The sequence below is a fragment of the Psychrobacter sp. NG254 genome, assembly GCF_015277735.1.
GTDB lineage: Bacteria > Pseudomonadota > Gammaproteobacteria > Pseudomonadales > Moraxellaceae > Psychrobacter.
This window is the reverse complement of the sequence record NZ_JADHDA010000005.1, coordinates 115,344-230,686: the sequence shown is the minus strand read 5'-3', so window position 1 is coordinate 230,686 and position 115,343 is coordinate 115,344. Positions and strand designations below refer to the sequence as shown.

Here is a 115,343-nt window from a genome sequence, read left to right as displayed (position 1 = left end):
CTACTGGCGCTTGTTCATCAGTGCTGTCATCTTCGGCTACGTCTTCTTGCCAGATTTCTTTACGCATCTGAATTGGCAAGCTGATGTGATCTGAGTACTTATTGACCAATTGCTTGATTTTAGCGCGATCTAGATAGCTGTCTTCGCCTTCAGAATACTCTTCTTTTAGATGCAAAGTGATTGCCGTGCCGCGCGTGGCTTTGGTGATAGGCTCAACGGTAAAGCTGCCTGTGCCATCCGATACCCAGCGTACGCCTGTATCCGCAGGTTCGCCTGCTTTGCGTGATTCGACACTGATGGTGTCAGCCACGATAAAGCCTGAGTAAAAACCAACCCCAAACTGACCAATTAATTGGCCTTCTTGCTTTTGTGATTCAGACAATTTGTCCAAAAATGCTTTGGTACCTGATTTGGCAATCGTACCCAAGTTTTCGATAGCATCGGCTTCATTCATACCAATACCATTATCGGTAAAGGTAATGGTCTTAGCGTCTTCATCGACGGCGATGCGGATTTTTAGCTCGCCGTCATCCTCATAAAGACTGTCATCATTGGTGCCTTCAAAACGCAATTTATCACAAGCATCGGAGGCGTTAGATACGAGCTCACGGACAAAAATATCAGCATTAGAATATAGCGAATGCGTGACCAAATGCAGTAATTGCGCCACTTCTGCTTCAAACGTATGTTTTTTTAGTTCTGGATTCAGACCTTCAGCTTGAGTTGCTTCACTCATAAAAACTCCTTTAAATTCTATGAAAGACCTATTATCAGATAACGATACATTTGCCAAGACAGCCTTCGTAATATGAGAAGACTTGCCGGATGTAATATCGTTAAACTGTCTATACTAATAGGGGCAGCAAAGAAAATTTCAAGCGTAAAAGGGTTAATCAATAAAAAACACCGCCTTAGTTCGCTAAGGCGGTGTTTTTTGTGAGCCATATACTCACATAATCATTAAAAAAGGCATATAGTCAAGTCTATATAAATCCGCTACATCGTCATCCTCGCTAAGCATACTAATGTATAACTTGCACTTGGTTTCCTTGTATCAAAATTATATTAAACTTTATTCTGAGTAAGCTTCTATCAATAAATCCCAAATGGTCGTCAGCTTACTTGAAAAATGGCTGTCTGTTTTCATAGTAACTTTTGATTTCATAGTATTCCCCAATACATCAGCAAACTTCTAAATCAATCTACTTTATCTTGTTGATTACTATTAAACCCCATTACCAGTCATTCGTATAATTAATTGATTTAACCATATTGTTTTGTTTTGCAAAACAATATGGTTTACTCTGATTCGTAGACTGCTTAACACTTATTGGTTATTGCAATTAATGGTTAGCGCGGCATCGGACGAATGGTGAGGATTTGCTCACTACGTCCAAAAGGCCCATACACATCGTGCAATACGGCACTGGTCAGCCCTATGCCATCATCACCGTATTGCTGTACTGCTTCAAGACCCAGCCAACGACCTTTTGGCGCGCGGTGCATGTGAATCTGCAAGTCCGTATTAGGGAACATCCACTCTAGTTTGGATAATCCCAGACCCAATCTTGGTACGACACCATTGGCAGTATCCACCATGCCCAGTAGATGCACGACGTCATCTGTTGGTACGCCTTCTATCATATCTACATCATTGGTAATCCATACCATACCGCGGCCAGGGCGACGATCGGGTTCAGCCACCAGACGCACGCTTTTGATAAAACCGCCTGGCCAGCCTTTCATATCATCCCAAACAGGCAAGTCTTCAGGCTTATGCTGTGCGTTCTGGTCTTCAAGACCTGCAATCGCACTCGTGTCTTGGGTCATCAGACGCCACGCCCTCGCAATGATCGCATCACGGCCACGGCTACTCATTACTGACTCAATCAGCTCAATGGTTTTGCCCGGACGAATACAGCGCGTAGTAATCGTAAAATCACCAAGCGGTATGAGCCCCAAAATATCCAAACTCACTCGTGCAAGACGCATATTGGCTTGCGGGGCAAAACCACTTAGCTCAGCAGTCAGCAAACCGGTGGCTGGTGCCATGTGCTGCTCATGCTCATTCCAAGCACCTTGTGCATGAAAGGTTGGCTGGTAGTGCGCCACACTGACGCCCTCTGATGGCTGTTCGCGTTTGATAAATTTGTAGTAAGCGGTCATGACTGTCCTATACGTTGTACGTTTTATTTATTGAGTCAGCTCGTGTTTTCTTAGCATGAGAATGGCACGAGTCTTTCTGATAAAAAATAATAACACAATCATGACCATGGTCAGTACGGCATACAAAGCCGTTTTGTCCGCCATAAACTTCATGATATTCATAATCAGTACAAATACCACAGCCACCGTCGCAAACATATTGAGCTTCAGCTGTGTATTCACCTCAGCGAGCGTGGCACTTGCCAATACAAATTTACTGTTTTGCTTTTTCATCCTAACCTGCTCATATAAATAGGTATTATTTGCCCACTTGGGTCACTGGAATTCGCAGGGCTTTTGGTAGGCTAAATGTCACGTTTTCCTCAATACCTGACAGCTCACTTGGCAAATCTCCACCCCAGTCTTGCAGCTGTTGCAAGACTTCTTGGATAAGCACTTCGGGGGCTGACGCGCCCGCCGTCACCCCAATACTCTGCACACCCTCAAACCAGCTACTGTTCATCTCACCGGCATTGTCAATTAAGTAGGCACGGCAGTCCATGCGCTCTGCTAGCTCACGCAAGCGGTTAGAGTTTGATGAATTTGGCGAGCCAACGACTAGCACTACCTCACAGCGACCGGCCAAGTCTTTGACCGCATCTTGGCGGTTTTGGGTGGCATAGCAAATGTCGTCTTTTCTAGGGCCTTGGATACTAGGGAACTTTTCACGTAGCGCATCGATCACACGAGCGGTGTCATCCATCGATAAAGTCGTTTGGGTCACAAATGCCAAACGCTCAGCATCCTGCACACTCAATGCGGCCACATCGCTCTCATCTTCAACCAGATGAATCTGCCCACCGTGGCGACGATTAAAGCGCCCCATGGTGCCTTCTACTTCTGGATGTCCTGCATGTCCGATTAACACCGCATCCATGCCATCTTGTGCAAACTTAGCCACTTCGATATGTACTTTGGTTACCAATGGGCAAGTAGCATCAAACACCGTCAGATCACGGCGCTCAGCCTCATCTTCGACGGCTTTTGAGACGCCATGCGCGGAGAAGATAACGATAGAACCATCAGGTACTTCATGCAGCTCCTCGACAAATACCGCACCGCGATTGGCCAAGTCTGACACCACAAACTTGTTATGTACGACTTCGTGACGGACATAAATAGGTGGCTCAAAACGTATTAATGCTTCGTTAACAATCGCAATCGCGCGGTCTACACCAGCACAAAAACCGCGTGGATTGGCAAGATAAATTTGCATAAGAAGGCCTATCATTGGATAATTTATGGGTAAAGCTTGTGATTGAAATCTTTGATGTCAAAGTTGGATACAAACCAATGCCCTACTTTAGCATAATTTGCTTTTATTGCCCTTGAAAATAGCGACACGCTCAGCACAATCTTTAATAATTTTGCTACGAGCGCGTGGCCTCATTTCACAGACATTCATTTGAAAGCATCAATAAAAATAAGCTAAATTGTCGTACAAAACCTGCTTCAACGTACATAGCAGTTTATAATGAGGCATCAATCATGATTTCTATCGCCATACATGATGGCATTTTTTCTTTTTTCCAGTTTTAAACAACCAAGACCACCCCTTTTGGTGTTTTATTCGGACATACTTTACTAGCACATATCTTACTAGGACAGACTGTATGACAGGTTCATTATTTATTATCACTGCCGCCTCAGGTACTGGCAAAACTTCACTGGTTAAGCAACTGCTTGCCACCACCAACGACTTAACGGTCAGTGTGTCTCATACCACACGCACTCCGCGCCCCGGTGAGCTCGATGGTCATCATTATCATTTCACCGACGTGGATAGCTTCACTAAAGCCATCGGCGAAAACAAGTTCCTCGAACACGCAGAAGTATTTGGTAACTATTATGGGACGTCAGAGCAAAGCGTGCGTACGCAGCTAGAGGCAGGCGTTGATGTCATCTTAGAGATTGATTGGCAAGGCGCGTTGCAAGTGAAAAAAATCTTTACTGAAGCGACAATGGTTTTTATCTTGCCGCCCAGTCTCGCCACCTTACGTCAGCGCTTATCGACTCGTGCACAAGATAGCATAGAAGTGATCGAGCAGCGTCTAGCAGGGTCCGTGAACGAGATGTCACAGTATGTGCATGCTGACTTTGTGATTATTAATGACAACTTTGAAGTGGCGCTGACTGAGCTAAAGGCCATTATCGTGGCAGATAGACAGACACTCGCGCGCCAGCAGCAGCGTTATCGTCGCACGATTAGTAACTTGCTAAATGATCAAGTAGAGGAGTAAACTGGTCAATATCGCTTATCTAGGGCTTATCTGATAAGTAGATATAAAAAGCAACTACGCGAGTTGGCAAAAAATGCTATAATATTTAGCTATCCCCCTTTATATTTTTGATATTATTTTTATTGAGTGGCGGGCAAAGTCCATCACTAATAAAAACAACCGAGGTAGCTGTTTATGGCACGAGTGACGATTGAAGATTGTTTGGATAATGTTGATAATCGCTTTGAGCTAATTTTGGTCGCAAGCAAGCGCGCGCGTCAATTGGCAAAAGGCATTGCTGAGCCGTTGGTTGATGTTGATAATGACAAGCCTACTGTATTAGCACTACGTGAAATTGCCGCTGGCAAAATCACACGCGACATTCTAAATCAGCCAGAGCATAACTTTGCTACTAGTTCATTAGATTTAGCATTGTCAGGCGATCACAGCTTCTAAGAAGCTGTTTTGATAAGGTAAATTTTGTGCAGGCTATAGAGTGAATAATGGCTCTATAAAATGGACACAGGCCTTGATCGACCATAGAGACCACAGCATAAGCTGTGGTTTTTTGGTTGTGTCTGTACTGCATTGGCTATTACGGCAACCGCTTGCTCTGCAATATAGACCATTAAGTTAGAATTTTTATATTTTTATAGCGCACGCTCGCTTATCAGTTGACATTGACAACAATTTGCGATTAATTAGAGAATAGCCTATTTGTTTTTAGATTTTGTCTGGTAGGCCAGCAGTCCGTCATCATTTACGTTGATAAATGATTAAGCTAAGTAGGTAGTGGAAACAGGATCATCACTTTATGAGTCAAACCTTACCCAAACTCAGTCATCACCTTGTCGATGATGCTCAATATAATTTGCTACGATCGGTGGGTTATCTGACTGCTGCTGAACGCCGTGATATTGTTGATGCCTGTGAGTTCGGCGATATTGCGCATATCAAAGACAAGCGTAAGTCAGGGGAACCTTATATCACGCATCCGATTGCAGTTGCTGAGATATTGGCTGGCTTTCGCTTGGATCGAAACACGATTATCGCTGCCATTTTGCATGACACGGTCGAAGACACTGATGTCAGTGACGAGCAAATCGAGCAGCGCTATGGCAAAATAGTTGCAAGACTGGTCGATGGTGTGACCAAATTAAAATCTTCTGCACACAATAAACAGCAAAACAAAGCCGCGACTTTTCATAAGATTCTGACCGCCACACTGGCTGATCCGCGTGTCTTGATTATCAAACTGGCTGATCGCCTGCATAATATGTCGACGCTTGATGCGGTACGTCCTGAAAAACAGCGTACCACTGCTCAGGAGACTTTGGACTTTTATGTGCCCTTTGCCCGTCTCATGGGTCTGAACGATATCGCTGATTATATCGAGGTGCTTTGTTATCGCAACCTTGATTCTGAGATGTATAGCAAGCTATCTGATAAGTTGCTACAGCATGGACTTGGGCGCAACTTCCAAAGAGAGTCTATTCACCGTTATTTGAGCATTGTCCTTAATAATTTGGATCTCAATGGACTGGTCAAGGTCTTAGACAATCAGGTTGTTATCTATCGCCAGTTTTTTCGAAACCGCGGTGAAATAAACACCTTACTACGCCATTATGCGTTTGAGATTGTCCTGGATAATATCGAGTCGTGTGACAAGCTTGCGTATTACCTGATTAAAAAGTATCAAATTGCTGATACGCACATCGCGGATAATATCCGCAGGCCACTGCCAGGTGGCAATCAATCACTGACGCTGATCTATGAGCGTGACAATGATGTTGTCAAAGTGACTATCTTGACCAAGCAAATGCAGAGTGCTGCGAGACTGGGTGTCATTGGTGCAGAACATGCCTCCGATGTCAGTCAATCCGTTATCCAAGCATCGTTACGTAATATGAAAGACTTGGTCGATGAAGACAATTTAAATCAGAATAACCCCGATTTTTCGGCAGCGGTTTCTACTATCAATGAGCTGATGGATTATCTGCACTCTAGCAAAATTATTTGTTATAGCCCAAAAGGCCGAGCTTATGAGCTACCACAAGGTGCCACAGCGTTAGACTTCGCTTATGCCGTTGGGCCTATGGTCGGCAATGTCGCCGTCGGTGCCAATATCGATGACAAGCCTGCAAAGCTCGGTACAGTAGTCCAAAATGGCCAAACGGTCGAGATTGAGGTCAATAGCCATTCGGAACCAAAAGCGGAATGGTTAGGGTTTGTGGTCACCAATAAAGCGCGGGAAGAGATTTTGCGTTGGTTCAAAGACCTATCTGCTGCTGACAAACAGCATCATGGACGTCAAGCATTGGATCGGGCACTCAAAACCTATCAAAAAAGTCTCGATGTCTTAACAGACAGCGATTGGAAAGACCTGACCGAATGGCGCGGATTGACTGAAAAAGACGCATTGTTTGAACAGATAAGCTCGGGCACACTCTTGCCGCAACTGGTCGTCACCCGATTATTTAATGATGAAGTCAGTGATTTAAATGCAAAAGTGTATAGCGATGACATGACACAGCCGCAGCAGTTAATTGCTAATGCCTCTGGGGTTGAGCTTGATTTTGCCAATTGCTGTCATCCGATCTATGGTGATCCGATCGTTGGACATTTATCACGCCATGGTCTGGTCGTCCATCGACACAAATGCTTCTCGCTAGATGACATTCGTAAAGACAACCCTTATCAAGTTATCCAACTCCGCTGGCGTAGCGACAATGCTGTGAAGCAAGGTGATATCAGTGAGCTCGACATAAAAAACAGTGGTAAAATTCGCTTTCCAGCTTATCTTAAGCTGTCTATCGCGCTTAGCGACGAGCAAATCAGTGAAGTTATCTATCATTTACGCCAGTTGAATATGGGGGTAGAAACCGTCGATGTACGCAGCACGGATACCATCCTGCATATCATTGTCCGTAGTCGCAATCATTTGGCGCAAGGTATTCGTGAACTACGTTCATTGTTAGGGTTCCCTAACATCATACGGCTATATCAATTATAATATTGTCTGTCTAGCGAGATTAACTACAAGGTACTTACTTCGTCAGACCAAAATATATACTGTCGAGATGTTGATATTTTCGACAGTAATGATACCTATCATTGCTATCTTTCAGTAGCAAACCAACCAATAAAATACCAAAAGGACATCATATGACTCGTCAAACTATCCAAACGGATAAAGCCCCTGCAGCAGTCGGTACTTACTCTCAAGCGGTTAAAGTCGGCAATACTGTTTATATTTCAGGTCAATTGGGTTTTGATCCTGAGACCATGGAATTGAGAGAAGGGTTTAAAGCACAGGCTGAGCAAGTGTTTGAAAACATCAAAGCGATCTGTGAAGCCGCTGGTGGCAGTCTAAATGACGTGGTTAAGTTCAATGTGTCTTTGACTGACTTAAGTGATTTTGCGGTATTAAACGAAGTATTCGTTGCCAATCTAAGCGAGCCATACCCTGCCCGCGCTGCCGTACAAGTCGCTGCTTTGCCTAAAGGCGGTGTGGTCGAAATCGAGTCTATCCTATATATTGAATAAGACCGATAGTCAGTACTATTCTATAAGTCGATCCATCATAAGCTTAGCATCATGCTAAGCTTATTGGTCTCTACCCTTTTATTTTAAAACAAGATTACTCTAATAAACCTGTGAAGCCGTTTATGTTGGTACAAGTTGCCCTGCCTGTTCCCCTTTATCGGGTATTTGACTATAGCCTACCGGCCAATATGGAGGGTTTGCCAAATGCCTCGCTACCACAGATAGGTAGCCGTGTTGAGGTTTCATTTGGTCGTCAGACATTGATTGGCATCGTAATCGCTCATGTCGATCAAAAAGACAGCAGCGTACCCATCAATAAAATAAAACCCATCAATCAGTGTTTGGATGCTGAGCCTATACTAGAGCCTAGTATGCTAACTCTTACCTATTGGCTGGCACGTTACTATCATTATCCGCTTGGTGATGTCTTATCCGTTATTCTGCCAAGCCTCGTTCGTCAAGGCAAACCCTTAGACTTACTGATTACGCATTGGCGAATCCTGACGCATATCACTGATGATGATTTTCGTGCCAACGCAAAAAAGCAAAAGCAGCAGTTCGATATGCTAAAGCTACATGGTCAGCATGGCGCGAGTGAAGATGTCCTGCTATTAGAAGGTATGCAGCGAACCTTCCTAAAGACGCTCGAAGACAAAGGTCTTATCGAGCGCTATATCGAGCACAAACAAGCACCTGCTCCCGTTAAACTGGCAAAAATGCCACTTGATCTCAATGATGAGCAAAAGCTTGCCGTCGACGCGATTATTGCTGCACATGAGTCCGAGAACTATACTGGTTTTCTGCTAAATGGTATTACTGGCAGTGGCAAAACTGAGGTCTATCTGCAAGCGATGCAAGCGGTGCTAGAAGCTGGCAAACAGGTGCTGATTTTGGTACCAGAGATTGGGCTGACACCGCAAACGCGTGCACGGTTCGCCAGTCGCTTCGCCGCCCATATTGTCTTATTACATTCTGGGATGACCAACACCCATCGCTTGCAAGGTTGGCAGGACTGCCGTACGGGACATGCTCAAATCGTTATTGGTACGCGCTCAGCGGTGCTATATCCCTTTGCTAATCTGGGACTCATCGTCGTGGATGAAGCCCATGATGGCTCGTATAAGCAGCAAGACACACTGCGTTACCATGCCGCTGACGTCGCACTTTATCGCGGCCATCAGTACAAAATCCCCGTTGTGCTTGGTACGGCAACGCCTTCTCTTGAGCATCTAAAACTGGTCGATGATGGCAAGCTGGTAGAATGTCAGCTGCTGACTCGTCCTGGCAATGCCAGACCTGCAACCATGCAGCTAATCGATGCACGCTTGCAAAGCACTCATCAGCAAGCACAAGATGATGGTGCGCGCTACGATACAGGGTTGACAGACGCCTTGATTGGGGCAATCAAACAAACACTAGAAGCAGGCGATCAGGTATTAATATTTTTGAATCGTCGTGGCTATGCGCCTGTCTTATTGTGCGAAGCGTGCGGCTGGCAGGCGGACTGCCCGCGCTGTGACGCTCATCTGACCGTTCACTATAACAGCGGATCTCAGCACAGCAACTATTCAGCCAATTCTTATTTGAAATGCCATCACTGCGATTGGCAAGCCTACATTCCTACTGTCTGCCCTGATTGCGGCAGTCAAAATCTAGATGCCAAAGGTATGGGAACCACAAGGCTCAGCGAAAACCTACATGCCATCTTTGCCAATCCCCAAACCAGCAAAGAGCTCTATCCGATTATTCAAATCGACCGTGATACCACAAGGCGCAAAGACAGCTGGGAGAATATCTATCAGCAAATTAATCGAGGCAATCCTGCCATATTGGTCGGCACGCAAATGGTCGCTAAAGGTCATCATTTTCCCAATGTCACGCTGGTTTGCTTGCCTAATGCCGATCGAGGCTTCTTATCAGCAGACTTTCGCTCACCAGAGCATACCGCGCAGCTCATGATTCAGGTAGCAGGCCGTGCAGGGCGCGGTGACAAATCTGGGCGCGTCTTAATCCAGACCTTGCAACCTGATAACGAGCTGCTGTTAAAACTGGTCAAAGACGGTTATTTGTCATTTGCTCGCGAGCTGCTGCAAGAGCGCAAAATGATGGGCTTACCGCCTCATAGCCATGCTGCATTGATACGCTGTGAAGGCAAAACATTAGCAGCCACCACGCAAGCACTCAAAGATGCCATTGCTCATTTGCCACATGCTCATAATCTCGCTGTCCTCGGACCTATTGATGCACCAATGAGCAAAAAGAACAGCCGCTATCATGCACAGCTGTTGCTCTTAGCCAAAGACCGGCGGCAGCTGCACCATGTATTGAATCAATGGTGGCAACCCGTTCTAGCCTTGCCAAGTGCTAAGTATCTCAAACTTACCTTGGACATCGACCCTGTCGGCTGGTAACCCTAATATACAAATCGAATAGCCGATATCACTGCCTCTTTCCTCTATCACCTGCATATTTACTTCGTTGTTACAGCGTCTGATACTTGGCTATGTTAAATTTATAGCTATAGTCAAATATTATGCGATAAAGCCCCTACACTTTTTTTGAGTATTGGTTAATTAGCACATCAATCAGCAGACTTGAGTGTCGTTATGAATCAAAAAAATTCAAACGCCAAAGCGCATTCTCACACTCATCAGAATAAGGGCACTGATATGCCTGACCATCTAAAAGATAATACTGAGCATCATTACACCCCTAATGCTCAAGACAACCACGATCATGATGGGCATTTAGAGCAGACGATAGCATCACAAGATACCAGAGGTTATCAGCGCACCTTACTCTTTAGCTTTGTCATCATCACAGGTTATATGTTCATTGAGGCGATTGGTGGCTGGCTAACAGGAAGCTTGGCACTGCTGTCTGATGCAGGGCATATGCTCAGCGATGCGATAGCGCTAGGTGCAACCCTCATGGCATTCAAAATTGGTGAAAAAGCCGCCACCCATCAAAAAACCTTTGGCTACAAGCGTTTTGAGATACTGGTCGCTATGTTGAATGGCGCGACACTCGTCATTATCGCTCTGATGATTTTTTATGAAGCGATTAAACGCTTTAACGCCCCGCCAGACATTGCGACCCGAGGGATGCTGATCGTTGCCACTGTCGGCATGTTGGTTAATATCTTGGTCGCATGGCTTATGCACCGAGGCAACCAAGGTGGAGAGTCGCATGATCATGGTCATGGTCATGGTACGGATGATGCTAAGGTCGCAGAGCAGAAACCTAGTAATACAGAACCCGTTAACCTTAATATGCAAAGTGCTTATTTGCATGTATTGAGCGATTTATTAGGTTCTGTTGCTGCCATTATCGCAGCTTTACTGATGATAGCGTTTGGTTGGATATGGGCAGATGCGGCGGCGTCTGTCATCGTTGCCGTGCTTATTTTAGTCAGTGGCTACCGTGTCGTACGTGATTCTGTGCATATATTAATGGAAGGCACGCCTGCCAATATATCGCTAGTCGATGTGGCGCAAAAACTACTCGCGCATCCTCAAGTACAAAAGGTGCATGACCTCCATGTCTGGAGCATTACTAGCGGACTTAATGCACTCTCTTGTCACGTGGTGGTCGATGGTGAAATGAGCATTCATGAGTCAAGTATCCTGATTACCAGTCTTGAACAAAGCCTATTAACATTAGGCATTCATCATGCCACTATCCAAGTTGAAAGCTCATCGCATCCACAAAACAGCCTTCATAGCGACACTCTCGTTTGTGACATATCAGAGCGCCCAATAAAAACAGCAGGTGGCCATATCGGGCACTCACATTAAATAGATATTGCAGTGCCTATTTGTGAATTATCAAACACGCCTTAAACACGAACGCTGTTCTAGCATGTTAAAATATCGAAAAAGTCAGCGCGACTGGCATATTGTCACGATAATTGCTGTATATTTAAATAACTTATTAACGTTTACTTAATGAATTCCTACTATGTCTAGACGCTCAGCTCCCTTTGTTGCCCCCAGCCATATTGATGGTAACGATGACCCTACGTCGACAGCTGGCAAAAAATATGCCAAAGCGTTGCTATCAACCTTGCAAGAAGACATTGCCAATTTTCGTAATGAAAAATTCCCACCTGATATTCTAAGGCAGGTTCGCGATATGCCAATCTATGAGGGCAATCTGGCTGAAGTGCAGACCTATCAGCAGCAGTGGAATAGTCTGCTTGAGCGCGCAAACACCTTTTACCCAGCGGCCAATCTGCCACCTGATTACCTGCCGCTACCAGCCAGCCTAGAGATACCACAGTTTATCTATCATGTTCAGCGTTTGCATCTGACAAAAACTCACGCCAAAGAATCCAAAAGCTTTGGCTCAGTAGGTGCATTGACTGATAAGTGTGGACACTATAGTGATGATGAGATTGTGCGCATGACAGCGGTACTCGATAACGATGATGAGGCGCGTTTGGTGGCTCATCGTGAGTTTATCGATTTGCGTGCTTACGTTTTTTGCCGTGATACTAAGGGTGAGATGTTAGAGCCTGAGCGCGTACGTTTCTATCGTACTGGACTCATCGTACATGCACTACCTGACTTTAAGATTGTCGATAGCAGGCAGACACCGCGCAAACGTCGTAATGATGCATATAGCAACCCCCTTGCAGACAATGGTGTGTGGAAAATTTATCGTAAAAAATAATAAGTATTAGCGCGATATTTTTCAAACGTACTTTTTTAATCCTCTCTATTTTATATTGTTTACTTTATTTCAATTTTTAAGGAGCCCAAATGTTTGCTGCTGCCGCTGGCTCACCAAATCTCATGTTGCAAGCCACTATCTTTTTGGGAGCAGCGCTGCTCTTCGTCCCCCTTGGCAAACGCTTTGGTATTGCAACCGTTTTAGGCTATCTCATCACCGGACTCATATTGGGTCCAAGTGGATTGGATGTAGCAGGCGACGCAGAGAGCCTATTGCACTTTTCAGAATTTGGCGTGGTCATGCTGCTGTTCATTATCGGGCTTGAACTGCAACCTTCACGGCTTTGGGCGCTGCGCCGCTCTATATTTGTATTGGGCGGTTTGCAAGTTGGTCTGACTGGTACGCTACTCATGTGGCTGTTGCATCAGTTTTTCTCCTTACAACTAGATACCGCTTTTATCGTGGGTTTTGGTTTGGCGCTCTCCTCTACTGCGTTTGTGCTACAGATACTGACCGAAAAACAGCAGCTCTCAAGCACACATGGTCGAGAAGCATTTACTATCCTTTTATTCCAAGATATCGCCGTCATTCCGTTACTGGCCGTCATTCCGTTCTTGTCAGGGGTGCGTGAACAAAGCTACGATTTGATTTATTTTGGTAAAGTATTCGCTGTTTTTGCTGGACTGATTTTCGCCAGCCGTTATGTGGTTCGACCCTTCTTTAAATTTGTGGCCTCCAGTGGTGCGTCAGAGCTACTGACAGCGGTCGCGCTATTTATTGTGATGGGCGTGTCTATCTTGATGGGTCAAATCGGTCTATCGATGGCATTAGGCGCATTTTTGACTGGTGTGTTGCTAGCAGATTCTGAGTACCGTCACGAGTTAGAAGCCAGTATCGAGCCATTTAAAGGCTTACTATTAGGTCTATTCTTTATGTCGGTCGGTATGCTCACCGACGTAAAACTCATTTTGGCAGAACCCATCTTTATTATTGGCTGTGCGCTCGCCTTGATGTTTATCAAGTTTGCGGTGATTGCAGGTATCGCAAAAGCATCAGGCAATCGCTGGCCGACCAGTATCAGATTGGGCGTGACCTTGGCCCAAGGTGGTGAGTTTGCTTTTGTCCTATTTAGTGTCGCCACTGCCCAAAACGTCTTACGTCCTGAGCTTGCCAATACCTTAAACCTTGTGGTTACCATCTCGATGGCACTGACACCACTAGCATTCTTGTTGTTAGAAAAAGTGGGCGAACCGTTATTTGCTAAGAGCAAACCGAGCCGCGAATACGATACGATTCCCGATCATGAACATCAGGTTATTATCGCGGGCTTCGGCCGTGTCGGTCAGATTATCGGCCGTGTACTGCGCATGCATAATATCGAATTTACCGCCATCGAACGCTCTGCAAACCGAGTGGATTTTGTACGTAAATTTGGTAATCAAGTCTATTATGGCGATCCAAAAAACCCCGAAATTCTACGAGCGGCAGGTATTCAAAAAGCGCGTGTATTTATTCTTGCCATCGATGACTTAGAACGCTCTATTACTACCGCTCAGTATCTTCGTAAGAATTACCCTGAACTGATTGTATTGGCAAGAGCGCGGGATCGTCAGCATTACTATCGTCTGCGCGAAGTTGGGGTCCGTCATATTTGGCGTGAGACGTATTTGTCGTCTTTAGATATGTCACGTGAGTCGCTACAACTACTCGGTATCTCACCAGAAAAAGCACGCGAAACGGTGCAAACTTTCCGTGATTATGATGATGATTTGATCGAGCGTCAGCAAGCCATTTATGATGACGAAGCCAGTATGATTGAATCGGCGCAGTCAGCGATGGCAGAGCTCGAAAGCTTGTTTGACGAGGATATCGGTAAGGCACGTAAAATGGATTTGACCGATTTTTATGAGGCATTAAAGAGTCAGGCAACACCAGTGGATGAGCCTGATAGTACCGCAAAAGATGCTAAACATTAGCAAAAAATAAGTAGCTGCAGCCCTCAATCAGCGATACAGTTTGGGGGCGCTTGTTTCTTGTTCAGCGAGCTTGTACAGCTCCAGTCATCACTGTCTGGGATGTGATAAAAAACCAAAGTTTGATCGTTTAGATAGCGTATGGGGAATGTCACATTTTGAATCGTTGCCACCACCGCACAGTCGGTGCTGAGCACGCCAGCGGCTTGGGTATCGACATACATACGTAGTTGCTGCTGTTCGGTACTAAGAGGTAGATTTACTGGGCATTGGCCTGTCTGCTGATAAATCAACGCCACTCGGTTTTGTGCGTTTTTGGCAATATCATAAGTATCGAACAGCACTGCATTTTCTTTTGGTTTAGCAATGATAGGTAAAAATTGCACCTTGATGACCAATAGCGAAAAAGCAAAGAGTCCAAACCCTAATGCCAATCCAAATAAGCTGACGCCGCCCTCTCTTTGCAGATGCGACTTCTGTTTTGCCTCGTCTCGCGGATGGTCATTGATAGCATCAGCGATCTCACGTCGCGCCATTCGATAATAATACGCATCCGTCCAGCGCGCCACCATAGCAGACCAAAATAGCCAAATCATAGCCGCAATACCGATACGGGTGGCCATCTGGTCAGCATCTGGCACATAGGACATCGCGACGAACTCAAAAGCCACGAGCACGATGGCCACGTTTAGCTGGATGAATGACCATCCTGCCACGCTATAGACAATGGCATCCATATAGCGCTTACGGTATAGCAACCAAGGAAAAGTGATAAAAAATGCAGCCCAATGCCATTTCGGTGATAGGTATCCCTGCCGATCAAACTGCTCAAAGCGTTTAAGATAATAACGTTGGGTACGATTACCAATGAACCATTTATCCAACTGCTGACGCTTGGTAGGCGTTAATGATTCTTGATAAAAAGGTGGCGGTGAGTCCGTCTCAATAAATAGCATGGCAATACGCTCTACTGATTCTTAGAAAAATGTCTAGAAACTGTCATTATATGATAACGCCAAAACTCATGTGTAGTATACAGAAACCATCACACTAACCAGCAAACACGCTAAAAGCGGATTGTACATTCACAGTTGTATGGATTTAACTTATAATAAGCAAACATCACTTACCTAATTAAGCCTTACGAATCCTATGAGTCAACCTACTGATATCAATGACACCATCAATAGTACTGATACTACTGATGAACACACTCTCAATAGCACTAATGAGCCTATCGATACGGACACCAGCGAGAGCCAAGAGATAGAGCCTAACTCTGACAAGCATATTCGTATCGTCAATACGTTTATGAAGCGCCGCACGCACATGAATAAGAACGCTGAGCTGGCACTGACTGCGCCAGAGTTTTCTGAGTATCTGGTCAATAATAGTTTCGGTGATGGCGACCTTACCGGTATTGACAACCTACGCACGTTATTCGCTGATAGCCCAAACGGCTCTGATGCCCCACTTACTTTAGAGATTGGTTTTGGCTTAGGCGTTTCATTTATTGAGATGGCAGCCGCTGAGCCTAGCCGTAACTTTGTCGGGGTCGAAGTGCATGAACCTGGTATTGGCAAATGCGCTTATATGGCGGGTACACAAGAATTAAGCAATGTCAAAATCATCAATGGTGATGCCATTCAATTGCTCAAACAATTGCCAGAAAACCATATTGACCGTATTCAGCTTTATTTCCCTGATCCATGGCAGAAAAAACGTCATTACAAACGTCGTTTTGTCAGTCCTGAACGTATGACTATCTTAACGCGTAGTCTAAAACAAGGCGGTTGGTTCCATGCGGCGACTGACTGGGAGCATTATGCATTTTGGATGGTTGAAGTATTGGATGGTTTTGCTGGATTGACCAACAAAGCGGGCGCTGGCAATTTCACTGACCGTCCTGACTTTCGTCCAATGACTAAGTTTGAGCGTCGTGGTCTTGACCGTGGTCATGGTGTTTGGGACTTAATCTATATTAAAGACTGATAGAGACTCTTTAACTCTCGATAATTTTGATAAAGCGGCTATCTGATGTAGCCGCTTTTTTGTGCCTATTTTTTATGTCTATATATAGTCTTGCTATTGCACCTATTAATATGCTTAACGAGATTTTAATCGTCATTCTGTGGTCACACCCCTGACTTTAAAGGCCTATAGTATGGCAATACGTGGAATAGTCTAAATTATCATTATGTGAAACATCGGTCTCACAGCCGCGTTTATTGATTAAATATTGTCTTTATAAGTATTAAACGCACAGTATGAGAGGCTTCTAGTATATCGCTTGTTCGCGCAAACATAGGTACTATAAGGGCTTGCAGAGTTCTCCCCATAAGCTGTGGATAACCCTGTGTATAAGTCGCCACTTGACAACTATATGGCTAGGTAACTTAAAGGTTAAGGTAAAATCGTTCATTTTTTGTACAATTTAAAATTTGTTTAAAATCATATATTTACATTAAATAGATAACCATAGAAAATTATTTTAAATATTTTTTTAAATATTTAAGGTATCGATGATGTTTCACAAACCATAAAATTAAACACATTATTTGTTGTGGACAACTCCTGAATCTATTGACAAGCGAAGTCATTATCAGGTCCTAAATCATATCCGTATTAGTTGCCATCTCTGTAAATTTCAGCGGTATACCATACGACATCTAGTGTCGCTTAGTGTGTTTATGACCCTAATTTAAGGCTTAGATTTTGTTATAATTACTCTATCAAATCAGCCATCTTAATAAGCCGTGCTAAATAACTAGCACCCATAATATGACCTGAGAAACCTATCACTATAACTAATAACGAACTTATTTTTACTGCTCTCGCTATTTAATTTTACTGTATAGTAAAGCGATATCTTCGATACTACTACCGATACCCTTTATGTGACAACCTATTTTTAAACAAAATAGTCAAACAAGAATTACCTGCTTAATAACAGTCAATATGCGTTTGCCAAAAACTCCAACGTTATAAATATCGCATCAATTTAATCATCATAATCAAGGAATCCAATATGGACGACAACAAAGCCAAAGCCCTCAAAGCGGCACTAGGCCAAATCGAAAAGCAGTTTGGTAAAAATACCATCATGCATCTAGGCGATGACTCGGCCATTATGGATGTCGATGTAGTCTCTACAGGCTCTCTTGGGTTAGACATTGCGCTTGGTATTGGCGGTCTACCAAAGGGCCGTATCGTTGAAATTTATGGTCCGGAGAGTTCAGGTAAGACGACGATGACATTGCAAGCCATTGCAGAATGCCAAAAGCAAGGCGGCACCTGTGCCTTTATCGATGCTGAGCATGCGCTTGACCCAGTCTATGCACGCAAACTGGGTGTCAACACTGATGAGCTACTACTCTCACAGCCTGACAACGGTGAACAAGCGCTTGAAATCACTGATATGTTGGTACGCTCTGGTGCTATCGATATGATCGTCATTGACTCAGTCGCCGCTTTGACACCGCGCGCGGAGATTGAAGGTGAGATGGGTGACTCTCATATGGGTCTACAAGCACGTCTAATGAGCCAAGCACTACGTAAAATCACAGGTAATGCCAAACGCTCTAACTGTATGGTGGTGTTTATTAACCAAATCCGTATGAAAATCGGTGTGATGTTCGGTAGTCCTGAAACCACAACTGGTGGTAATGCACTGAAGTTCTATGCCTCAGTACGTATGGATATTCGCCGTATCGGTGCGGTCAAAAACGGTGATGAAATCATCGGTAACCAAACCCGTGTCAAAGTCATTAAAAACAAAATGGCACCACCTTTCCGCCAAGCTGAGTTCGAAATTACTTATGGTGAAGGCACTAACCATTTAGCCGAAGTTATCGACTTAGGCGTGGAGATTGGAGCCGTTGGCAAAGCAGGCTCTTGGTACAGCTATGGCGACGAAAAAATCGGTCAAGGTAAAGCCAATTCGGTGCTTTTCTTAAAAGAGAACCCTGCTATTGCTCAAGAAATCGAAGATAAGATTCGTGACGAAAAGCTCGGGTCTAAAAAAGAAGCCAAAGCTGAAGAAAAAGAAGTGGCTAATAAAGGCACAGCACCTGAACCGGTACAATAATGGGTTTATCATTCATATTTGCAATCATGACTTATAATGGAAATTAAAACGTTGGCTGAAATACTGGCTGAGTCGGCATCCGACTCAGCCAGTATTACTGATGCCAAATCAAAAAAAATCTATAAGCACTCATATAAAGACACATCAAAAAAGCCCAGAAAAACTGGCAAACGCTTTATACCTTCAGATAGAAGCCACTTAAAAACCAATACATCAGAAATCAGTTCATCAGAGAATCATAGACCAACAAATAATCGTTCGCCACATAGCGACTCAGCTACTAGTGGTGCTATAACTGATATAGAGTCGACTGACTCACCCTCCTCTGTTAACTCAAAAAAAAACAAACCCAAAAAGCGTCAGAAACGTGAAAAACGTTTTCATCCAGCGGCCAATTTTATACCTGAACCTAGCGATGTGCCTGCTTATGAGCAACCAAGAGCACAGAGCATTAAAGAGATGCTCGCAGAGGTTAAGCACAACGTTCATCATAATGAAGACGATAGCAGCGCTACTACTAACGATAATATTGAGCATTACACTGCCGTTTCAGAGCTAACATCTGCGCCAATCACATCCAATGATCATGCGCAAAACAGCCAAACTGACAACCTTCCTGCTGCCCTCAAAGCTTATCTGCGCACACCTGAACAAAGACAAGCTGAGGTAGATGCTATTAAGGCCGAAAGCCGATTACGGTGGCTTGCATTCTATTACTTATCACGCCGCGAATACGGTAAGGCTGAGCTCAAGCAAAAACTGATCGACAAGGAACAAGACCCAGATAAAGTTGATGCGCTGCTCGATGAGTTTGAAGAAAAAGGCTATCAAAGCGATTACCGAACGACTTTGATGCTCATACGTGAAAATATCCGCAAAGGCCGTGGACGCGGACGTATCAAGCAAGAATTCTATCGCAAGAAGATTGCCATGCCCAGTAATGTTGATGAGCTGATTGATATGGCAAATGCAGAGTCTGATGAATTTAGCGAGTTTGTAGATGATAGTGCAGATAATCTGGTCGATGGCGTAGACTGGCTAAAACTGGCTGTGGTAGCACGCACTAGGAAATACGGTGATGGCATACCTATCGAACAAAAAGACAAAGCACGCCAGTTACGGTTTTTGCAATATAGAGGGTTTAATACGGACATCTGTTTTGCCGCGCTTAACTACACACCAGAGACGTTAGATGAGCGATTTTAAGGCCTTACTGTCGCTGCCAATATCAAGACGTTTGAAATAAACGCTTACTGTTCCTTGTTTAGTGATAAATACAATAATATCAACGAGGTTAATTTGAATAAACCACAGTATATTAGGTTATCAATAGTCTTAGCAATTCCAGCTCTAGTTATTAGTTTTTGGCTACCGCAACAGGACTTTGATAATCCAAGGAAGCAACTTGTACAATGTAGTATAAGTAGAGGTGATTGCTACCTTATGCGATTAACAACTAGTGGACTTAATGATGTAGTTAAAGATAAATTCTTTATAAGATACAACGCCTTATCCTCAGATCACACTTTAGGGTTATATGACCTTGATGTTCCAATTAATGTCTATTTTGAGAATATTGATAACGGTGCGATGCTAGATGTGAGCAGTTTAGTAAATGGTAAAACATTAGAAATGAATGGTTGTATTTTGGAAGAAAGAGACCTTATATGTGGAACCCCTCTTCTTTCCTTCATTACCTCAAATGGGCGAATGGAGTTTATTAATTCAGAAGATGAAGCAACGTTCAATAATGTTATTAAAAAAGGTGAGACATATTTTGAAGATGATACTCTAATTCTAATTGCTATGGGTCTCGGTTATTTTCTAGCTGTTGCTGTTCCTTATCTTATTTTCTCATGGTTAGTACACTTCATAATATACGGAGCTAAAATAGGTTCGCAGAAAAAGAGACCCTATCAATAGATTATACTATTGCGACAAATATAAAAAAGAGCACGTTACTTAACATGCTCCTTAGTTAATACTTGCAGTCATTCCAGCTTAACTCATCTAAAATCCTGAATTATTTTAAAGTACCAAGACGACTAGACAGCTGATTGATGATGTCATCAATCTCTGTATTGGCCTCATTCTCATCATCTAGATTGCCATGAGGAGTTAATTGATTCATCACCTCAGGTAAAAGCTCAGCAAGTCCTTGACGTACTTCCGTCTCATTAGCACCAGTATGCGCTGCCACTTGCTGAATTTCGCTTTCGTCAAATAGACGGCTTATCTCGTTTGGATCTAAATTGTCGTTGGCCTCATCGCTACTCATCCAAGAGCGTGCTTTGTCGCCATGACCCATGCCAGTAATTTTCGATAATGCACTGCTTAGGCCGCCATTGCGTTTGATCCAGCTCAGTACCATCGGCATCAATGCAGCGATTAGCATGCCTTTACCACCGAAACTACTACCAGCACGCTGACCACCTAATACACTGCCTAAGATGTCTCCCAGGCCGCCAGTGCCTGAGCTCGCGCCCCCACGTTGATTGCCACCCGTGAGACCACCGAGGATATCATCCAAGCCAAACCCATTATCTGCTTGACGGTTCTGTTGCTGTGGATTATAACCACCTGCCTGACCATTGCCGCCCAATACGCTACCTAATATATCCCCTAGTCCACCCGTCTGCCGTGTATCGGTACGTTGATTGACTGGATTACGCTGAGCGTCCTCTGGATTCATTGCGCTACGTGCGACTTGACTGATTAAATTCCCTAATAAGCTCATAGTCTATTCCTATTGTTGTCATCTTATTTATTATGAATAACGACTGTCTTATCCTGAAAATATCCATCTAAACAACAAACTTGCAGAATAAGACCCCGTAATAGCATCCATTAATATAGCAAATTTTTGTCATCATCAAGATACCTATTTTGTTGAGACATGTAGGTATTCGTAAGCCTTTTTACAAAGGCAAAACCAAGAACCGTACTTGTCTCTTACACCTAATGATTCATCATATTGGCCAAAATACTCAACTCTCGCCATTGCTCAGCGCTCACTTGATCGCGAAAGACCGTCGCTGATAAGGAACGATGGTAAGGCTCAATTACATCGAACTCAAAATGTATTGCCCATTGGTATCGGTGGACAGCCCTCAAATGAGCTTGCCACAATTGCTCACCGCGACCCAGCCGCATCAACAATTGCCACTGTTTGTCCACGCGTTGGTTAAGTGGTGGTTGGCTCAGATGCAACAGACTCGGTCGTGACATCGCTACATAAATAGCAGTGGCCACCAAGACGACTAAGATCAGTCCATACTGCCACAAAGCTAAAGAGGCAAAATATGCCAATATCAGCATAGCACTCATCACACTAATATATAGCAACACGCGTATATAGCTCATAGACTGAATGGCCGTATCAATACGCAAAGAAGTTAATAGTGTCATATATGAGTACCAAAATAAGCGTTAGAGACTAGGCCAAATCTTTGGTATGACGCCATGTCTTTATCTTATTGACCAACGCCCATATAGCCTCTGATTCTGGACGATTTTGATTGGTAAAATAATCCAATAAGTCAGGATCCTCATGAGTGAGCATTTCTGCAAAGGCCGCTTGCTCTTCAGCACTTGCTGTCAGATAAAGCTCTTTAATATAAGGATCAATATAAAAATCTAACTCTTTTAGTCCGCGACGTGCTTGATAAATAATACGGCGCTGCTCATTGGTTGGTTCTGGCTGAATGGTCATAATGCTACCTTTATTGATTAAGAGGGTTTTTCATATTATATGTATAGTTAAAGAAATCTAAAATGGGTACAAGGCAGCCGACTGAAGATTGTACAAATAGTACATCTAGGGAGAGTAACGCTGTGGCCGTTTAGTAATTCTCTGACTATAGTGCGTGCGCTCACCTAATATTGGTTATACTCAGACAGCTGATGCCATAACGTTACTGCTTGCTGCATCATCGCCACATTATGCGTACGTATGATACTGGCGCCCTGCTGTAGCGCAAACAACCCAGCAGCAGTACCCACAGCATCTCGCTCTACTGCTTGTGTTGTCTTCACCATTTGTACGCCACTATTGGTCAATACTTCTGCTAAAAAACGCTTGCGTGAAATACCAAACATCAATGGTAAATCCAATGCCTGCAACTTGTCGAACTGGCTTAATAGGGCACAATGATGCTCATGGTTTTTTGCAAAACCAAAGCCTGGATCGATAATGATTTTATCTCGTCTAACACCAAGCTGCGTTACTTCCTCAATACACGTCGTCAACTCTGTGATCACGTCATTAATCACATCCTCATACTGAGCCAGATTGTTCATCGTGGTTGGCTCACCGCGCATATGCATCAGCATGACTGGTATATCAAGTGCAGCAGCCAGTTCTGCAGCACCAGTACGTTTTAGTGCTCGAACATCATTCCAAATATCAGCACCTGCTTCAAATGCTGCTTGCATGACTTCTGGATTACTGGTGTCAATAGATAGCCAGATATTATCACCGCAATGTTGACGAATGGCTTGCACGACTGGTACAACACGCTGTAATTCTTCGCCTGTCACCACAATATCAGCGTTCGGACGAGTAGATTCACCACCAATATCAATAATAGTCGCGCCTTCTTCTATCATTTGCTGACAATGAGCGACCGCTTTATCCACTTCGCTAAATTGACCACCATCTGAAAATGAATCTGGTGTCACATTGAGAATGCCCATGATATGCGGCTGCGATAAATCCAAAGTTTTATCACGGCTAGATATTTTGTAATTGTGTAAAGGTTGAAATAATGACATGAGCAATCCATCATAATTAAAATTTGTAATATAGCTTTTATTCTTATTGTCTATGCTTATGATACCAGTAAATCTTAGGCTGTCCTAAGCCATGTATAAAATGATGACAATAAAAAAGCCCTTTATCGTAAAGGGCTTTTTATCAAACATGAATCAGCTAGAGTTTACATCGCTGGTAATGGTGGCGGCGTAGTGCCCGTTGTTTTGATGTCATTTTTTGACAAATTGACTTCATTATGTTGATACACTCTTGGTGGACGCGGGGCCTCACCTGCTAAGATATCTTGCAATTGATCACGATCAATGGTTTCCCATTTCATGAGAGCATCAACCATAGCATGCATTTTCTCTTGATTACCTTCAATCAATTCACGCGCGATATCATACTGCTCCTCTAGCATGCGACGTACTTCTTCATCGACCTTTTGCTGAGTAGCTTCTGAGATAGTACGACCACCTCCGCCGAAATACCCTTGAGAGTTGTCATCATCCTCGTACACCATGATACCAAGTGCATCAGACATACCGTACTTCGTTACCATCGCCCGTGCCATTTTGGTAGCACGTTCAAAGTCGTTTGAAGCACCCGTCGACATTTGATTGATAAAGACTTCTTCGGCGATACGACCACCGAACAAAATAGCAATATCGCTCAACATTTTCGACTTATACATACTGGTCTGGTCGTGTTCTGGCAGCTGCCAAGTCACACCAAGGGCAAAACCACGAGGCATAATAGTGACTTTATGCACAGGATCGGTACCTGGTAATAGCTCAGCTACTAGCGCATGGCCTGCTTCATGATACGCAGTCGCACGGCGCTCTTCTTCGCGTATCACCATAGATTTGCGTTCAGGGCCCATATATAACTTGTCTTTGGCATCTTCAAAGTCATTCATATCGACGCTGGTCTTGTTACGACGTGCTGCAAATAATGCAGCTTCGTTTACAAGGTTGGCAAGCTGCGCACCACTGAATCCGGGCGTACCACGAGCAAGAGAACTTGCGTCTACACTGATCGTGTTTGGCAATTTCTTCAAATGCACTTTCAAGATTTGCTCACGGCCTTTGATATCCGGCAAGCCTACTTGTACCTGACGGTCAAAACGGCCTGGACGCAATAACGCTTTATCCAGCACGTCAGCACGGTTGGTTGCAGCAATAACGATAACGCCTTCATTGCCCTCAAACCCATCCATCTCAACCAATAACTGGTTCAGTGTCTGCTCGCGCTCATCATTACCGCCGCCCATACCGGAGCCACGATGACGACCGACTGCATCAATCTCATCAATAAAGATGATACAAGGCGCGCTTTTCTTGGCCTGTTCGAACATATCACGTACACGAGATGCACCAACACCGACAAACATCTCAACGAAATCAGACCCTGAGATAGAGAAGAACGGTACTTTAGCTTCACCAGCAATGGCTCTTGCTAGTAGCGTCTTACCCGTACCCGGAGGACCTACCATTAAGATACCACGAGGAATCGTCGCACCAAGTTTGGTAAATTTATCAGGATCACGTAAGAACTCAACCACTTCAACGACTTCTTCTTTGGCTTCTTCACAACCAGCCACATCTTCAAAGTTCACGTTGATTTGGTCTTCGGTCAGCATTTTGGCTTTAGATTTACCAAAGCTCATAGGACCGCCACCTTTGCCGCCAGCACCGCCTTGCATATTACGCATAAAGAATAAGAATAAACCAATAATCAGTAAGATTGGGAAACTGGCTATTAGTAATTGCATCAATACGCTTTGGCGCTTTGGTGCCGTTCCTTGAACTTCGACTTGGTTCTCACGTAGCATTGGCATTAACTGGTCATCGGACACAGCTGGTCTAATAGTCTCAAAAGATGAGCCATTTTTCTTTTCGCCGGTGATCTGTTCGCCGTCGATTTCGACACTGGCTACCTGACTCTCTGACACGGCGGTCACAAACTCAGAGTAGTTAAGGTTATCCGGCTCAGATGATTGATCAAAGCCGCTAAACACCAGCACCAAAACGCCGATTACCACCAGCCACAATAAGGTATTTTTTACCATGTCGCTCACTAGTTATTCCCATCCCTTACTTATTGGTGTGTTTACTAAACACGTGACGTCTATAAATGTATTGCTCATTTTTGGTGGATTTCCTAATATCAAAAACTTCTCGCTCAGACTTCTATGATCTACAAATAGCATAAAGGCTGTTTTTATAAGCAATCAGTATCAGATAAACACAAATCCATTGTCATTAAGCTGATAAAACATTTATTCCCAGACGACTTTGCCTAAAACATATGCTAAAAACAAAGGTAATATACCATGATATGTGGTGCTAACCCGCATAATTCAAGCAGGTTTCACGATTATTCAGTTAACGATTGTAGTGGGTTTTATATTTTGATAATGACAGTTTATGGTGACACATTATCTTACTTGCAATACCAACAACCCATTGATATTAAAACTATTTAATCGCTATCCAAAACATCTCTTTTGAGCGTGGTCGTGATGCACCTGGCTTAATACTACGAATCTTACTAAAATCCTGCTGCATCTGCTTGCGTAATTCTTGTGTACCCTCGCCTTGAAACACTTTCATAATAAGTGCGCCACCTTCTGGTAAGGTTGCGAGTGCAAATTCCACTGCCAACTCGCACAAGTACATCATACGCGGCTGATCGATGGCACTATTACCCGCAGTATTGGGTGCCATATCAGACAATACGACGTCGACTTGCCTATCACCTACTTCTGCCATGATGGCGTCAAACACTTCAGCTTCCCGAAAATCGCCTTGGATAAAGGTGACATCAGGTAAGGTATCCATCGGCAAAATATCAGAGGCAATCAAAATACCATTTTCGCCGACCAGTTGACCTGCCACTTGTGACCAACTACCGGGTGTACTACCTAAATCGACAACCGTCATACCTTTTTTGATAAGGTTGGTTTTTTCGTTAATTTCTAATAACTTATAAGCAGCACGGGCACGATAGCCATCTTGTTGAGCCTTTTTCACATAATGATCGTCAATGTGCTCTTTCATCCAAGCACTACTACTTTTTGACAGTTTGTTGTTTTCAATACGTGTGGCCAAAATACCTGCTCCTATTACTTTACAAAAACTACATACAATCTCTTCGATTACTTACGAATTGAACTCAATTATGTGGCGATTACTGGAGAGTGCCTTTAATCAGGCTATTTATTCGTGATTGATCATCAACTGACCAAATTCTCTTGGTTAAAACACTGTTTTATAAGGCAGTAGCGTTTATAATGTGACCAAACATTTAGTTTAACATTTTCGTCACGTAAAATCGTGCAAAATCCTGCTGATCTCATGCAAGATAGTCACAGATTATCTATAATGATCAATAACTGTTTTGACAGCACTCTTTTTATTTTTACCAACACCTAGGAATTCTATGCAACTCGATAACGCTACCATCAAACGCCTAAGAGGCATCGGTCACGAGCTAAAGCCTATCGTTATGATTGGCAACAAAGGTATCACCCCGACCATTAGCGAAGAGATTGATCGCGCTCTATCAGATCATGAGCTTATTAAAGTAAAACTGCCTGCTGGCACAAAAGAAGAACGTGATGTTATTGGGGAGCAGCTTGCTAAAGCGGCCAAGGCATCTTTGGTTCATTCAATCGGCCGCATGGCATTGTTATTGCGTAAAAACCCAAATGCTAACCCTAAGCTTTCTAACCTATCTCGTCACGCACAGTAAATGTGAGGACAAGCTTGGTTTGAGCAATGAGATGCCGTATCCATTGATACAATAACCAAGTGATGACGACGGTAGAACATAAAAGCCGCGATGCATCTTGCTCGCGGCTTTTATGCTATTTAGAGTATGTTATTTGTCTAAAATAGTAATTTAGCGAGACGTGTAACGGATTGCCTTTTATCTATTACGACTTCTTTATCATAATTGTGGAGCTGGCTAAACCATGAAGCAAACCTTTGAGCTCTGTCTATCCACAGACAACATCGCAAACGATGCAAAGCAACTGGGCGTCAGCGTAGACGACTTAAAACATATTGGTATTAACGTCAGTGCTCAGGTTATCCAGCAGCCTGCATTGTGCTTGCAACTGACCTATCAAATCACTGTGCCCAACCAAATATTGGTACATAAGCTACATTGGCCAGTATGGCAGTCAAAGCGAGAGGGATTTTCTGATTACTTGTGGGAAGAGACTTGCCTAGAATGTTTCATTGCTGGTGATTCGCTGATTGACAGACACGCGACAGAGATTCAGCAAACAGCCGCTTATGTAGAAATCAACGCCAGCCCTGATGGTCGTTACGCGCTTTACAAATTTGAGAGCTATCGTAATCCTGCCACATTACCACCAATCCCCTTATACAAAGACGATGGATGCACACCTGTATCTATTTATTGGGTTAATCACACAGAGCCGTCAATAATGTCATTCAAAGAGGTTCCACATAACGCGTCGACAGTCATGGACGAGCATTGTGATTATGAGAGAGTTTTTACTGTACCTTTGAATCAACTTTCTAATCAGCAATACGCCATCCAAAACCTGCCAATCGAGCAGATACATCCTTGTGTCATCTTACGATTTGGTGAGACTGCTTTGTATTTTGCCTCAAGTCATGCGTCACCAGCTGATTTTCATAATCGCCAGCACTGGTCTACATTTAGCCTTTAGCCTTTAGCCTTTAGCCTTTAGCCTTTAGCCTTTAGCCTTTAGCCTTTAGCCTGCGATATTCTAATCGAAAAAACCAGTAATGTTATAAATAACATTACTGGTTTTGGAGAACACTTATTATCGCTCAGGCAATATCTAACTGATATTTATTTGTCAGCCATCGCAAGGTAAATACCACGGTCTGATGCATCGTCAACATACTGCGAATCGCGCCATGTCGTATAGCTATAATTGCCACTATATGGGCTGATGCTGTTTTGACGGAAATCAGATACCCAGTCATTGCCATCAAAGATCTGAATGTGACCATGTGGACGACTTGAAGTGCGATTGTAGACCACGACATCACCGACTTGTGGCGACATGTCGTTGCTGATCTTAGTAAAGCCTGCTTGAGCCAGCGTGCCACGAGAGGCGTACTGATAAGCTGAAGCATTAGGCGTAAATTCGTAACCTGCTGATTGTAGCGCTTTACGCACATAACGAGCACAGTATCCAGAGCTTCTGGATAAGGCCACGCGTGACGCATTTGCTGCTGCAATCGCAGGAGCTGAGTTGCGATCAGGGACACGGCTGGCTTGCTGTTGACGCTGCTCGTATGACAAACGGCTGGTCAATGAAGCGAGCTTGTATTCTTTTTGCTGAGCATGAGCGCTTAGGTTGTCAATCGCTTGACTAATTTCATCGTTACTATAGACATGAGCGCCACTGCTGGTGCTATAGATATTACGACTAGAACCGTAGTTCGCAGAAGTAGAGATATTTGTGATGGTATGACTCAAGGTATTATTTGGTTGAAAGGTTGTTTCAGCAGCACCACTCGTCTGTGCGATACCCATTCCCAAGACTGACAAAATTAATAAAGCTTGTTTCATAAATTTACTACCTATTGTTAATACAAGTCTGCTCGTCATCCGTGACGAAGCATCAATTAATTTAGAGGATATAATCAGCAAATAGACGTGATAAAATCCCTATTAGAACAGTTCGCTTTTTTTAAGTAGTGACCAATGCCAGTTTTATGGCCAGTCCAGTCAACTACTTCATGAATCAATTGCTATATATTGCGTTGAGCATATCTGCTGTGAGTATCGAGTTTGTCACCTATTAGATGAGTCATTACGATGTCAAAAAAACAGCCTAATCGGCTTGCCCAGCTTATAGACCATCAAGCTTTTGCTGGTAGCGCGCTACCACAAACGCTTGCAACCAATATGCGGCTATATATAGAAGTAACCAATGAGATAAAAGAGCTATTAATAGACTGTCTACCTGAGGAAATCCTAGATACCTGCTGGGTTGTCGGCCTAACCTCTGAGCAACTAGTACTCAGTGTCGGCTCGATGACCGCTGCAAATCACATTCGCTATTTACAGAGTGCTTATCTACAGGTATTAACAGAGCAGTCGATTACATTTAAACAACTCAAACAAATCCGCGTCATTGTAGCCAAAACATCTGCTGATCGTAAGCTATCTCAGTCATCATCAGCAACTTCATCAAAGTCTTATAAAGCCAATGAAAATCAGACGCTTAGCCAAAACACAAAAAGGACTATATCACAGGCCGCAGAGCATGTCACCACTGATAAAAACCTCAAAAATGCGCTTTTGCGACTGATAAATGACTAAAAATCTCATCCCATAAATGTAAAGTTGTGTAAGCATAGAAGTAAAATAACGGTGTCGACGCTGTATTTTTGTAATGCTACAAACAAAAAAAATCATTCAATGGTTATATTCATAATCAGAATACGCCCATTGAATGATATAAAAAACACTCTCAGCTTTTGTAAACTCTATCCTACAGAAAAACCAACCATTCAATATCGAACCTATATTCAAAAAACTAAATATTATATAAATGTAATTATGACCATTCTATGTAATATTGCGTAAATGTTTCGATACTTCGTGTGTGTTCCTGTATTTATCCTTCAACGACCATGCCATTCAATGGCAAATATTCGATAGGACACGTTACATTGTCATCAAAAGTTACAATTTCAAAGTTATCATCATCAGATAATATCTCGCGCACCAGCAAATTGTTTAATGCATGACCAGACTTATAGGCATTAAAACGACCCAAAATCGGATAACCTATCAAATATAAATCCCCTAAAGCATCCAAAATCTTATGGCGGACGAACTCATCGTTAAAACGTAACCCTTCTACATTTAAAATATTAACGTCATCAATCACAATAGCATTGTCCATACTGCCACCCAACGCTAGATTGTTTTGACGTAATGCCTCTATGTCACGTAAAAACCCAAAAGTACGCGCAGTACTCAATTGCTCAATGAAGTTTTGCGTAGAAAACTGCAGCTGTGCATGTTGAAAGTTTTTGTCGATAGCGGGATGATCAAAATCGATCTCAAAGTTTAATTCATATCCATCGTAAGGACGCAGTTCTGCCCACTTATCTTCTATTTTTACTCGTACTGGACGTATGATTTTGATGAATTTTTTGGCGGCTTCTTGCTCACAAAATCCTGCATCAAGTAACAGCGCCACAAAAGGAGCTGCACTACCATCCATAATAGGTATCTCTGATGCAGAGACTCGAACCAAAAGGTTATCCACACCCAGTCCCGCAATGGCACTGAGTAAATGCTCAACCGTGCCGACTCTCGTACCACCAAATACTAAATTTGATGACATCATCGTATCTTGCACTAAAAAAGCACTCGCTGGGATTGGCTTACTACCTACAATATCAGAGCGCTCAAAAACAATACCTGTGTCAATCGGCTGCGGGTGAAACTCTAAATCCACAGGCTGACCACTATGGAGACCAGTACCCGTAACGGCTATTGCTGTTTTTATGGTTCTTTGGTTCATGGCTGTCTTCTCACATATTTTGTTACAATTGACACAGTGTACCATTACCTAGCCCTTATTCGCTATAGATAAAAATGGCTAATTTCCTTATCTCCTTGATTGATAACACTTATCGTACCTGACTCATCGGTTACTTTTGCGCTTATATGGCGTGTGCGACTGCTACTATCAGACCGAGTTGACCCATCATTTGTAACACTTTTATTCATACTTCTTTTACCTGAGTGCTTTTACATCGACAGAATACTTTACTGTCAAACACAAAAAAGCCAGCGATGGACGCTGGCTTTTTCTAAGAAGTACCTAAGCTCAAATCATATCGAAAATTATTTGTTTTGTTGGCGCTTCAGGTAATCTTGAATACTGTTTGTTTTGGTCTGTGGCTTCTCTTGAGAAGCACTTGGACGTACCACATTGTCTTGCTGCATTTTCGCTTGTGACTGCTTTTGGCTATTTAATGCACTGGTATGTACATTAGGATCAACAGGCTGTGTGCTATTAACAGAAGGTACTGGCTGCTCTACCACTTCTGGCTCTTGTCCTGCATTTTCGTCTAACGTTAGACCCGTTGCAATAACGGTCACGTGCAAGTCTTCACCCATTTTTTCATCGATGACAGAACCATAGAAAATATGAGCGTCATCGATGTCAGTGATTTCTTCAACGATGGCGCTGATTTTGCTCATCTCGTCTAATGATAGTGACTCAGAAGAGATCACGTTGACCAATAGACCTTTGGCATTCTCTAGACGCAGGTCATCGAGTAGTGGTGATCTGATGGCTTTCTCAGTGGCTTGACGCGCACGATCATCACCGCTGGCGCGACCAATACCCATCATCGCATGACCTTTCGCAGTCATAGCAGTACGGATATCGTTGAAATCGATATTGATCATACCTTCGCTAGCGATGGTTTCAGCAATACCTTGCACAGCATGTAACAATACGTCATCTGCTTTTTTAAAGGCATCTTGCATAGAGATATTGCCGTATACGCTCATTAATTTATCATTTGGAATAGTGATGATTGAATCAACAAAGTTAGTCAGCTGCTCAATACCTGCTTTAGCCGCTTTGATGCGTTTGCCGCCTTCGAACTTAAATGGTGTGGTCACAACAGCCACGGTCAGCACTTCCATCTCTTTAGCGATACGTGCTACGACAGGTGCAGCGCCCGTGCCTGTACCGCCGCCCATGCCCGCGGTAATGAATACCATATCTGCATGCTCAAGCAATGCACGGATGGCTTCTTCTTCGCTTTCTGCTGCTTCACGGCCCACTTCTGGATTTGCACCTGCACCAAGGCCACGGTTCGTCTTTGCGCCAAGTTGCAGTTTATGAGGGGCTGTTAGGCGATCAAGCGCTTGCTTATCTGTATTGGCACAGACGAACGTTACACCTCTAATACCTTGTTGTACCATATGTTCAACTGCATTACCGCCGCCGCCGCCAACACCGAATACAGTGAAGCTCGCTTGGCCGTTATTTTGAAGCTGATTATCATCTGGCATGGTGTATTTTGACATAAAAAAGATTCTCCAGTTGCAGATAGCGTGTAGGTCGATACGAAGTAACGCACTCATATGGCGCGCTATCGACATACTATATATAAATGTATTTAAATAAGACAGAGTATGGTGTAAATAGTCTAGCTAGACAGTAATATGTCTATCGCTTAGGGTGTTGCTATTATTACTTAAAATATTGTTTTTAACATCGCTCATTTTATATCCTTGAATAATTCGAAAATTATATGGGCAAATGGCATGTTTTGATTTTTTCAGCAAACAACGCTACAGTATTTTTTTCAGTACATTAGCAAAACGCTGTCCTGCACTTTGAAAAACACCCGTCATTCGATTTTTTTGAATCGCTTCAGGTTCACTTTTTTCGCTACGGCGAAACTGCTCGCTCTGACTATATAATAGTGTGCCAAACGCCGTTTGATAATGACGACTATTTACTTGGCTATTGAGCTGCTTAAATGACTCATCGTTATCGAAATGGTTGTAAGCACTAATGGCTGGATGCGTGTTTGTCATTACCACTGGCATCTTGAGCAGTTTTTTAGCAAAAGGTACCATACCTTTAATGGTACTACCACCGCCTGTCAACACGATACCTTTGTCAATATAACCGATCAAACCTGCTTCGTGTAATTGACGAGCCACTTCGGTGAATATCTGCACATAACGAGCCTCGACAATACGGGCTAAGTTATAGATGCCAATATTCATCTCATCGCCTGATCCTTGCGGCTTAAACAAGAAAAACGAGCTTGGATCCACACTATTGACATCAGCGGTACCATGACTCTTTTTGAGCTTTTCAGCTTCAATCATGGATATACCAAAATCAGCTGAAATATCCATTGTTACTTCATGACTGCCAGTGGCAATGCAATGGGTAAAGATGAGTTTGTTTTCTTTATACACACAAATGCTCGTGGTACTGGCACCAATGTCTACCAAGCAAACGCCTTGCTGACGCTCATCACTCATCAAGCTATATTCAGCACTGGTGACCGCATCAAACACGATATGATCGATACCAACATCGCAACTTTGTAGCAGTTTTTGAATGTTTTGACGACTGGCCACGGGCATCATCATCATGTGATACATGACCGTAATGTTGTGCGCCATCATTTCAATAACATCATCAACCATATGCTCTTGGTCATCGACATAGATACCTTGCTGACAGCAATGCATCAAATAATAATCTGATGATAAATCTCGCGATTTGGCGTTGGCCAATGCTTGCACCATGTCTTTGGCACGAACGACGTCATCTTCTACCTTAACGTCCCCAGCGCTGTTTTTACTAGAAAGCTCAGGGGTTGCTAGCGTCAGCCAAACACTGTGTACACGGCAATTAGCCATGTCTTCTGCTTCTTGGATAGCTTGTTTAATCGCACCCTGCAAGCGTTCACGATGCTTTATTCGGCCTTGATAAAAATCGCTGTTCTTTGCTTGTCCCACACCCAAAATGCGAATGTCTCTTGCAGAGACAACATTGCCAATGACGACGTAAACCGCCGTGGCACTTAAATGGACAACAACCAGATTTTCATTATTTTTCATGGTACCAGACAAATTATCGCGAAACAGGAGAGATCGTAACACTCCCCTATTCATTCATTAAAAAAAGCGTTATCAAAACGCTATGATGTTTTACATATATTCTTTATTTTGACTCATCAGCAGGTGCTGTTACGTTCCAAGCGATCGTAAAACCATTCTTGTAGCGCAAGTCTACAGACTGCATCTCATCTCGGCGGGTACTTAACTGATGACCAAGCAACTGACTGAGGTTCAATAGTTTTTGTGCCGTGTTCTCATTATCGACAATCACACGCAGCCCATTATCAAACCGTATCAACCATGTCATTCTAGGTGATAGGATAATATCATCAACCTGCATACCAAGAGGTGCGTACCAGTCATTGACTTGCTGCATTTGCTGCATAATAACGGGTGCTTGATTCATCTCACCTTGTAAGGTCGCAAAGCGCTGCTGCGTCAAATCTTGACTATCAACAGGGACGAATACTGAGCCTTTTGCATCAACCAAACGCTCTGTGCCAAAATTGGCAACAGCTTGTTTGGGCAATGCCGTCACAACAATACCGCGTTGCCAATCACGAGAGATGCTCACTTGGTCGACCCAAGCCAGACCCATCGTAATATCTCTTAGTGCCTGCAAATCAGAGGTAAAAAAGCTGCTTACCTGCTGCTGATCCATCACGTCTTGTAAGGCATGGTATTGACCAACGGACAAATCTTTATTACTAACATGGATCTCAGCAGGCGGTGCATCACGTAATGCTTTACCACCCATCACCAATATCAGCACCAATAATCCTAATACCAACACCATAAAGAGGTACTTGACAAAAGGCGATAATTGGATTTTAGATTTTGGGCGACCAGCTGTATCACTCATCAAGTCAGTTACCTCGTTGACAGTTTGAGCCATAACGACCTGTGTCCCTATATTTGCATAAAACTGATCATGCTATTTATTGATGTCTCTCTGCATATGTTTTGCAGATGCTTGGTAATTCGCTATATTATCAAAGTCTGTCAAGAAAACTATGTATATGCAGCGATTCGTCTCATTTAAACGTAACATTTTTCTTAATTTATGAATCACTTATCATGAATATTCATAAAAAAACATAAATATTACTGAAACAGACCTATTATTACAATATTAACGTATTTTATGATTAAACAATAGCCTAACACCTACTAGGAGCAAGGAATTTACACAAGTTTACATGAAGTTGTGCTATAGCAGCTCTAGTGATACATTCAATAGCCTTAATAGCGGGCTACAACGTCTGTGCTAGTATGTGCCAGCACAATGAATCAAAGTCCATTCCTTTCGCTTTTGCGGCCATCGGTACCAAACTATGACTGGTCATACCTGGTACGGTATTGATTTCAAGCAACCAAAAATTGCCTGCTTCATCTTGCATGGCATCGATACGGCCCCAGCCTTTTGCATCGACGGCACGAAAGGCTGCCAGACTCAATTCTTGTAGATGCGTCTCTTCAGCAGCACTCAATCCACAAGGAATATAGTAGCTGGTATCATTACGATTATACTTGGCCTCAAAATCATAGAAGTTGGTAATATCAGCAGGCTCAAGGCGAATGATAGGATAGGCTTCGTCGTCAATGATGACAATCGTAAACTCACGGCCAGTAATCCAGCGCTCAGCCATCACTGCATCACCGCACTCTACAGCAGTAGCATAGGCTGCTGGCAATTCATCAAGCGTATTGACCTTGGTCATACCAATGCTTGAGCCTTCATGAACGGGCTTAATAATCAGCGGCAATCCTAATGTATTCACGACTTGCTGCCAATCGGTCTCAGCGGTCAATAATGAAAATGGTGCGGTGGCCAAGCCGCAACCTTGCCATAGCTGCTTGGTGCGTACTTTATCCATACCCAGCGCCGATGCCAAAATACCTGAGCCTGTTTGCGGGATATCAAACCACTGCAGCACACCTTGTAATAAACCGTCTTCGCCGCCGCGACCATGCAAGACATTAAACACGCGATCATACTCACGTAACTCAGTAATATCTTGATGCTTTGGGTCAAAATGCGTGGCGTCGACGCCCTGATTTTGTAGTGCTTGCAACACAGCAGCACCACTGTCTAGAGAGACACTACGCTCATTGCTGGTGCCGCCATAGATGACCGCTACTTTGCCAAACTGACTGGCATCTTTCGTGTGAATGGTTGCAGTGTCTACAGACACATCACTAATAGCGGCGTCCTGAGTGCTTATGTTGTCTTTATTATTGGTCGTCATGAAGGTAGTCCCTGAGTTTTAGCCCATTTAGTATTGTTATTTTACTTAATATAAAGGTTATTGGCAGCCAAATCGACCGCAATCTGTCCCACATTACCAGCGCCTTGGGTAATCAACATGTCATTGGCTTTCAGTAAGCGCTGCATGACAGGTGCAAGATTGTCTTTGTCAATAATGGTCGGCTCCACTTCACCGCGCAAACGAATACTGCGTGCTAGCGACTTAGTATCAGCCCCTGTGATTGGACTCTCACCTGCTGAATACACATCCAATAGTAGTAGCTCATCAACACTTGATAGCACCTCCACAAAATCATCATAGCAATCACGGGTACGGCTATAACGATGCGGCTGGAATAACATCACTAGGCGGCGATCAGGGAAGCTTTGGCGAGCGGCTTTAATGGTCGCATCGACTTCTTTTGGATGATGACCATAATCATCAATCAATAAGACATTACCATCATCGATATCGACAGAAGCATGCTGCTCAAAACGACGGCCCACGCCTTCAAATTTTTGCAGGGCACGCTCAATCGCTGCATCATCAACGCCTTCATCGGTCGCCATCGTGATGGCAGCAAGAGCGTTATAAACATTATGCGTACCAGGAATGTTCAATGTCAGACGTAATGGCTCACGGTCACGGCGCAATACTGTAAAGTGGGTTTTAGTGCCTTCGGTGACCAAATCGATGGCTTGTACATCGTTAAAAGGCTCAAGACCAAAGGTCAGCACGGGACGACCAATATCATCAATCATCGCATACAATTCTGGATCATCACCGCATACCACTGCTAGACCATAAAACGGCATATTTTGCAGAAACTGAATGTAGGCGGCTTTTAATTTATCAAAGCTATTCTCATAGGTCTCCATATGGTCTTGATCGATATTGGTCACAATCGCGGCCATCGGATGTAAAGACAAGAATGACGCATCAGACTCATCTGCTTCTGCTACCAAGAACCGGCTACTGCCGAGTGCCGCGTTTTTACCAGACGCGTTTAGCTTACCGCCGATCACATACGTTGGATCTAATTGTCCTTCTGCCATCATCGTGGTGAGCAAACTGGTGGTCGTCGTCTTGCCATGCGCACCCGCAACCGCAATACCATGACGATAGCGCATCAATTCACCAAGCATATCGGCACGGCGTACCACTGGCAGGCGAGCTTCAAGCGCCGCTTTAACTTCAGGGTTACTGCGATCAATCGCTGAGGATACAACGATAACGTCAGCATTGGCGATGTTTTTAGAGTCATGACCGATCGATATCTCGATGCCAATCTGCTGTAGACGCTTAGTCACCAGACTTTCTGCGATGTCAGAACCACTGACTTGATAGCCTTGATTGTTCATCACTTCCGCAATACCGCACATGCCTGAACCGCCAATACCAACAAAATGCAAATGCTGAATACGGCGCATCTCTGGTATTTCAATTAAACGCTTAGGTAGAGCTTTTGCAGAATTAGGCATAAGAATTTCTCTTTATTAGAGGTCAATAAAAATTAAAAGACAGTAAAATTTGATGAATAAAAACGAGCGGCAGTAACCGTAAAGACTACAGCGCCTGCCAAATAATATCAGCAACTTGCTTACTCGCACTGCGGTTGGCAAGGGCGTGGCCTTTTTTAGCCATCGCTAGGCACTTTTCTCGATCAAGCACTCTAAGCTCATCACTTAAACGCTGGGCTGTCAGCTCAGACTGCGGTAACAATATGGCGGCATCATGTGACGTCAATGTGCGTGCATTGGCCGTTTGATGGTCATCCACTGCATGCGGTAGCGGTACAAAAATAGCGGCAATGCCGACATTTTGAATTTCGGTCACTGTCAATGCACCTGCGCGGCAAACGATGATATCTGCCCAATTATAAGCTGCCGCCATATCATTGATAAACGGCTGCACGGTGAACTGATGGTTATCTAAAGTCTGTTCGCCATAAGCCGCTTGGGTCGCGACTTCATTATTGCGGCCACACTGGTGCATGACTTCAAATGGCTGATCGAGTAAGGCCAATGCTTTTGGCACAGTGTCATTCAACACTTGAGCGCCAAGTGATCCGCCCACTACTAGCAGCTTCAGCGGTGAGCGATCATTCAAATCATAGCGTACCGTTGGCGCTGCGACACCAGTGATAGCATTACGCACAGGATTACCCACGGTCTCAAGCTTGGCATCTTGCGCGCTATTGGCAAAAGTATTCTCAAACGCTTGTAGTGTCTTGGTAGAGAGCTTGGATAAATAGCAGTTGCTCATACCAGCGATGGCGTTTTGTTCATGGATAATCAATGGTCTATTGGTCAGACGGGCAGCGATACCACCAGGCGCAGACACATAGCCACCGAACCCGACGACCACATCAATCTGATTGCTACGAATCACCTTCACGGCAGCCATCGTCGCTGATAGCAAAGTCACAGGCAGCTTCAATAATCGCCCTACCCCTTTACCACGCAGCCCCTGCATATTAATAGCATGAAAAGAATAGCCAGTCGGCTCAACCAGACCGTTCTCCATACCATTTGGCGTTCCTAACCAATGGATGACCGCACCGCGTTGGGTCAGCTCGTCGCTCACGGCAAGCGCTGGAAAAACATGCCCGCCCGTACCAGCTGCCATCATCAATATATGCGGTGTTTTCATGAACGCCTGCCTATCTTTTATTTTATTGGTATGAAAGGTTTATCCTACCGCTATGATGCCACTGATGAAAAATAATGACACGGCAAAAGTCCGCATAGTATAGAGTAAATCATTGTCTTATATACAGTACTTTATGCAGCGAAAGGCACAAATTTCCAAGCCGTACTTGATCTGGATTTAGTCACGACTTGGTCTTGTGCGGCACTGATGGTACATAAAACAGTGCCCTGGTTAACGATATCTTAAAACAGCTGGTTCACCTCGTCAAAATACGGATAAACATAGCCATCTTTATGCCGAAAATTTGGACTCAATCGCGATGATAAAATCTGTCGCGATATCTGTACCACATTGATCATCAATCTCACGTACACAGGTCGGACTGGTGACATTGATCTCAGTGATGCGGCCACCGATTAAATCTAGACCTACGAACATGAGGCCTTTTTCTTTGACAATCGGTGCCACTACTTCTGCTACTTGACTCTCAATATCAGTCAATGCCATGGCCACGCCGCTACCGCCAGCCGCCAGATTGCCACGGGTCTCACCTTTGGTTGGAATGCGGGCCAAGCTATAATCTACCACGGTGCCATCAACGATTAATACACGCTTATCGCCTTCTTTAATCTCTGGCAGGTAACGCTGCGCCATGATTGGCAAAGTCTCAAGCTCAGTCAATACTTCTAGTGTCACCCCAATATTTGGGCTGTCAGCGGTCAAACGAAAAATACCCGTACCGCCCATACCGTCTAATGGCTTGACGATCACGTCTTGTTGCTCAGCGATAAATTGACGGATATGTGCCTGTTTGCTAGTCACAATCGTCGGGCTCATATACTCGCTAAACCATGTCGCAAATAGCTTCTCATTACAGTCACGGATCGCTTGTGGGTCATTGACCACCAGTACGCCTGCTGCCTTTGCATGGTCAAGCATATAAGTGGCATAAATAAAGCGCATATCAAAAGGAGGATCTTTACGCATTAAAATCACGTCATATTCGCTGGCTGGACCAGTGACTTTATCACCCAACGTATAAAAATCTGCTGGATCACGCTGAACCGTGAGCGGCTGACTATCAATCATCAACTGACCACGGTTCAACCATAAGTCATGAATCTGACAATAGCCAAGCTGATGCCCACGATCTTGAGCGGCCCACATCATGGCGAGGCTAGTGTCTTTTTTATAATTGACGCGCTCGATAGGATCCATGATGACGAGTATTTTTAATGATTTTTCTTGGCTCATAATAAAGCTCACTTATGTTATTTTATTAATATAGAACAAACTCATGCGGTATGAAAATTTAGTGCGCAACTATACGCCATATTGTTCACGGTAATGCTGCATCTTGGCCAGCTGAGTCGCATCTTTATACTGGCTATCTTGCTCTGCCAAATAGCTGATCAAATCATCGATATCGACCAGCGCACGTACAGGTACTTGTAGTGTCGACGCAAGCTCTTGAATAGCAGAGTGCTCTGCTTGGCCTTTTTCCTTGCGATCAAGCGCCACGATAATACCTGCCACACTGGCACCTGCTTGCTCTAAAATCTCCACCACTTCACGCATGGCTGTACCAGCGGTGATGACATCATCTAGTACCCATACTGCCTTGCCACTCACATCAGTGCCGACCAAATTGCCGCCTTCACCATGGGTTTTGGCTTCTTTACGGTTATAGCCCCATTGAGCATTGATACCGTGGTGATGCCATAACGCCTGCGCCGTCGCTGCCACAAACGGAATACCTTTATAAGCGGCACCAAATATAACCAGCTCTTGCTGATCAGCACCATCATTTGCGGCTGCCATTTGTTCAGCTAAGGCATCTGCATAACCGCGTGCGAGCAACGATAGCATTTCACCTGTCGCAAGCAGCCCTGCATTAAAAAAGTACGGACTGATTCGACCAGACTTTAGGACGAATTCGCCAAATTTGAGCACTTGATTGTCTAAGGCCAGTTGAATGAACTGATGAGATGAAAATGATGAATCTTGAGCGCGTTGTACTTGAGACATGATGACATTCCTATCGGCAAAAAGAGGGGCAGAAAATTTGCGTTATTGTACGTATTATTGATCCACTTGACCAATCATTAACTCAACCAGCCATTGATATCGTACTCTTGCATATTGGCATAGCGAGTCAATAAACCACTGCGTGATGAGAGATTAAAATAGCTCTGACCATCGGCTCGCTGCTGAATTTGCCAGCCTAGATGATAAGCCGCCACAATGACGTGGCCGCTAAAGATACGTATTTGACGATAAGCATGGCGTTGACTCGGCTCACGAACAATCTGACTGAGCAAATAGCTGCGTATATGTTGACAGATTTGGGTGGCACTATAACTATGATTGATACTTTTGCGAGTACTACATTGCTTTAGCGCATGGACAGCCACACTACAAGCCAAAATATCTGTCGCCAAACTGCCCTCACCGGTCTCAAATTGCTGCGGTTGTAACGTCACTTGCCAGTCATCAGCGTAGACACTGCTGAGTAGTTCGTCAGGATTATAACGCTTAGTCAATACTTGCAAAGACGCTGCCGATTCATTCGCACTTTTATGCGCAGCCTTATCATTGCTAGGCTCGATAGCAGCTGGATGATCAATCGCATCAAATCCATAACGGCTCAGTTGTGGATAGGCACGAATGGCTTGCTGAATGTCCGACATATCTAACAATATCATATCCGCTAAAGGAGACAATAAGGGCGGCTCACTATGCGTCTGATAAAAGCTATCGGGTAGTTCAATTAACTGTGCAGCGCTGAGAAGTGACAAGTGCTCACCCAAAGTATCTGATGCCATCAGTGACCATTTCGACGAGCTGGCTTCAGTAGGCTGATAAAAGCGCGAGGAGTGACCATAAAGTCGCTGTAATTGACCGTTCAAGCGCCGAGCAGGCTCTGGAATATCACTCAATGACCGTGCAGGGTCAAGGGGTGACTGCATTGGATCAAAATTAGGATGTACAATCGCAGGCTGTTGACTAACGGGCAAGGCAGAGGATTTTTCAGTCTTATGTATGCCCTGACCTTCTGCATTGTCATCGCCTTCTGCTACCTGCTTGGTATTAGATAGGTGGTCATCAGAAGTTGAAGGCTGAGTCATGAAATCTCCAGAAGCGGTTACGATAAAACATAAAACGAATGAGAGCGATCAAACCAAACAGCCATCTTGCTGTTAATGATTCTAATTTTGATAAGCTACGGCTTAATGATCCGGACTTTGATGACCCGGTTTTTAATGACCCGAAGCCTGATAATCCAAAATATCACGATATCCTGTTTGCCAATCAGCATAATCAAGCCAAGCTAACGGAATATTGCTGTGTAAGCGTTTTCCTGTCACTGAGGTTTTTTTATCATCAATAGCGGGCGGCACTTCACCTACTTGCTCACTGAGCCAAACACCAAGCTCAAGCGTGGTAACCGGTCGATAATCTGTCGCGATATAAAGAGGCTTGGGTGTCTCTGTGGTCAGAACATTGGCAATAATCGTCACCAAATCACGATCCATAATACGATTGCTCCAGTGGCTAGCTGCCACTGGTTCTTTTTGTGGCTCGCGGGCTTTGCGTAATTGCATCAGACGCTCGCGCCCATAAATGCCGCTCGGACGAATGATAATGGCTTTTTTGCCAAAGCCTTGTTGCAATGCTTGTTCTGCTTGTAATATGACCTTTGACGCAGCGCGTGCAGGTGTCACAGGTGCAGCATGCTCATCAATCCACTCACCATTGTCCTGACCGTAAACACCAGTAGAAGAAATGAATACCACACGCTCAAGTTTGGTGAGCTGTGGAGCAAGCGTTGCCAAATGCTGGCTAATGGCTAGATAACTGTTGTGATAACCGCTGGTCGAATACTCATCAGGCGTCACGATAATGGCAATATGAGTAAACGGTTGCAGCTGCTCTGCTGTCAAAGTTAACGCATCCGCTTGTAGGAAGTTAGCGTCGTTTACTAACTCATACTGATGGCGCTCACTACGAGCAAGTCCCGTCACATCATAACCTTCAGAGGCCAGCTTATTGGTGAGTGGCAGGCCGATATCCCCTTGGCCAATAACCAGTAAATTTTGCATACTCATAAAGCTCTTTCCTTTAATACAATTGCTACAACGCCGAAAAACACCCAAATCTACAAGTGATGTGCTTAAAAATAGCGTCTATAAGACAGCTGTATGTCATCGTTGGTATCGACACGATCCTGCCAGTCATAGTTGGCATTGATACGTAGTGCTTGTTTTTTATCAATATCATATTGCAGCCCGAGGCTTGAGATCGGTTGCCAATAATGCCCGCGCACATTTGACGCATCGCTGCTGCCATGATACCAATATGGCAATTGCAATTCAGCCTGCGCGCGTAACTGATTGTTAATCTGATAACGACAGCCTGCATTGACACCTGCACCTACGCGAAACCCTTTATTGATACCGCGCCCTGCTTGCGCCGTGCCTGCCAAAAGGGTATAACATAGCTGCGATGGCATCTCACCCGTACCTTGACTTGGGTTACCAAATGCCCATGACCAACCCGTCTCATAACCTACGCTACCCACTAAATGGTCTGTGCCGTCTTTTTGCGAACCATCATTAACGCGCATCGCTTCGATACTTGCGCCCCACGTTTTGCCTTTTTTGGCAGAGTTGACAGGGTTAAAAGAGCGACCACGAATCACAGTGAGGTTCTGTAATACTACGCTGTCTGGTTGATTGGGCTTGTTATCATCTGTGTCATACAGACGCAGGGTCGCAGCCAAACCTTCTAGGTTGAAAAACTGTGGATACCCTGAAGCGTGGTCAAGCGTATCATGAAACCCTGCTCTTACCCCAATATCGATATAGTCATTATCACCGCGCTGCCCTATACCTATAGTCCCTAGCTGTAGTGGGTGTCTGTCTGTTGGATTATTATCCGATACGTTTATTTGACGCTTAAGTAACCTCTGGCTATCGGCTGACAGGCTAGATATAGGATTGAGCTGTGCAGACTTTATCTCGCTAACGGTCTGCATGGCGCTATTGTGATAACCCAACTGCTGACGCTGTTGCTTAATCTCATTCAGCTGAGCTTGACGTAACGTGTTATCGGCAGGGGTATAAGCAGTACTTGCCAAAAGGTTTTTACTGCTTAATAGCTGAATCACATCAGAGGGGATGACGGCATAAGGTAATTTGCTTAATAGACTTTGCTGCGGACGGACAACATCGATAAGTCGTAGAATCTCAGAGGTACAATTGTCTGTGGTAAAGTAATACGGCATTTTGAGCGACTTAGTCTCCCAAACATGTCGCATAATCTGCTGCACCTCACTTGGGGTCAGATTCAATCGATATGTCCACGTATCACGCTCGTCATCATGTAGATACTTTGCCAGCTTTTCTGGATAAGGGTCAATCTCAATAAGACTGCCGTAAGCACCAATCATTGACTTGACGGAGTATATCGGAAAGCTATCGTCTGGATCGCCGTCTACCGTATAATTGAGTGCATGAGCGTGCTGGATTTGGGTAGGGTCAGCCACACTTTCTTTTGAGTCAATGCGCAATAATGTATGAGCAAAAGCGGAGAGCGGATTGTCCAAATACTCTTGAGCAAATACAATAGATAGCTGCTCAGGTGCCAATGTCGACATCCATTCGTCGAGCTTTGGGCACTCAGTTGATAGACTTACATCACCGATGTTTAACTGCTGGGTTAACCATGCAGCACGCGCTGGAAAACGGCATAGTACAGAGTCGTTATTGTTCGGGTGGCCATCAAGCTGTTGTTTGTTGGTAGTCGGCGGTAGTGTCAGCTCTTTTGCGAGCGCTACTAGCATAGCATCGAGCTCTGCACCTGAATCGTACTGGCCGTTCTCACTCAAAAAGAAGCGTGAATCATCGACCAAACTCTCCGTTTTCTTTTTACCAAATGCATTGTTTTTATCATCGTAAAAATATAATAAGCGTCGCCATGTTGTATGCTCTGCTAGATTGTCTGTTTTTACTTGCTGCCGCCATGTTGATAGCAGCTGCTCTGTAGTCACGTCTGATGCCGAAACCACGTTATCTTGAGTATTTTGTTCCGTGCTATGACTATTATTTGACTCAGATAACGCAACTGAATCAAAATCAGCAGGTGATAGGTCGGTTGATGATTCAGGCGGCAGTGATTCCGAAGGCGATGCAGATGCAGATGCAGATGCAACTGATGATAAGGTGTCAGGCTCAATGACTGCGAGTGGCGTCGGTAAGAATGCATAAGCCGGTACAGAGAATAGCAATCCAGCAACAGCCACTGACAAACGTGCTCGTGGGCCGATTTTTGCTAAGGTAGCATCTATAGATATAGACGTCAGTTTCATAGACATGAGGTAAAATCTCGCACGTTATTATTCATACGCTATCAGCGCTATCAAGGTCTGCTGAATCAAAAAATCAACTACTACAAAAAGTGCATTATCATATAACTACTTTGATAGAGTCTCTATCACACCGTTATCACTACTACTATAATCATTACTCGTATCACCGCTATCATAAAAAGAGAGCACTATGCCCACATCTTCATCAAGCTCGTTGCCCCTATCATCCTCTATGTCACCGATGACTATCACAGACGGCTTACTCTCAGCAGCCACGTGGCTTGCCTCACCAAACTATAATATACGACCGAATCATGTGAGTATTGACGCGATTATTATTCACAATATCAGTCTACCACCGAACGAATTTGGTGCGTGCGGCACTGATGGCCTACCTTATGTAAAAGCGTTATTCACCAATCAACTAGACTGGGATGCTCATCCGTATTTTCAGACCATCAAAGGTGCAGAGGTGTCAGCACATTTATTTATCGAGCGTGATGGCACTATCACTCAGTTTGTCAATTTCAATGAGCGCGCATGGCATGCAGGTCGGTCAAGCTATTTGGGACGGCCTGAGTGTAATGATTATAGCATTGGCATCGAACTTGAAGGGTCAGATTTTGTGTCCTTTACCGCCCCGCAATATGAGACACTTGCAAAAGTTGTCTCTGCTATATACGTGGCCTATCCCAAAACGCGGCGGCATTTGACCGGTCATAGTGATATCGCACCAGGACGCAAGACCGACCCTGGCGATTATTTCGAGTGGTCAAGGCTGCGGCAGCTAATCTCCAAAAAATCATCAGATCACACATTGTCATAGCAAAAGCGATTTCCACACCCAATCCATTTATCTCGATGGTGAAAGTGCTATAATTCGTCAGTTTTTTTACGCCAACCATTCATTAAACAACTCAGTATATTACTCAGCAAGATAGGTTCTCATGGCAAAAAGTCGGTTATTTCGTTCAACCATGGTCGTCAGCAGTATGACCATGTTGTCGCGTATTTTAGGTCTGGTACGTGATGTTGTATTGTTAGGGGTTTTTGGGGCAGGTGGTTTGATGGATGCCTTTTTGGTCGCCTTCAAAATCCCAAACTTTTTGCGACGTCTATTTGCCGAAGGTGCTTTTAGCCAAGCATTTGTTCCGGTATTGTCAGAGTACAAAGAAAAATACAGCTTACAGCAGGTGCAAATTCTAGTCAGCCGTACCTCAGGTGCACTACTACTAGTCTTGTCGATGCTGACGGTGGTTGTCATTTTAATCGCGCCTTGGGTGGTCACGCTATTTGCCCCTGGATTTGCTGATCAGCCTGACAAGTTTGCCATTACCGCTGAGCTGCTACGCCTGACCTTTCCGTACTTGCTATTTATTTCCATGACCGCTTTTGCCAGTGGTATTCTGCAAAGCTATGGTCGGTTTGCCGCACCTGCCTTTGCGCCAGTATTATTAAACTTATGTATGATCGGTGGGGCGCTGATATTTGCCCCCATGTTTGACACCCCTATCATGGCGCTTGGCTATGCGGTTGCTATCGCAGGTTTGCTACAGTTTTTGATACAACTGCCGCAGCTATGGCAACAGAAACTGTTGGTCGCGCCCAAGATTGACTTTCAGCACGAAGGCGTTCGTCGTATTTTAAAGCTCATGCTCCCTGCCATTTTCGGTGTCTCTGTCACGCAGATTAATTTATTGTTGAATACGATATTTGCCTCATTGATGATTGGCGGTTCGGTGTCTTGGCTCTATGCGGCCGAACGTATGAGCGAGCTGCCGTTGGGTCTGATTGGTGTAGCGATTGGTACGGTTATCTTACCGAGTCTGTCAAAAAGTGATGCGCAAAAAGACGATGTCAGTTTTAGAAAGACCATTGACTGGGCGGCACGTCTGATTATTTTGGTCGGTGTCCCTGCCTCAGCCGCGCTATTTGTATTGGCCGATGTACTGATGCAAGCGCTGTTTTTACGTGGTGAGTTTACGTTACGTGATGCACAAATGAGCTCGCTGGCACTACGCAGTATGGCAGGTGGTATCCTAGGGTTCATGCTCATTAAGATTTTTGCGCCTGCTTTTTTTGCCCGTCAAGACATGAGAACACCCGTAAAAATTGGTATCATCTCCGTCATTGCCAATATGGTCTTTAGTTTGATATTTATTGGTATATTTTATTTCTTAGAGATACCGCTACACGGTGGTTTGGCGTTGGCAACGACAGGGGCATCCTTCGTCAATGCAGGTTTGTTATATTACTTCTTACACAAGCGCGATATCTTCCGTTTTGGCCCTCATTGGAAAAAACTATTCATACAATTTGCGATAGCAACTGGCTCAATGATTGGCATACTGTATGCCATGCTACCTTACTTCCCTACCGATGATGCCCAGTGGCAACGTATCATCGCACTCGTTATCATGTGTGCCGTAGGCGCCATTGTGTATGGTGTGGTATTACTCGCGACAGGATTCCGTCCTCGCCAGCTCAAGCATGGATAGACTGCAATACCGGCAGATATAGGCTTACGAAACCAAAACAAGCCTGTTATGAGAATTGACAATGCTCACCCCTGATAGTTGTCATAATGAACCACTAATGAATACATGAAATTTGAGGTTTGATATGACAACAAAACAGCCAATCTTCCAGCGCCTACCGACCCTACTAGTAGCCGGTGTCCTGAGTACTGGACTACTGCTTAGCGGTTGCAGCAATAATGATTCTGCGGATACTCAAGCCACTGCCGATAGTGAAGATACCGCAGCGGCCGTTGAGACCTCAGAAGACGTCACATTAAACAATGATACGGCCAATCAAGAAGAGAGCACTGATAGTAGTAGCGAAACAGGCGAAGTCACAGATAGTGTTGAAGATAAGACAACGATTGATAGTGATAATATCAATCCAGTAACCCCTGCGACCAAACAAAAGAGCCTAGTAACCAATTCAACGCAAGCTGGCACGCCAGAGGATACGGTCAAGCAAGCACTAAACAGTTTGTATTATGGCGATGTAAAAGACGCAGTAGCTTACTATCAAGTAGATATGGCAAATTTTGAAGCAGAACTTGCCAATACTCAGTCGGCATTTCAGCAGACAGTCGAAGGCGTTACTATTACCGATACCACCTATAATGATGACAAAACCCGTGCCACTATTACCGGCGAGTTGATGCTCAAAGGACAGAGTGAACCTGCACCATTGACCTATCAGCTGCAGAAAATAAAAGGTCAATGGAAGATTCTGGGTTGAGGTTTCTTAAATAGAAGTTTCTTAGGCTAACGCTTCTTAGATTAACGCGCCTTAGTCTCTTTATCTGAGGTATTGTCTGAGGTCACGGCTTTACCGAGCATCACGACATCAGCGATGAACCCATCCATGTCGCATACCTCTGGCATATACCCCCACTGCTCAAAGTTAAGTTTACGGAATAGTCCTAAGCTTGGCTGATTGTGAGCAAATACTAGCGCGATGACATTGCGTATTCCTAAGTGTGGCGCTTGGGTCAGCATCCAGCGTGTCAATGAGCTGCCAAGTCCCTGCCCATGGCAGTCTTGACTTAGATAGACGCTGATTTCTGTACTGATATGATAAGCGGTGCGCGCGTACAAATCGCTAAAGCTGCCCCACGCCACTACCTGCGATACTGTCTGCTCTGTGCTGTCGCTATTCGCTAGTATTTTTTTGACCACATAGATGGGACGCGTGGTACTGTTTATATGCTCCTCAAACCAAACCATACGCTCATCGACGGTGACCAATGCCAGATTAGCGGTTGCCTGTTTCCCAGGTATGCTTTGGTTATAAACGTCTAAAACGCCTGCTAAATCTTCTTTACTCGCATGCTGCACAAAGAACTGATCGCTGAGCTGATATGTTGATAGTTCGGTTGGGTTGGTATTTAAGGCAGCATCAGTCATAAGATCTCCATCATTGTTGGGATTGTGATTAGCATCGTTGATAATAAAGAATAACCATCCTATGGGTCATGCCATCATTGCACACAGACTATAGGATGTTAGTGTGGCTATTTTACTTTATAATGGCTGATTTGAGACACATCAATGTTAAGTATAGATGTGTTTTTTCGTTTTTTTATTTGGTCTTGTCGTAGCTGAAATTTATGAAAACCTATTTTCTTGAGCAACTGATCGCATCACCAAGCGCGCTGTCTGAAACCACCAGTCCAGTAGCGCTGTCGCCCTGCGTGCTGACGATTGGCAACTTTGATGGTGTTCACTTGGGCCATCAAGCAATGCTCGCCCAAGTTCGTGATATTGCACGCGCCCAACACCTTGGGGCCGCTGTCATGATATTTGAGCCACAGCCGCGTGAGTTTTTTGCCCCAGACAAAGCACCTGCCCGTTTGACCAATTTGGCAGAAAAGCAAGCATTACTCGCAGAGTATGGGGTTGAGACCCTAATCGTGGCAGGCTTTGATAGCGATTTTCGCTCGCTATCTGCACAGGCGTTTGCAGATATTTTGGCCAAGCGTTTGAATGTAAAAGCACTGGTGCTAGGCGATGACTTCCGCTTTGGTCATGACCGCACTGGTGACAGCCAGTTTTTGCGTCACTATGGCTTGGATGTGACCAATCTGCATACAGTCACTGATGGCGATACTAATAACGATAGTATTGGTAGCGGCAGTATTGATACTATCGATAACGACGCTGCACGTATCAGCTCTACTCGCGTTCGTGATTTATTATTGGCAGGCGACATTCAAGCGGCAAACAGGTTACTTGGTCGTCACTATGCCATCACAGGAACCGTCGTCCGTGGCGATCAGATCGGTCGTACTATGAACTTCCCTACTGCCAATATTGATTTGCAGCGAATAAAACCAGCTTTGCATGGTATCTTTGCCGTCGATGTGGTCAGCCTAGACGACGATGGAAATGTCATAGCGGATGGTTTGAGCAAGCATGCAACCGATGACCAGATAGGTATTGCAGGGCTGCGAGCACATAGTTTGTTTGGCACCGCCAGTGTCGGTATCAGACCTTCGGTGAATAAAGGCAGTGACTGGCGCCTTGAAGTCCATTTCCCAGAACTGCAAGCTGATTTATACGGATTGAACTTACAAGTACGCTTCTTACACTTTTTGCATGGTGAGCGCCGCTATGATGGATTAGATGCGTTAAAAGTTGGTATTCATCAAGACGTGACTGATTTACTTGAGTGGCGTAAAGAGCAAGATTAAGGTTTAGCTAACCTTACATCATCCATAAAAAAAGCCCCACGATAATATCAATATCGTGGGGCTTTTTATTAGCTATGCGTTATTAGTTATATTATACGTGTTTAGGCATCGGGATGCATACGCACGTTCAAGTCATCGATGACTTCAATCCATGCTGCGTCTTTTTGCCATTCTTCTTGCAAAAACATGCGCTGGTTGTCCGTCCAAACGCTTGCTTCGGTTAACTTCTCTTCGCTTGATAATGGGTTATTTTCGACAAAGTTATCAATCGCTTCGTCAGTGTTATCAAGACCCAATTGAGCAAATAGCTCATTCATATTGTATTCTGGTTCACCCAACATAATTTTTCCTTAAATATTGTGAATTAGTTATTATTTAAATTGACTTAATTATTGTAGCAAGCTTTGTCTAAAAAGCTGTTAATCAACGTTTATCTAACGTTATCAATTGTGTTAATGGCAAGTTTTTATCCATTTAGCCAACTCACTATAAAACACAAAAAAATTAAAATGACTGTATTGATAAATCCACTTTATCCAAACACAAAAAAGCCCTCATATTTCAGAGGGCTTTTTTATGTGCTACTTTTGCTATTACCACTTAAGTAAAATATCTACTTATGGTAGTAAGTGTGCTACCGCATCACGCTCTTCGCTAAGCTCTTGCTCAGTCGCAGCCATTTTCTCTTTTGAGAAATCAGATGATACATCAACGCCGTCTACGATAGACCAGTCGCCATTAGTACAAGTACATGGGAATGAGTAAATCAAACCTTCCGCGATGCCGTATTCGCCGTTTGAGTAAACGCCCATTGATACCCAATCGTTCTCATCAGTACCCAATGCCCAAGTGCGCATATGTGCGATAGCAGCGTTGGCAGCAGAAGCAGCAGATGATGCACCGCGAGCTTTGATGATAGCAGCGCCGCGTTGTTGTACTTCTGGGATATAAGTGCCTTCGTACCAAGTGCGATCAACTAGATCTAGTGCAGGCTTACCATTAACAGTACAAGCCGTTAGATCTGGATACTGAGTTGATGAATGGTTGCCCCAGATGATCATTTTTTTCACGTCATTGACAGTGCTGTCAGTCTTACCAGCCAACTGTGCCATAGCACGGTTGTGATCTAGACGAGTCATTGCAGTGAAGTTGCGTGGATCAAGATCTGGTGCATTGCGCTGAGCGATCAATGCATTGGTGTTGGCAGGGTTACCGACCACCAATACTTTTACATCACGGCTAGCAACGTCATTCAATGCTTTACCTTGTGCTGAGAAAATCGCAGCATTGGCTTCTAGCAAGTCTTTACGTTCCATGCCTGGGCCACGAGGACGCGCACCAACTAGCAAAGCATAGTCGATATCTTTGAATGCAACGTTAGCATCATCAGTTTGAACGATACCCGCCAACAATGGGAATGCGCAATCTTCTAGTTCCATGACCACACCCTTTAGGGCGTCAAGTGCTGGAGTGATTTCAAGTAATTGCAAAATAACTGGCTGATCTTTACCTAGCATCTCGCCAGATGCAATACGAAATAGCATCGCGTAGCTGATATTACCAGCGGCACCAGTGACGGCAACACGTAAAGGCTGTTTCATTGACATGGAATACTCCCTAATTGATTATTAGATAATTCATAACGCTAATGGATGATTATCGTTTTATATATCGAGTGGTGAGCTGCGTAGCAGCATCTATAAACCGAGAGCTAGTGTAGCACTTCATCACATTGACCGTCTAGATACCGCAAGACGACCACTGAAGATTATATTGTTACATTTTATACGAGATGACTCTTATAGCACTCAAATCCTTTTGGACTATACGCTTGAGCACTTTATAGAAGATAAGATAGCAGGATAGAGAGCCATTATTTGATGCTAGAATTAGACTATGTTCGCTATAAAATAGAAATAAATGACAGGAAAGTCATCATTAAAGAGACGATATATGGAGGGTTTTGATTAAAAACTAACGACCACCTGAGATAATAAACTTGCTACCACAGTTGTCAGTTTTTCCATAGCAGGAGCCAAACTCGCTGCCTTCATAGCAGACATGTATGTCGGTCAGTATGGACTGACGACGACTGCCCTCTTGGCAAATAAGATCGACACTAGCAGTAGACATGCCACTGTTTAGACGGGTCATTTGACTGATAAATCGCGATTTGGCGACAGTATAGCTGTTGCCAGTATTGAGCTCATTAGGCAGCTTTAATGCACCAGCATAGTTGGTAATTTGACGGAAATAACTGCTGGCACTGAGCGGACTACAAGCACCATAGCGTTGCCATGTCTGGCTACGTACCGTGGTATCTGGCATGATGCGATTGACCACTTTTAGCTGTAATGGGGTCAGGCGTGGCTCACTACCACGGCCGCAGCGCTCACCATACCCCATGTCCAAGCCTGATACCGTCAGCGAATATCCTTCTAGGCATTGACGCATACGCGCGCGCGTTGGTTGCAGACTACACAGTGCTGGCGTCATCTCAATCATCAACACACGCTGACCTGTTTTGACGGTATTTGCAGCCTGTGCAGATAACATCATAATGCCTTGCATGATTAGCAAGGCACCAAAACCCACTGCCGTATTGACTTTACCCGTGACATGACTGTTCAGCACTCTTGTACCTAATGGGTATAAGCAACGAAATGACGGTGTATTTACACTTATTTTGGCTTTTTTAATCATAGGGCTGAGGACAGTTCGTTAGCAATGATAAAAGATAGGCGATAGTTTAAGATGCTGTATTCAAGTATAAGAGAGATAACCTTCTACTTATAAGCTAAAAAAACTTGGGTACTAGTTAAGCTAATGGTAACAAAACGTTTTTTTTAATCTATAGCAAAAACGTAAACTTTGTCCTAATGGTCAAGAAGTGTTTTGAAAACAAGCACTTTATTAGGGCAAATGAGGACACGCCCTAAACAAACCGACAAGTCTTGGTCAATCTATAAGCTGATAACAATAGACCACTAACAATGATGTGTTAGTGGTCTATTCAATTGAGCTATGTCTCTAATACTCTAATTGATAAGATGCCGCATCTAAAACTAGGTACAGATAAAAGACCAAGCAGATTAAAAGACAGCAGGTACTGTACCCATACGCTGACTGATCGGCTGATGAGCGCCCAAAAGACTGCTATAGATAGTAGCGTTTTCCATCACGTGTTTGACATAGTTCCGCGTCTCAGGAAATGCGATTGACTCGACGTACTGATCTGCTTCGAGCGAACCATACACAGGCTGCCAACGCTTGGCATTATTAGGTCCAGCATTGTAGCCTGCCGTGGCAACGACAGGCTGACGATTGAGCTTGCCCAAAATATCACCCATGTACCATGTACCATAACGAATATTGGTATCACCCGTGTTGGCACGACTGGCACTGTAGGTTTCACCCAAATTGCGAGCGATATATTTTGCGGTATCAGGCATGACTTGCATCAGTCCACTGGCACCAACGTTTGAGCGCGCCGATGTCACAAAGCGGCTCTCTTGACGCATGATGCCATAAGCCCATGCTGGATCGATCCCTGCTGACTGGCTATAACGAACCACGGCATCTTGGTGCGGCATTGGATGTGAGAGCGCGACGCTATCAACTCTGTCTGTATTGTCGACAGCATAAATAGCACGGTCGAGCCAGCCCATATCATACGCTTGGCGAGCTGCAGCGATGATTAGATTATCATCACGCTTATCACGTGCCTGCTTGACGGCCCAGTTCCACTCACGATTGGCATAAGCGCGGCTGGCATCAGAATTATACAGCGCAAAAGCACGTGCAAAGTTACCATCCTGCATGACACGTGCACGATCAGCAGTGCTGACATTAGGCAAGTTACTACCGCCCAGTTGACGGGCATCAAAACGCTGGCCTATTTTGTCTTTTGCCATCAAACCGTAGTAATCGTTACTCTTTGCGATATTTTGATACATTTTTTTGGCCGTGCTGCGCTTACTACTACTGCTTGATTGCTCATAAGCACGCGCCAACCAATACTGCCACTGATTGCCTTTTTGGGTTTCGGCTTCCATTTTTGAGATGGCTTCGACCACGTCATCCCAGCGACCAAAGCGAATCGCCGCCATGGCATAGTCTTCTGCTTCTTCAAAGTTGAAATCATCATCTAAACTATTACGGAACCAGTCCACTGCTTCAGCATTGAAACCATCATCAGTATTATGATTCATACGCTTTACCCCAAGGGTACGATATGCATAACGACGGGTATCATCATTCAGCAGTTTTACCGAGCGCTGATTGTCTTGTCTAATGTCAAAATCCAGCTGCTGCTGCGCTTCACGATAAGACTTATCAGCTAGGCGGCCAATAGCATATAAATACAGATGTTGATTGGTCTGACTGGCAGGCTCACGACCAAATCGACTAAAAAATTCGGACGGATTGAGCTGAACCTCACTCAATGCTGAGTAATCAATAGGCGTACCTAAACGAGACGACAATGCCATGATATCGCCTGTTTTACCTTTACGAAGCATACGCTTGAGGCGTGAGGCACGATCCTGATTACTGATCAGTGCGTTGTTGTTCATCTCCATCGCTAGCTGATCACATAGCGCAGGCTGCTTTAGGGTATTCAACCAAACATCAGACTTGGCTGCCATAGCGCGCATGGTATCGCCGCCATTATTAAACCCTAAAGCCACCGCACAGCGCTCGCTGGCATCTGCATTGGTGATCAGATTGGCCACCTGTCTGACCGACGCATAATCGTTAGAGTTCGCCTTAGTTTCGGCAAAGTCAGCCACTAACTTCTCAGCCATCACTGTATCTGGGTATTGGCGCACAAACTGCGACACAGCCGCTGAGCTCTGTGAGTCGAGATCCAGATTCATGCGCCAGTAAGTGGGATACATCGCAAACAAACTGCCGCTCATTGTTTGCTCATAATTATAGAGCGCACTGACGTCACCGCGATCTGCCGCGATAGCAGCGCCCATAAACGAATCAATACTGCTGTCTTGCTGATAATTGCTTTCTTGCTGGTAGCTCTCATCATCGCCCCATGTCAGCTCTGCACAGGCCACTTGTGATATGCCGAGCGCACTCACTGCTGTTGCGACGCTCAGTGCACTCATCCGTAGCTTACCTACTGTGATTCGCTTTGACGCGTGTTTTTGACTGATAGACGCTTCATCCTTGATGTTACGAGTAACACGCAACTTTGTCATATTGACTCTCTTTATTATGTCTCTACAAATATGTGAACAACGATTGACCAAACATCGCCGAGGTTATTGCGCTTATCATACTATACTCATCACGCTTTCAACCATCCACTTTACCTTTTGTCAATAAATAGGACAGTACGGTGTAACATAGAAATGATAGTGCTGCTTGTTTTCTATAAAAATAGAGACCAATGATAGTAAATAATTGATCCTACTATGAATTATTTATAATATGACGGATAGATAGCCTGTGCTAATTTTTCACATTGCTAGAGGGTTGTGATAAAATACGCCACCTGTTAATCGGCTACCCTGCTATATTTCGCTATATTTTTAGTCAATCATGGACTTATCCTTATGAGTGTTACTGTATTCAATCCCCGCAATCATGACGCTGCTGCTGAAACAACCGCAAACGCGCCTGCTGTCACTGCACTCAAAGAAGCAAGTTCAGCCCAATCGCCAGTCGATAAACCAGCAACCAAAAAAGTCTTTGTCACCACTCAAGGCTGTCAGATGAATGTCTATGACTCTGGCAAAATGCTCGACGTGCTCGGTGACTCCCACGGTATGGAAGTCACGCATGATATCGATGAGGCCGATGTACTACTGATGAACACCTGTTCTATCCGCGAAAAAGCGCAAGAGAAAGTATTTTCAGAACTCGGTCGCTGGCGCAAACTAAAAGAAAAACGCCCTGACCTTGTGATTGGTGTCGGTGGTTGCGTGGCCTCTCAAGAAGGCGACAATATTCAAAAACGTGCGCCTTATGTCGATATGGTATTTGGTCCGCAAACCTTGCATCGCCTGCCAGAGCTATATGATCAATCACATGAACAGCGTGAGATTGCGCCTAAAAATCGCATCGGCACAGTTGACGTATCCTTCCCAAGTATCGAAAAGTTCGACTTTTTGCCTGAGCCAAGAGTAGAAGGCTTTAAAGCCTTTGTCTCTATCATGGAAGGTTGTTCAAAATACTGCTCGTTTTGCGTGGTGCCTTATACTCGCGGTGAAGAACTATCACGTCCACTCGATGACGTATTGGCTGAGATTGATAGCTTAGCCGCGCAAGGCGTGCGTGAAATCAATCTCTTGGGTCAAAACGTCAACGGCTATCGCGGTGAAAAGGATGATGGCAGCATTTGCCGTTTCGCTGAGCTGTTGCATTATGTCTCGCATGTCGATGGTGTCGAGCGTATTCGCTATACGACCAGCCATCCGCTAGAGTTCACTGATGACATCATTGATGCGTATGCACAATTGCCAGAGCTAGTATCACACTTACATCTACCGGTTCAAAGTGGCTCAAATGCGATTTTGGCAGCGATGAAGCGCAACCATACGATTGATGTGTATATCAATCAGATTAATAAACTTAAAGCCATTCGTCCTGATATTCACTTATCGAGTGACTTTATCATTGGCTTCCCTGGCGAGACGGATCAAGATTTCCAAGATACCTTGAACTTGGCAAAAGAGTTGAACTTCGATCACTCTTACAGCTTTATCTACTCTAAGCGCCCAGGTACGCCAGCCGCTGAGTTGCCAGATGATGTGAGTTTCAAAACTAAAAAAGAGCGCTTGGCAGAATTCCAAAAAGTCATCATTGATTCGACACTTGCGAAAACACATGAGATGGTCGGCACCACGACGCGTGTGTTGGTGGAACAAGTTGCCAACCGTCATCCTGATTGCTTAATCGGCACGGCGGATAATACCCGTACCGTTATGTTCCCTCATGATGTCGAAAAAATGGATGAGATGTTGGGTAAGCTCGTGAGCGTACGTATTACTGATTTCGTTAGCCCGCACATGGTAAAAGGTGAGCTGATCGAAGTATTGGCATAGTGGTTAAGGTAACAATGGTTAAGTTATAAGTAAGAGTAAGAAAAAGCCGTTCACTATAATAGTGAACGGCTTTTTTTGTTGTTCAAATTTAAAATTAAGATGAACGGTTGCTACTCCTATAGCCAATCTGTCCGCCGTAGCTGCTGCTTAGTCTCACGGCGACGTTTTTTTCGGACGATATCTATATCTTCCTTTTCGTGAATACCACCCTTTCTTAATAGTGGATCAAGCGCTAGATAATTACGTGGTTTGACTGTGCCTAGCGAGTGTTGCGCACCTGTCTCAGCTTGCTGCTCTAACTGCCGTTCAATTTGTTTGGCCTTTTTTAAGGTTTGTTTTAAGCTCATATTGTTACCTATTCTTTAATTCTTTTTAGATACCAATGCCGAAAACCATCTTAGCGAGAAAAACGAGTGCTAATTGTACATCCAGTACATTAAACGAGTTTGACGATGCTAAGATGATTTGCAGGCTTGGTATTAGCCTTTAATACACATGACCTGCTTCAACGTATGCACCACCTCGACCAAGTCAGCTTGATTGGCCATCACTTCATCGATGTCTTTATAAGCGCCTGGTATCTCATCGATGACGCCTTTATCTTTGCGACACTCGACGCCATCCGTCTGCGCCTTTAGCTCATTGATAGTGAACGCTCGCATGGCTTTACCTCGACTCATCTGTCGCCCTGCCCCATGTGAACATGAGCAAAACGATTCAGCCTCGCCCAGACCACGTACGATAAAGGACTTTGCGCCCATAGAGCCTGGGATAATACCGAGCTCACCTGCATAAGCACTAATAGCACCTTTACGCGTCACATAGACCTGCTCACCGAAATGTACCTCTTCATTGACATAGTTATGATGACAATTGATGGCTTCTTTGGTCAGCTGAAATCGTGGTAACCCCGCTTGTGGCGACTGCAGTGACTTAATGACGAGACGCATCATCTCGCGGCGGTTCTCTAACGCGTAGTCCTGCGCCCAACCCACTGCTTCGACATAATCAGCAAAACTATCAGACCCTTCGGCAAAGTAAGACAAATCTCGATCTGGCACATGACCGAAGCGTGATTGACGCTCTTTTTTGGCAAGGTTAATAAAGTACTGGCCGATACAGTTACCAATACCACGACTGCCAGAATGCAGCATTACCCAGACATCATTGTTTTCATCTAAGCACAGCTCAATGAAATGATTGCCACCGCCCAGCGTGCCAAGCTGCTTCGCCCAAGTACGCTCAAAACCTTTGAGCATTTTAAGCAAACCTGGGTGCTTATCAGTAATCGGTTTTAATCGCTTACCTAGCGGATCAAGGGTTGAGTTCTTGGCTTGAATTTGCTTGTGCATGTTGAACCCAACAGGCACTTGCCGTTCAACGATCGACCGCAGTGATTTTAAGCTGTCAGGCAAGTCGCTCGCCGTCAGGGACAAACGTACCGCGTTCATACCGCAGCCAATATCCACACCGACTGCGGCAGGAATAATGGCGGACTTGGTCGGAATCACACTGCCGACCGTCGCACCTTTACCAACGTGCACATCGGGCATCACTGCAATATGCGAGTGTACAAACTCCAACTGGGCTAAATTACGTAGTTGCTGCATCGCACCTTGCTCAACGTCCGAGGTATAAATCTTGACGGGTACACCATGTTTACGATTTTCGTTTAATACTAATTTAATGCTCATTACTTGTCATTCCATTTTATTATTTTGATAACCATACATATTTTTTAATTTACTGATTTTTATAATTTTTAAACATTACTTGCCTGTCTCGATTAAACATGACATTTAATAAGAAAAGTATTCAATAATCTATAAAATTTAGGCAATAAAATACCGTTTTCATTAATTAAAAAATCAATAAAAGTGCATGGTTAATTTATTATGAACGTTTTAAAGAAAGGTTTTACCATACCAAAATTGGAAGCATAAAAATTATGCATATAAAAGAACATACGCTAAACGATAGCAATCTTATTGGTAATAACGGTAAAGTAAAATGTTAGGTAGACAGATAACAGCAAGCGCAATATAGCCTAGCACAATGGCAGAGCGATTTTGGCACAGTAGACTTAAACGAAGGATAAAGCGAGTAGATATAGAAGGATATGCGTTGATACTAATAAGCAGGATATCACTCAATAGCTTATATATAGATTCAGCCAAACCTTTTCGAAGTTGTCATTGCTGTCATGCAGTTTACACATTCAATCTTTAAAAACGTCTTGATAGTTAAATAGGACACGATGATTCCTCCGTAGGTTATGGCTAATTATTGTAGACAATATTAGCAGATGTATTGGAATGACCTATCGCTTACATAGAAGCTAATAAATCAATGTGGTAATAATAACGATTTAAAAAATAAAGTCAATAATTAATTTTATTTAAATAGAGAATACTATGAAAATTATATTTCATTAAACCTGTTACTTTAAAAGTATTACTTTGATAATATCACTTTGAATATAGAACTCAAAAACTTTTAAATCATAAAGCTATTTAATACTTCAGCCAATAAAGCTGCAGCAATGATTATAAATATCACTCCGCAACCACGATTGAGCCAAGCTAGGCGATTACCGACATCTAGCCAGCTTGCGAGCTTTTTACCACCTAAGGTATAAATAATCTGCCAAATTGTCTCACTCAAAAATAAGCCTAGGGTTAAGAAGACATATTGCGGCCATAGTGGCGCACTAAAATTGATAAACTTCGGAAAAAATGCCGCGAAGAACAGGATGGCCTTAGGATTAGATAAGGATACCCAGACACCTGTACGAAATAAGGTCGTATTACTTGGAGATACTTTGACTGCCGCGCTAGATAGCGAGCGTGGCTGCAGTATATTAGCTTTGCTTTCACTGTCACTATCACTGTCAAACGCAAAGTATTCCTCTGCGACGTCTTCACTCATTTCGCGAGCGTCTTTCATTAAGCTACCATCACCCGCATCGCGCCATGAGCCGATACCTAGATAGATCAAATACGCCGCGCCAACTGCTTTGATAATCGTCAATAGCCAAGGTGACTGGCGACTGATCACATCGAGTCCAAGCAGGGTCGAGAGGAGGAGTATAAACAGACCCAGACTTAACCCTGCTAGCGTCCACAGCGTTCGCTTCACGCCATAGTTCATACCATACTGGAATGCTAGTAGCATGTTCGGACCAGGGGTCGCCGAGATAAAAAACGTACTGGCGAAAAATAATGCAAACAGATGCCAAGTCACAACAAACCCCTACTATGTATATATCAGTAACCCTTGTAAGAGTCGCTACATTACCAAAAAATAATACCGCCATTTAGGCGGTATTATTTATACTTACTCATATTATATACTTATGTCTAGGGCGTGTCCTCATTTTAAAAATGGTGATAAAAATGAGATAAATTGTAGTCAAACAAGGAAAATAGCGCAGATAATATCGGGATATTAGTCAGCTATTTGACGCCGTTTGGCAAGATTTAGCCATTTTTAACCCATTTAGATGACTGTCGATTGAATTGAGGACATGCCCTAGTATTTTAATACATTATTTACTGGCGCAGCTGTCTAGCAATTTCTGCAAAAATGCATCACAGTGTGTCATCTCACTTAGCTCAACATATTCATCTGCTTTGTGAGCCTGCTCAATACTGCCAGGGCCACAGATAATCGTTGGAATACCCGCATTGGTAAACTGACCACCTTCTGTCGCATAAGCCACTTTTTGGCGTTTGTCATCCCCTGTCAGTGCCGCTATCAATGATTGCAGCTCAGCGCTGTCATTATCGGTCATTGCTGGCACACTCACTTCTTGTAATAGCTCAATACCCGTCTCTGGCGCGCGTGCTTGCATTTGAGCCGTTAGCTCTGCCACCTTTGCTTGAATTGGCTCTAGGATATCGTCTTGCGTCATGTACGGCAGGTTACGATAATCAAAGGTGAATTCACACAGATTGGGCACGATGTTGGTCGCTGTACCGCCTTGTATCGTACCGACTGACAAGGTTGAATAAGGCACCGTGAACAGCGCATCACCATCATCACGAGCGCTAAGCGTTTCTGCCAATGCATCCACATAGCCAACCAAGCGACTGGCATAGCTGATGGCATTGACCCCTTGCGCCGTCAGCGATGAATGCGCTGACTTACCATGCACACGGCAACGATAAATGGAGATACCTTTATGCGCAACCACCATTGCCATATTGGTCGGCTCACCCACGATACAATAGTCAGGCGTGATGCCTCGGGCTTTTAGGTCAGCCAATATCAATGGCGCACCCAAACAGCCAACCTCTTCATCAAACGATAAGGCCAAATGCAGTGGTCGACGCAGCTGACCATTATTTGATAGCTGCACCGCCTGTGGCAATAGACTCAGCGCACAAGCGATAAAGCCTTTCATGTCACAAGACCCGCGGCCATAGAGCTTATCGCCGCGTATCGTCGCAATGAATGGATCTGACGACCAGTCTTGACCATCGACTGGTACCACATCCGTATGACCAGACAAGACCAGACCATTATTCACGATATCAGCGTTTTTGCCCGCAGGTACTGTCACAAACATATTGGCCTTGGTTTTGGCATCGTTAAAGGTCAAGTCGACCGTCAAACCCAATTGCTCACAATAGCTTTGTATGTCTTCAATCAAAGCCAAATTAGAATGGCGGCTGACCGTATCAAAGGCGATAAGGCGTGTCAGCCAATCGAGACTTTGGGAGGGATATGCCGTACTGTTCGGCTGATCATCATTACTATTAACATTCTTAGTCATAAAACATCCTTATTATGAGGTGTCAAATTCGCCTTATGATGGGTTATTTTGATTCATCGCATCAACCACTGGTGGCATTGGCTTTGGCAGTTTTCCTTCTGCTTGTAGCTCTTTGGTAGTTTTTGCATCGATAGACAGTCCAGCGATTAGCGCGATGTCTTTAACGGCCTTGCGCTTACGTGTGGCAAAACTAACTGGTACCATGCGCGCAAATTCATAGATATACAAATAAGACTCTTCGCCGCCTTCAAAATCTTCGTCGTCTTCTAAGCGAATGCCACCGATTTTGGCCAAATCAGACAGCATCTCATTTTCTTCCTTGGTGAGGCCACAGTCGGTGATACCAAAACCGGTCATAAAACCGTTTGCCCACTGTTTCAATGCCATCACGCGCTCGTATAAGTCATGTTCATCATCTGGCACCAGCGGTGTATAAGAATACGCATCATCTTTATCTTTTAGCTGAAACACAGTGTCTTCGGCTTCTTCTGTCAATAAGGTCAATGCTTCATCAGGTAGCGATGAAAAACTTAGCTCTTCAAACACCTTGGCCCAGACGGCCTCATCAGGGGCATTACAAGCCGTCATCAGCCCTGTCATCATGCCATGCACCTCGCTGATAGACACATCGGTCCAATCGTCAAACGCAGTCAACCAAGTGTTCCAGCCAGAGATATTATCATTCATAATAGAGATCCTAGTAATTGATTTGCTTATAAAGTAAAAACAGTCGCGGCAAGATGTCCTAGACAAATCACCCACGAATAAAAGTAAAAATACCAAGCCTCATGCTTGTAATTACTTTGTTGATATAGATATTATGCGGTCACCTATGGCATTATTAAATGCAGCGAACAAAACTCATTCACGCTTACTTGTTAAGGATAAAAACTGACTATGTATGACCAACTTAGAATATTAGAAAAAATGGTACTCGACATCAAAAAACAGTATCAGCTTGTCAGTGCTGAACTTAGCAGCCTAAAACAACATCCTGTTACTGATTCAAAAGAGTTCACCGCCTTAAAAACCAAGCTTGATACCAGTCATAGCGAACGTGATGCTGCTAAAAAACAATTGAATGATCTCGACAAGCGCTATCAAAGCCTAGCAGAAGCACATCATATGATTGGTGAAGATCAAGACAAACAACAAAAAGAAATCAGCCAATTGCAACAACAAAATAGCGACCTGCAAAAGCATAATAACGAACTCAAACAGCAATACAGTGATATCAAACAACAGAACAGTGAGCTGCAAAAGAAAAACCAGCTGGCAGCTGAACGTACACAGGTGGTACTACAACGTCTCACGCTGATTGACCAAGCGGAAGGTTAATCATTAGCGGTAACGGATGATACAAACAAACCGTTCATCTAGCTACTCAGCACGACCTGTCATACTCGTATAGTCGGTTCAATATAATTTCGATACAAGGGAACCGAGTGCAAGTTATACATTAGTATGCTTAGCGAGGATGACGACGTAACGGATTTGTATAGATTTGACTATATCACTTATTTCATTGACCACATACGCTAGGATTAATCATGACTGATGACCAAAAAAAACTGATAGAAAAACAGCCAAACAATAACCAAGCGCAAGATATAAGGGCGCAATCTCAAAAAACCAACTCTACCGGAGCAGGCACAGCCAGCACAGTATCTCAAGCAACAATCAAACCGACTAAGCCTGTTGAGCCACAAATCAAAAAGGTCCATATCGCGATTGCAGGTGTGACCTACCCCATCTATTGCCCAGTACACGAGCAAGAAGAGCTAATGTCAGCGGTCTCTTATATAAATAATCATGCCCTTGATCTAAAAAAAGAAGCACCTAGCCTCAGTCAAGAGAGCCTATTGGTACTGTGCTGCTTGAATTTGTATGAAAAAATCCATGCCAATCAAAGAAGTGACGAAGATCGTATGCAGCAAAGCAAACAATCTGAAGCATTACTCAATAAAATCATGAAAGACGCACACTCTATTCTGTAAATGCATCGTACTTTATTAAGTCAATAAGCGCCTAGCCAATAAAGCTAAGCGCTTTTTTATGTCAGTCATTTATCTACTTACGCATAAGGTTTATAAGTCTTGCCGGCGTGAAAGTCTGCTTGATGCTCATAGTTGCAAAAGAACAACTCCTGACTGCCTTTACTATCAGCGTCAGTATTACCATCTCTATCTGTCGCCACGCTTGGCGTAGTCTGACCGGTTTCGAGTACACCGCGATATTCAGCCAAGCTGTTGCCACAAAAATTGCACTGGCGCGGTGTGGTCACATCACCTTCTTTTGGCATCATGCTTTTGGGTGCGCGTGGGTACATAAACTTATAAAAAGCCCACATCGATGCCCAAATAATGAGGATAACAATAATAACGGCAAACACGGCAATGCTCCTTCAATGAGGGATAAACGTGAGAAATGGCTAAAACAGCTCAGCCAATGATTATTCGTGACGTTTTGATAAGATAAATTTTACCGTCAATAATAGCGACAATACAATGCCTTTACCGTTTAATTGCTGATGACACTGAATTGTAGAATAAATTCACTGAATGACACTTCTAAAAAATGGCTGTGCTTATAAATGACCGTACCAACTAATGACGCTGCTTTATAAAAGAAAAACCTGGCCATGATAAGCCAGGTTTTTCTTTAAAAACAATAATCAGGTTAAAATAACAATCAGGTTTTAGCAGAATTACAGTTGTAGCTCGCTAATATCAGCCACAGTCAAGAACAACGCACGAACCTGTTTTAACAATGCCAAGCGATTGTTTTTAAGCGCAGCATCTTCACTATTAACCATCACACCGTCAAAGAACTGTGTCAACGGCTCATCTAAGCTAGCAAGCGTTTGCAATACTTGCGTATAGTCAGCCTGCTCTAGTAATGGTTGTACCACTGTCTGTGCTTGCTTCACATTCGTATATAAATTTTGCTCAGCAGTCTCAGATAGTAGCGCTTCGTCGACTGTATCAGCCACGCTCACTTCTGACTTTGCCAAGATGTTGGCAACACGTTTGTTCGAGTCAGCCAACATCGACGCTTGTGACAGCTCGCTAAATGCTTGCACTGCACGGATACGCTGATCAAAATCAAGTGGCATATGCGGGTTAATCGCTTGCACTGCCTGAATCGTATCAACGCTAACGCCTTGCTCGGTATACATCGCACGATAGCGCGAGTTTAAAAATGCCATAACTTGCGTAAAAGTATCACCCATTTTTTCAATCTTGCTACCTTCAGCATCGCTATAGCCTTTAATCGCTTGCTCAACGAGCGCTACCAAATTAATCGGCAACTGCTTTTCAATCAAAATACGCAAAATACCAATAGCAGAACGACGTAGGCTAAACGGATCTTTTGAACCCGTCGGTGCTTGGTCAATCGCAAAAATACCAACCAATGTGTCCAAACGGTCAGCCAATGCTAAGCAAATACCAATCGGTGTCTGAGGTAATACATCACCGCTGAATTTCGGCAGATATTGCTCTTCTAAACTGGCTGCGACCGCTTCTGGCTCGTTATTCAAATGCGCATAATACGTACCTGCAATACCTTGCAATTCAGGATACTCACCAACCAGTGAGCTGGCCAAATCTGCTTTAGACAAAATGCCCGCACGTACTGCTTCATCAATACTAATATCAATGCCCTGCTGCTGCATCAAGGTAGCGATAAAGGCGGCAAGTTTGGCAATACGCTCAGACTTCTCCCAAATCGTACCCAATTTGTCTTGGAATACACGATTTTTCAGGCTCTCTGTGAGCGCAAACAATGGCTGCTTTTGATCTTGTAAGAAGAAAAACTCTGCATCAGCCAAACGTGGACGCACGACTTTTTCATTACCTTCAATAATCTGATTGGGATCTTTTGACTCAATATTGGTAATAAAGATAAAGTAAGGTTGCAGCTTGCCAGCCTTATCGGTTAAGCAAAAATACTTTTGATCCGCTTGCATAGTTGAGATAAGTGCTTCTTGCGGTACTTGTAAGAAACGCGCCTCAAAGCTTGCTCTTAGAGCAATTGGGAAATCAACCAACGCGGTGACTTCATCTAATAATGCCTGTGGCACGATGGCATCTGAATTGACTTCATCTGCTAATGCTTTGACTTGGTTCTTGATCAGCATTTGACGCTTATCAAAATCCACTACTACCTTTAGACCATCGAGCAGTTGCTCATAGTCGTTGGCATGAGCAATATTATGGTAGTCAGGGCTATGGAAGCGATGACCACGCGTTTGCGTACCAGTCTGATGCCCTTGGATAGAGGCATCAATGACAGTATCATTCTGCATCAATACCGCCCACTGGACGGGACGCACAAATTCATTGCGACTCGCACCTGAACGCATACGCTTAGCTATCGGCAAATTATCTAACGCAGTTTGGAAAATAGCAGGCAGTAGCTCAGTAGTTGCTTGACCTTGAATAGTTTGTTCAAAGCCAACATAATTGCCTTTATCAGTGTTGATGGTCGTCAGCTCACTGGCTTCAATACCCAAACCTTTAGCAAAGCCTGTCGCCGCGCGGGTTGGATTACCCTCTGCATCGAATGCTGCTTTGATCGCAGGGCCACGTTTTTGCTCAGTACGATCTGGCTGCTTGTCGCTAATACCTTGAATCTGAATCGCCAAACGACGCGGAGCAGCAAAAGCTTTGATACTATCAAAGGTAATATCTGCTGCCGTCAACTGCTCGGTGACACTAGTTTGTAGCGCATCACGTAATGGTTTTAGGCTTTTTGGAGGTAGCTCTTCACACCCCAGTTCAAATAGAATAGTACTCATGGGATGCTCCTATTTATCGTTAGTAGATTGTTTAGTATCAGTACTTTCTGTTGCTATGCTGTCTGCCGCCACGTCTTCTTTTGGCAAATACTTATCGAGCGCCGCTTGACGATGTTCTTCATCTGCCAAGGGGAAGCCCAATTTAGCGCGTGCTTCGACATAACCGAAAGCAACCTTACGAGCAAGGGTACGTACACGTAGGATAAAACGCTGACGCTCAGTCACTGAAATAGCGCCGCGTGCGTCAAGCAAGTTAAACGCATGAGATGCTTTTAATACCATTTCATAAGCTGGTAGTGGCAATCCTGCCTCAACCAGCTTGTCGGCTTGTTGCTCATAAAAATCAAACATCTGCCCCATCATTGGCACATCAGCGTGCTCAAAATTATAGGTAGACTGCTCGACTTCATTTTGATGGAACACATCACCGTACGTGACACGGCCAAACTCACCATCTGCCCAGACCAAATCATAGACGCTATCGACACCTTGTACATACATCGCCAAGCGCTCAAGGCCGTAAGTGATTTCGCCAGTGACTGGGAAACACTCTATACCACCAACTTGCTGGAAGTACGTAAACTGCGTGACTTCCATACCGTTTAGCCAAATCTCCCAACCAAGTCCCCATGCACCAAGCGTTGGCGATTCCCAGTTATCTTCTACAAAGCGCACATCATGCACCAATGGATCAATACCAATGGCTCGTAGTGAGTCTAAATATAGCTCTTGGATATTAGGTGGATTCGGCTTTAGTACAACTTGGAACTGATAATAATGCTGTAAGCGGTTTGGATTGTCACCATAACGCCCATCCGTAGGACGGCGAGATGGCTGAACATAGGCAGCATTCCAGCGCTCAGGACCTAGCGAACGCAAAAACGTCGCAGTGTGAAAGGTACCTGCACCGACCTCCATATCATAAGGCTGCAATATCACGCAGCCCTTATCGGCCCAATAGTTCTGTAGGGTTAGGATTAAATCTTGAAACGTCATCGGTTGAGCATCTTTATCTTGTGTCATCGAGGTTGTCGCTTGGGATGTTGTAGTTTCGGTTTTCATAGTAAAGTCACTGTGAAATGAGGATGATTAAATAAATCTCTGATAGCACTCGTCTGCCTATTTGGCAACGACTCTATTTGCCTGCTCACCTTACTAAAAATTGACTATTTTATCCATATTTACGTCAACTAAATTTGCATAGCTGACATAAATACTCGGTTATACGAGTGATTTGTGAGCAAATCGCCATAGAAAAAGTACTGGTATGATAAATAAAAAAATACCCAAATGCGTTAGCATTCGGGCAGGAGGAAAATTGTGTCTTGGGCATCCTGATTATTCAGGCTTTTTATTTTTTGGAGAACTGCTTTTCGGTTGATTACTTTTAACGTAGCTTTTTTTAATTTCGTTTCTTTCAATACAACTTCGATTCTTTATCTACTTTTTATATACAGCTATCAGGATGACTTTACTGATAGGACTGACTGTTGGCTTTTGGCATCACTATCCACAAGACAATATAAATTAGGATACCGGGTACTGCTGCGCTCAGTGATGAAATGATAACGAATAATAATCTCACCCATGTCGGAGACCAACCTGCGTACTCTGCGATACCGCCCATCACACCCGCGATCATACGATTGTTTTGCGAGCGATGTAATTTTGCTAACTTAGCCAAATCAAATACCTCTCTATTGTTTATCCTTGTTTACTTTTTATTCTATTTTTCTGCTTACTTAACCTAAAAGTAATCTTGCTTTGCTAACTTACGATTCAGTATATCAACTATTAGAGATTAATCTGTTGAAGGTATAGACGTACTTTGTGAGTTTATGATACCTAAGCTTGCCCGAACCTGTCGTACCACCCTGCAAACCCCTGATTTTAAATAGTTATTTCAAAATGTTTCAAAGCTAACTTTGTTGCTAAATTCTTACAATAGCTCTTTATTCAACTCATTATTTTTTAATTTAATCAAAGAGATAAGTGGCATTTTGATAGCGATGATGACGGTTAAAAATCTTTAATTACCAAAAAATCACCGCTAGCGTGTTACTTCTAGATGCGCAGAAAGATTGCTGATGAAAATATAATAATATGTAGAAAAGTCATATTTACAATAACCTACCTGTAAATCCCTTAAAACCTTTATAACATGCTGATGAACAGCTTAGGTTTTAGCTGACTTATTATCAAACCTGAGAAAAATATAAATATAAAACAATAATAAGGATGACTATGTACGATACTGGATTGATGATTGGGCATTTTGAGCCCCTACACTTGGGACAGATGCGCAGTATATTGGATGCAGCAGGACAAGCCAAAACTTTACATATCGTCATTATGGCGCATCCATCACCACATCCAGACTTTACTATCACCTTACAAGACAAAGCGCGCTGGCTACAGATGGCCTGTGCCGATTTGCCCTTTATCCATATTCACACCACTCATGAGATCAAGCTGCCACTTCATGAGCACCTCTACAATGCTAATGAGGATGTCACTATCGATGTGGCTGCTAGCAATACCAAATTGCAACGTTTAATAGAAGCCCTATCAATATCAGCAGAAACGGCATTGTTTATAGCTGACGACCATCCACTCACGCGAAACGAGATTCAAGAGCAGTTACTTTTGCGTGTGGTCACGACACCGCTACAGCCTGAGTTTGACTCTTATGCCATCGCTCGTGATCCAGTCGCCCATTGGTCAGCGATTCATCCACAAGCACGCGTTGACTATACCAAAACTGTCGCTATCGTTGGCGGGGAAAGCTCAGGCAAGACAACGCTAGTCCATAAGCTTGCCAATTATTATGGTGCCAGCTTTGCCCTAGAAATGGGGCGTCTGTATGTCGGTACAGATTTGGGTGGTAGCGAGGTTGGGCTGCAATATAGTGATTATGGCCCTATTTGTCTCGATCATGCTGAAGCAATCCGAGAAGCCAAAGCCCGCGCGACTGCCCCTATCACCATCGTTGATACTGACTTTGTCACTACGCAAGCATTTTGTGAAGAGTATGAGGGTCGCACGCATCCCTTTGTGGCTGCTTGTATTGATGAGTTTCGTTTAGACCACACCATTATGTTAGATAACAATACGCCATGGGTTGATGATGGTATGCGATCTTTGGGTACGCCTGAAGCTCGTGGACGCTTTGAGCAGCGTTTGATAGATATTTTTGCGCGTCACAACATTGCGCCGCATATGATTGATCAGCCCAACTATGACGCTCGCTATGAACAAGCATTACTATTAATTGATCAATATGTCTATGGCAAAAAATCATAACGTACACTGAGCATATTTATAATAACAATTTATTCAGCTAGCACACTACAGTTAGCACTATATTGATATCAGTATTTACTTTAGGGGAAAAGCAATGCGTATTCAGCTATTGGACAACATCACCGGAAAATGGGCGATGCAATGGATTGTCATTTGGTTTATTTGCGGTGTTATTGCTTTGTCCACAGGTTTTTGGCTCACGACAGACCATACCACGCTTGATTGGTTTTATTTGGCGGTCTCGTTTATTGGCTTGGTTTGCGTAGTGTCACTGTCATTCCGCAAAAACGTCATGGGCAATGGCTTTGGTATGGGGGCAACCGCAGGTGAGGTTATCGTACAGGCAACGTCTGGCGCAGTAGGCTTAATGCTTGCACCACTTTTTAACTTTTTTACCCACGTCTACGGCATCTTCTATTGGTCAAAGCACACCGATCCTGATGGCGATATGATCCCCAAGTCAGCGAGCAAAGCGGTTTGGTTGATTACCGCTGCATTTATTGCCATTGGTCTTGCCCTTTTTCCAACGGTAAATGACTTGCTCACAAGCTATGGCTACGCAGTGGTAGCAGATGATAACAGTCTGTTTTTAGGGTTTATTTCTTTCTTTTGGATCAACGTGATTGCGTTTGTACTGTCTATTACGGCTCAGGCGGCAATGATTCTGCGTTATTCATTTAACTGGTGGTTATGGATTATCGTTAACTTTGTTTGGCTCATCGTGAACCTCATGTCTGGTAACTATATTTTTGCTATCCAGACCATGGTGTATCAAGTAAACGCCTTTATCGGTCTTTATGAATGGCATCGTAGCGAACAAGGATAACGCATCTCTTATAGAAAAAGTCCCTTGCGAATTTTGAATAAAACCTTGCGGATATAGTGCTAGTAATACAACAGTATCTGACTGAGCCGTCTATCAGATGACATGGTGGACTGGCGCAATTAATGCTACAACTGATACTAAGCATACTATGAATACTTAGAGCATTATCGAATATCTGCTACTGATGTTCATTACTAACAGGGAGGTTAATATGTCTCGTCGTCAACCAAAAATGTCCAAACGTACGCTAGAGCAGTGGCTCAGTGAGTACGCTGTCAGTCACCAGAACTTAGTGAATAAAAAAATACATTGGCTATGTGTGCCGACTATTTTTGTCAGTCTGCTGGGTATGGGCATGTCGTTATCTGTGTGGTTTACCTTGGTGCTTAGCGCCTTGGTGTTGTTGTTCTATATACGCTTATCTACGCCATTGTTTTTAGCGATGGGCATATTTATTCTTATCTGTTTGTCAGTGATGGCCGTCATGCCATGGGGATTTAAAGCATGGGCAGCTGTCTTTATCGTCGCTTGGATTGGACAGTTCATCGGTCATAAAATCGAAGGAAAAAAACCCTCATTTCTTAAAGATTTACAGTTCTTATTAATCGGGCCAGCATGGGTGGCCAACAGTTTGATGCAGCGTAAATAACCAGTAATTTATGCACAAGCGTCACAAAATTGAAAAACACTTAGAACACCCCGCCCGATCAAGACCTGTTCTTTTAAATATATAAAAAGCCACCTGATGATCCATCAGGTGGCTTTTTTACACAGACTTTTTTACATTGCCTTCTTATGCAGTATAGCGTTATGCACCAAAAACTTTCATACGCTCGTCAACTGGCTTAAATGCTTTGTCCCCTGCTGGCTGCTCAATCTTACCAAATACCATCTGTGCGTTTAGGGCCCAGTCCTGATCGATGTTCCAAGTACTGGCCACTTTCTGATCGATTACTGGATTGTAATGCTGTAAATTTGCACCAACATTGATACTGGCCAATGCTGTCCAGATGACGTATTGATGCATGGCACTGGTCTGTGTTGCCCAGATTGGGAAATTGTCAGCATATAGTGGCGCAGCGGCTTGCATGCCTCTCACTACTGCCTGATCTTCAAAGAACAATACCGTACCAGCTCCATTACGGAACCCACCAATCTTATCCTTGGTCGCTTGGAATTTTTCTTCATCACCGACGATTTCGCGCAATGCGTCTTCAGTCATATCCCATAGCTTACGATGGTCATCACCGAACAATACGACGATGCGCGTTGATTGCGAGTTGAATGATGATGGTGTATGCAAAATAGCATGCTCAACCAGTTTCACGACTTCGTCATTAGATACTGGTAGTTGGTCGCTTAGCGCATAGATAGAACGACGTTTTTCTGCAAGCTGCTGTAGTGTTGTTAGATCTGACATAGTGTTTCTCCACGTTGTTAGTAAAATCGTTGTTAATAAAAATAATTTTTAATATAAGTAATTGTTAGTATAAACATTCTAATTAATGGATTTCTTTGCTATCCAATGACTACATAAACAGCGGCACGTCCATCACCAGTACTCTGGCAGCTGCTTCTACATTCATAGTAAAACTCTTAGTATCCCAGATACCGAGACCATCACGAGTAGATAAAGTATTGCTCTCTATCACGACTTCACCGCTGATGACAAATACGTAAACACCATTGTTAGAATCATTTAACTGATAAGTTTGCGATATACCTTCGTCAAAATCACCCATGCTAAACCAAGCATTTTGATGAATCCAAACGCCAGCATCATCCGCATTAGGTGACAGCACTTGGCTAAACTCATTAGGCTGCATGAGCGCGTTCATATCTACTTGCTGATAGCGAGGAGTGACGTTAGTTTTGTTTGGCATGACCCAAATTTGTAAAAACTTCATGGCCTCTTCATTATCGCCATTCATCTCACTATGGGTAATGCCTGTACCCGCTGACATGACTTGAATCTCACCCGTCTCAATCACACCTTCATTACCAATGCTATCACCATGAGCGAGCTTGCCTGCTAGGGGAATGCTGATAATCTCCATATCGCGGTGAGAGTGTTTACCAAACCCGCGACCACCAATGACAAAATCATCGTTGATAACGCGTAAGGCTCCGAAGCCCATACGCTCGGGATTATGGTAATTGGCAAAACTAAAGGTATGACGACTTTTGAGCCAGCCGTGATTGGCATCACCACGAGAATCTGCTGCATGATAGATCGTTTTCATAATTTATCCTTAGGTATCAACAGATTAATTCTCTATATACTTATTATCGATTAACCCGTTTAAACAATAGCCCTATTATAATTGTTGACTATAACTAGATAAATAAGGATAAATGCAAATAACTATTCTTCTTATCAGAACAATAAGACCTCAATACCGTCGTTGACCTATTATTAAATCGTTAGAATATCCATAGAATGATGCGAGTATCTACCTTGACTGGTGCTATAAAACTCGTAGCAATCAAAATCAGCAACAATTAAAATCATTAGTTCTTGTTATGGGAACAATTAGAAGGTGTCGATAATGGGACAATTAGAAGATATGGCAATATTTGTACGCGTTGTCGATGCAGGCAGTATCACCAAAGCTGCAGAGCAACTCAACATTGCAAAATCAGCCGTCAGCCGTCGTCTCAAAGAATTGGAGATGCGACTAGGCAGTCAATTAATCAGTCGTACCACGCGCCAATCAAAACTGACACAGGCTGGTGAGCATTACTATCAGCAAGTGACCCATATCTTGAGTGCCGTCGATGCGCTCAATGAGGACACCAGCGACGCGCCAACACGTGTTGAAGGCACTCTCAAGATGACAGCACCTCTATCATTTGGCATCATGCACCTGACTGATGTGATTGATGAATATGCGAAGCAGCATCCTAGCTTACGATTTGAGCTGGACTTTTCTGATCGGCGTATCGATTTGATTGAAGAAGGCTATGAATTAGCCATTCGGATTGGAGAGCTGCGCGATTCGAGCTATCAAGCCAAGCAGCTGGCGTTGATTCGTTGTGTGATTTGCGCCAGTCCTGACTATCTGAAGAAAATGGGCACGCCTGAGACAATAGGAGCGTTAGCAGGACATGATTTTTTGGAATACAGCCTTGGTCAGACAGGTAAGATAGAGCTAGTAGATGCGCATGGTCAGCATCATTACCATGTGATGAATGCCAAAATTAAGGCTACTAATGGGGAATTTTTGATTGATCTCGCTGTCAAAGGGCACGGCATCATCGCTATACCGACGTTTCTTGCCTACAAAAAACTGGCGCGTGGTGAGCTGCTGCCTATTTTACAACAGTATCAATTGCCCACATTAAATGCTTACGCGGTATATCCAAAAAACCGTTTTTTATCTCAGCGCTGCCGTTACCTGATTGATTTTATTGCAGAGCGATTCGGTGACCATCCCTATTGGGATCAGTTCTAATCAAGCTTTAACAAAACTAACATACCGTCAATACGCAACAATGCCGATATAAAGCTAATGGAGTACAAACGATACATTCGTAAGGCTAGCAAGACAGACGCTGTAGCGGTATGGGTATGGGTATGGGTATGCTAACGAGTAGACCCTATAAGTGGTTTATATCTATCGTTCTGTCTAATTTGGAAGGTATTTTGCATAAAAATACCCTCACTTCTTATGATAAGAAATGAGGGTTTAGTGCTTTTTCAAGCCATATTTGGAGCGGGAAAAGAGATTCGAACTCTCGACCCCAACCTTGGCAAGGTTATGCTCTACCACTGAGCTATTCCCGCTGATTATCGAATTGTAGTGTTGTTAACAACAACTCCGTCTCGATAGGCTGGCTATTCTATCAAATATCCTGAGTGTGTCAACATCTTTTTTAACATTTATGACCAATATTTTTGACCTAAGCCTGTTTTTATGACTCAAATAGATATAAGCAATTGATTTAAAAAATAATTAATCTTATAAAAATTATAAATTATTTTTTCGTCATAAGGGCAATTTGCAGCGCTGTTCTCATTGCTATATGGCAGATGATATATAAATCACATTTAACGTCTCTTTATTTGGCACAGTAATATCATGCTGCCATGCGTTTGACTGATTTACTTCATTTACAATCGACCATGCTATTGTTACTTTTTCACTCTTGGTTTTGGTTGGTTAACATTATTATACTTATGTCTGATTGCAGTTCAGGTAGAATTTTACCATCAGAGTAGATGAGTAAGCCCTAATAAGAGGCCAATAAGGCCCCCTTTGCCATCTACGACACTGCTTTACCCTTTGTTCGTTTGTAGGTTTTTCCACTTTATAGAGAGGATATTTTTCATGAAAAAATTATTGAGTACGACGGTAATGGCCGCTTCGTTGTCAGCCCTGGCCTTGACTGGCTGTACCAGTACGACAAGTACTGGCGCGGTTGGTGTTGATCGTCAGCAGTTGCTATTGGTGTCTAGTGAGCAAGTATTGGCATTATCTGCCCAAAGCTATGCCAAAACACTACAAGACGCAAAATCAAAAGGTGTGCTAGATACCAATACCGCTCAACTAAACCGTTTAAAAAATATTGCGAACCGCTTGGTTGGTCAAGTTGGCGTCTACCGCGCAGATGCAGCGAAGTGGCAATGGGAAGTACACACCATCAAGTCTAACGATCTGAATGCATTTGTGGTGCCGGGTGGTAAGATTATGTTTTATTCGGGCATTATCGATCGTCTGAACCTCACTGATGATGAGATTGCTGCTATCATGGGTCATGAAATCTCTCATGCATTACGTGAACACTCACGTGAGCGTCTGTCACGCGAGTATGCAACCCAAACTGGTATCGGTCTGGCTGCCAGTATATTTGGCTTATCACAAGGACAGGCTGAGTTAGCAGGTACTGCGGGTAATTTAGGCTTAAGCCTACCCCACAGTCGTACTCAAGAAAGTGAAGCCGATCAGATCGGTCTTGAGCTGATGGCGCGTGCAGGATATAACCCGCAGGCGGCTGTTACGCTTTGGCAAAAAATGCAAAAAGCGAGCCAAGGTGAGCCACCACAATTCCTCAGCACTCACCCAACGAGTAGCAGCCGTATCGCAGAGTTACAGTCACTGATGCCAAAAGTGACCCCACTTTATCAAAAGGCACGCCGTTAGTCGGTAGCTGTCCATCGGCATCGCTAATACGTTGATAATTTAGACTCTATAAAAGCAAAGTACATACCATTTATTGTGCTTTGCTTTTTTTATGGTGAGTCAGTTGTCAGAGTCTCTTAGCATTCTGTCTCACTGGCGGTGTCTGTTATAATCAATTGTTAATACTATCTGTTGATTACTCAGACAAGCAGATTACAGACTACTAGACAAATTGAGCAAAACATACTGAAGGATTATTATGAGTACCACACCTACTGCCAATGCGCTTAACAGTGAATTACAAGCTTTAGACCCTCAGCATATTGAGCTGGTCAATGAGTCAATGAATCATGCTGGTTATTTTGACGGCAAAGAAAGCCATTTTAAGCTAACGGTCGTTAGTAAAGCCTTTGAAGGTAAGCGCTTGGTCGCCCGCCATCAGCTAGTATATGGATTAGTCAACTCATTGCTGACATCACAAGGTGGCCAAGTACACGCTTTGGCTATCCATGCTTATACTCCGGTAGAATGGCAAGGCCAAAGTCCTGACAGTCCATTGTGTGCCGGTCAAAACAAGTAGACCGCTACCCGCTCTACGTGTGTCTACATACTGCAACTCTATAGGAAGCGATATTCGATGAAACATCTCCATATGCTAATGGCATTGCTAACGGTTGTGCTGTTTTTGTACCAGAGCTATTTGGTACTGAGCGCAAACAGACAAGCGCCACGTGCAATCAAGATAGCTACCCATATTATTTATGCCCTACTTATTGTGTCGGGTGCGACCATGCTGATGCAGCTGATGGGTGCTAATGCACCGATACAGTGGGTATTTGCCAAAATAATCTTACTCATCGCTGCGATCAGTTCTAGCATAAAAGCGTTCAAACCAGATGCGACTCCTACACAGCGAAAGACCGGCATTCTTATTGCTGCCGTTGGCTATATTGGTATCGTGATTCTTGCCTTTGCCAAGCCGGATAACTTGTTTTAGAGTAGCTTATCGTATTTATTTAACTGCTAAATAGCGTCCGTTCACGATTACTACTGATGGACTGATGGCTTCAATCAGTCTATGAATAAAACAAAAGCATGGTCGGCTGGTAATATTTTTTCGATATCTTAATGATGCTATTTTTGCTATCTTAAATAGATAATATACAATCACTTAGCCCGTTGGAGCCATTATGAAAACGTTTACGACAGCGACCCTACTGGCAACAGTTGGCATGTTTGGTCTTGCAGGCTGCGCCTCTACTGGCACTATCACACCGCAGTATGTGCCTCCTAGCACTTATCAGAGCTATGATTGCCAAGCACTCAGCCAAGAGTACAATCGCGTCAATCGCTACGTGCAAGCTGCACGCAATGAGCAATCTACTTTGTCAGCGTCAGGCGTGGGTGTGGGTATATCTGCAGGACGTTGGGGCATCTCGCCTAATATCAGCTTTGGGGTGGGTAAAAGCAACGATACCAAAGCGCGCGATGCAAAATTATCGAGGCTTTATGGTGAGAACGATGCAATCGTTCAATCGGCTCGTATTCAACGCTGTAGCTTTGTAAATGGCATTAAGATTTATGGTGAATAGTATTAAGCAAAAGCTGTCTAAATGATTAAGATAGTGCATGACACAGCAAAAAAGCCAATATGCAGATCGCGTATTGGCTTTTTTATTATTAACGCTTTATATAGTAGACAACTTGAGTACTTAGATAGACAGCATGGACAAGCAATCACCTAATCTAACTCATGCTATGACGGTAAGCTTTGCACCCACTGAATGATTTGATGACTTGGCAATGCGCCTGATTGCCGTGCCACCTCCCTACCGTTCCTAAAAGCGACCATCGTCGGTAAGCTGCGAATATTATAGGGCGCTGCTGCTTGCTCGTATTTGTCGGTTTGGATTTTGGCAAAGACCACCTGAGGCAAATGACTGGCAGCAACCTTGAACTCTGGTGCCATCATGAGACATGGCTGACACCAGCTTGCCCAAAAGTCTACAATGGTCAATACCTCATTTTTTTGAATGACTTTATTAGCTGTCTGCGCATTCAGCTCACGTGGGCTAGCTGTCAGCAATGCTTGACTGCATTTACCGCATTTCGGATCAGCACTGAGACGTGTAGCAGGTATACGATTGGTTGCTTGACAATGTGGGCACACTAAATGAAAACTTTGTTCGCTCATTACTTGATTCCTATTTTAATTATTCTAATCGTTTTGTCATCTTAAATACTCTAATGCTTTGCTCTAAAAGCTATTTGCATTGATTGGCTACACGAATAATTTTAGCATGATTGTTCATCTTAGTACTCTATACTGCTGAATGCGCAATGCCGCTATATACGTAGCTCATCGGTCGTGGACCTGGCAAATATGCTTCGCTCAACTCATCGATGACAAAACCAGCTTCTCTAATAATCGCTGGAATATCACGATTGAGGTGACACCCACCTGCCATCGGTTTCCAAAAAGGCGTCAATCGATGTTGCCAGCGCTCAATAGAGACATCTGGTGCCAGTCCATGCTCACAAAATAGTAAGCGACCGCTAGGTTTTAGCACGCGTGCCATTTCTCGAAGCGCGGCTACTGGATCATCAATACTACACAAGGTAAAAGTCATGACAATGGTATCAAATTGATCTGTATCAGCATGAATACCTTGTATATCGACGGCTATCACTTGCACTGGAATGCTAATGTCAGCGGCTCGTTCGCGAGCGAGCGATTGCATCTGAGCCGCTGGATCGACACCGATAATAGAAGAGACTTTATTAGCATCATAAAACTGCAAATTTAGACCACTGCCAATACCAATTTCCAACACCTCACCTAGTGCCTGAGGGACGATTTTGGACCGCGCTTTCATCACATAACCTGTACTACAAGTGATATCTATCAGCTTTGGCAATACATAACGCTCATATGGATTCATTGCTCTCTCCAGTTATTGCCGCACTTAGCGCTTGCAGTTGGTCATACACAGCATCTATAAAACGGACAGTTACAGATTAGCATTCTTATAGATATTAATCATACGATACTTACGTAGAGCTGCATCGGGTAACGATTTTCAGTTATTTCATTGTTCAACTTATCCACCGAGTACATTAATCGGTACTTTTAGATAACGCGTACCATTATCCTCTGGCTCTGGAAAGTTTCCTGCATCAATATTGATTTGCACTGCTGGAATAATCAAGCGCGGCATATCCAGCGTGGCATCACGGCGCTCACGCATCTGTACAAACTCAGCTTCGTTTATACTGTCTTTGACATGGATGTTTTCTAGTTTTTGTGCTGCAACCGTCGTGGTTGGACAGTGTTTTCGTCCTTCGCCTGGATAATCATGGCACAGATACATAGTCGTATCTTCGGGAAGCGCCAATAGCTTTTGGATAGACTGGTAAAGCGTTTTGGCATCGCCACCAGGGAAATCACAGCGGGCTGTACCTACATCTGGAGCAAACAAAGTATCACCAACGAACACCACTGTTTTTTCGTCATCATAAGCCAGATAAGCCATGTCAGCACGGGTATGACCGGGCACGTACATCGCAGTGATGGTAATACCACCAAGCGCTAGTGTCTGGCCTTCATCTGTCAAAATATCAAACTGACTGGCATCTGTGCGAAAACTGGTATCAAAATTAAAGATTTGCTTAAAGATTTTTTGTACTTCGGTAATATGCTGACCGATGACCAATTGTCCGCCTAGACTTTCTTTGACATGGATCGCAGCCGATAGATGATCTGCATGGGCATGGGTCTCAATGATGTACTGAAGCGACCAGCCCTGCTCGCGTACGAATTCAATGACTTCATCAACACTACTGGTATTCGTTCTGCCTGATTTGGCATCAAAGTTTAATACTGGATCAATGATGGCGCATAACTGCTGCTCGACATCGGCGAGTACATGGGTATAGGTTTCTGTATCACTGTCTAAAAAAGAATGAACTTGCATGGCTACCTCTTCATTTATATATGACCATTCATACCATAGGAATTTTTATTTCTAATTAACCTTAAGTGTGATAGGCAGTCGTATATAATATACATTTGTGTTGACGATTTATTTGTTATATCTAATATAGCAACCGCTCTATAGTTTATCAATTTATATAATGTAAATAATGATAACTTGATATGTTGCCTGATATCCTTGATAATCAACTATATATTGTTCAGCAGTACGGCGATGTCTATCGTCCTGTTTATACAAGGAGCTTATTCTGGCTACTTCTACTTCAGCAGTAGATATATCTACTCACAGCGCTAATGATGATGCGTCATCAGATAGTGCTGACTTTGCCCCTATGGATCTGGCCAAACAAATGCAGCAAGCATCGATGCAAGCCAGCCAATTGCTAAAGTCGCTATCACATCCTGATCGCTTGCTGTTGCTCTGTCAGTTGACACAAGGTGAGTACTGCGTTGGTGAACTTGAGAGTTTGGTCGGTGTTGGGCAACCAAGCTTGTCACAGCAGCTGGGTATCTTACGTAAAGATGCGCTGGTTACGACACGCCGCGAAGGTAAGCAAATCTACTATAGTATCGCAAGTGATGATGCGTTAGCCGTACTAGAGCTGCTTTATCAGAGATTTTGTGCCAAAACCGAATAACGCCGTACTCGCCTAACTATTTTATGCTGCTCTATATATTGGTGATGTATTGATATGTCTTCTATCGCTGCTCGTCTGATTCCTAGTTGGCTGCGCCAATACCAGCTTACAGCGTTACCGACCGATCTTGTCGCAGGGCTTGTGGTGGGCGTATTGGTCATACCGCAGAGCTTAGGCTATGCCGTACTTGCAGGATTACCGCCTGTGTATGGGCTCTATGCAGCCATTGTCCCTGTGCTCGTCTACGCTTGGCTTGGCTCAAGTAACGTACAAGCCGTGGGCCCTGTAGCAATCACCGCGATTATGACGGCCAGTGGGCTACTGCCTTATGCTGAGCAGGGCACTGAGCAATATGCCCTGATGGCGAGTCTGCTAGCACTGATGGTAGGCGCATTACTGTGGATTGCTGGACGGTTGAAGCTTGGCTGGATTATGCAGTTTATCAGTCGCGGGGTCTCAGCAGGGTTTGTGAGCGGGGCTGCGGTGCTGATTTTTATAAGCCAGCTTAAGTACCTAATGGCGATTCCCATCACTGGCAGTAGCTTAATTGGCTACTTATCTACCATGCAATTGTACGTGAGTCAGCTACATCCACTGACGCTACTGATCGGTGTTGTAGCTTTTGTACTGTTGGTTGCCAACCGCTACGCGAGCGGGTGGGTATGGAAAACGTGGCTGTCATCGTCCTATGCTAAATGGGCTGAACGCCTATTTCCACTTATCTTATTGGGTTTGTCCATCGTTCTGAGTATGGCGCTACATTGGGATTCACGTGGCGTTGCGACCATTGGTAGTATACCGCGTGGGTTACCAAGCTTTACGCTGCCACATGTGACAGACTTACAAGAAGCACTCAAGCTCTTACCAACAGCGGGTCTGATGGCGCTTATCATCTTTGTATCGAGCAGCTCAGTGGCCAGCACTTATGCGCGGCTACGTGGCGAAAAATTTGATGCCAATCGTGAGCTGACTGGGCTAGGGCTCGCCAATTTATCTGGTGGACTGTTTCAGAGTTTTGCCGTTGCAGGTGGCTTCTCACGTACTGCTATCAATGTCGACTCAGGCGCAAAGACGCCGCTTGCTAGCCTCGTCACTGTACTGATCATGATTGCCGCGTTGGTCGCCTTTAGCGATGCTCTTGCCCCGCTACCCTACGCGCTATTGGGTGCCACCATCATGGCCTCTATCATTGGATTGATAGATATCGCCACCTTAAAGTCAGCTTGGCAGCGTGATCGCTTGGATGGTGCCAGTTTTTTGGCAGCATTCATCGGGGTGCTCATATTTGGGCTAAACACTGGACTGGTCATCGGTCTGATGGTGTCATTCGCCAGTTTAATTTGGCAGTCAAGTAAACCCCACGTTGCCATCGTTGGGCAGTTAGGCAATACGGGACACTTTCGCAATATCAACCGCCACGACGTTGTGACGTTTGATAATTTATTGATGCTACGTATCGATGAGAGTTTGTTTTTTGGCAATAGTGAGTCCGTACATCATCGTATTCTAAATGCCATGCAGCAGCATCCACAGGCGCACGAGATTGTTCTCATCATGGCTGCTGTCAATCATATTGACCTGACTGCTCAAGAGATGCTTTGTACCTTAAACCACGAGTTAACACTACAGAATAAGTGCTTACATTTTAGCTTCATCAAAGGCCCTGTCATGGACATCATCGGTCATACTCCGTTGGTGACTGAGCTATCAGGGCAGGTTTATCTAAGTACCTTAGATGCCGTCGATGCGTTAAAGAAAATCTAGTACTAATATTATGTTAGTGGCTACTCCTCAAATGTTATTGTCGTCTACAACACAATATCGCTATGATAACGCCTGTGTTATCCTAGACCAACTGAGTAGCTGCACGTTATGCTCAGAACAGTATGCTCACACGATTTGATAAACTTTAATAAAAAACACCCCTTAACAAACACAATTGATCCCATTTATGACCGATGAATTAACGATTTATAAGCAAATATACCCAAGCCAATGTATGAAGATTGCTGAGCTTGGCTATCGCTCTGTACTCAACATACGCCCAGATGCTGAGATTGAGACACAGCCTAACAGTTGTGACTTAGCGACGGCGACCAAGGCAGCAAACCTAGCCTACCATCATCTACCCTTTGATGATGAGCGCTTGAGTCTGTTTACCGTAGAGCAATTTGCTGATTTTTATCATTCTATGCCAAAGCCTATACTGATGTTTTGTGGTACTGGCGCACGTGCCAAACTGCTGTATCAAAGTGCCTTGATGCAGGGCCTACTATAATCAGCCTAGAACCGTGAATGAAAAACATAACCGTTTCAATGTTTACATAGCTCGTCTTTAGAAAGTTGCTGATTCAGATTAGGCTGAGCATTGTATGCAAATAACCAATACACCACTTTATATAGACAATAATAAGGAGCTCCCATGAGCCATGAAGTTAGCTTTACCGGCCAAATCACCCCTGATCAAGTACCAATGATTGCCGAAAACGGTTTCAAAACCATCATCAATAACCGTCCAGATGGTGAAGAGCCAAATCAACCAACCAGCGCAGACATTGAAGCAGCGGCTAAAGAAGCGGGACTTGCGTACAAAGAAATATCATTTGCTGGTAACGAGCTTAACCAGACCCACGTCGAAGCATTTGCAGATTTCTTTAATCAAGCTGAGCAGCCAATGCTGATATTCTGCCGTACCGGTAACCGCTCAAACGGTATCTATGAAGCAGCCAAGCAAATGGACTTGCTGGATGACTAATTTGGATAAATAGTACTGCTTAACTGACGAGATAATCAAAAAATTTGGCCCACAGCAACTTGTGGGCTTTTTATCATGAGTAGAATCTCACTACCGATGTACACGATAAAAACCTCCATAGTCACACCCAGTGGGTTACCAAACGCACGTAATACCACTACTATTGATCAAAGCATTCGATCTCTCTAAGAGGATTCACCGTTTAGATGTACTATAGGTAGACGGTTGACTCTCTAAATACTTAGAAACTTAGAGAATTAGATACTTAAACAATTTCACACATGGACTGTGAGCAGCTGCGCGATACGCGTATGAGCCTACTACTGTTTCTTTTTTAAAAGCCATCTTGATATGGCACTGTAGTTTTACAAGGAATGTTTGATGAACAACACTGCGTTAGCATTACTCCCACTGGCACTTGCCTACATCATGTTTACCCTAGGAGCAGGTTTAAAGCTCAGTGATTTCAAAGTCATTGCCAATAATCCAAAAGCCTTCTTTGTCGGTCTCGTCAATCAAGTTGTTTTTGTGCCTTTAGTGGCCTTAGCAGTAGTACTCATCACCACACCGCCGCCAACCATTGCCTTTGGTATTATGCTGATTAGTTTTTGCCCGGGCGGCGTGACCAGCAATATGCTGACCTTTTATGCCAAAGGCAATGTCGCCCTGTCTGTCGCATTGACCGGCGTGGTCAGTCTGCTATCGGTCATCACCTTGCCAATATTTATCACCTTAGCGTTTGATCATTTCATGAAAGACCAAGCGGGCTCTATTAGCGCGGTCAAGATTGGTCTGGTAATGTTTTTATTGACCACGTTGCCTGTGACGCTTGGTATGCTCGCTCGCCGCAAGTTCACCAACTTTATGGTCAGCAAAAGTGGCATTTTAAATGGTATAGCCAGTATCTTCTTTGTACTGATTGTCTTCGCTGCGGTCGCTTCTAACTGGGCATTACTCAAATCACAAGCGACTGCCATTGGGTTAGAGCTTGTCCTCATTATTGTCATCTTATTTGCTTTGAGTATGTTGACGTCTAAGCTATTAAAGCTCAGTTGGTTTGATACCAAGACCGTGTCGATAGAAACCAGCATTCAAAACAGTACCACTGCCATTACCTTAGCACCCATCATCATGGGAACGGCAGCAGGTCTACCTGCCATCGCCCTACCTGCTGCTCTATATGGCGTACTGATGTATGTGGTTGCCATTCCTGTTATTGCGTTGATCAGAAATAAAAACTGATGATAGTCGACATCAAGAAAAGCCCGTCCAAATACTGGAAGGGTGTTTTTTGGAATACTAGGGTCTGTTGAAATGCTATAAATAGCACTTAAATGACAAAAATATCGCTCAAATTATAGACTGGTACACTTTCAATATTGAGTACATATAGTCAGTTCAATATAATTTCGATACAAGGAAACCGAGTGCAAGTTATACATTAGTATGCTTAGCGAGGATGACGATGTAGCGAATTTATATAGGCTTGACTATAATAAAAAATTGACATGGCTAATAGGACTGCATGATGCAAAAACCGCTACTTATCATCGGCAATAAAAATTACTCCTCTTGGTCGCTACAGGCTTGGCTGCTGCTCAAAGCGTTCGATATTGACTTTGATGAGCAGCTTATCGAGCTGTTCCATCCATCAGCACGTCCAACGCTTGAGGCGCATTCGCCAACGGACAAAGTACCTATATTGGTCTATGGTGAGGGCGATAAGCAAGTAACCGTCTGGGATACGCTGGCCATTGCGATACATGTTAATGAGTACTTTACCGATAGTAATATTTGGACAGGCATGAAGAAGTCTAACGCTGACGCACAGCATGACAGTCAAAGTAGAATAAATAGCGCCTATTGCCAAAGCATCGTGGCGGAGATGCATTCAGGATTGACAGGTATTCGTAACGAGATGCCTATGAATATCAGAGCAGTCGCTAGGATACAACCAAGCGACGCGTGCTTAGCAGATATTGCTCGCATTGAGAGTATTTTTGCTGATTGTTTAAAAGGACGCTCAAAAGACAGTTTTTTATTTGGAGATGTCACAGCAGCTGATGTCTTTTTTGCTCCAGTGGTACTGCGATTACAGACCTATGCCGATGCGTCTGATATCGAACTCAAGCCATTGACCAAGCAGTATTGTCAAACTATAATGAATAACTCGCACATACTAGCGTGGCAACAGTCAGCACTAGCAGAGACTCGTATCATTGAAGAAGATGAAGCAGGCGAGATACTGTCTGTCGTTGGAGTACTAGCCAATTAAAAAAACCACTTTAGCTTAGCTAGAGTGGTTTTTTATTTGATAAGACTTCAAGCATAACGTTTTACTGCTTTTGCTCTAATGCTTCTTTTACGGCTTTTTTACCCCATGCACTCAGATCGAGATCCAGTTTTTCATACTCTTGTGCATCGAATAACGGCTCTTTAACCCCTGCTTTTAATTGACCTGCAAAGTCGTCAAGTAGACGCTTGGCTCGCGGAAACAACATAATCAAGGCCAATAAGTTTGCTAGTGCTAGCACGCCCATTAGCGGGTCAGCAAAGAAGAACACTGCGGTTGCCGTAGGTGCTACTGCTCCCAAGAACAATATCGCAATCACGACAATTCGTAACACCAAGGTCGCCATTTTGATATTCTTCTTAACCAAGAAGTTAATCGCATTTTCGCCCATATAGTAGTTATACATGATAGAGCTTAGTGCAAACAGCAATAGTGAGATGGTTAACACATACTGTGACCAATCACCAAGTTGAGCGGTCAGTGCTTGCTGTGCTAGTACAATACCATCGATTTCAGCACCGGGTTGATATACACCACTCAGCAAAATCATGAATGCCGTAGCACTACACACGACGATCGTATCAATAAACACAGACAGTGACTGTGAGATACCTTGACTGACAGGATGCGTGGCATAAGCAGTAGCAGCGATATTAGGTGCAGAACCCAAACCTGCCTCGTTAGAGAATAAGCCGCGCTTCATGCCTTGTTCAATTGCCACACCGATACCACCGCCTACGACAGATTCAATACCAAACGCATTTTTAACAATCATCGCCATCAATGCAGGCAGTTCGGTGATATTAAGCACGATAACAATCAGCGCCATACCAATATAGATTAAGGCCATCACAGGAATGACAACATCGGCTACTTTTGCAATGCGCTGGATACCGCCAAAGACGATAAAACCGCCTGCAACCACCAGTACTGCACCTGATATCCAGCGATCAATGCCGAAACTTTCAAGCGCAGAACCTGCCACCGTATTGCCTTGGAATGCCACAAACCCAATAGAGAAAGACAGTAGTAGCGAGATCGCATAAATGACGGCGAGCCAGCGATAATCTTTACCTAAACCATGCAGGATATAGGTTGCAGGGCCGCCGCGAAAGTTACCATCATTGTCTCTACGCTTGTACAGCTGAGCCAAACTACACTCAACAATACTGGTCATCATGCCAATGAGGGCCACAACCCACATCCAAAAAACCGCACCAGGGCCACCTAAAGAGATCGCAACGGCAACACCAGCAATATTACCACCGCCAACACGCCCACCGATCGACACCAGCAACGCCTGACGGGCAGAAATGCCGTCATCCCCTACTTCATCCGTCTTAAACACACGGAACATACGTTTAAAATATGTAAACTGGGCGAACTTGCCCACAATGGTAAATAACAAACCAAAAATAATTAACATAGGCACGAGTGCCCAGCCCCACGTTAGATCCCCGACTAGGGCAAAAAAAGATTCTATATATTCCATGGCTATTTTCCTTATAGTTCATGACGCTATGATAGGTTTTATTGGGCTTATTATCGCATCTAAGACCCGTATTTGTAACGAAAATGGCGCATTTGTAACGTAAATGATAATATTTTTCAATAGAAATTGCTTTGTTCACTCATCCAAATGACTGGTTTCTAAACTTTAGGCGCTATTCTATAGAAAAACTCCTACACAAGCGCAAAAAAACCACCTCAATTGAGGTGGCTTCTTAGACTAACTTTACTGCTGAATAGCGTAGACCAAAACAGCTTACTGCATGACCAAATATTCAAACGCTGACAATGCCGCTTTACTACCCTCACCCATCGCGATGTTAATCTGCTTAAATGGGACAGTCGTTACATCACCGCAAGCAAAGATGCCTTTGCGATCTGTACGGCAGCGCTCATCAATTTCAATCTCACCGAAACGGTTGAGATCAACAAAGCCTTTGATGAATCCAGTGTTTGGTACCAGACCAATCTGTACGAATACTCCTGATAAATCACGCTCATGGTTCTCACCAGTACTGCGATCTTGATAGACGATTGATGACACTTTACCATCAGTCGCTTTGATCTCTTGGGTGGCTACCCCTGTAATGAACTCAATGTTGGTTTTTTCTTTGGCTTTATTGATGAGTACCTGATCAGCTTTTAGATCATCAGCAAACTCAAGCACAGTGACGTGATTGACGATACCTGCCAAATCTAGTGCTGCCTCGACACCTGAGTTACCACCGCCGATGACTGAGATGTCTTTACCCTTAAAGAAGGGTCCATCACAATGCGCACAGAATGCCACGCCTTTACCAATGTTTTCTTCTTCGCCCGGTACACCCAGCTTGCGCCACTGAGCACCAGTCGCTAGGATGATACTGCGAGTCTCAAACGTCTCGCCCGTGTTTAACTGAATACGATAGTTCTCTTCTTCAGTCTCACCGATGTCTTTGACGCTCACATGCTCTTTTAGCGTGATGTTGTATTCGGCCAAATGCTTGACGAAATTGGTCGATAAGTCGGTGCCATTCGTTAGCGGTACAGAGATTAAGTTTTCGATATCTTGTGTGTCTTTCACCTGTCCACCGATACGATCAGCGACCATGGTTACTTTCAGACCTTTACGTGCTGTATAGATGGCAGCTGCCACGCCTGCAGGACCAGCACCAATGATAGTAACGTCTTGCTGCTCTAATTGCTCAGCATCGTCTTCTACGTCTGACAGTAGATCTGGGAACTGCTCTTGCAATTTTCCGATCAATTTTGCAGTGTCAATGAGACCGTTAGCAAACGGCTTGCCGTTCAAGAATACCGCTGGTACACCTTGGATTTTGTTCGCTTCTACCTGTTCTTGGAACAATGCACCATCGATCATCTCGTTGCTGATACCATCATTCAGTAATGCAAATTGGTTCAATGCTTGAACCACTTCTGGGCAACTGTGGCAAGACAACGACACATAGGTCTGGAACTGTAATGGCTTATTAAAACGCTTGACCAGCTTTTGGATACCTTCATCCAATTTAAGCGTATGACCACCAGCCTGCAAGATTGCCAAAATCAATGAAGTAAACTCGTGGCCGCCTGGGATACCGCTGAATACAATACCAGTATCAGCTGACGCACCTTCAATATGACTGACTACTTTGAAACTAATCGCACTAGGTAAGCTATCATCAGTCGCTGCTGCATCGAAATTGATTTTATCGGTTGTACCCGCAATCTTGGTCAAAAAATCCACCAATTCTGCACGTTTTGTATGTGTGCCAGTACCCAATACGAAGGTAATTGGGCGGGTCATATTTTCGCTATAGCTCTTAACGGCATCTAATAAATTCTGGTCTATCATGTTTGTTCCTCATTATGGCTGAATATGTAACGGCAACTGTCATGCTGCGCGTCTAAATATAAAATAGTTGGGATTAATAATTATGTATAAAACGTAATATGTAGTGGGCTTGTACCCTTTGATGTCCCTATTATCAGGTGTTTGAGGGATTTGAGCAAGCTGAGAAACTCAAACCTTATGTTTTATAAAACCAATCGTTATTTAATTTAATAAATTAAATACAAATACACTGACAGATAATAGACGTGGTTTCTAAAGGGTTTTTTCGCTACAATCGAGAATAGTTCTTACGTTACACCGCCTTTTACAACAATACGCAACTGCTTATGACAAGTTTGCGTTTCATGACAAGGATGAACACATGAGAAAAACAGATACCTTCCACGACAATAAAGATATTATTGCCGAGCTAAAACTCAAAGACAGTCATTTTGCGAGTATTTTTGATGAGCATACTGAGCTTGATCAAAAGATCAATTATCTCGAAAAAGATTTGGTAAAGCATGCCAGTCGTGACGAAGAAATAGAACAAATGAAACGACGGAAGTTGCATCTCAAAGATGAGATCTATAGAACCATAGATGCCAACCAAGCAGGTTAAGTCTGATACTTATAAAATATATAACTACATAGCATACAAGCAAAAAAGACCCCATCAACAATCGCTGATAGGGTCTTTTTAGTTGTACTGGTTTGACCTAATTGTATCGACCAATACTATATTTACTTAAGCAGTAAAATACCTACTTAGATTTTACCAACTAGATCAAGACTTGGCTTCAATGTCTCGCCGCCTTGCTCCCAAGCTGCTGGGCAAACTTCGCCGTCGTTTTCACGAACGTACTGTGCCGCTTTTACTTTGCGTAGCATGTCTTTTGCACTACGGCCAATACCGCCAGCATGAATCTCAGCTACTTGAATCAAGCCATCAGGATCTACTAGGAACGTACCGCGTTCAGCCAAACCTGCTTCTTCGATCATCACGTTAAAGCCGCGAGTGATACGACCAGTAGGATCGCCGATCATTGGATATTGTACTTTACCAATGGCTTCTGAAGAATCATGCCATGCTTTGTGCGTGAAATGCGTGTCAGTTGATACTGAGTATACTTCAACACCAAGGCCTTTAAGCTCGTCGTAATGAGCAGCCATGTCTTCAAGCTCAGTTGGGCAAACAAAAGTAAAATCAGCTGGGTAGAATAAGAAAATTGCCCAGTTGCCTTTTACGTCGTCAGAGGTGATGGTTTTGAACTCACCGTTTACGTACGCATCTGCTGAAAATTCTGGGATTTCTTGGTTAATGATAGACGCCATGATTGGATCCTTTATAGTGAAGTAAATTGAAAATTATTTATATGGTTTTTCAGATTAACCCTTAATGAATCTGGGCTACCCGACAAACTATACGCGAATTCTATGGTTAATCCAGTTAAAAGTTTTTAATGTGATGTTTTGTTTTATTAAACTTGTTAAACTATTCTCTCTATACTCTATCACCCGTTCACAATTGGTAATTTACTGCCTTATAAAGGTCAACTAAGCATAATAATTTGCATGAAAAACCCACTAAAAGAGAGGTTTTATGATTACTTTACGACAACTTGAGTTTGCTCTAGCCGTAGCCAAACATCGTCATTTTAAACGCGCCGCAGAAGACTGCAATATCTCACAATCTGCCCTGAGTTTGGGTATCGCCGAATTAGAAAAACAGCTGGATACGCAGATTTTTGAGCGTAATAACAAACAGGTATTGATCACCCCAATCGGTCAGGACATCCTCACACGGGCGCAGCGAGTGTTTTCTGAGGTGAGCGACCTGACCACACGCGCGCACAGCCATCAGACGCCGCTGGCGTACCCCATGACCGTGGGTATCATTCCAACGATTGCACCGTATTTACTGCCAAAAGTACTGCCTGCACTGCGTTCTCAATATCCTGAGTTTCGTATGAACATTGTTGAGCAACAAACCGAGCGTCTGCTCGAACAAGTGCGTTACGGTCATATTGACACCGCTATTATTGCGCTGCCGTATGCGGTCGATGGGTTACACAGTTTTGAGTTTTGGAGTGAGGACTTTTTTGCTGTATTTCCAAAAGACGATGTCCATGCCAAGCTTGAAACCATCAATGCTGACGAGCTAGCCACTGCCAATCTCATGTTACTTGGCGAAGGGCATTGCTTGACCGACCAAACGCTGTCTGTCTGTCACTTTGACCGCGCCCAAATGAAATCAAGCTTCTCAGATGCCAGTCTAAATACTTTGATTCAAATGGCACTTGCCAACATGGGCACGACGCTAGTCCCTGAGATGGCACTCGATCAGCTACATCTGCAAAACCAAAATGCCGTCGCGATACCACTGGCAGAAGACGGACCACACCGCCATATTGCCTTTGTTACCCGCTTGAACTATGCGCGTGTTGACGATGTCAGTCTGCTGGGTGATGTGTTTAATCAAGCGTTTAAAGATGCGGCTGATACAAAATAGTTGTAAGCAATCAAGGATGCTAGGCAATCAAGGATGAATATGAGCGAACTGTCACCACTAAATACCGAGCTGGGCAATCGTTTTTACTTGCACTTATCTGCTATCGATAGCGATGTCACGCCAGAGCAGGCACAAGCACTTTGGCAAGATATCGCAGCGAATTATAGCGAACACCAACGTGCCTATCATACCCTCGAGCATATTGAGCAATTATTCGTCCAGTTTGAGAGCATTCAGCACGTTCTGTCTGAGCCACATATCATTGCGTTGGCAGTGTATTACCATGATGTAATATATGACCCAACCCGCTCAGACAATGAATTGAGAAGTGCAGAATATGCAGTCAATGCATTAAGTCCTTATCTACGCGATGAGCAATGCCAGCATATCTATGCACTCATCATGATGACCGCTAGTCATCAGATAGATGCGTTAATAGACAGTGACAAATATAACGATGCAGCGTATTTGTTAGATATGGACTTGAGTGTGTTGGGTACAACGTGGTCTACCTATCAGCAGTATGCAAACGCCATACGTCAAGAGTATGCGCATGTTTTAGATACACAGTACCGCGACGGGCGCACTGCCGTACTGGAGGGACTACTGGCGCACCCAAGACTGTATCTGACTGACTATTATCATGAGCTGTTAGAAAATCATGCTCGTGATAACATCAAACGCGAGATTAATTCGCTACTTTGCTCGTAGCTTTATAAATAGCTCGCTACCCTGTCGCGCTGGATGTGAATTATAACTGCGCTCCATAATTTCAATGTCAAAATGAGTGTCAAAACGCCGCTGGTATTCTTCTTTGGTACCGCCGAATGGTGGTTCATCCCGTCCAAAATCCGTATCAAACAACAATCCAATCAGCTTACCTTGTGGCTTTAGTAATTTTGCCATTTGTTGCACGTATTCATCACGTCTCGATGGATTGATCGCACAAAAAAACGTCTGCTCAAGTATCCAATCAAATTGATACTGCTCATTCGATAAGCTAAAAAAGTCCGCACAAACCAAATGCTCAGTGGGGAAGTCAGGATAGCGTTTGACAAAGGCTTCAATCGGCGCAGGCGCAAAATCAACCAACGTCACATTGGTAAACCCTTGCTCATGTAGATAACCTACTTCGTATGCATTACCGGCACCCGCTACCAATATCGCTTGATCTTTTGCACCCTCAGGTAACTGATCGATATAAGCTTTGAGCGGCGGTGACACTTGACCCATGTCCCAACCGATACTGTCTCTCTCATAGCGCTGCTGCCAAAAACCTGCTTCACTGACGTTTTCCATATGACATCCTTGTATACAAACATGATAGTTAATCGACACGATTTGTACCGTTATTTCTTATCATAGCAGGCTTATTAAGGCATGTCGTCACTTTAAAAATGGTGATAACAATACAGTAGATTGCTATCAAACATTGCCATTAAACAAGGAGTGTAGCGTAGATAATCTCAAGGTATTTACTAGGCCTATCTAGATAATTAGGTGATTAGATAGTTAGGTGATACGTTCAGTCCAACTGCCCTGTCTTGCCCGCCAGCATATTATGCCATTGTTGATAATCTGGCATGGCTGTCGCCACTGTCTGCCAAAATGCGTGGCTATGATTGGCGTGATGTAAATGGCACAGCTCGTGGACAATGACGTATTCAGTGCATTCGATAGGATAAGCAGGCAGATAAACGGATAGCCAAACTCGCTTTGCGCGTGTGTTGCAGCTACCCCAGCGTGTGTGCATTTTTTTCAGACGAATCTCATTGGCATGAGCGCCAACGATTGGCTGCCACTTGTCAAATAGCGATGGCATGACATCGGAGAGTTGTTGCCGATAATAAGTGATTTTTTGATCGGGCCTGAGCGTAAATGATTGCTCTGTACCCCATAATAAAACTGAATTATTAGCAGCTGAAGTATCAGACGACGTGCTCTGTCTACGTCTGTATTGCGCTAGTACTTGCGGGTGATGCATCATGGCCCAAGGTATTCGCTTGGCCACAAACTGTGCTAGATGTGCTTCACTGATAGTCATCGGCACAGAGACCATCAGTGAATGAGGTTTTAAGCGAAAGTTGATATTTTTGACACGCTTTTTACTGACATGCAGCGCGATACCAGCCTGCATGAGCTGCTGCCTGACAGTATCTAAACTGATGTCTACGCTAATACCCTATCTCCTTGACTGACTATTCCTAAAATTACCGTAATAGTCATGATTGATAGCCTTGCCTATTTGGTTATTCATAGTGGCAATCTTCATCGACCGTTACCTAGCACAGCGCTTGTAAATGGTTATCAAAAGACATTTTATGTGGCTTGATGCTTTTGATAATACGCTCAGCATGTTCAGCATCATTTGCGTCCAGTGTTACCTTTGGAAAAGCATTTACTCTTAACGCTGTTAACTGCCCTTGTCCATCACTGACGATAAACCCTGAGGGCTCGGTACGGTCGTCCATGTTGCTAGCTGATGCATCAGAGTTAGCTAAAATCGAAGCCCCTGCACAGTCTGGCAGACTGACATCATCGATTAAATCTCGAGTCGTCAAATCATAGATTGCCGCACAACCACCAATCGGCGTGGTTACGCAGAGTAGATTGCGCTCACTATCAACAGCCACGCTAGCGATATACTGATGAAAGCGTTGCCATTGATTGTTTGGCATCGTGAGCGGTGTCAAACTGACATCACCACGCTGATGAGTCAACACCAATGGTACATTAATGTGTTTTTCACCTTGGAACTGAATACCGATCATGACAGTGCCATCATCGTGCATGGCTAAGTGACGCACACTCATCTGATTGTGCTCGGGAGTCACTTGCTCAAGCAGTGTGCCATCATGGCGATTCAGATACACTAATGATGGGCGCATAGTATCTAGGTTCAGCTCCTCGCGTGAGGCCTGCTCAGTTTTGATACCGCCGTTTGCAATCACTAGCGTTTGACCATCAGGATGCATAATCAGCTCATGCGGGCCAATACCATGCGAGTCGAACTCTGCTACTTTTTTATAAGCATCGTTGGCATCATAGATACCAATTTTACCTGCCAGACTGACTGTATCATTCTCAGTCACATAGAGCCATTTGCCATCTAAGCTATAGCAAGCATGACCATAAAAATGGCGATTCTTGTCAGATTTTATCGCATATTGTACCTGTCCATTAGAAGTCTTTAGCACCCAAAATTTTTCGCTTGGGCGTCGTCCCATCACGACGACATCGCGTTTTTGGGTAGCATAACTCGACTCAGCTTGAACATCAGACTCATCTTGAGTATCAGGCTTAGGTTCACGGTTAGGCTTGGACAGGGGCTGTACAACGATATCATGGACACGCTCTGGCATAGTCGTCTGCCAAACGATTTGTCTGTCAGCATCGATACCAACCACACCAAAATCATGCTCATTATGATTCAGTGACGTGTTGTCTTTTGGCATAGATGCCACACCGCTGACCCAACTGACTGGTCTCGCCAACATCGTCGTCGTGTGCATAGCAGTAAAGTCAGGTGAAGCAGGCTTATCACTACCTATATCATGCTGATAAGCCTGCTGCCACGTTGCCGACGCTTGCTGACAAGCATAGCGAAGGCGCGCGAGCTTCGGCGTAGAATCAGGGACAGATCGTAATGTCTGCCACTGCGTACGAATACCGTTGACATAATCTTGCAAACTGGCATCAGGATGCTGCTGTTTACGATAATGGTGATGTATGCCGACCAGAGCCACTGTACCAAGTGCTGTCAGCATCGAGGTTGTCAGTAGCTCATAACTTAGTGTTCCTGACTGACCCTCAGACGATGACTGACGATTTTTAGGCACTTGCACTGCTGCATTCGCTTCGATGATAGACATTGTCTAATCGCCATCAGTACTATTGAAACCCACACGGATACCAAGTGCTGGAATCAATTGACGCTTGATTAAGCGCGTGACTGTCGTGAGATGGTCATATAGCGCTTTTTGATCAGCTTTGTCCGCTTTTGCAAGATCTTCTGGCATCTGCGCCAGCAACGTGGTTGTATCAGCCAGGGCAGTTGACAGATTGTCCGTTACTTTACTTTCGCCATTGCTGTTAAGGATAGCCGTCAATACAGGGTCGGTCATGGCTTTATTGATAGTGTCTAATTTGGCATTGATAATAGCGCGACTTTGACCAGCAGTAGCAGCTGGCAAATGGCCTTTTGCTTTGCCCGTTAGACCAAGTGGCTGATCAATCGCGTTAGATTTCATGGTCTCAATCAATGACAGCAGAGAGTTTACCCATTGGTTTAGGCCTCGATCGCTCTCGGCTGTTTTGTCAATCGCCAATAATTCGGTCGCGTTCTGTTGCCAGTTTTTCTCAATAGCTTTTAGACGGGTGCTCAGCGCACTCGTTGCGCTAAGCACATAAGCACACTGACCTGCGTCCAAGCTATCATTGGCATATAGTGCTTCTTCTAATCCTGGCACGCCTTGCACAATCGCACTTTCGTCAGCGAGCTGCTCTGGCGTTAGCTTTGGATTGGCAGCAATCAAATCTGCCACACCACTGTGTACCAAGCCGCGCTCATCAGGATAATAGTTGATGTACAGATTACTCATACTGGCAGTCGCAGGGCCAAAATTGACCATCTCAGCACTCGCCCAAGCTTGTGCTAGTACCAACCACTGCGCGCGTAGTGACTGTAGCTCGTCACCGCTGACAGGCGCTTGCTGACAGTGTTTTTGTGCCAACTCATTCAGCAGGTCGCTCTGCTTGGCCACATCGGCATAGGCTGGAATCACAATCTCGTCTGCCACATGCGTCAAGTAGGTCGTTTGGGTCTCAGGACTGATATCGACAGCGACGATTTTTTCAGCACTTGCACTGTCCACATCTGCTGGGCTGTCTTGGACAACTTTTTCACTGTCCACCTCTGCCGCTTTATTATCGTCAGCGGGTTTGACACAGCTAATAAGCAATCCGGCGCTCAATGCAGATAGCGCCATTGCCAAAGCGTGGTTTATTTTCATAAGTTTCTCGGTAATATTATAAGTAGTCAGTTATATCGTATGTACATCATTATCAAAAACAGGTCACACACTGTATTTGGTCGTATTGTTTTTATAATGATTTTAAGAACGCATTTAGCTCAGTGCGACCTTTCTTATCTAATTTCAATACTTCCTGCTGTTGTTTTTTGGCCTCTCCGCCATGCCACAGTACAGCCTCCATCAGCGTACGAGCACGACCATCGTGCAAAAACGTCGCTTGTGGGTCAACCGTTTGAGCCAGTCCCACGCCCCAAAGTGCAGGTGTGCGCCACTCATAAGAGCTGGCTAAGAACTCAACTTGGAAATCTTTCGGCGGCAATTTACCCGCGATTGTACGATCAGCGAGATCATCACCCATGTCATGCAATAACAAATCTGTGTAAGGATAAATCACTTGTCCATGCTGCTCAAGATGATCATCGTCGGTTTTTGGCAACTGATATCTTGGCGTATGGCAGCTTTGACAACCCATATCATAAAAGCGTTTTTTACCAGCGAGTACGAGTGCATCATCAGCGTTACGGCGATGCGGCACTGCTAGATTACGAGTATAAAACTCCACAAACTTAGCCACTTCATCATTCACTTCGACAGGCGACTTACCATTGCCTTGCTCATCAGCCCCAGTCGCCGCCTTTAAGCAAGCTGTCTGCGTTGGCATACATGACTCGTTAGGACGAATATTTGAGGTTAGCCCCATGTCTTCATTAAACGCACTTTGGTTTTGAGTAATCAGCTTGGTTTGACCCGCTTTCCAACCAAAACGTCCAAGCGCTTGCTTGCCAGTTTGCGGATCCATGACCCAGTTGAACTTGCCACTGATGCCACTTTTATCCTGATTAACGGCTTGTTTTTTGATATCGTTATCAGGTATTTGCTCTAACATTCCCAGTCCAATCATTGGTAGCGCCACACGCGGTGATACCATCATCGCATCATCAAAAGCACCATAACCTGGATTGGTCAAGTTAAAGGTGGGCGCGCGTAGCGTCTCGACATACCCATCAGCAAAAGTCACAGGCTTATCCGTCCACTGCACCGCTATTCTCGCCTCAGCAGGCACACCTTGAATACCGCGATCTTGCAGCTGCCCCCCATACATCGGGTGGACGACTTTTTCGATGAGCGAGTTCTTTAGTTGCTCTCGTTGCTCGTCCGTGGTCGCAGGCATAGACAGACGAATCAACAAACTGTCTGCATCGTCATCGGCGGTCATCGGCGCGTGGCCTCGTCCGTCTTTCACATGACAGGACTGACAAGCGGCCACATTGAACAATGCACCCAGTCCATCACGACTGTCAGTACTGGCAGGGGCCACGACCCATGGCTGCTTAAAGAATGCATTGCCGATGAAAAACGACCCCTTGCGCGAAGCCGCTATGTTCGATGAAGGTTTAGAGTAGCTCTCTGCACTACTGATACTGATACCAGAGTCGCCGCCTTGCTTAATCTCTTGAGGATCAAAACTGACCAACTGCTGCATCGGCATACCCGCCAATGCTTCGATATTTTTGGTATGCTCGGATGTTAGAGGCTGGTTTTTTTCGCTGGTATTTGCTGTGCTCTCACTGTCTGAGGTGTCATTGGACACACTATCAGTTGGTTGACAGGCACTCAGTACCACAGCTCCCATCATGATGAGCGCAAGCTTGGACGGGAGGTTATTTGACCGTTTAGAAGGAAAAAGAGAAGTAGAAGATTTGGTATAAATGGCTTTCATAAAAATTAAGCGCCTTGGTTTTGGAGTAGAACCATAAAAATTGCTAGCGGTCACGCCCTTACTCGTCCTAGGCATAATCCATCTAAAACACTGGCTGATCAGCTCATGTTCATGCTCGTAAAAATACGTTGCCAACCCTAGTCGACAACGTATGTACTATATCCAATTTACCTGTATAAAGGCCAATGCTCATTCAATTGTCATCACTGATGCAATATCATAAATAGCATGAACAGCCTTTAGTCATCACAGCTGAGCCTAAAACTGTGAACCCGCATCTGCATCTAGATTATCAATTCCGACAGCCTTGGCCGCGTTTTCGATACCAGCGGTCAGCTCTTGCAAGCTGTTGATACCCGCTTCAACCCATCCACGGCGCGTATTTTGCTCTTCAGCAGAGATGCCTTCTTTACTTGCTTGACCGACAGTTGCGATCATCTGATCAATCTTGATACCGTCTTTTTCACCTTTTTCTACGATGACGTTGAATGCACCTTCTACTTTGCTAAAGTCAGCAGCCAATTTATCAGCAGCCTCTGTATGTCCGTTATCCGTGAGATAGTCTTTAATGCCATAGCCACCCACTGTTTTGCCAGCGACGGTTTTATAGTTACCGTTAAAGACATTCTGGATACCACGGGCATTATTGGCATAGCTCAGATGCGTCAAATCACTAAAGCACTCATGCTCGTCTTCGGTAGAGCCTGTAACGAAAGCAACCTGCATACGCTCAGAGGCAAGCTCACCTAAGGCTAAACTGCCCATTTGGTACATGATTTGGCGCAGACCGTTATCATATTTACGTGCCATCAGATCACTACGCAAGGTATTGTCAGTTTCAGGCTGCCACTGGGCTTCCATCGCGGTCAAATCATCCACTAGCAATTGAGTCGCTGCCTTTAAGAAATCACCACGGCGCTCACAAATACTGGCATCTTCGTTGACCGAATCACCACTGGTACACTGTCCAGCTTCAGTCGCATAATCAGTGACTGGACGATTGCCAGCACCTTCTTTGACGCCGTTAGTGTCTTGACCCCATAGCATGAACTCAATGGCATGATAGCCCGTCGTGACATTGGCTTCGCTACCACCGATCTCATTCATTTCTGCAAGTAGCTCAGGCGTAATGCTAGTAGTATCTTGCTTGACACTACCCACAGCGATACTATCACTATTGATGATGTTGTCTTTGCTATTATATTCACCTTCATAGTCATCACTGACATAATCAATCAGTGCTTCATCCAGTGGCCAAGCATTGATCTGACCTTCCCAGCTATCGATGCTATTGATAGCGCGCTTATCATTTGCTGTCACAAAGCCTTCATCAAAACGGAAAATTTCGGTTTGTGAGTATGGCTGACGTGCAGCTTTGTAAGCCGCTTTGGCAGCGTCTAGATTTTCTTGTGTTGGCGTGGTTACGTATGTGTTTACTGCCGTTTGCAAGGCTTTAGCAGTGTTGAGCGAGTCTTTATAAGCAGCATGTGCCATATTTGCATAGCTGATAACCAATCTATCAATGTGTGCTTTTTCAGCCGCTGACATCTCTATGCCATCACTTGACTCAGTGCTTGCTACGTCTGCCTGCGCTTCTGTACTCGCAGTCGTTTCCTCATCGGCTTGTTTGGTACAGCCCGACACCATCAATAGTCCTGCCAGTGCAACAGCTAAAGTAGTTGGTAGAATCTTACGGCTCTTTACTGTGGTAATCGTCATACATATCCTCAAAAATATAGCAAAAATTTGTTTTGGTTAAGTAGCCTCAATTATTCTGATAATCAAGCCATAATTACAGTCAGCTGCCTTATCCATACGCCATCGTTATTTATAAGGCGCAATCAAGACTTATAATATCGTGATGATAAAAAACACTGGTAAATTATAGTGTTATTGATAATCATTATCAATATTTAATTTTATATTAACTTAAGCTACGAAAATCCACTGCTATCACCAACTTAAACACATAAAAAAGAGCCAGCATATTGCTGACTCTTTTAGGAGTATCTATCTCAATCTAGACGATACGTACTCGATATCTATAAGAAAATATAGATTAGTTTACGCTCTGTGGAGCGTTAACTGTTAGCTCAACACGGCGGTTTTGCTGACGACCGTAGTCACTGTTGTTATCTGCAACTGGACGCGACTCGCCATAAGCGACTACATTGACACGGTTAGAAGCAACACCACGAGCCGTTAAGTAGTTAGCAACTGAGTAAGCACGGTCACGTGACAGACCCATGTTATAAGATGCTGAACCTACACTATCAGTGTGACCGGCAATAGTGATGGTGTTTTGGTTATACTGGTTCATGGTAGTAGCTAGCTTATCAAGCGTAGGCTTGAATGATTGGCTAAGCGTTGCATCATTGAATGAGAACGTGATGCTACCAGGCATAACAAGATCAATGTTACCAGTCGTTGGGTTCTGCTCAACAGTCACGCCAGTACCAGCCATCTGTTGCTCAAGTTGCTTAGCTTGACGCTCCATGTAGTAACCAACGCCAGCGCCTAGTGCTGCACCAATCGCTGCGTCACGACCAGTTTTGTCGCCACCAGTTGCTTTAGAAATAGCGGCCCCACCAACTGCACCAGCCAAGCTACCAATAGCGGTTTTATTCAAACGTTGTTGTCCATCAGCAGTAGTAGTACAACCGCTAAGAACCAGACCTGATGCTACTGCTGCAATCATTAATGTATTACGCATAATATTTCCTCTCAAGTATCAAATTTGTGTGTAAAAGTTATATAAATCGTGCTTTTTTATAAAGATTATCCATTAATCTTTTAAGTACTTATCGCCATTATTATGGCAACTGCAATCTAAACGTGTGTAATATTTTGTCATGCCTATGTATGAGAAGTGCAGATTATATTACCGACACCCTCTATCGTCTTAACAGATATCCTGCATTTTCTGCTATCACAAGTCACGTTTACCTTCATCTCGCCTGCCCCAATTCTGCTAAAATTATACCGCCAAATAAGGCTTGGTCTAACGAAGATTAGATGAGATATTTGCTACAGACTATTGGTAATTGACACAATTTAATAAGATTGAACAAAAAGGATTGAGCATGCGATTGACATCTGCCATTCGAAAAATGCACAAGCGTGCCCCAACACTCAGTAAGGCCATCTCACTTGCCACAGCCACAGGCGTTATCGCAGCCAACAGCTTTGGCGGTAGCATTCCATTATGGTTGATGGGTGTTGGTAAAGTCATCACGGGCGCTCCCATCGCAGACAAAGCTGTAATTAAAATCGCTACTTATTGGATCAGCAGTAACAGTGCTTTGATTGATGACATGCTGCCGCGCAAAGACTGGCGAATCACACTACCTGATGATGTGCATATCAATGGTAAATACTTGCTTGTCAGCAATCACCAGTCTTGGGTAGACACCAGTATCGTGCAATACATTGGTGAAAAGCGCCTACCACTGACGCGATTTTTTACCAAGTTTGAGCTGATTTATATTCCTATTGTCGGTCAAGCCTTTTACTTTTTAGACTTTCCCATGATGCGTAGGCACTCCAAAGAAGCCATCGCAAAAAACCCTGCGTTAAAGGGTAAAGATATAGAAGAGGCAAAACGTGCCTGTGCGCTCTTAAAGGACAAACCCTTTACCTTGTTAAATTATCTAGAAGGCACGCGCTTTACTAAAGGCAAGCATGCCAAGCAGCAATCTCCTTATACTCATTTGCTAAAACCACGAGCAGGCGGCCTGTCATTAGCCATCAGCGCCTTAGGTGATGATATTGATGGTATATTAGATATGACGATTGTATATCCTGATGGTGTGCCAAGTTATGGCGATCTATGGAAAGGTAATATCAAACGTTTGAGCGTTGATTTGAGATATATCGACATACCAGACGCTTTGTTTGCTGGTATCAAGCAAGGCGGCTACGAAGATGATGAAGACATCAAAGCGCAGATGTTTGATTGGGTCGAACAAGTTTGGCGTCAAAAAGACCAACGCATCACAGAGATGCTTGCAGATTTTTCCGAAAACCCTAAACCATAGTCATGCTTGATTCCTTTACGCAGCTAACTACTATACTAAGGGCACGCGCTATCGTAATGGTCAAAGCCATACGTATATTTTAGTAAGAGATGGGTTGTTTTTTAGCCTTATTCATTGATAATGTCACTAGTCATCGTTTTTTGAGGGTTGTTACGGTATTGACGGCAATATGTGCGTGTTGACACCTGTATCGACCACCAAAATTCATTCACGCTTTGTGCCATTTATCATTATAAGGTATGACTGTGCCCACCTCCTCTACTAGCACGCCTCTAACAGCACCTGTCTCGCCTCATCTAGCAGAAGGTGAGCCACTGCAGCCAAACCGTCCAAAACCAAGCCGCCTAAAACTGACTTATGACATCGTCATGCTTATTGCCATCAGTATTGATTTATTATTGATCAGTCTGGATGCTATTTTGATGAGCAACTTTAGTGCCAATGCTGCGCAGTGGCTGACAGTGAGCGACGCGCTTATCTGGTATCAAACAACATTGCACGATCCGCTGCGCACTGTTGGCGGCTTTTTTACGCTATTTTTAGTGTTTGAGCTGTTGTTACGCTGGGCTATCTCTATCAAGGATAAAGTCTACTATCGCTGGTTCTTTTTTCCTTTTGTACATTGGTATGAAGTGCTTGGCTGTTTCCCGCAGCTACGCGCCTTGCGGTTACTGCGCGCGGTGGTTATTGGGCGTCGACTATACCAGCTTGGTTATCAAGTGTTACCGCAAACGTGGATCAACCGTATCAAGTTCTATATTGATCTACTGTTAGAAGAGCTTTCTGATCGTGTTATTTTGACCACGATACAAAACCTTCGACAAGAACTCACCAATTCAGACACTCATAAATCCTTCATCGAGTCGACCATTGCAAAAAATCGTGATGAAATTGAAGCGGCGTTATTATCTGTATTACGTGCAGAGCTGGTGCCCAAACTACAAGCGTTAACCACAGCGTCAGGCGGTGGCAGTATATTGGCCACTGAAGTCGGCAATGCGATTGAAGAGGGTTTGGCAAATACACCTGAGCTACGCCGTTACCTACGCATGATACCTATTGCGGGCAGCTTAATTGAGTCACAACTGCAACACGTCGGGCACAATATAGGCGAAAACGTAGTATATGCGCTGAACACACGCCTACTCGATCCAAATCTCCTTGATTCATTGATGGTGGCCATTGCCAGTGGCGTTGCTCAAATAAATACCAATGTTCCAGCATTAGATGCCTTAATTTCGAGTATCATTGAAGACAGTTTGACTGAGTTTGAAGCACAGGTAAAAGTGCAGCAGTGGAAACACCAAGACATGTTAAATCTATAACGGATTAAATCCGTAACATGACTATCAAACCCATAACACGACTACCAAACACCCTGATTTGACCATAAAAATACGACCGTGACTGTAGCGACAGCATTATTTTGAGAGTTTATATATGACAGTTTCAAACAACGATACCCAGACCGAAAGCACCGCGCCCGCTTTGGCATTCTATGGCAAGATGCTGACCTTTTCACGCTTGCAGCTCAGTACAAATGAGCTCGGCGCTATCGAAGCACAGCTCGCTGAAACGCTCAGCAATAAATCAAGCAACATCCCTATTCTAATTGATAGTGAGGTAGAGCAAGATTTATCCGTATTGATAGAGCTTCTGTGGTCATGGGGGTTACAGCCGATCGGGGTTGTGACGGGTTTACTCGACTCACAAGCCATTGAGCAACGTCTGGCTATCTTTCCAGCAGATGGCAAGCGTATTGAGCGTATTATCCCTAGCAAAAAACCATTGAGCGCGCCTAAGCCCATTGTAGAAGCCACATCAAGTAACGGTGTCAGTGATAACGATAGCGCTGATGCTACCGCTAGCACCTCTCAGACTGAAACGACCCTGTCTAGTGCACCAACAGAGATGTTGCTGAACGCTCAGCACATCACCAGTCTCATCTACGATCAGATGCTACGCTCAGGACAGAGCCTGAATCACGTCGGTGGTGACTTGATTTTGACCAGTAGTATCAATAGCGGTGCTGAAGCCATCACTGATAATAGTTTACACGTGTATGGCCGTGCCCAAGGTCGTCTGGTTGCAGGCGCAACAGGTGATAAAGACGCTCGAATTTTTTGCCAAGTATTCAACCCCTCATTGGTGTCAGTTGCAGGGACTTATTGCCTGCGAGATAACTTACCTCCACACGTCATCGACAAGTCGGTACAGGTTAGGTTTGTCGAAGGCGAAGGTTTGGTGTTTACAGTAATGGATGAAGCATAGCGGCAGACAGATAATAAGCTGTAGATGACGAATTACTAACAATCAAATGTAGAGGGATAGTCACCTTATTAAAAATAATACACGATCAGGTGATTTTTGCGAAAAACAAACTGGCTACACTGCATGACCGTCGAACTTATCATGAATAAGATTGCCCTGCTTTAATAGGCTGATGACCTTATTTATGTAGTGAGTCGGTTCAATTAAGAGGTTGATCGATAAGACAGGCTGGTTTTTATCAAAATTTAAGAGGTATAGGTGCCTTTATTATTACGTCAAAATCATTAATATCAGCCTATTAAGATCAAGTATAAAGGCTTCATAGCTTGTCTATAAGTTGTTTTTCTGCTTTTGTATAGACTGGCTATAAATCTTTGTTTATTTATGCTAGGCTAGCTTCGCAGATAGTGTAATTTAGTAGGCTAATATCCTGCAATTATGCTGTTCATATAAAAGATATCCCATTGATTCATAGGAGTGTGCCATTGTGGCGAAGATAGTTGTAATCACTTCAGGTAAAGGCGGTGTGGGTAAAACCACAACAAGTGCGTCTTTTGCCGCTGGTTTAGCATTACGTGGCTATAAAACGGTTGTTATCGATTTTGATGTTGGTCTACGTAATTTAGACTTGATCATGGGTTGTGAAAATCGAATTGTGTATGACTTTGTGGATGTTATTACTGGTAACGCACGCTTATCGCAAGCACTGGTCAAAGACAAACAGCTTGAAAATTTGTTTATCCTACCTGCCAGTCAAACACGTGATAAAGACGCACTGACTGACGAGGGCGTATCAGAAGTGATGGATGAGCTCTCTAAGCAGTTTGACTATATCATTTGCGACTCACCTGCTGGTATCGAACGCGGTGCTCAGTTAGCGATGTATCATGCTGATGAGGCCATTATCGTTACTAATCCTGAGATTTCATCAGTACGTGACTCGGATCGCATTATCGGTATTTTGCAGAGTCAAACCAAGAAAGTGGCAGAGAATCAAGGCACGGTACGTGAGCATCTGATCATCACTCGTTACAATCCTGAACGTGCTGCTGCAAATGAGATGATGGATATTGATACCATCTCTAATGATATCTTGAAAGTACCATTGCTTGGTGTTGTTCCTGAAAGTCATTCTGTTCTTGAGGCTTCTAACCACGGTGAGCCTGTTATTCATTATACCGATTCTGTTGCTGGCCAATGCTATGATGATATCGTCGCTCGTTTTTTAGGTGAAGAGCGTCCACTACGTCACATTGATGTGAAGAAAAAGAGTCTACTACAGCGCTGGTTTGGGGGTTAATAATGACGAAGAAAAAAGGATTTTGGAGTAGCCTATTTGGTACTGACGATAACAATAATACAGGCAGCGCTAATCTAGCGACTGAGCGACTTAAGGTTATCGTTGCTAGCGAAAACCGCTTAAACAACCGACTAACGGCTGATCGTATCGAGAAAATGAAGCGTGAAATCTTAGAAGTGGTTAATAAATACGTCAATGGTGTGCAGATTGATGATGTCAACATCAATCATCGCTCTGAGGACAGTTTGGATGTGTTAGAGATGAATATCAATTTGCCTGAACATAAAAAGTAAATGGGTAAACACTCATACCATCAATGAACGCTTTTAGGTCTCACCTAAAAAAAGCCCTAAGTAATCTACTTAGGGCTTTTTTGTATGTGTCTATTTTTTTGTGTCTGTTGGCATAGCATATAAAGGTGTTATAGCAAGGTTTTTATCACTAACCGCCTACTTCATACGTGCTATTAAATTGTCTTTTTTGACGAACTGATGGTATAGCGCAGCTGCGATATGTAATACGGTAAAGCCTATAATCATTGTCCAAATGATATCCACATGCAAATCATTATAAAAACGCGCTAAGGTGCGATCAGGCGTAACGAATACAGGGATTTGGAACAAGCCAAAAATATCGACTGGTCGACCACCATATACAGACATCAATAGACCGGCCATCGGCATTGCAATGAGAATGGCATACAGGGCGAAGTGCGACAGCTTCGATGCCACTGACTGCCATTTTGGCATTGGTATCGGTGGTGGCGCCTTAGTAAATATGCGATTTATCACACGCGCAATCATCCAGCACAGCAAGCTGATGCCAAATGCTTTGTGATAGCCAATGTATGAGTTGCTACCTAAGTATTCATACAATAGGATCATTGACCATGTGACTAGCAGTAGAGCAGCGCTAATCCAGTGAAAAATACGGCTACTGATGGGCCATTTTGCTACATGCGAGCGAGTATTGTTCATGAAGGGCTCTATTATCTGTGTACGAAGTTATTTCCAATCAATTTTATAGAAAAAATAGCGACTCATGCAACCTTAAAAATTATAAGTATGCACGGGTCGGTATCTATAAAGTGAAGAATACTCCAAACCTAGACTAGAAGCTAGTCATCCAAATCAATCAGGTGATGCGCGATCTTATCCAAATCTGCAACCATGTATACCACATCATCAATCGTGACTGCTTGGTAGATATAAGAAGCTACCTCATTTTTGTCCAAATACTCATTGCTTGCATCGATATTGGTGCTACCAAACTGTTCAGGTAAATCAACATCTTTGACGTCAGAAATACGTACTTGCATTTGACGTAAGTCACCTGCGGTTTGTAAGGCAAATCGATGGTCTGTCGTATTGCCTTCCAATATGATGATTTTCTCTGGTATCTGATCTTGTGGTAACAAGTGAAACACAGCCACGTCTTGCTGCTGCCAATGATAGGTAGATACACGTTCTTGATGATTGTCTACGCTTAAAATCAGACCGGTTGGAATGACCCAATCAGGCTGATCAAATGCTGGAACAATCGTGATATCCAACATACCATTAGTAGTGGTCAATAGACTGACAGCCTCAAACGAATGCTTCAAAATTTGTTTCATACGTCGCTCACAATAAGTTAGCGTGAATGGCTTGCTGCCCTTTCACCGATATAGTTAGTCAATTTCTGTGCCAAATCTGTAGGGCTGCCAATAAAATCGCAATAGCCTGAATCAATAATAGCCTGAGGCTGACTAGGGCACGCACTCGTGCTCGGGTCTTGCGCCCATAGTTGACTATGATTGTCTTGAATTAAATCCAGATACTGAGAGCCATCATTGCCCATGCCTGAAAATATAATATTGATAAGCTCGCTACCATGCACATCACTAGTGTTTTTGAGAAGATGGCCAATATCAGGCTTGTATTCACCAATCCAAGCTTGATCCAGTAGTATTACTCGACCTGTTGAATCACACACAACTTGCTTATCTATAGGCGCGATCAGGCAATGCCCTGCTCGCAACCGCTGTGAGGACGCGATAATTTCACAGCGCCACTTATTATGGCGATTGAGTATACGCGGCAATGTCTCAATCATCGTATGATTAAAATGATGTGCCAGTAGCACACAGACTGGTAGCGTGGGTGACAGGTTATCTAAAAATTCCTTTACCGCACTAGGCCCACCCATAGAAGCACCCAAAAAAACCACATAGTGCCAGTCTGTCTCATGCTCACTTTTCTTGTAAGCAGCAGCATTTACCAATGTCGGCAAGGCAAGCAGTTCTGCAAACTTACGCTGCAACTTACGCTGCCATTTGGCATATTGCTGAGATTCATTGAGATAAGGTGCTTGACTGAAACCGACCAACACAGCTGCTGGCTTAGAGGCGGTCGTCGCTGTTATCATGCCATCATCGTAGTCACTGTCTATTAACCAAATATCGACAGGGGTATTGGCCAGCTCACTCTTTTCTTGCCACTGTGCTCTTGAGACGCAGTCAACCAGAGTAAAGCCGCAGCTACGTACTGTGTCTGAAAAAGCCATACGCTGGCGGTGGTCTTCTGCCACCACCAGCACATTAATGTCACTCTTACTCTTTTTTCGCAGCGCTAAAACACGTGCATTATCCTTCATCAGTCAGACTGACCCCTTTACCCAGTAGTTTTTGGATTTTCTCAAGCAACTCTTTTTCTTGGAATGGTTTGCCCATATAGTCATTTACCCCAATGTCTAGGGCACGCTCACGATGTTTTTCACCAGTACGTGAAGTAATCATAATAATTGGAATATTATGTAAACGATTATTATATCTGACTTGCGTGGCAACCTCGAAACCATCCATACGAGGCATTTCTATATCTAGCAATATCATATCAGGTGTCATATCCTGCAATATATCAATCGCATCGATACCATCTTTTGCCAGTGCCACGTTGAATCCATGACGCTCTAAGAAACGTGACGTGACTTTACGTACTGTGACCGAGTCATCGACAACCAAGATAGTAGACTTAGATTCAATGCGCCCTTTTCTAACATTCGTCGCTTTGGCAGTATTTTTGACCAACTGCGCATTACGCATCAAAGCAATCAGATCCAAAATTAGCATGACTGAACCATCACCCATAATAGTGGCCGCTGAAACCCCTGGAATATTCGATAGCTGATGTCCTAACGGTTTTACAACCACTTCAATCCGTGATCCTGCAATTTGATCAACTTGCAAAGCAATATTTTGCCCAGTACGATTTTTAATAATAATCAGCGGTAGGCTAGTATTGGTATTAACGACCAGCTCGTTTAACTTACTGCCCGATAAAATCTCATTTAAATAGCGTACACGATAATCTGTGTCTTCAAAGTTTATTGTCGCGTCATTTGATTGATAATAATCATAGAGCTTTTCTGGGCTAACACGTACCACGCGCTCGATCTGTACCAATGGTATGGCATAGTAACGATCTGCTGCACGCACAACAAGCGCATCGGACACCGCGACCGTCAGTGGTAATCGCATGGTGAAACGCGAGCCTTTACCAAGCTCAGAGACAACCGAAACAGTACCACCTAATTGACGAATCTCGCTAATAACGACATCCATACCAACGCCGCGTCCAGATATCTGAGTCACCTGTTTACTGGTACTCAAACCGGCATTGAAAATATACTGCATGATGTCAAGATCGGTCAGACTGTCATCATCGGCATCAATAAGGCCTTGAGAGATAGATTGCTGACGAACCGCCTCTACATCGATGCCGCGCCCATCATCTGTCAATTGAATGACAATCTCACTACCTTCACGCTGTACTTCAAGAGTGATGTGCCCACTACGCTCTTTACCTGCTTTTAAGCGTGTCGACGTGGTTTCAATACCATGATCGACAGCGTTACGTAGCATATGCTCAAGCGGTGAGGTTATACGCTCTAGAATGGTTCTATCCATTTCATCATCAGCATTAATGATGGTCAACTCTACCGACTTATTAAGCTCATTGGCTGTCTGACGGACAATACGTTCAAGACGAGGTGTGAGACGCGTAAATGGCACCATACGCGAGTTCATCAGACCATCTTGCAGTTCTGTTTGGGTCCGTGATAGCTGCAATAACAGACTCTCACTGTCACGGGTTTTTTCCAATAACGTTTGATTGATATCAACCAAATCCGATGCTGACTCGGTCAGAGACTTGGACAGCTGATTCAAAGAAGAGTACTGATCCATCTCTAGAGGGTCAAAGTCTTCGTTATCGATCAGATCTTCATCTATCTGCGATAGAATCTGGGCTTCAAGCTCAATTTCCATACGACGTAACTGATCGGCGAGTCGCTGTACCGTCGTACCCATCTCTTCAATACTATTGGTTAAGCTACTGATGCCCATGTCGATACGTGCACGGTTAATCGCTGACTCACCTGAGAGATTAATCATATGCTCAATCAAACCACCAGAGATACGGATCATCTCATTGCTATTAGCGCTTTGATCTCCCTCATTGGTGTCTCTGAGCATAGAAGGCATGTCGCTGATGTCTTTTTCAAGATAACGAGCGCCTTGATTTTCTTTAGCAATTAAAATAGCCTCACGCTGTACTTGTAGAGACTCTTTAGGGATTTGCTTTAAGCTATCAGGATTTTTGCTAAACTGCTCCAATGCCTCAATCAGTAATGTAGGCGTAGGCGGGTTGATATGCTGTTGTAAAATAAATACCGCATCGGCAAGCCAATCATGACCGGCGACCAATAGCTCCAATGCTTTTTTGGTTGCTGTACGATGATGACTCACAAAGTCGGTATACACAGCCTCCATGGCATGAGCCAGATTAGCAGTACCCGTTGCTGCTACCATCCTCGCCCCACCTTTGATGGTATGCATGTCACGCTGCAGCGCTTGTAGTGCAGTGGTATTTGCTGTGTCTTTTAAGAACACATGCAGGTATTTATTACGGTTGGTCAGCTCTTCTGCTTCTTCTAAGAACACGGCCAAGATATCAAGATCAGGTAGTCCATTTGCCCATGATTGCTTGATCATGTCATCTAAGCGTGGCGCATCTAACCCATCAGTTCTATGCTCAATTGTTTCAATAGCTGGGCTTTGACGTGTTGGCTCAAAATACTTCTTCGGCGCTGGTATAATAAGCTCTATTGTCTTTGGCAATACCTTAGCTTTTTCGAGTACTCTTAATTGCTCAATCAGTTCTGGCGTAAAGAATGATTTTTTATGACTCACAATATGCATGATTTGCAATGACATCGTGTCCTGCACCATTTGCATGACTTCTAGCCACTGCGGTGTTGGCAGGCGGCGACTCTCTACAAATGACTCATAAACGCTTTCGGCTTCGTGAGTCAAATCGCCAATACTGCGAATACCAGCCATTCGCGCGCCACCTTTAATGGTATGCAAATGACGTTGCAATACTTTTAGCGCATTCATATTAGTAATGTCATCGCGCCACTTATTGAAGCTTTCATCTAGCGCCGTATCAAGCTCTTGCGCCTCTTCTAAAAATATCTCTAATAGTTCATCATCAGTGTCAATGGATTCAAGCTTTAGCTCAGGTGATGCGACTGCTCGAACGGTAAAGTCAATATCATCAGGAGTTTTTTCTTGATAAATACTTTGTAGCTCGTCGATGACGTTGTGGTCTATCTTCAATGAAGTGCTACCAGCCAATGCATCAAACAATCCAACCAACTGAGCATGACCCGCCAGTAGTATAGATTGAACTTCTTTGTCTCTTGCCTGATCTAGATTGTCGTTTAGATAGACGTAAGCATTACCCAGCTCACTAAGAATGGTCGTAAATTTTGGAAATGCTTGCGCCTTAGCAGCCAGACCAGCGATTTGTGAAACTTGTTGCTCTACATAATGTTTGATCTGTGCTGTATCAGCATGATTAAGCGCGTCATCTAAGTCCCACTCAGCATCTAACAATTCATCGATATGATTGTCTAATAACTGCTCTATTGTTGGTTTGTGGTCAGAGTCGACATTAGTATTCTGAGACACATACTGCTCACCCAACATCGCTTGCAACGACTCGATGTCTTTTTGGCTTTGTGCATCTTCTACCGAACCATTATGCTGCGGCAAGCTTTGTTTATAATTGCTTAAATAGCCTTCCATTAGCTTGGTCGATTGAGCCAATGCCTCTAAGTGTTGGGTATTCATCGCCGTGTCTTGCTTCTGTAACAGTGCCAAGCTATGTTCTATCGTTGCGCTAACATCACTGATAGCCGCAAGAGCGCTTGAACCGGATGCAGCTCGCAAGGTATGAAAGGCGCGTACAATATCATCTGTCACTTCGATAGATGAGCGATTTTGATTGTCTTTGACAAACTGGTCGATATTACCTAAAAGCGCCTCTGCTTCCTCAATGAATATCTCACAAAACTCTTTTTCTTCTTCAGTTTGAGGCGTTAGGACGATTGTCGCTTCTGCCATTCTCTCATTCACAGAATGAATCGTTTGCAGCGTCGTATCTATCTCTTCACTATTGCTTTCACCAGCGTTATTGGTCTTGTCACTATCGGCTAGCAGCGGTACATCTTGAACTGCCGCAGGCTCAAGCTCATGGATTGCTTGCGTATACAACTCAGCATAGCTGAATTCATTACCGCACTTTTTGCTATAAGCATTGGCACAGATGACCCATAAGGGCATCGTAGCTGGGTACTCTTGGCTGTTGCTCTCAAACGCCGTTAGTATCGCAGGATATGCTGCCAACACATCCGTAATCAGCTGATACATGTCAGCCGACATCTCAACACTACGATCTAGGACACGATTCAGCATGTTTTCTATGGCCCATGCTAGCTCGGCGCTATAGTTAGCCCCTACCATACGGCCAGACCCTTTCAACGTATGGAAACCACGGCGGATATCTTTTAACCCATCTAGGTCAGTCGCTGACAGCTGCCAGCGCTCATACAGAGGTACGATTTCGATTAATACGTCGTTGGCCTCTTCTATGAATATCTCTTTAATATCGGGATCTGCATCATTAGTATCGGCTGATAACTGCTCAGACTCGTGAATAAAGGGTAGCAATATCTCTGGTATCTCTAACTTGGCTAAAAAGTCTGCTGTGTTACTCGCTTTATCATCATCAGATAAGGACAGTTCAGCATCATCAGTGGTGGTCATTGAGTCACTTAAAGCACTTTCTACCGATTCATCTGAGATGTCATTGTTGTCAGACTCTGATATCCTCAATCCAGTATTGATAGGCTGCTGCGCCATGAGATTGTTACTTTGCACGATAGTAATTGCAGGATCAAAGCGTGCAGGTTGCTGCGCCTCAAAATCTAATACCAGTACCGATAAACGTTTCGTTGTCTCTATCACAAAGTTTACGACGTCGTCTGTGATAGGTAACGCCTTATTTAGCAAACAATTGAGCAAGTGTTCGATTGACCACGCTATCTCACTGATACTAAACGCACCGACCATACGGCCTGACCCTTTTAGCGTATGGAAACCTCTACGCACCTCAGTCAGTGGTGTCAAATCCTGTGAGTCCTGTTCCCAAATAGGCAAGAAATCCCCTAAATCAGAGATAACTTCAGTCGCCTCTTTGATGAAGGTATTATGGATATCTGCATCCACTTCAAAGCTGTCAGGTTTGACTTGTGTACGAGCATGCCTTAGCGCACCACTTTCTGCTGAATCGATAGTAGAGTCTACTGCTATCGCAGGCGCAATCTCGCCACTATCATCATAGCGCGTCACGTTATGAGTCGTCATTGCTTGTTGGACAAGCCACGTATCATGTGGCACTTCTGGCGAGTCAAGATACATATCCAAGAGCTGGTTTGCTCTAGCCGTATGTTCATTAGCCAAGGTGAGTAACTGCTGGTCGAAAACCTGCTGCGCCATCCTATCAAGAAACAGTTCAATCGATGTTAAGCTTTCAGCCAATGCTTGGGTCATGTCCCAGCTCAATACTGCCACCTGATGCATCGTCAATGTTGCAAAGACACTGGCTATATCGCTGATAGTTTGGCGAACACTGGCAAGCCCCATATCATTGAAGGCATTTTCGAGACGAGAAAAGGCGGCTGCCGCGGGCAACAGCTTTATATCTTGGCGCTGTGTATATCCATCGAAGCCTTGCTTTATCTCTTCTACCGCGATACGTAGCTCGCGCAAGTCATGGTCAGTAGCAACCGTCTGCTGTATAGCGCCATCTTGTCTGTCATTGCTCTCAGATACATCAGGCACGGTAGAAAAAGAAGCTGACTCACCAATCTTGAGTGATATGATTTGCTCGGTACTATGAATGCTGTTATACAACTCTTGGAGTTTTCGCTCAATCTGCCATTGCTCTTGTGCAAACCCTGTGTCTGAGGACATTGCCTGCTGCAAATCTGCCAGAATAGACTCAACTTGTGACTCATAATAGCGCCAGCCACGACTCTCAAACTGATGCTTTATTTGCTGCAAAGGTGTGATAAGAGTCTCCGGCTGATCCAGCTCAAAGATAAGGGTATCAAGCTCATTCATCAATCGAAGCAAAAAGCGTGGCGCTGCGGTGTTGCTTTTTGACACCTCATCTAGAATTAGCTGTGTACGGTCACTTCTGTTTACGAGGTAACTTAGCTCAATATAGACTGCCGTGATGAGGTCTTGGACAGCCTCTGACGACAATGAGATTTCTGGCTGAGCACTGGACTCTATGGCATGATCTAGCTGACTCAATAAGGGTGCGTAATATTCCGGCAATGGCGTATCGTTATCAGCAAGATCATTTAGCCATAGCTCGGTGAGATACCAAAGGCGCTGAAGATCCATCTCTTCTGCCGTTTGCCAGAGGTAGTGGCTGACTTTTTGTAAGATTGTTAGCACAGACGATGTATTGACATTAGCCACTAGCAACGCTTGCACTTGCTGTCGCCAAACCAATAACAGCTGCTGATATTGATGACTCTCTAAATGGGTGACAGCGACATTGGTTGGTATGACCATGTCCATGCTGCTGACAATGCTCAGGCTTGCG

At 44.0% G+C, this 115,343-nt stretch carries 101 protein-coding genes and 1 tRNA gene (2 of these 102 cut by a window edge); 44 read left to right on the top strand and 58 right to left on the bottom strand.

The features are described 5' to 3' along the window. The 4 genes from htpG to ispH form a co-directional block, all read right to left on the bottom strand. Positions 1 to 736 carry the start of a molecular chaperone HtpG gene (htpG, locus tag IP510_RS10365; RefSeq protein ID WP_194364735.1) on the bottom strand. The gene continues 1,232 nt to the left of window position 1, outside the view, so only the first 736 of its 1,968 coding nucleotides appear in the window; its start codon is at positions 734 to 736; the stop codon falls past the left edge of the window. Between the two features lie 614 nt (positions 737 to 1,350). Further along, on the bottom strand, positions 1,351 to 2,166 hold the full coding sequence (locus IP510_RS10360; RefSeq protein ID WP_194364734.1) for a thioesterase family protein: 816 nt from the start codon (positions 2,164 to 2,166) through the stop codon (positions 1,351 to 1,353). 27 nt (positions 2,167 to 2,193) lie between these two features. Beyond that, complete coding sequence (locus IP510_RS10355) at positions 2,194 to 2,439, bottom strand: hypothetical protein (RefSeq protein WP_194364732.1); 246 nt, start codon at positions 2,437 to 2,439, stop codon at positions 2,194 to 2,196. A 25-nt stretch (positions 2,440 to 2,464) separates the two neighbouring features. Then, positions 2,465 to 3,421 (bottom strand): 4-hydroxy-3-methylbut-2-enyl diphosphate reductase, encoded by a 957-nt coding sequence (ispH, locus tag IP510_RS10350; RefSeq protein WP_194364730.1) that lies wholly within the window; start codon positions 3,419 to 3,421, stop codon positions 2,465 to 2,467. 397 nt (positions 3,422 to 3,818) lie between these two features. On the opposite strand from ispH, the gene gmk reads away from it, so the two are divergent. The 8 genes from gmk to IP510_RS10310 all read left to right on the top strand — a co-directional run bounded on the left by gmk (position 3,819) and on the right by IP510_RS10310 (position 14,620). Beyond that, positions 3,819 to 4,445, top strand: coding sequence for a guanylate kinase (gmk, locus tag IP510_RS10345; protein WP_194364729.1), 627 nt, complete (start codon positions 3,819 to 3,821; stop codon positions 4,443 to 4,445). 174 nt (positions 4,446 to 4,619) lie between these two features. Continuing rightward, positions 4,620 to 4,880, top strand: coding sequence for a DNA-directed RNA polymerase subunit omega (gene rpoZ / locus IP510_RS10340; RefSeq protein ID WP_057761396.1), 261 nt, complete (start codon positions 4,620 to 4,622; stop codon positions 4,878 to 4,880). Between the two features lie 358 nt (positions 4,881 to 5,238). After that, positions 5,239 to 7,437, top strand: coding sequence for a RelA/SpoT family protein (locus IP510_RS10335; protein ID WP_194364727.1), 2,199 nt, complete (start codon positions 5,239 to 5,241; stop codon positions 7,435 to 7,437). Between the two features lie 152 nt (positions 7,438 to 7,589). Next, the gene (locus IP510_RS10330) at positions 7,590 to 7,970 is read left to right on the top strand and encodes a RidA family protein (RefSeq protein ID WP_010201437.1); all 381 of its coding nucleotides are present in this window, start codon (positions 7,590 to 7,592) and stop codon (positions 7,968 to 7,970) included. 122 nt (positions 7,971 to 8,092) lie between these two features. Then, entirely contained in the window at positions 8,093 to 10,381 is a 2,289-nt protein-coding gene (locus tag IP510_RS10325) for a primosomal protein N' (protein ID WP_194364725.1), read from the top strand. Between the two features lie 258 nt (positions 10,382 to 10,639). Next, positions 10,640 to 11,767 carry a cation diffusion facilitator family transporter gene (locus IP510_RS10320; RefSeq protein ID WP_413786483.1) on the top strand — a complete coding sequence of 376 codons (1,128 nt, stop codon included), beginning with the start codon at positions 10,640 to 10,642 and terminating at the stop codon, positions 11,765 to 11,767. 163 nt (positions 11,768 to 11,930) lie between these two features. Further along, entirely contained in the window at positions 11,931 to 12,644 is a 714-nt protein-coding gene (locus IP510_RS10315; protein WP_194364722.1) for a hypothetical protein, read from the top strand. Positions 12,645 to 12,733: 89 nt separating this feature from the next. Further along, entirely contained in the window at positions 12,734 to 14,620 is a 1,887-nt protein-coding gene (locus IP510_RS10310) for a monovalent cation:proton antiporter-2 (CPA2) family protein (RefSeq protein ID WP_194364720.1), read from the top strand. A 23-nt stretch (positions 14,621 to 14,643) separates the two neighbouring features. On the opposite strand, the gene IP510_RS10305 is transcribed toward IP510_RS10310, so the two are convergent. Further along, a complete protein-coding gene (locus IP510_RS10305; RefSeq protein ID WP_194364718.1) occupies positions 14,644 to 15,573 on the bottom strand; it encodes a DUF2628 domain-containing protein in 930 nt (309 codons plus the stop codon). A 196-nt stretch (positions 15,574 to 15,769) separates the two neighbouring features. On the opposite strand from IP510_RS10305, the gene trmB reads away from it, so the two are divergent. From trmB to IP510_RS10285, 4 genes are all read left to right on the top strand, one after another. After that, complete coding sequence (gene trmB / locus IP510_RS10300; RefSeq protein ID WP_194364717.1) at positions 15,770 to 16,609, top strand: tRNA (guanosine(46)-N7)-methyltransferase TrmB; 840 nt, start codon at positions 15,770 to 15,772, stop codon at positions 16,607 to 16,609. A gap of 1,036 nt (positions 16,610 to 17,645) precedes the next feature. After that, on the top strand, positions 17,646 to 18,704 hold the full coding sequence (gene recA / locus IP510_RS10295; RefSeq protein WP_194364715.1) for a recombinase RecA: 1,059 nt from the start codon (positions 17,646 to 17,648) through the stop codon (positions 18,702 to 18,704). Positions 18,705 to 18,740: 36 nt separating this feature from the next. After that, on the top strand, positions 18,741 to 19,910 hold the full coding sequence (locus IP510_RS10290; protein WP_194364713.1) for a regulatory protein RecX: 1,170 nt from the start codon (positions 18,741 to 18,743) through the stop codon (positions 19,908 to 19,910). A gap of 237 nt (positions 19,911 to 20,147) precedes the next feature. After that, the gene (locus IP510_RS10285; RefSeq protein ID WP_194364711.1) at positions 20,148 to 20,627 is read left to right on the top strand and encodes a hypothetical protein; all 480 of its coding nucleotides are present in this window, start codon (positions 20,148 to 20,150) and stop codon (positions 20,625 to 20,627) included. Positions 20,628 to 20,727: 100 nt separating this feature from the next. On the opposite strand, the gene IP510_RS10280 is transcribed toward IP510_RS10285, so the two are convergent. From IP510_RS10280 to IP510_RS10255, 6 genes are all read right to left on the bottom strand, one after another. After that, positions 20,728 to 21,441 (bottom strand): YidB family protein, encoded by a 714-nt coding sequence (locus tag IP510_RS10280; RefSeq protein ID WP_194364709.1) that lies wholly within the window; start codon positions 21,439 to 21,441, stop codon positions 20,728 to 20,730. 221 nt (positions 21,442 to 21,662) lie between these two features. Then, the gene (locus IP510_RS10275) at positions 21,663 to 22,112 is read right to left on the bottom strand and encodes a hypothetical protein (RefSeq protein ID WP_194364707.1); all 450 of its coding nucleotides are present in this window, start codon (positions 22,110 to 22,112) and stop codon (positions 21,663 to 21,665) included. 28 nt (positions 22,113 to 22,140) lie between these two features. Continuing rightward, positions 22,141 to 22,416, bottom strand: coding sequence for a succinate dehydrogenase assembly factor 2 (locus IP510_RS10270; RefSeq protein WP_194364706.1), 276 nt, complete (start codon positions 22,414 to 22,416; stop codon positions 22,141 to 22,143). A 164-nt stretch (positions 22,417 to 22,580) separates the two neighbouring features. Continuing rightward, a complete protein-coding gene (gene folP, locus IP510_RS10265) occupies positions 22,581 to 23,477 on the bottom strand; it encodes a dihydropteroate synthase (RefSeq protein ID WP_194364703.1) in 897 nt (298 codons plus the stop codon). A 164-nt stretch (positions 23,478 to 23,641) separates the two neighbouring features. Beyond that, positions 23,642 to 25,537 (bottom strand): ATP-dependent zinc metalloprotease FtsH, encoded by a 1,896-nt coding sequence (gene ftsH, locus IP510_RS10260; RefSeq protein ID WP_320154196.1) that lies wholly within the window; start codon positions 25,535 to 25,537, stop codon positions 23,642 to 23,644. Between the two features lie 400 nt (positions 25,538 to 25,937). Continuing rightward, complete coding sequence (locus tag IP510_RS10255; RefSeq protein ID WP_194364701.1) at positions 25,938 to 26,570, bottom strand: RlmE family RNA methyltransferase; 633 nt, start codon at positions 26,568 to 26,570, stop codon at positions 25,938 to 25,940. Positions 26,571 to 26,901: 331 nt separating this feature from the next. Here IP510_RS10255 and IP510_RS10250 point away from each other — a divergent pair, with 331 nt between their 5' ends. Both IP510_RS10250 and IP510_RS10245 read left to right on the top strand, forming a co-directional pair. Beyond that, complete coding sequence (locus tag IP510_RS10250; RefSeq protein ID WP_194364699.1) at positions 26,902 to 27,213, top strand: YhbY family RNA-binding protein; 312 nt, start codon at positions 26,902 to 26,904, stop codon at positions 27,211 to 27,213. Positions 27,214 to 27,436: 223 nt separating this feature from the next. Further along, positions 27,437 to 28,165: a hypothetical protein gene (locus tag IP510_RS10245; RefSeq protein ID WP_194364697.1), complete on the top strand. Its 729-nt coding sequence runs from the start codon at positions 27,437 to 27,439 to the stop codon at positions 28,163 to 28,165. 146 nt (positions 28,166 to 28,311) lie between these two features. Here the strand turns inward: IP510_RS10245 and IP510_RS10240 are convergent, their stop codons facing one another. Further along, positions 28,312 to 29,040: a CHAP domain-containing protein gene (locus tag IP510_RS10240; RefSeq protein WP_194364695.1), complete on the bottom strand. Its 729-nt coding sequence runs from the start codon at positions 29,038 to 29,040 to the stop codon at positions 28,312 to 28,314. A 249-nt stretch (positions 29,041 to 29,289) separates the two neighbouring features. Between IP510_RS10240 and IP510_RS10235 the strand changes: the two genes are divergently transcribed. After that, positions 29,290 to 29,796, top strand: a complete 507-nt coding sequence (locus tag IP510_RS10235; protein WP_194364693.1) for a hypothetical protein — start codon at positions 29,290 to 29,292, stop codon at positions 29,794 to 29,796. Between the two features lie 298 nt (positions 29,797 to 30,094). Here IP510_RS10235 and lpxC read toward each other — a convergent pair whose 3' ends face one another. From lpxC to IP510_RS10175, 12 genes are all read right to left on the bottom strand, one after another. Then, entirely contained in the window at positions 30,095 to 31,012 is a 918-nt protein-coding gene (lpxC, locus tag IP510_RS10230; RefSeq protein ID WP_194364691.1) for a UDP-3-O-acyl-N-acetylglucosamine deacetylase, read from the bottom strand. Positions 31,013 to 31,338: 326 nt separating this feature from the next. Further along, complete coding sequence (gene ftsZ, locus IP510_RS10225; protein ID WP_194364690.1) at positions 31,339 to 32,538, bottom strand: cell division protein FtsZ; 1,200 nt, start codon at positions 32,536 to 32,538, stop codon at positions 31,339 to 31,341. 267 nt (positions 32,539 to 32,805) lie between these two features. Further along, entirely contained in the window at positions 32,806 to 34,098 is a 1,293-nt protein-coding gene (gene ftsA, locus IP510_RS10220) for a cell division protein FtsA (RefSeq protein ID WP_197176342.1), read from the bottom strand. A gap of 103 nt (positions 34,099 to 34,201) precedes the next feature. After that, complete coding sequence (locus tag IP510_RS10215; protein WP_194364686.1) at positions 34,202 to 34,993, bottom strand: cell division protein FtsQ/DivIB; 792 nt, start codon at positions 34,991 to 34,993, stop codon at positions 34,202 to 34,204. A 358-nt stretch (positions 34,994 to 35,351) separates the two neighbouring features. Continuing rightward, positions 35,352 to 36,347, bottom strand: coding sequence for a D-alanine--D-alanine ligase (locus tag IP510_RS10210; protein WP_227669649.1), 996 nt, complete (start codon positions 36,345 to 36,347; stop codon positions 35,352 to 35,354). Positions 36,348 to 36,388: 41 nt separating this feature from the next. Then, a complete protein-coding gene (gene murC, locus IP510_RS10205) occupies positions 36,389 to 37,828 on the bottom strand; it encodes a UDP-N-acetylmuramate--L-alanine ligase (RefSeq protein WP_194364684.1) in 1,440 nt (479 codons plus the stop codon). A gap of 85 nt (positions 37,829 to 37,913) precedes the next feature. After that, a complete protein-coding gene (gene murG, locus IP510_RS10200; RefSeq protein WP_194364682.1) occupies positions 37,914 to 38,999 on the bottom strand; it encodes an undecaprenyldiphospho-muramoylpentapeptide beta-N-acetylglucosaminyltransferase in 1,086 nt (361 codons plus the stop codon). A 291-nt stretch (positions 39,000 to 39,290) separates the two neighbouring features. Then, a complete protein-coding gene (gene gshB, locus IP510_RS10195) occupies positions 39,291 to 40,253 on the bottom strand; it encodes a glutathione synthase (protein WP_194364680.1) in 963 nt (320 codons plus the stop codon). 69 nt (positions 40,254 to 40,322) lie between these two features. After that, on the bottom strand, positions 40,323 to 41,027 hold the full coding sequence (gene pyrE / locus IP510_RS10190) for an orotate phosphoribosyltransferase (protein WP_194364678.1): 705 nt from the start codon (positions 41,025 to 41,027) through the stop codon (positions 40,323 to 40,325). Between the two features lie 77 nt (positions 41,028 to 41,104). Next, positions 41,105 to 42,127 carry a hypothetical protein gene (locus IP510_RS10185; RefSeq protein WP_194364676.1) on the bottom strand — a complete coding sequence of 341 codons (1,023 nt, stop codon included), beginning with the start codon at positions 42,125 to 42,127 and terminating at the stop codon, positions 41,105 to 41,107. A 132-nt stretch (positions 42,128 to 42,259) separates the two neighbouring features. Next, entirely contained in the window at positions 42,260 to 43,108 is an 849-nt protein-coding gene (locus tag IP510_RS10180) for an SDR family oxidoreductase (protein ID WP_194364674.1), read from the bottom strand. 65 nt (positions 43,109 to 43,173) lie between these two features. Further along, positions 43,174 to 45,375: a DUF4105 domain-containing protein gene (locus tag IP510_RS10175; protein ID WP_227669648.1), complete on the bottom strand. Its 2,202-nt coding sequence runs from the start codon at positions 45,373 to 45,375 to the stop codon at positions 43,174 to 43,176. 184 nt (positions 45,376 to 45,559) lie between these two features. Between IP510_RS10175 and ampD the strand changes: the two genes are divergently transcribed. The 3 genes from ampD (at position 45,560) to IP510_RS10160 (ending at position 48,621) form a co-directional block, all read left to right on the top strand. Further along, positions 45,560 to 46,195 (top strand): 1,6-anhydro-N-acetylmuramyl-L-alanine amidase AmpD, encoded by a 636-nt coding sequence (gene ampD / locus IP510_RS10170; RefSeq protein WP_413786479.1) that lies wholly within the window; start codon positions 45,560 to 45,562, stop codon positions 46,193 to 46,195. 121 nt (positions 46,196 to 46,316) lie between these two features. Beyond that, positions 46,317 to 47,867, top strand: coding sequence for a murein biosynthesis integral membrane protein MurJ (gene murJ, locus IP510_RS10165; RefSeq protein ID WP_194364672.1), 1,551 nt, complete (start codon positions 46,317 to 46,319; stop codon positions 47,865 to 47,867). Between the two features lie 124 nt (positions 47,868 to 47,991). Further along, a complete protein-coding gene (locus IP510_RS10160; RefSeq protein WP_194364670.1) occupies positions 47,992 to 48,621 on the top strand; it encodes a hypothetical protein in 630 nt (209 codons plus the stop codon). 41 nt (positions 48,622 to 48,662) lie between these two features. Here IP510_RS10160 and IP510_RS10155 read toward each other — a convergent pair whose 3' ends face one another. Further along, entirely contained in the window at positions 48,663 to 49,289 is a 627-nt protein-coding gene (locus IP510_RS10155) for a GNAT family N-acetyltransferase (protein ID WP_194364668.1), read from the bottom strand. Between the two features lie 203 nt (positions 49,290 to 49,492). Between IP510_RS10155 and ribF the strand changes: the two genes are divergently transcribed. Continuing rightward, the gene (gene ribF, locus IP510_RS10150; protein WP_194364667.1) at positions 49,493 to 50,575 is read left to right on the top strand and encodes a riboflavin biosynthesis protein RibF; all 1,083 of its coding nucleotides are present in this window, start codon (positions 49,493 to 49,495) and stop codon (positions 50,573 to 50,575) included. A gap of 101 nt (positions 50,576 to 50,676) precedes the next feature. Here ribF and IP510_RS10145 read toward each other — a convergent pair whose 3' ends face one another. The 4 genes from IP510_RS10145 to IP510_RS10130 all read right to left on the bottom strand — a co-directional run bounded on the left by IP510_RS10145 (position 50,677) and on the right by IP510_RS10130 (position 55,695). Continuing rightward, entirely contained in the window at positions 50,677 to 50,916 is a 240-nt protein-coding gene (locus IP510_RS10145; protein WP_194364666.1) for a DUF2789 family protein, read from the bottom strand. A 276-nt stretch (positions 50,917 to 51,192) separates the two neighbouring features. Next, positions 51,193 to 52,176, bottom strand: a complete 984-nt coding sequence (locus tag IP510_RS10140; RefSeq protein WP_240215757.1) for a malate dehydrogenase — start codon at positions 52,174 to 52,176, stop codon at positions 51,193 to 51,195. A 373-nt stretch (positions 52,177 to 52,549) separates the two neighbouring features. Next, on the bottom strand, positions 52,550 to 53,209 hold the full coding sequence (locus tag IP510_RS10135) for a hypothetical protein (protein ID WP_194364665.1): 660 nt from the start codon (positions 53,207 to 53,209) through the stop codon (positions 52,550 to 52,552). Between the two features lie 458 nt (positions 53,210 to 53,667). Beyond that, the gene (locus IP510_RS10130; RefSeq protein WP_413786482.1) at positions 53,668 to 55,695 is read right to left on the bottom strand and encodes a transglycosylase SLT domain-containing protein; all 2,028 of its coding nucleotides are present in this window, start codon (positions 55,693 to 55,695) and stop codon (positions 53,668 to 53,670) included. Positions 55,696 to 56,145: 450 nt separating this feature from the next. Here IP510_RS10130 and miaB point away from each other — a divergent pair, with 450 nt between their 5' ends. Then, a complete protein-coding gene (gene miaB, locus IP510_RS10125; protein ID WP_194364663.1) occupies positions 56,146 to 57,636 on the top strand; it encodes a tRNA (N6-isopentenyl adenosine(37)-C2)-methylthiotransferase MiaB in 1,491 nt (496 codons plus the stop codon). Between the two features lie 116 nt (positions 57,637 to 57,752). Here miaB and IP510_RS10120 read toward each other — a convergent pair whose 3' ends face one another. The 5 genes from IP510_RS10120 to IP510_RS10100 all read right to left on the bottom strand — a co-directional run bounded on the left by IP510_RS10120 (position 57,753) and on the right by IP510_RS10100 (position 63,100). Beyond that, the gene (locus IP510_RS10120; protein ID WP_227669643.1) at positions 57,753 to 57,983 is read right to left on the bottom strand and encodes a hypothetical protein; all 231 of its coding nucleotides are present in this window, start codon (positions 57,981 to 57,983) and stop codon (positions 57,753 to 57,755) included. Positions 57,984 to 58,115: 132 nt separating this feature from the next. Then, positions 58,116 to 59,330 (bottom strand): RtcB family protein, encoded by a 1,215-nt coding sequence (locus IP510_RS10115; RefSeq protein WP_194364662.1) that lies wholly within the window; start codon positions 59,328 to 59,330, stop codon positions 58,116 to 58,118. Positions 59,331 to 60,132: 802 nt separating this feature from the next. Further along, positions 60,133 to 60,879 (bottom strand): LysE family translocator, encoded by a 747-nt coding sequence (locus IP510_RS10110; RefSeq protein ID WP_194364661.1) that lies wholly within the window; start codon positions 60,877 to 60,879, stop codon positions 60,133 to 60,135. Between the two features lie 304 nt (positions 60,880 to 61,183). Further along, a complete protein-coding gene (argE, locus tag IP510_RS10105; RefSeq protein WP_194364660.1) occupies positions 61,184 to 62,413 on the bottom strand; it encodes an acetylornithine deacetylase in 1,230 nt (409 codons plus the stop codon). A gap of 33 nt (positions 62,414 to 62,446) precedes the next feature. After that, positions 62,447 to 63,100 (bottom strand): UPF0149 family protein, encoded by a 654-nt coding sequence (locus tag IP510_RS10100; RefSeq protein ID WP_194364659.1) that lies wholly within the window; start codon positions 63,098 to 63,100, stop codon positions 62,447 to 62,449. 210 nt (positions 63,101 to 63,310) lie between these two features. Here IP510_RS10100 and IP510_RS10095 point away from each other — a divergent pair, with 210 nt between their 5' ends. Continuing rightward, complete coding sequence (locus IP510_RS10095) at positions 63,311 to 63,751, top strand: hypothetical protein (RefSeq protein WP_194364658.1); 441 nt, start codon at positions 63,311 to 63,313, stop codon at positions 63,749 to 63,751. 212 nt (positions 63,752 to 63,963) lie between these two features. Then, positions 63,964 to 64,410, top strand: coding sequence for a cell division protein ZapA (locus IP510_RS10090; RefSeq protein WP_194364657.1), 447 nt, complete (start codon positions 63,964 to 63,966; stop codon positions 64,408 to 64,410). A 77-nt stretch (positions 64,411 to 64,487) separates the two neighbouring features. On the opposite strand, the gene IP510_RS10085 is transcribed toward IP510_RS10090, so the two are convergent. The 4 genes from IP510_RS10085 to IP510_RS10070 all read right to left on the bottom strand — a co-directional run bounded on the left by IP510_RS10085 (position 64,488) and on the right by IP510_RS10070 (position 68,898). Next, positions 64,488 to 64,805, bottom strand: a complete 318-nt coding sequence (locus tag IP510_RS10085; protein WP_320154195.1) for a hypothetical protein — start codon at positions 64,803 to 64,805, stop codon at positions 64,488 to 64,490. A gap of 315 nt (positions 64,806 to 65,120) precedes the next feature. Continuing rightward, the gene (gene glyS, locus IP510_RS10080; protein WP_194364656.1) at positions 65,121 to 67,214 is read right to left on the bottom strand and encodes a glycine--tRNA ligase subunit beta; all 2,094 of its coding nucleotides are present in this window, start codon (positions 67,212 to 67,214) and stop codon (positions 65,121 to 65,123) included. A 9-nt stretch (positions 67,215 to 67,223) separates the two neighbouring features. Continuing rightward, positions 67,224 to 68,210 (bottom strand): glycine--tRNA ligase subunit alpha, encoded by a 987-nt coding sequence (gene glyQ, locus IP510_RS10075; protein ID WP_194364931.1) that lies wholly within the window; start codon positions 68,208 to 68,210, stop codon positions 67,224 to 67,226. A gap of 475 nt (positions 68,211 to 68,685) precedes the next feature. Then, positions 68,686 to 68,898, bottom strand: a complete 213-nt coding sequence (locus IP510_RS10070; protein ID WP_194364655.1) for a PspC domain-containing protein — start codon at positions 68,896 to 68,898, stop codon at positions 68,686 to 68,688. Between the two features lie 560 nt (positions 68,899 to 69,458). On the opposite strand from IP510_RS10070, the gene nadR reads away from it, so the two are divergent. From nadR to IP510_RS10055, 3 genes are all read left to right on the top strand, one after another. Beyond that, a complete protein-coding gene (nadR, locus tag IP510_RS10065; protein ID WP_194364654.1) occupies positions 69,459 to 70,517 on the top strand; it encodes a multifunctional transcriptional regulator/nicotinamide-nucleotide adenylyltransferase/ribosylnicotinamide kinase NadR in 1,059 nt (352 codons plus the stop codon). Positions 70,518 to 70,611: 94 nt separating this feature from the next. After that, a complete protein-coding gene (gene pnuC / locus IP510_RS10060) occupies positions 70,612 to 71,343 on the top strand; it encodes a nicotinamide riboside transporter PnuC (protein WP_194364653.1) in 732 nt (243 codons plus the stop codon). Positions 71,344 to 71,554: 211 nt separating this feature from the next. Next, positions 71,555 to 71,992 (top strand): DUF962 domain-containing protein, encoded by a 438-nt coding sequence (locus IP510_RS10055; protein WP_194364652.1) that lies wholly within the window; start codon positions 71,555 to 71,557, stop codon positions 71,990 to 71,992. A gap of 159 nt (positions 71,993 to 72,151) precedes the next feature. Here IP510_RS10055 and IP510_RS10050 read toward each other — a convergent pair whose 3' ends face one another. Beyond that, entirely contained in the window at positions 72,152 to 72,763 is a 612-nt protein-coding gene (locus tag IP510_RS10050) for a nitroreductase family protein (RefSeq protein ID WP_194364651.1), read from the bottom strand. A 109-nt stretch (positions 72,764 to 72,872) separates the two neighbouring features. Then, positions 72,873 to 73,586 carry a pirin family protein gene (locus IP510_RS10045; RefSeq protein ID WP_194364650.1) on the bottom strand — a complete coding sequence of 238 codons (714 nt, stop codon included), beginning with the start codon at positions 73,584 to 73,586 and terminating at the stop codon, positions 72,873 to 72,875. Positions 73,587 to 73,892: 306 nt separating this feature from the next. On the opposite strand from IP510_RS10045, the gene IP510_RS10040 reads away from it, so the two are divergent. After that, positions 73,893 to 74,798 carry a LysR family transcriptional regulator gene (locus IP510_RS10040; RefSeq protein ID WP_194364649.1) on the top strand — a complete coding sequence of 302 codons (906 nt, stop codon included), beginning with the start codon at positions 73,893 to 73,895 and terminating at the stop codon, positions 74,796 to 74,798. A gap of 257 nt (positions 74,799 to 75,055) precedes the next feature. On the opposite strand, the gene IP510_RS10035 is transcribed toward IP510_RS10040, so the two are convergent. Further along, positions 75,056 to 75,130, bottom strand: a tRNA-Gly gene (locus IP510_RS10035). 544 nt (positions 75,131 to 75,674) lie between these two features. On the opposite strand from IP510_RS10035, the gene IP510_RS10030 reads away from it, so the two are divergent. From IP510_RS10030 to IP510_RS10015, 4 genes are all read left to right on the top strand, one after another. Beyond that, positions 75,675 to 76,487, top strand: coding sequence for a M48 family metallopeptidase (locus IP510_RS10030; protein WP_194364648.1), 813 nt, complete (start codon positions 75,675 to 75,677; stop codon positions 76,485 to 76,487). A 238-nt stretch (positions 76,488 to 76,725) separates the two neighbouring features. Next, a complete protein-coding gene (locus IP510_RS10025) occupies positions 76,726 to 77,046 on the top strand; it encodes a BolA family protein (RefSeq protein ID WP_194364647.1) in 321 nt (106 codons plus the stop codon). A gap of 57 nt (positions 77,047 to 77,103) precedes the next feature. Beyond that, positions 77,104 to 77,463 (top strand): SirB2 family protein, encoded by a 360-nt coding sequence (locus IP510_RS10020; protein ID WP_194364646.1) that lies wholly within the window; start codon positions 77,104 to 77,106, stop codon positions 77,461 to 77,463. 193 nt (positions 77,464 to 77,656) lie between these two features. Continuing rightward, positions 77,657 to 78,058 carry a hypothetical protein gene (locus tag IP510_RS10015; RefSeq protein WP_194364645.1) on the top strand — a complete coding sequence of 134 codons (402 nt, stop codon included), beginning with the start codon at positions 77,657 to 77,659 and terminating at the stop codon, positions 78,056 to 78,058. Positions 78,059 to 78,222: 164 nt separating this feature from the next. On the opposite strand, the gene trxA is transcribed toward IP510_RS10015, so the two are convergent. The 3 genes from trxA to IP510_RS10000 form a co-directional block, all read right to left on the bottom strand. Continuing rightward, entirely contained in the window at positions 78,223 to 78,660 is a 438-nt protein-coding gene (trxA, locus tag IP510_RS10010) for a thioredoxin (protein WP_194364644.1), read from the bottom strand. Between the two features lie 127 nt (positions 78,661 to 78,787). Then, positions 78,788 to 79,408 (bottom strand): class I SAM-dependent methyltransferase, encoded by a 621-nt coding sequence (locus tag IP510_RS10005; protein ID WP_194364643.1) that lies wholly within the window; start codon positions 79,406 to 79,408, stop codon positions 78,788 to 78,790. Positions 79,409 to 79,567: 159 nt separating this feature from the next. Next, positions 79,568 to 80,440 (bottom strand): MBL fold metallo-hydrolase, encoded by an 873-nt coding sequence (locus IP510_RS10000; protein ID WP_194364642.1) that lies wholly within the window; start codon positions 80,438 to 80,440, stop codon positions 79,568 to 79,570. Between the two features lie 352 nt (positions 80,441 to 80,792). Here IP510_RS10000 and IP510_RS09995 point away from each other — a divergent pair, with 352 nt between their 5' ends. The 6 genes from IP510_RS09995 (at position 80,793) to IP510_RS09970 (ending at position 86,128) form a co-directional block, all read left to right on the top strand. After that, positions 80,793 to 81,098 (top strand): ArsR/SmtB family transcription factor, encoded by a 306-nt coding sequence (locus IP510_RS09995; RefSeq protein ID WP_265087587.1) that lies wholly within the window; start codon positions 80,793 to 80,795, stop codon positions 81,096 to 81,098. Between the two features lie 54 nt (positions 81,099 to 81,152). Continuing rightward, positions 81,153 to 82,862, top strand: coding sequence for a SulP family inorganic anion transporter (locus IP510_RS09990; protein ID WP_194364641.1), 1,710 nt, complete (start codon positions 81,153 to 81,155; stop codon positions 82,860 to 82,862). A gap of 187 nt (positions 82,863 to 83,049) precedes the next feature. Then, on the top strand, positions 83,050 to 83,376 hold the full coding sequence (locus tag IP510_RS09985) for a beta-lactamase hydrolase domain-containing protein (RefSeq protein ID WP_194364640.1): 327 nt from the start codon (positions 83,050 to 83,052) through the stop codon (positions 83,374 to 83,376). A 144-nt stretch (positions 83,377 to 83,520) separates the two neighbouring features. Further along, positions 83,521 to 83,853, top strand: a complete 333-nt coding sequence (locus tag IP510_RS09980; RefSeq protein ID WP_194364639.1) for a TIGR01244 family sulfur transferase — start codon at positions 83,521 to 83,523, stop codon at positions 83,851 to 83,853. A 381-nt stretch (positions 83,854 to 84,234) separates the two neighbouring features. Continuing rightward, positions 84,235 to 85,095 carry a bile acid:sodium symporter family protein gene (locus tag IP510_RS09975; RefSeq protein ID WP_194364638.1) on the top strand — a complete coding sequence of 287 codons (861 nt, stop codon included), beginning with the start codon at positions 84,235 to 84,237 and terminating at the stop codon, positions 85,093 to 85,095. A 286-nt stretch (positions 85,096 to 85,381) separates the two neighbouring features. After that, on the top strand, positions 85,382 to 86,128 hold the full coding sequence (locus tag IP510_RS09970) for a glutathione S-transferase family protein (protein WP_194364637.1): 747 nt from the start codon (positions 85,382 to 85,384) through the stop codon (positions 86,126 to 86,128). A gap of 61 nt (positions 86,129 to 86,189) precedes the next feature. Here the strand turns inward: IP510_RS09970 and IP510_RS09965 are convergent, their stop codons facing one another. Further along, positions 86,190 to 87,638 carry an alanine/glycine:cation symporter family protein gene (locus IP510_RS09965; protein WP_194364636.1) on the bottom strand — a complete coding sequence of 483 codons (1,449 nt, stop codon included), beginning with the start codon at positions 87,636 to 87,638 and terminating at the stop codon, positions 86,190 to 86,192. A 273-nt stretch (positions 87,639 to 87,911) separates the two neighbouring features. Continuing rightward, positions 87,912 to 89,489, bottom strand: coding sequence for an alkyl hydroperoxide reductase subunit F (gene ahpF, locus IP510_RS09960; protein ID WP_194364635.1), 1,578 nt, complete (start codon positions 89,487 to 89,489; stop codon positions 87,912 to 87,914). Between the two features lie 361 nt (positions 89,490 to 89,850). Here ahpF and IP510_RS09955 point away from each other — a divergent pair, with 361 nt between their 5' ends. Then, positions 89,851 to 90,090, top strand: a complete 240-nt coding sequence (locus IP510_RS09955) for a YdcH family protein (RefSeq protein WP_194364634.1) — start codon at positions 89,851 to 89,853, stop codon at positions 90,088 to 90,090. 146 nt (positions 90,091 to 90,236) lie between these two features. Here the strand turns inward: IP510_RS09955 and ahpC are convergent, their stop codons facing one another. Then, the gene (ahpC, locus tag IP510_RS09950) at positions 90,237 to 90,803 is read right to left on the bottom strand and encodes an alkyl hydroperoxide reductase subunit C (protein ID WP_194364633.1); all 567 of its coding nucleotides are present in this window, start codon (positions 90,801 to 90,803) and stop codon (positions 90,237 to 90,239) included. Positions 90,804 to 91,071: 268 nt separating this feature from the next. Between ahpC and IP510_RS09945 the strand changes: the two genes are divergently transcribed. Both IP510_RS09945 and IP510_RS09940 read left to right on the top strand, forming a co-directional pair. Then, positions 91,072 to 91,980: a hydrogen peroxide-inducible genes activator gene (locus IP510_RS09945; RefSeq protein ID WP_194364632.1), complete on the top strand. Its 909-nt coding sequence runs from the start codon at positions 91,072 to 91,074 to the stop codon at positions 91,978 to 91,980. A gap of 39 nt (positions 91,981 to 92,019) precedes the next feature. Continuing rightward, positions 92,020 to 92,691 carry a hypothetical protein gene (locus IP510_RS09940; protein ID WP_194364631.1) on the top strand — a complete coding sequence of 224 codons (672 nt, stop codon included), beginning with the start codon at positions 92,020 to 92,022 and terminating at the stop codon, positions 92,689 to 92,691. Here the strand turns inward: IP510_RS09940 and IP510_RS09935 are convergent. The 7 genes from IP510_RS09935 to IP510_RS09905 all read right to left on the bottom strand — a co-directional run bounded on the left by IP510_RS09935 (position 92,677) and on the right by IP510_RS09905 (position 101,446). Further along, complete coding sequence (locus IP510_RS09935; protein ID WP_194364630.1) at positions 92,677 to 93,279, bottom strand: methyltransferase domain-containing protein; 603 nt, start codon at positions 93,277 to 93,279, stop codon at positions 92,677 to 92,679. The two genes, IP510_RS09940 and IP510_RS09935, sit on opposite strands and share 15 nt — an antisense overlap. 226 nt (positions 93,280 to 93,505) lie before the next feature. After that, positions 93,506 to 94,117, bottom strand: coding sequence for a M48 family metallopeptidase (locus IP510_RS09930; protein WP_194364629.1), 612 nt, complete (start codon positions 94,115 to 94,117; stop codon positions 93,506 to 93,508). 145 nt (positions 94,118 to 94,262) lie between these two features. Beyond that, the gene (locus tag IP510_RS09925; protein WP_194364628.1) at positions 94,263 to 95,852 is read right to left on the bottom strand and encodes a DUF1513 domain-containing protein; all 1,590 of its coding nucleotides are present in this window, start codon (positions 95,850 to 95,852) and stop codon (positions 94,263 to 94,265) included. 3 nt (positions 95,853 to 95,855) lie between these two features. Continuing rightward, positions 95,856 to 96,992 carry an imelysin family protein gene (locus IP510_RS09920; protein ID WP_194364627.1) on the bottom strand — a complete coding sequence of 379 codons (1,137 nt, stop codon included), beginning with the start codon at positions 96,990 to 96,992 and terminating at the stop codon, positions 95,856 to 95,858. Between the two features lie 91 nt (positions 96,993 to 97,083). After that, positions 97,084 to 98,733, bottom strand: coding sequence for a di-heme oxidoredictase family protein (locus tag IP510_RS09915; RefSeq protein WP_413786478.1), 1,650 nt, complete (start codon positions 98,731 to 98,733; stop codon positions 97,084 to 97,086). Positions 98,734 to 98,991: 258 nt separating this feature from the next. Next, positions 98,992 to 100,452 carry an imelysin family protein gene (locus IP510_RS09910; RefSeq protein ID WP_194364626.1) on the bottom strand — a complete coding sequence of 487 codons (1,461 nt, stop codon included), beginning with the start codon at positions 100,450 to 100,452 and terminating at the stop codon, positions 98,992 to 98,994. A 340-nt stretch (positions 100,453 to 100,792) separates the two neighbouring features. Next, the gene (locus IP510_RS09905; RefSeq protein ID WP_194364625.1) at positions 100,793 to 101,446 is read right to left on the bottom strand and encodes an OmpA family protein; all 654 of its coding nucleotides are present in this window, start codon (positions 101,444 to 101,446) and stop codon (positions 100,793 to 100,795) included. Positions 101,447 to 101,816: 370 nt separating this feature from the next. On the opposite strand from IP510_RS09905, the gene IP510_RS09900 reads away from it, so the two are divergent. The 5 genes from IP510_RS09900 (at position 101,817) to minE (ending at position 106,634) form a co-directional block, all read left to right on the top strand. Further along, the gene (locus IP510_RS09900) at positions 101,817 to 102,770 is read left to right on the top strand and encodes an acyltransferase (RefSeq protein ID WP_194364624.1); all 954 of its coding nucleotides are present in this window, start codon (positions 101,817 to 101,819) and stop codon (positions 102,768 to 102,770) included. 239 nt (positions 102,771 to 103,009) lie between these two features. Next, positions 103,010 to 104,095, top strand: a complete 1,086-nt coding sequence (locus tag IP510_RS09895; RefSeq protein ID WP_227669642.1) for a hypothetical protein — start codon at positions 103,010 to 103,012, stop codon at positions 104,093 to 104,095. A 115-nt stretch (positions 104,096 to 104,210) separates the two neighbouring features. Then, positions 104,211 to 105,041, top strand: a complete 831-nt coding sequence (gene minC / locus IP510_RS09890) for a septum site-determining protein MinC (protein WP_194364622.1) — start codon at positions 104,211 to 104,213, stop codon at positions 105,039 to 105,041. A gap of 487 nt (positions 105,042 to 105,528) precedes the next feature. Continuing rightward, the gene (gene minD / locus IP510_RS09885) at positions 105,529 to 106,341 is read left to right on the top strand and encodes a septum site-determining protein MinD (RefSeq protein WP_194364621.1); all 813 of its coding nucleotides are present in this window, start codon (positions 105,529 to 105,531) and stop codon (positions 106,339 to 106,341) included. 2 nt (positions 106,342 to 106,343) lie between these two features. Beyond that, the gene (minE, locus tag IP510_RS09880) at positions 106,344 to 106,634 is read left to right on the top strand and encodes a cell division topological specificity factor MinE (protein ID WP_194364620.1); all 291 of its coding nucleotides are present in this window, start codon (positions 106,344 to 106,346) and stop codon (positions 106,632 to 106,634) included. 156 nt (positions 106,635 to 106,790) lie between these two features. On the opposite strand, the gene IP510_RS09875 is transcribed toward minE, so the two are convergent. The 4 genes from IP510_RS09875 to IP510_RS09860 form a co-directional block, all read right to left on the bottom strand. Beyond that, positions 106,791 to 107,318: a cytochrome b gene (locus IP510_RS09875; protein ID WP_194364619.1), complete on the bottom strand. Its 528-nt coding sequence runs from the start codon at positions 107,316 to 107,318 to the stop codon at positions 106,791 to 106,793. A gap of 140 nt (positions 107,319 to 107,458) precedes the next feature. Further along, a complete protein-coding gene (locus IP510_RS09870) occupies positions 107,459 to 107,956 on the bottom strand; it encodes a hypothetical protein (protein ID WP_194364618.1) in 498 nt (165 codons plus the stop codon). A gap of 17 nt (positions 107,957 to 107,973) precedes the next feature. After that, entirely contained in the window at positions 107,974 to 108,975 is a 1,002-nt protein-coding gene (locus IP510_RS09865; protein ID WP_194364617.1) for a chemotaxis protein CheB, read from the bottom strand. Further along, positions 108,965 to 115,343, bottom strand: the 3' portion of a protein-coding gene (locus tag IP510_RS09860) for an Hpt domain-containing protein (RefSeq protein WP_194364616.1). It continues 452 nt past the right edge of the window; only the last 6,379 of its 6,831 coding nucleotides appear in the window; its start codon lies off the right edge, out of view; it ends in the stop codon at positions 108,965 to 108,967. Before IP510_RS09860 ends, IP510_RS09865 begins: the two co-directional genes overlap by 11 nt.

Bases quoted from the DNA above. Each gene is read 5' to 3' on its own strand.
- IP510_RS09910 (WP_194364626.1), bottom strand. From the start codon at position 100,452: ATGACGATTACCACAGTAAAGAGCCGTAAGATTCTACCAACTACTTTA.
- IP510_RS10235 (WP_194364693.1), top strand. From the start codon at position 29,290: ATGTCAAAAAAACAGCCTAATCGGCTTGCCCAGCTTATAGACCATCAA.
- miaB (WP_194364663.1), top strand. From the start codon at position 56,146: ATGAGTGTTACTGTATTCAATCCCCGCAATCATGACGCTGCTGCTGAA.
- IP510_RS09895 (WP_227669642.1), top strand. From the start codon at position 103,010: ATGACTGTGCCCACCTCCTCTACTAGCACGCCTCTAACAGCACCTGTC.
- recA (WP_194364715.1), top strand. From the start codon at position 17,646: ATGGACGACAACAAAGCCAAAGCCCTCAAAGCGGCACTAGGCCAAATC.
- murG (WP_194364682.1), bottom strand. From the start codon at position 38,999: ATGAAAACACCGCATATATTGATGATGGCAGCTGGTACGGGCGGGCAT.
- IP510_RS10355 (WP_194364732.1), bottom strand. From the start codon at position 2,439: ATGAAAAAGCAAAACAGTAAATTTGTATTGGCAAGTGCCACGCTCGCT.
- IP510_RS10020 (WP_194364646.1), top strand. From the start codon at position 77,104: ATGAAACATCTCCATATGCTAATGGCATTGCTAACGGTTGTGCTGTTT.
- pyrE (WP_194364678.1), bottom strand. From the start codon at position 41,027: ATGTCTCAAGTACAACGCGCTCAAGATTCATCATTTTCATCTCATCAG.
- IP510_RS10005 (WP_194364643.1), bottom strand. From the start codon at position 79,408: ATGAATCCATATGAGCGTTATGTATTGCCAAAGCTGATAGATATCACT.
- IP510_RS10130 (WP_413786482.1), bottom strand. From the start codon at position 55,695: ATGAGTGCACTGAGCGTCGCAACAGCAGTGAGTGCGCTCGGCATATCA.
- IP510_RS10315 (WP_194364722.1), top strand. From the start codon at position 11,931: ATGTCTAGACGCTCAGCTCCCTTTGTTGCCCCCAGCCATATTGATGGT.
- minC (WP_194364622.1), top strand. From the start codon at position 104,211: ATGACAGTTTCAAACAACGATACCCAGACCGAAAGCACCGCGCCCGCT.
- ftsZ (WP_194364690.1), bottom strand. From the start codon at position 32,538: ATGTCAAAATACACCATGCCAGATGATAATCAGCTTCAAAATAACGGC.
- IP510_RS10055 (WP_194364652.1), top strand. From the start codon at position 71,555: ATGTCTCGTCGTCAACCAAAAATGTCCAAACGTACGCTAGAGCAGTGG.
- rpoZ (WP_057761396.1), top strand. From the start codon at position 4,620: ATGGCACGAGTGACGATTGAAGATTGTTTGGATAATGTTGATAATCGC.
- murJ (WP_194364672.1), top strand. From the start codon at position 46,317: ATGGCAAAAAGTCGGTTATTTCGTTCAACCATGGTCGTCAGCAGTATG.
- minE (WP_194364620.1), top strand. From the start codon at position 106,344: ATGACGAAGAAAAAAGGATTTTGGAGTAGCCTATTTGGTACTGACGAT.
- IP510_RS09925 (WP_194364628.1), bottom strand. From the start codon at position 95,852: ATGTCTATCATCGAAGCGAATGCAGCAGTGCAAGTGCCTAAAAATCGT.
- lpxC (WP_194364691.1), bottom strand. From the start codon at position 31,012: ATGAACCAAAGAACCATAAAAACAGCAATAGCCGTTACGGGTACTGGT.
- IP510_RS10330 (WP_010201437.1), top strand. From the start codon at position 7,590: ATGACTCGTCAAACTATCCAAACGGATAAAGCCCCTGCAGCAGTCGGT.
- IP510_RS10280 (WP_194364709.1), bottom strand. From the start codon at position 21,441: ATGAGCTTATTAGGGAATTTAATCAGTCAAGTCGCACGTAGCGCAATG.
- gshB (WP_194364680.1), bottom strand. From the start codon at position 40,253: ATGAGCCAAGAAAAATCATTAAAAATACTCGTCATCATGGATCCTATC.
- IP510_RS10320 (WP_413786483.1), top strand. From the start codon at position 10,640: ATGCCTGACCATCTAAAAGATAATACTGAGCATCATTACACCCCTAAT.
- ftsA (WP_197176342.1), bottom strand. From the start codon at position 34,098: ATGAAAAATAATGAAAATCTGGTTGTTGTCCATTTAAGTGCCACGGCG.
- IP510_RS09940 (WP_194364631.1), top strand. From the start codon at position 92,020: ATGAGCGAACTGTCACCACTAAATACCGAGCTGGGCAATCGTTTTTAC.
- ahpC (WP_194364633.1), bottom strand. From the start codon at position 90,803: ATGGCGTCTATCATTAACCAAGAAATCCCAGAATTTTCAGCAGATGCG.
- pnuC (WP_194364653.1), top strand. From the start codon at position 70,612: ATGCGTATTCAGCTATTGGACAACATCACCGGAAAATGGGCGATGCAA.
- IP510_RS09985 (WP_194364640.1), top strand. From the start codon at position 83,050: ATGACCGATGAATTAACGATTTATAAGCAAATATACCCAAGCCAATGT.
- IP510_RS09965 (WP_194364636.1), bottom strand. From the start codon at position 87,638: ATGGAATATATAGAATCTTTTTTTGCCCTAGTCGGGGATCTAACGTGG.
- IP510_RS09995 (WP_265087587.1), top strand. From the start codon at position 80,793: ATGGATCTGGCCAAACAAATGCAGCAAGCATCGATGCAAGCCAGCCAA.
- IP510_RS10145 (WP_194364666.1), bottom strand. From the start codon at position 50,916: ATGTTGGGTGAACCAGAATACAATATGAATGAGCTATTTGCTCAATTG.
- ahpF (WP_194364635.1), bottom strand. From the start codon at position 89,489: ATGATAGACCAGAATTTATTAGATGCCGTTAAGAGCTATAGCGAAAAT.
- trxA (WP_194364644.1), bottom strand. From the start codon at position 78,660: ATGAGCGAACAAAGTTTTCATTTAGTGTGCCCACATTGTCAAGCAACC.
- murC (WP_194364684.1), bottom strand. From the start codon at position 37,828: ATGCCTAATTCTGCAAAAGCTCTACCTAAGCGTTTAATTGAAATACCA.
- IP510_RS10045 (WP_194364650.1), bottom strand. From the start codon at position 73,586: ATGAAAACGATCTATCATGCAGCAGATTCTCGTGGTGATGCCAATCAC.
- IP510_RS10285 (WP_194364711.1), top strand. From the start codon at position 20,148: ATGCGATTAACAACTAGTGGACTTAATGATGTAGTTAAAGATAAATTC.
- IP510_RS10115 (WP_194364662.1), bottom strand. From the start codon at position 59,330: ATGAGCATTAAATTAGTATTAAACGAAAATCGTAAACATGGTGTACCC.
- IP510_RS10305 (WP_194364718.1), bottom strand. From the start codon at position 15,573: ATGCTATTTATTGAGACGGACTCACCGCCACCTTTTTATCAAGAATCA.
- IP510_RS10180 (WP_194364674.1), bottom strand. From the start codon at position 43,108: ATGAGTATGCAAAATTTACTGGTTATTGGCCAAGGGGATATCGGCCTG.
- IP510_RS10175 (WP_227669648.1), bottom strand. From the start codon at position 45,375: ATGTCTATGAAACTGACGTCTATATCTATAGATGCTACCTTAGCAAAA.
- IP510_RS10335 (WP_194364727.1), top strand. From the start codon at position 5,239: ATGAGTCAAACCTTACCCAAACTCAGTCATCACCTTGTCGATGATGCT.
- IP510_RS09980 (WP_194364639.1), top strand. From the start codon at position 83,521: ATGAGCCATGAAGTTAGCTTTACCGGCCAAATCACCCCTGATCAAGTA.
- ispH (WP_194364730.1), bottom strand. From the start codon at position 3,421: ATGCAAATTTATCTTGCCAATCCACGCGGTTTTTGTGCTGGTGTAGAC.
- IP510_RS10140 (WP_240215757.1), bottom strand. From the start codon at position 52,176: ATGAAACAGCCTTTACGTGTTGCCGTCACTGGTGCCGCTGGTAATATC.
- IP510_RS10360 (WP_194364734.1), bottom strand. From the start codon at position 2,166: ATGACCGCTTACTACAAATTTATCAAACGCGAACAGCCATCAGAGGGC.
- IP510_RS09920 (WP_194364627.1), bottom strand. From the start codon at position 96,992: ATGAAAATAAACCACGCTTTGGCAATGGCGCTATCTGCATTGAGCGCC.
- IP510_RS10240 (WP_194364695.1), bottom strand. From the start codon at position 29,040: ATGAAACAAGCTTTATTAATTTTGTCAGTCTTGGGAATGGGTATCGCA.
- trmB (WP_194364717.1), top strand. From the start codon at position 15,770: ATGAGTCAACCTACTGATATCAATGACACCATCAATAGTACTGATACT.
- IP510_RS10015 (WP_194364645.1), top strand. From the start codon at position 77,657: ATGAAAACGTTTACGACAGCGACCCTACTGGCAACAGTTGGCATGTTT.
- IP510_RS10275 (WP_194364707.1), bottom strand. From the start codon at position 22,112: ATGACACTATTAACTTCTTTGCGTATTGATACGGCCATTCAGTCTATG.
- IP510_RS10160 (WP_194364670.1), top strand. From the start codon at position 47,992: ATGACAACAAAACAGCCAATCTTCCAGCGCCTACCGACCCTACTAGTA.
- argE (WP_194364660.1), bottom strand. From the start codon at position 62,413: ATGACTAAGAATGTTAATAGTAATGATGATCAGCCGAACAGTACGGCA.
- IP510_RS09935 (WP_194364630.1), bottom strand. From the start codon at position 93,279: ATGGAAAACGTCAGTGAAGCAGGTTTTTGGCAGCAGCGCTATGAGAGA.
- IP510_RS10155 (WP_194364668.1), bottom strand. From the start codon at position 49,289: ATGACTGATGCTGCCTTAAATACCAACCCAACCGAACTATCAACATAT.
- IP510_RS10310 (WP_194364720.1), top strand. From the start codon at position 12,734: ATGTTTGCTGCTGCCGCTGGCTCACCAAATCTCATGTTGCAAGCCACT.
- IP510_RS09975 (WP_194364638.1), top strand. From the start codon at position 84,235: ATGAACAACACTGCGTTAGCATTACTCCCACTGGCACTTGCCTACATC.
- IP510_RS10185 (WP_194364676.1), bottom strand. From the start codon at position 42,127: ATGACTCAGCCTTCAACTTCTGATGACCACCTATCTAATACCAAGCAG.
- IP510_RS09870 (WP_194364618.1), bottom strand. From the start codon at position 107,956: ATGAAACAAATTTTGAAGCATTCGTTTGAGGCTGTCAGTCTATTGACC.
- IP510_RS10100 (WP_194364659.1), bottom strand. From the start codon at position 63,100: ATGAATGATAATATCTCTGGCTGGAACACTTGGTTGACTGCGTTTGAC.
- IP510_RS10040 (WP_194364649.1), top strand. From the start codon at position 73,893: ATGGGACAATTAGAAGATATGGCAATATTTGTACGCGTTGTCGATGCA.
- IP510_RS09930 (WP_194364629.1), bottom strand. From the start codon at position 94,117: ATGCAGGCTGGTATCGCGCTGCATGTCAGTAAAAAGCGTGTCAAAAAT.
- IP510_RS09865 (WP_194364617.1), bottom strand. From the start codon at position 108,975: ATGAAGGATAATGCACGTGTTTTAGCGCTGCGAAAAAAGAGTAAGAGT.
- IP510_RS10050 (WP_194364651.1), bottom strand. From the start codon at position 72,763: ATGTCAGATCTAACAACACTACAGCAGCTTGCAGAAAAACGTCGTTCT.
- ribF (WP_194364667.1), top strand. From the start codon at position 49,493: ATGAAAACCTATTTTCTTGAGCAACTGATCGCATCACCAAGCGCGCTG.
- IP510_RS10250 (WP_194364699.1), top strand. From the start codon at position 26,902: ATGCAACTCGATAACGCTACCATCAAACGCCTAAGAGGCATCGGTCAC.
- nadR (WP_194364654.1), top strand. From the start codon at position 69,459: ATGTACGATACTGGATTGATGATTGGGCATTTTGAGCCCCTACACTTG.
- IP510_RS09900 (WP_194364624.1), top strand. From the start codon at position 101,817: ATGCGATTGACATCTGCCATTCGAAAAATGCACAAGCGTGCCCCAACA.
- IP510_RS10215 (WP_194364686.1), bottom strand. From the start codon at position 34,993: ATGGCTCAAACTGTCAACGAGGTAACTGACTTGATGAGTGATACAGCT.
- IP510_RS10325 (WP_194364725.1), top strand. From the start codon at position 8,093: ATGTTGGTACAAGTTGCCCTGCCTGTTCCCCTTTATCGGGTATTTGAC.
- IP510_RS09955 (WP_194364634.1), top strand. From the start codon at position 89,851: ATGAGAAAAACAGATACCTTCCACGACAATAAAGATATTATTGCCGAG.
- gmk (WP_194364729.1), top strand. From the start codon at position 3,819: ATGACAGGTTCATTATTTATTATCACTGCCGCCTCAGGTACTGGCAAA.
- IP510_RS10245 (WP_194364697.1), top strand. From the start codon at position 27,437: ATGAAGCAAACCTTTGAGCTCTGTCTATCCACAGACAACATCGCAAAC.
- IP510_RS09970 (WP_194364637.1), top strand. From the start codon at position 85,382: ATGCAAAAACCGCTACTTATCATCGGCAATAAAAATTACTCCTCTTGG.
- folP (WP_194364703.1), bottom strand. From the start codon at position 23,477: ATGTCATTATTTCAACCTTTACACAATTACAAAATATCTAGCCGTGAT.
- IP510_RS10270 (WP_194364706.1), bottom strand. From the start codon at position 22,416: ATGACCATTCAGCCAGAACCAACCAATGAGCAGCGCCGTATTATTTAT.
- IP510_RS10030 (WP_194364648.1), top strand. From the start codon at position 75,675: ATGAAAAAATTATTGAGTACGACGGTAATGGCCGCTTCGTTGTCAGCC.
- IP510_RS10095 (WP_194364658.1), top strand. From the start codon at position 63,311: ATGTATGACCAACTTAGAATATTAGAAAAAATGGTACTCGACATCAAA.
- IP510_RS09875 (WP_194364619.1), bottom strand. From the start codon at position 107,318: ATGAACAATACTCGCTCGCATGTAGCAAAATGGCCCATCAGTAGCCGT.
- IP510_RS09945 (WP_194364632.1), top strand. From the start codon at position 91,072: ATGATTACTTTACGACAACTTGAGTTTGCTCTAGCCGTAGCCAAACAT.
- glyS (WP_194364656.1), bottom strand. From the start codon at position 67,214: ATGAGTACTATTCTATTTGAACTGGGGTGTGAAGAGCTACCTCCAAAA.
- IP510_RS10090 (WP_194364657.1), top strand. From the start codon at position 63,964: ATGACTGATGACCAAAAAAAACTGATAGAAAAACAGCCAAACAATAAC.
- ampD (WP_413786479.1), top strand. From the start codon at position 45,560: ATGCCCACATCTTCATCAAGCTCGTTGCCCCTATCATCCTCTATGTCA.
- IP510_RS09905 (WP_194364625.1), bottom strand. From the start codon at position 101,446: ATGCGTAATACATTAATGATTGCAGCAGTAGCATCAGGTCTGGTTCTT.
- IP510_RS10290 (WP_194364713.1), top strand. From the start codon at position 18,741: ATGGAAATTAAAACGTTGGCTGAAATACTGGCTGAGTCGGCATCCGAC.
- glyQ (WP_194364931.1), bottom strand. From the start codon at position 68,210: ATGACGTTTCAAGATTTAATCCTAACCCTACAGAACTATTGGGCCGAT.
- IP510_RS09915 (WP_413786478.1), bottom strand. From the start codon at position 98,733: ATGAAAGCCATTTATACCAAATCTTCTACTTCTCTTTTTCCTTCTAAA.
- IP510_RS10210 (WP_227669649.1), bottom strand. From the start codon at position 36,347: ATGACGACCAATAATAAAGACAACATAAGCACTCAGGACGCCGCTATT.
- IP510_RS10120 (WP_227669643.1), bottom strand. From the start codon at position 57,983: ATGAGCTTAAAACAAACCTTAAAAAAGGCCAAACAAATTGAACGGCAG.
- IP510_RS10025 (WP_194364647.1), top strand. From the start codon at position 76,726: ATGAGTACCACACCTACTGCCAATGCGCTTAACAGTGAATTACAAGCT.
- IP510_RS10000 (WP_194364642.1), bottom strand. From the start codon at position 80,440: ATGCAAGTTCATTCTTTTTTAGACAGTGATACAGAAACCTATACCCAT.
- IP510_RS09990 (WP_194364641.1), top strand. From the start codon at position 81,153: ATGTCTTCTATCGCTGCTCGTCTGATTCCTAGTTGGCTGCGCCAATAC.